Consider the following 115,343-nt stretch of genomic DNA (forward strand, 5'->3'; position numbering starts at 1 on the left):
TCCAGCAGGCTATACAATAATAAAAAAGGAATCACCCTATGGTTAGTTTACTGGGCATTGCGTTCTTGCTCGGCATTGCGTTTTTATTGTCATCGGCCAAACGCAGCATTAGCTGGCGGACGGTGGGTGGCGCGTTTGCCGTTCAGGCCATTATTGGCGCCTTTATCCTGTATTTCGAACCGGGGATTAAATTTCTTCAGGCAGCAACAGAGTTTGTCCGCAGTATTATTGGCTACAGCCAGCAAGGTATTGATTTTATTTTTGGCCCCCTGGGCAATAAAAGTTTGGGGTTTATTTTTGCCTTTAACGTATTGCCGGTGATTGTATTTTTCTCATCGCTTATCGCGGTGCTGTACTATCTGGGCGTAATGAAATGGGTCATCCGATTAATCGGGGGCGCATTGCAGAAATTGCTTAACACCAGTCGGCCCGAGTCTATGTCGGCGGCAGCCAATATATTCGTAGGCCAAACTGAAGCACCGCTTGTGGTACGCCCCTTTATTCCACACATGACAAAATCCGAGCTGTTTGCGGTGATGGTGGGCGGTCTGGCCTCTATTGCCGGTTCAGTAATGGCCGGTTATGCCAATATGGGCGTGGAGCTGAAGTACTTACTTGCAGCAAGCTTCATGGCGGCGCCCGGCGGTTTACTGATGGCAAAGCTTATGTTGCCTGAAACTGAAAAGCCAAAAGAAGATTTGACGGAAATACAGTCCGAAGATACCAACTATGCCAATGTATTTGATGCTGCTGCCAGCGGCGCAGCGTCGGGCCTTCAACTGGCATTAAATGTTGGTGCGATGCTGCTGGCCTTTGTTGCCCTTATTGCTATGCTAAACGGCATTATCGGTTGGGCTGGCGGCCTGCTAGGCTATGAGGCGGTTTCCTTTCAAAGCATTCTTGGCTTCTTATTACAGCCGCTAGCCTGGGTTATTGGCGTGCCATGGGATGAAGCTCAGCTGGTAGGAAGCTTTATTGGACAAAAGGTAGTGGTGAACGAATTTGTAGCCTACCTGGATTTTGTTGCCCAGCAATCGCAGTTATCGCCCATATCACAGGCTATTGTTACCTTTTCCTTGTGCGGCTTTGCCAACTTATCTTCTATCGCCATTTTAATGGGTGGTATTGGCGCCATGGCCCCTACCCGGCGTAAAGAGATCGCCACTTTAGGCTTAAAAGCAGTAATTGCCGCGACGCTGTCGAATTTGATGAGTGCAGCGTTGGCAGGGTTTTATTTATCGCTTGGCTAAACTGGTCAACAGGCTATCCTTACTAATAGGATACGCTCATAAAAAGTGGACTAACTAGTCTGGTTTTTATACATTACTGCCATTGGACGGCCAGGTTTCATAACATGGCCGTTGTCGTTTTTAAAACACAGATGCACTCAAGCAGCATCTGTCTTGTTATACAGGACATCATTATGCAATTAGTTGCTGTCGATTATCAGTCTCCTACGGCCAAGCAAGAATTTGTTGAATCATTGCGCAAAACAGGTTTTGGCGTACTGAAAAACCATCCTATTCAACAGTCGATGGTAACGGATATTTACACTACCTGGCAGGCCTTCTTTGATAGCGAAGAAAAGCACAAATACGTGTATAACAAAGGAACCCAGGATGGTTTCTTTCCACAAAGCGTATCTGAAACAGCCAAAGGGTTTACTAAAAAAGATATCAAAGAATATTTTCATTTTTACCCTTGGGGGCAATGCCCGCCCGCGCTGCGCGCCCAGCTCGAACAATATTACAAAGAGGCCAATGCCCTGGCCCGCGAACTGCTTAGTTGGATTGAAAGCTGCTCACCTGAAGACGTGGCAAGGGAGTATCGCGAACCTTTATCACAGATGATTGAAAACAGCGATCAGACCCTGCTGCGTATATTGCACTACCCACCGCTTAATGGTGAAGAAGAGCCTGACGCCATCCGCGCTGCTGCACATGAAGATATTAACCTTATTACGATTTTGCCGGCGGCGAACGAACCTGGTTTGCAGGTACAGGCCACCGATGGTAATTGGCTAGATGTGCCATGTGACTTTGGTAACCTGATAGTGAATATTGGCGATATGTTGCAAGAGGCTTCAGGCCAGTATTTTCCTTCTACTACTCACCGCGTGGTTAACCCTGATAACGCTGACATGACAAAGTCGCGTATATCGTTACCGCTGTTTTTGCACCCGCGTCCTGATGTTGTGTTATCTGACCGCCATACGGCGGGCTCCTATTTACAGGAAAGACTCAAAGAGTTAGGGGTGATTTAAGCACTTCCTGCTATCGCGGTTAATCTAACCCGAATGGCCCGTAGGTAAGACTGCCCACGGGCCATTTTTGTAGGTGGTGAACTGCCGATACCTTGAGCCGGTCTGGCACCAGCGTAATGTTGCTGCTGGCCCAGATGCGCGAATTAAGGGTATTGGCCGGCCAGGTTATAGCGCTACGTAGTTTGCCAGGCTTACTTACTAATTGGCGGTTTGTAGCGCCGAAAGCTTACTGTTGTAACGGTGTTTATCCTGCGCAGAGTCAGCCATTGCCGCGGCCCGCGTTAAATATGCTTCAGCCCGGCTTATATCACCTAATGCGTAATACGCTTTACCCAAACCGAATAGCACCTCGTGATGGCGGCGATCCAGTTTAAGAGCCTGTCGATAGTGACTCAACGCCTGTTTAGTACGCCCATTATCCAACGCTTCTTCACCTAAAATAAAATGATAAAACGGGTTAGCTTGGCGTTTGGCTCTCAGCCTTGCCTGGATGTCATCTGCCCGGTTCTGTCTATCGCTAAGGCGATATAATACTGCCAGGTTTTCCCATGCGGTAAGATTCTCTTCATCCATGGCTATGGCCTTTTGGTAACTTTGTTGGGCTGCTGCGTATTCCCCCTGTTTGCGATACAACACGCCCAGGTTTACCCAGGCCTGGCCCAGCGTCGGGTCAGTTTTTGCCGCGGCCCTGAAGTAAGCATAAGCGCGGGTGTAACGGTCAGCCAACAAAGCATCTGCACCTTTATTGTTGTAGAACATGGCCACTACCCGCTCTTTGTCTATCGCTACCCGTTTAAAATGGCTACGAATAGCCTGAGGGTCGAAATCCACATCTACAAATACATCTCGCAAGGTGATCTGCTGGCTGTTTTGTGTGGGCGCAATACGCAGGTTTATATGCCCATTGAGCAGGTTATAACCTTCTCTACGCGTCCAGTACTCGGGGATGTCTACCTGATAGAACTGCGGTGTAAACCCGGCTGCCCGTGCCATAGAATAGGTGAGGATAGATAAAGAAAGGCAATTTGCGGCCCGGTTAGCAAAGGTTTCGGCGGCAACGGAATTAGCATTACTTCGATACAACAGTCCTAATTCTGCATGATCAAATATCTGGCGCGCCAGTTGACTGATATTTTGTTTAGGGGTGTGGTTAATAGCCTGCGTTTGATTTACAAATTTAATGGCATCTTCCCCCAAAGCAAAAATTTCGCGGTTTGTTTCAACCGGAAACAGCGTGTAGCTTGGAAAAATGTCATCCCGCAATAAGGCGGGGGCCACGGGGTCAGGGTCCTTGTGTGTCGCGCATCCTGCTGTGCTAATAACAAAAATAATGAAAAGCACGATTGCTACAGTTCGCATATTCACCTCCTAAAGGTGAGCCAGCGTCAACAATTAACATAATATTAACACAGCGTGTTCGCTATTTCGCCTTTTTCTATTGCAGATTGTTCATCAATCCATAATGCCTGTGGTACGTAACAATAAGGTAGCAGCGAATTAATTGCCTTTTGATAATCTACTCTGGAGAAAACTATGCACAGAAATAACCCAGCTAAGCGACAGGTATCGGCCCCTTTGGCGTTCTTCTTTATGCTCGGCACACTACTGTTTAGCGTCTCAGCGTTCGCCACGCATCATGCCGATGATGAAAAGGATCCTAGCGAAGAGGATATTATGACTACATTGCAGCATGATAAGCGTTTCTCTACATTAGTGAGCGCCATTGAAGCTGCGGGTATTTCAGATATTTTACGTGCTACAGGGGAGATCACCGTATTCGCCCCGACTAATGAAGCATTCGAACAAATTCCGGCTGACAAATTGGAAAGCCTGTTAAAACCTGAAAACAAAGAAAAGCTAGTCCGTATTCTGTCTTTTCACGTGGTAGAAGGCATTGTTAATGCTGAGCAAGCGGCCAGTATGCGTCAGGCAGAATCGATTGAAGGTACTGACCTTGATTTACGCACCAAAGGCGGCAAATTATTAGTCCAGGATGCTATGGTTGATGAAGAAAATATCATGACCAACAACGGTATCATTCATGCGATCGACAAAGTCCTGATGCCCTAAACCTGCATAAGAAAATACACGAAGGAAAAAAGCTGCACGATGCAGCTTTTTTTGTCCCTTTTCCCGCAAGCACCCTTCGCCGACTATCAATAATAGCTAAGTTTCCCTTTACAAACCAAATCAAACCTGATGATATTTTAATCACTTGCGCTGCCTTATATGCTGGTAAAGGGAAAAACATGAAAAGGGTTATTTTCAATCAGAAAGGAGGCGTAGGCAAATCTACGCTGAGTGTAAACCTGGCTGCGCAAAATGCACTGTGCGGACACCGGACGCTGCTGGTAGATCTTGATTCACAGGGCAATAGCACCCGGTATGTGGGGGTTGACGGCCAGCTTTATGGAAATACGGTGGCGGATATGTTTAAACAAGTCGCCGGCTGGTTTTCTTCGCCAAAACCAGCCCATGCTTTTGTTCACCCAACCGTGGTGGAGCATCTCGATGTACTTCCGGCCCACCCTTCCCTCGCCCAAATTGAACATGAGCTAGAATCCCGCTACAAAATGTTCAAACTCAAAGATGCGCTTACTACGCTTTCCACCCAATATCACAGCATTTATATTGATACGCCACCCAATTTCAACTTCTATTCAAAAGCGGCATTGATCGCAGCAGACCGCTTTTTAGTGCCATTTGATTGTGATGATTTTTCCGCTATGGCCATCGACCGCTTGTTAAGCAATGTACTGGAGCTAAAACAGGACCATAATGCCGAGCTGGTTTTTGAAGGCGTGATAGTCAATCAGTTTAACCCCCAGGCCAAATTGCCCAAAACGCTTATACAAATGCTCAAGGATAAAGATTTACCGGTGCTGGCACCTTATATTGGTAGCTCAGTAAAAGTGAAGGAGTCGCATAGCGCGCGTATACCCATGGTAGCAATGGCACCCGGACACAAAGTTTCAAAGCAGTTACTGGCGTTGTATCACACTTTGCAGGCTACCCCGCCACATCCATAACAATAATCGCTGCCCCCAATCCAAGCAGCACCATACCTGCGATACGATCTTGCCAAACAGCAAAATGCGCCGAACGGTTAAGCTGCGCACTGAGTTGACGGCATAAGCCTACAACCAGCATATCTGATGCAAACGCAAGTAGCGTATAGATAATGCCTAGTGTAAGTAATTGCACACTAACACTGGCGCCATGGGGGGTAACAAACTGGGGCAAAAAGGCTAAAAAGAACAGCGCTGTTTTAGGGTTGGTCAGCTCTACGAACAAACTTTGCCGTAATACATTTGTGCGCACTTGTTCCTCATTACAGCGCAGGGCTGGCGCGCGGCTCTGGTTTAAGGTCTTCAAACCAAGGAAAATCAGATAAGCAGCGCCAGTCAACTTAACCAGCGTAAATAGCCATTCGCTATACACCATCACAGTGGCAAGCCCGGCACAGGTCAACAGTACATAAATCACACTACCAATAGCCATACCACTTGCTGCGGCAATGCCGGCGCGCGCCCCGCGATTCAGCGTACATGCCATAATGTACAGATTGGACGGGCCCGGCGACAAGGTTAGTGTTAGCGTGGCCACGCAAAAGGCGGCCAGTAAAGAAACGTCAGGCATAGCACCCCTATATAAAAATGCCGGGCCCCACAGGCCCTGATAAAATACTCAACTTTTTATCCCTACGTTGCAGGATAATGCTCAGCAGGCCATGATACAACATCCCCGGTTATCGTGCTGACAGCCTCATGGGTGGAGTGTGCCGGCCCAGATCGCGATTTTCTGCCAATGGCAACCTTGCGTAAAAGCAACCCGCTTTGGTGAAGTTGGCGTACATAAGCTTAGCCGTTTACGTTTATAAAGGTTTTGTTATGTCACACACGTACTGGTGGACCCTGCTGGGGCTGTGGTTCATTTTGTTATTGGTCTTTGTACAAAATACCATCGCTGCGGGCGTTCACGCGAAACACGATTCCGCCGCGCCAGGTAAGGTAAGCGACGATCTGGGCCATGAATCATTGGTTTTTCGTACTCACCGTACCTTTCACAACTCACTAGAGAACCTGGCGATTTTTGTTATACCGGCGGTGCTGGGGATGGTAATAGGTGCTGACCCGGCTATTTTAGGGGCCATGGTATGGGCATATGCGCTGGCGCGGGTGGGCCATATGATTTTGTACTACTCAATTGCTACAGCAAAAAATCCCAGTCCCAGAAGCTATTTCTTTTTAGCTGGGTGGGTTATCAATGCTGCTTTATTTGTACTAATAGGCATGCGTTTGATTGTAGGTTGAGCAACATCACGATAAGCTGAGCAGTAGTCATAAAAAAGGATTAGCCTGGCGTAATCAAAAACAGGGGCTGCTATCCGGGCACAGCAGAGGCAGCCTAGCGACAACGCAAAGTTGCAAGGAATTCAAAAACGTATACATTTAATTGAAACATGCGTACATTTACCGCTTTTAAGCTGTGCCGAGTCATTAGTAAATAGCAGGGTGTAACGTTTCCATTTGCCATAAAAAAGCGCTGTATAGGAGTCTTCGTGATTTTTGAACAAAATGCGGCACGCTCAATAGAAGATTGCCGGGTATTGATTGTGGACGATCAGGAAACCAGCCTACTTATAATGGCCACCCTGCTGGAAGACCTTGCGCAGTGCGAAACGGTTAATAGCGCCAGTGATGCTCTGGCAGCTTGCGAGAAACAACTGCCGGATTTAATCATTACCGATGTGAATATGCCAGGCATGTCCGGCCACGAATTATGTCAGTTGTTACGAAAAAGTCCCGAAACCGCCCAGCTTCCCGTGATGTTCGTAACGGCCTCTGATAGCGATGAGGAACAGGAAAAATGCTGGCAGGCGGGAGGCGTAGACTTTGTCACTAAGCCAATCCACGCTACTACATTCCGTAATCGGGTTAAATTTCAGCTATCTCATAAGCTAAAAACCGACTTGCTGGAAACCCTGATTTATACAGACCGCCTTACCGGGGCGTTTAATCGCCATTATATGGACGAACGCCTGCCCAGCATCGTGAAAGAAGCCCAGCGCGAAAACCAACCTTTGGCGGTGGCTATTTTTGATATTGATTACTTCAAACAATATAATGATCAGTATGGTCATATGGCCGGAGACAGTTGCTTATGGAAACTGGCTACGGCCGTGCGGCAAAACCTAATGCGGCCTATGGATCATCTGATTCGGGTTGGCGGAGAGGAATTTTTAGTACTGCTTCCGCGCACCGAAACTGAAGGCGCTGAAGTCGTTTGCCACCGCATGCTGGAGACAGTCAGCGGGTTAAACATTGCCCATCAACGTTCTGAATTTGGTCATGTTACCGTCAGTATTGGGCTTAGCATCTATCATCCGGCCCAAAGCGCTACTATTGAAGATGTGCTTCTGCAGGCTGACAAATGTCTGTATCAGGCTAAAGCAAGCGGCCGAAACCAACTGGCGCAGGCCGACTAACCCCCTATTTGTTTTTCTGGTTGAAAATATTATGTCTGAATTATTGCCCATTTGGGATCAAAGTGGTGCCTTGCAGCGTTTAATGAACAAAGAAGCGTTGTTACAGCGGGTTTTGCTGATGTTTTTGGATCAGGCCGAACCCCGCCTGATGGAAATACGCGCCGATATCAATCAGGGCCGGATAAGCCAGGCCAAAGCGACCACGCATATGCTTAAAGGCAGTGCTGGCGAAGTAGGCGCTATGCGCTTACATGCCAGCCTGGGTCGTCTGGAAGCTTGCTTAATCAGCGAACCCGCCCGCGCTGCCGATCTTTACAATACGGTTGCCTACAACTACCAACTGTTTGTGAACGAAGCAAAACACAATGCTTAATCAGCGCTAAGATTGGGTCTGCATTTGTAGGGTAACCACCTTACGGGGCTGGGCCGGGGTAATATCAAACACAATAAAAAACACAAAGGTGGAATATAGCGCCGCCAGTGTGACAAATAATGCGCTTAAGTCTATTGCACTGACCATTGCCAGGGGCGCCAGTAGTGCTATGGGTAAAAAAGCCAGAAACGCTTTGGGTTGGCAAAATAATTTATACCAGATAGTTTCCCCCTGCCGCTGGGTTAGCCCCAGACTATTACAAAAATAGCTTAGTACCACGGGCAGAATCTGCATCACGCAGACAATAGCCGCTAAAATAACCACCCCAGCGATGACAGTACCATCCAAGCTTGATGGGGCTGCTTGGGTCAGGGTGATTGGTGCACCAGCAGCGGCGTGAAGCATTCCCGCGACTATATAGCCTCCCCAGCTAAGCACACTTACCGCCGCCACCACGCTTAGTAACAGCGGTTGATGAAACTTAAACTCTGTCAATACATTATGCAACGAACCATGCCGATATTGCGTGGTAACCACCGTTACACCAAGGCCCATTAAAGCGACCAACGCCGCCATTTTTAACGGAAAAAGTGAAGCTGGGATGCAGCTGACCATTACGGTTAAACTCATCAATAACGTACTGATAAGAGGCTGGTTATATAAAAAGCGAAACAGTGACGTATAGGCTTTTATGTAATCCTGATTGTTAAGTGTGGTGTTGATGTTCATCATAGTTCCCCAAAGCTGTCAGCTTAACTATATCCGCCAACCCGGCTTTTGGTACCTTTGAACATTAAACAAGCGTATACGGTAGGAAGGTCAGGTATCTTATTCAATACAACCCCAATACACAGCCAACAATGATAAGGAGCGTACGCACTCCACTGCTTTAGCCAGGTAAAGTCGCGATAGCTGCAAAGAACATTTGAAGAAAAGAATACTTAACTACTCATGGACAGCAAAACCTGCACCATGACTTTTTAGGATCAATATTGGTATGGGTTGCATTTGCTGTGATTTAATCACACTACAATGGGGAAAATACTGTTTTAGGGTGTTTTAATATGGCATGAACGCCGATATGTATAGTCTATACACTAAGCGTATATGGAATAATTTTGAAGAACTTAGAAATGGTGCCCAGGGGCGGACTTGAACCGCCACGCCCTTTCGAGCACTAGCACCTGAAGCTAGCGTGTCTACCAATTTCACCACCTGGGCTTACAAGATACAAACAAAATAAAGCGTTTGTCTGTGTCGTTGTGGGAGCGCAATTTACGCAAGGATAGCCGCTTTGTCAATCACCTAACGCGATTTATTTTCAATTTTTCTGCTCACCACTGCCCCTGTGTGCAGCAAATCGCCCAATTGTGTTTTTTTAGTACAATTTAGCTGATGAGCCTGGGCCAACCATAATTGATAAGTTGCCAGGGCATCATCCAGAGCGTGGTGTTGGGGCGCCGGGCTAAGGTGATAACGCTGCCGGCAGTGCGCCAGGGTTAACGCATTTGCAGGTATCACGCTGGTGTGCTTTTCAAGAAAGTATTTTTCTAGCAACATTGTGTCGATGGCGGTAATAGTCAAAGGCGCCAGGCCAAGCTTGCTTCCCACCTTTGCCAGAATACCTACATCCAGCGCACTGTTATGGCATATCACAACATGGCTTCGAAGCAGAGGGACCAATTGCCTATATACCTGCTTAAGCGGTTTGCCCGTATGCAATTGCGGCGCAGTAAGGCCATGTATTACCGGGCTTTGCGCCAGGTCCTGCGCATCACTCACCGGCGCGTAAAAAGCCGAGTCCAGCGCTATAGTAGCCCCCTTCCCCGCTATCCAGCCTACCGATGTGACCCCGGCGGTCGCCAAGGTCAGGCTGGTAAGTTCAACATCCACAGCGAGCATATCTATTTGCCTCAATGGTGACGTTAACATGGCTTGGGGTATCACTGAGGATAGCCCAAGCCATTGGCGTAAAAGATGGCCCCATTGGTTCATTGATGTTATCCCATCCCGCCGGCAAATCTTAATACCGCCGCTTGTTGGGCACGCTCTATTGCCTTAAAAGCGGCTTTTAGCTGATGCTTTTCAATAGAGGATAGCTGGCTTACCCGCACCCGGTTATCCGTGACGCTATTGGTTAACTGATGTCGCCAGCGTAAACGTCCCAAAAACAGCCAGATATCACGTAAGTTTTCAGCATCTTTGACACTAAGTCCACTCCCTTTTGGCAAACCAGCTAAGCGCGGTAATGTGCCCGGCGTGCTAATTTGACTGGCTAACGCATATACTCTCACCAGGTTATTAATGATAGCCACCGCGTTAACCTTAATATCAATACTGTCGGGATACGCAGCCTGTTTGTGATACACAAACTTTTGAAACAGAGACAGCGGTACGGCAATGTCGTTGGTACTGCGCACCAGTGCGGCCAAAAATAGCGGCCGTTTGAACAATGGCATTCGCAGTTCATGTAGTTGAGCTAAGAGCTCACGATGCCCCGCCACCGCGCGTACGTCTAAAAAAATATTTAGTTTTAATAAGGCCGCTGGCGTGGGCTGATTAACCCATTGCTGTGCTTCCTTGTAAGCCTGGTCGACCGATTGACGTAACGCAGGATTGCTGGCCATTATATTACCTTCACACAGCCGTATACCGCACTTGGCCAATCCCTGGCAGACATAATGGGACATTCCCGCAAAATAACGTGAAGCGGCGGCATCTGGCTGGCGCGCTAAAAGCAAGCTGTTATCTTGATCCGACCCCATCGTCTGATCTTCGCGAGCCTGGGAGCCATAGGCCAGCCAGCACCAGTGCATTGGCGCCGGGCCATGGTCGGCCTCGTAAAATGCAAGTAAGCGCCGGGTCATAATATCAGTAGCCTGAGATAATACTTTTCCCGCAATATCGAAGTCGCCGGGACGCCGGGCCGCACTGGCAAAATAGTGGGGGATTTGCCAGGCGACAGCGGTTAATTCATACAGGTTGCTTGCTTTCGCCAAGGCGCCGATAACAAACAGTACATTACTGCGCTGCAGACGAATAAGGTCGGTGGCCGTCAACATCCCGACAGGCTGTCGGGTGGTTTGGTTCACCACCGGCAAATGATGGATATTTTTCTCACTCATCAGTGCCATCGCGTCAAACAAGGTACGATTATCACTAATGCTGGCCGGCTGAGCGGTCATTATTTGGGTTACCGGGGCACTGATATCGCACCCATGGGCCACTACCCTATTGCGCAGATCCCGGTCGGTCACAATCCCTGTAAGCAGATTATCTTTGGTGACAAGCACAGATGACACGTTATGGTCAGCCATGGTCATAGCCGCCGCCTGGATAGACTGGGCGTGGTCCACACTGACAGGCTGATTATTGATAACGTCGAGTAAGGGGCGGTAAAGCCACATGGAATTCGACATTTCTATAGCCTGATGACCCGCCATGTCAGTATATAAGGTGGAGAAAAACATAAAAATAGCGGGCTGTTGCAGCAATGATGCAATGCTGTCGCCAGCAAACTGGTATATCAGGCCTGGCTGATCTACCGATACACTTAATGGAGTTGGTGGGGAGCAAGCAGTGGCAGATTGCTGCGCAGTATCAGTTTGATACTTATTGAGTATATTACTGAGATTAAAGTAGTCGCCTTCGCTTAGGTGTTTTACCGGTCCATCACAATCGTGCACAGTGAATTGACCATTAGCAATCAGGTAAAGGCTGGTAGCACGTTTATCAATAAGCTCGGCCACATTATCCTGGGTCAAATAAATAAGGCTGGCATGGCGCGCAAGCTCGCCAAGGTCACTGTCAGATAGCGTATCAAATGGTGCTGACTCACCCAGAAATGTCAGAACCTGTTGGGGTACAGCGCTCATATGTGCTTTCCCGCGTAATAAAAAAGCCCACCGAAGGTGGGCTTTGATGGGTTAATCCCTAATGTGAAGAGGCTTCGCCGGATCCTTTAGGGTAACGTATGCTTTCCACCAGTTCCTGAATCTCCTGGGGGGCTTCGTCGGTCATTTTGAACACGCCATAGGCCACCACAAAATTCACCATCATGCCCAACGTACCAATACCTTCAGGCGATATACCAAACCACCAGTTTTCAGGCACGTTGCCGGTCGGATTCAAAAACTTGAAGTAAATAATATACGACGCGGTAAACAATATACCGGCCAACATACCGGCCACTGCGCCTTTATCATTCATGCGTTTACTAAATATTCCCATAATAATGGCCGGGAAGAAGCTTGAAGCTGCCAGCCCAAACGCAAAAGCCACCACCTGGGCCACGAACCCGGGCGGATTCACGCCAAAGTACCCGGCAATCACAATAGCGACACCGGCTGCTAACCTTGCATACATCAGCTCCGCCTTGTCAGAGATATCCGGGGCGAAGTTACGTTTAAGCAAATCATGGGATACGGAGGTAGAGATAACCAACAATAATCCGGCAGAGGTAGATAACGCTGCCGCAACCCCGCCCGCAGCGACCAGAGCGATAACCCACGCCGGCAAATTAGCTATCTCCGGATTGGCCAATACCATAATATCGCGGTCGACTTTCATCTCATTGCGATCATCCCCGGAATAAAACATCTTGCCGTCGTTGTTTTTATCTTCCCACTCAATTAACCCCGTTTTCTCCCAATTGGTTATCCACGAGGGGGCTGACGCATAGTCGGTGCCCTGCATCTGGGTACCATTGATAGTTTCAATCATGTTGGTGCGGGCAAAGGCTGCCAGTGAAGGTGCGGTAGTATAAACAATTGCGATAAACGCCAACGCCCAACCAGCACTTTTACGGGCGTCGCTCACTTTAGGGACGGTGAAAAACCGCACAATAACGTGGGGAAGACCTGCCGTACCCACCATCAGGGCAAAGGTGATGAAGAATACATCTATGGTACTTTTCGTCCCCGATGTGTATTCGTTAAAGCCTAAGTCCACTGATAGCTGGTCCAGCTTTTCGAGGAGAAACATCCCCGACCCATCACTCAATGTAGCCCCGAAGCCGGTTTGCGGAAGAATGTGGCCGGTGACCATAATTGAGATAAAAACAGCGGGTACAATGTAAGCAAATACCATGACACAGAATTGCGCGACCTGGGTATAGGTAATGCCTTTCATCCCCCCTAAAACGGTATAAAAGAACACAATTGCCATACCGATGAGGACGCCGGTAACAATGTCTACTTCCAGGAATCGACTAAACACCACGCCTACACCGCGCATTTGGCCGGCAACATAGGTAAAGCAAACAAAAATGGCACAAAATACGGCTACCGTTCTGGCCGTCTGTGAGTAGTAGCGATCGCCTATAAAATCCGGTACAGTGAATTTACCAAATTTACGTAAGTAGGGCGCAAGGCACAGGGCTAGTAGCACATAACCACCCGTCCAGCCCATCAGGTATACTGCACCATCGTAACCCATAAAAGAAATGAGTCCGGCCATCGAAATAAACGAAGCAGCGGACATCCAGTCTGCCGCTGTGGCCATACCATTTAATACCGGTGGCACGCCGCCGCCGGCAACATAAAAGTCGTTGGTACTTCCAGCGCGGGCCCAGATGGCAATAGCGATGTACAGGGCAAACGTACCGCCCACAATAATAAAAGTCAGTGTTTGGATATCCATGCTATCAATCCTCGTTTACGCCGTATTTTTTATCCAGAGCATTCATCTTCGCCATATAGATGAAAATCAGTGCAACAAACACATAAATAGCGCCCTGCTGCGCAAACCAGAAACCCAGTTTAAAACCAAAAAACTGTATTGCATTAAGCGCATCAGCAAACAAAATGCCAGCGCCAAACGACACTGCAAACCATACCACCAGCAACTTCGTCAAAAGAGACAGGTTCTCCTTCCAATACGCAACCTTGTCTTCGTCATTCCTAAAAGCCATCGTTATTTCCTCGCCTAAGGTTAATCAGATGTTTATTATTTACATATTCCTAACGCGGTATCTTTTCGTTATTTTAAACCTGTTTTATGATTTTCGTGCGCGGTTTAAAACAGCGAAAGACCCTTACATAAGGAGGCTTGCAACTACAATAGACCTGCTTAAGGAATCTACAAATGCGACCATGGTCTTAGGTGACAAAACTAACCGGCTGGATATATTTCATACTGACTTGTTAATAAGGCGTGAAGGATAATGACTTTTGGATGGATTGCACTTGCCCTGTTTTATCTGGTCGGTCTGTTTTATATAGCACGCTGGGGAGACCGCAACTCCCCTACGGCCCGCTGGCTCACTTCACATCCTGCCATTTATTCGCTCGCGTTAGCTATTTATTGCACGGCTTGGACCTTCTTTGGCTCAGTGGGCCAGGCTAGCCGCTACTCCTGGGCTTATTTACCTATTTTGCTGGGCCCCATACTGGTTTATCTGTTTGGCTATCGATTTATCTACAAGATGACCCTGGTCAGTAAAAAGCAGCACATTACTACTGTGGCTGATTTTATCGCATCGCGTTATGGCAAACGTCAGGGCGTGGCGCTGCTGGTAACCCTGATAGCTCTATTAGCAACCATTCCTTATATTGCCTTGCAGCTTAAAGCCGTGGGCTCGACATTTCAGCTGCTCACCCGCCAGCCTGACTCGCACATGATTATTATCGTGGCAACCATATTTATTGCGGTATTTGCTATTTATTTTGGAACGAAACAAACCGATGTCACCGAATACCGGCGTGGGTTGATGCTAGCTATCTCATTTGAGTCGTCAATTAAATTGCTGGCCCTGATACTGGTCGCAATAGTCGGCTATAGTGCATGGTATGATGATGGCTATCCGGCGCTCACAGAAACGTTTTTCAGCCCGTCTGCGCTCCAGCAATTTGGTTCTTTCAGCTTCATTGCGCAAACCATCATGGCCGCTGCCGCCGTTATCTGTTTACCCCGCCAATTTCATGTGGCAATCGTAGACAACCTCAGTCTGGGTCATATAAAAACGGCGCGATGGTTATTTCCGCTGTACCTGACGGTACTCGCAACGGTTATTCCGGTTATCGCGGTGGCGGGCAATATTCTATTTGAAAATAGCGCGGTTGAGCCTGATACCTACGTATTGTCCATGGCAATTTATTCACAGTCCTTGTTACTACAGGTCATTGTATTTATCGGCGGGTTATCAGCCGCCACGGCGATGATTATTGTGGCCACCCTGACCTTAAGTACCATGTTAACTAACGATGTTATTTTGCCGCGGATTTTTGCTCTGGGGCTGCATTCACCGAGTAAACAAGACTATAGCCGCCGGATCCGGTTAATTCGGCGGTTAGTGATTGGACTCATCCTGTTGCTGGCCTTCTTTTACCACCAGCAAATGACGTCCAGCCGCTCCTTGCACTCTATCGGCATTATTGCCTTTTCGTTGGTTATTCAGTTACTGCCCGCCATTATTGGCGGTTTATACTGGAAAAGAGGTCATGCACACGGCGTCTATGCCGGGTTAATGGCCGGGCTTATCTCCTGGATATTGTGGCTACTATTGCCCTTGGTCAATCCAGATGCTTCTGCGGCAGCGCAAAATGAGCTACACAGTCAGGGAGCATTGGTGTCACTGGTCACCAATGCCTTGGCGTATATTGTATTTAGCCGGTTTGCCCAGCCGCGCCTGATAGATCGCATTCAGGCGGAAGCCTTTGTTTCGCCCACCGATGTTTCACAGCCCGGTCGTTCCAGACAAAACACCTCGATAACTACAGACGACCTAATCACGTTGTTAGCAACGTTCATGGGCGTAGGTCGATGTGAACAACTACTGGAAGAATACGAGCAGCTAAACCAGCTTAGCATTTCCCGCTCCGGCTCTCCCGATGAAGCCTTTATGTCATTTTGTGAACGCGCGTTAGGCGGTGTAATTGGTGCAGCCAGTGCCAAGGCGTTAATGGACAGCGTGATTCAAGGTAAAAAGCTCGATTTTACTGAAGTCATCAACTTCTTTGATGATACGACGCAGGCCATGCAGTTCAATATGACGGCCTTGTTAACCTCTTTAGAAAATATGGATCAAGGCATTAGCGTTATTGATAAACATTTGAACCTGGTGGCATGGAACAAAAAATACACTACGTTGTATCGTTATCCTGAAGGGCTTTTAACGGTGGGTGCTCCGATCGAAAAACTGGTGCGCTATAACGCTGAACAAGGCGAATTTGGCCCCGGCGATGTTGCTGACCACATCGAAAAACGTATGGAGCATCTACGTACCGGCACCCCTCACCGCTTTACCCGCCAACGCAGTGACGGGCGGGTTATCGAAATGGTGGGCAATCCGTTACCAGGGGGTGGGTTTGTTACCAGCTTCAATGATATTACCGGTCATATCGAAATTCAGCAGGCGTTGGAAGAGTCCAATGTTGATTTGGAAGCGCGCATTAAAAAGCGCACCGAAGAAGTCCATTCCATTAATGCTGAGCTGCGCCTGGAAATAGAACGACGCTCAGAAGCCGAGAAAGAATTGATCCGGGCGCGCAAGGTTGCGGAAGATGCTAACGCCAGTAAAACCCGCTTTCTGGCGCTGGCCAGCCACGACGTATTGCAACCTTTGAACGCGGCCAAGCTCTATGTAAGTGCGTTACAAGAAGCGCCACTGCCCGCCCAGGTAAAAGATACCATCAATAAGCTAGAGCATAGCGTATCCTCTAGTGAAGCACTGATTGGTACCTTGTTAGATATTGCCAGACTCGATCAGGGTGAAATGAAGCCAACTATTGAAGCGGTACATTTGCCCACTCTGCTAGGCCCCATTGTGGATGAAATAAGAATGCGGGCACAAGAAAAGGGCCTGCTACTTAAAGTCAGTATCCACGACTGTTGGGCGATGGCCGATAATACCTATTTGTATCGGGTCGCGCAGAATCTTTTATCTAACGCGGTGAAATACACCATGCGGGGTAAAGTATTGTTAACCGTGCGCGTGGCGCAAGATAAAGTGACGCTGCGAGTCTATGATACCGGGGTAGGAATCAGCCAGGAACAGCAAGTACTTATTTTTAGCGACTTTTATCGCACTAATGATTCACTAGAGCATGGCGTTGGTCTGGGCCTGGGCGTGGTGCGCCGGCTTAGCGCCGGTATGCATTGCGAGGTAGACGTGAATTCCAGGCCTGGCCATGGAAGTTGTTTTACGCTTACCCTGCCTAAAGCCACAGAACGGCAACTCGCCCCGCGGGCTAAGCCACTTCGCGCCTCCACTTTTAAAGGTTTACGGGTACTGTGTGTAGACGACCAGCAAGAAAATCTCGATGCCATGCGTACGCTATTGGAGAAATGGGGAATTAATGTGGTATTGGCCGATAACTGGGATGACGCAATCACTCAGGCCGATATTTTTTCACCCCAGATATTGCTGATGGATTATCAACTGGATGAAACCCGTAATGGCCTTGAATTGATAGATGCCATTCGCCAACATTTAAATATTATATTACCTGCAACCTTAATTACTGCCAATCAGGACGATGCTTTACTTCGCCGGGCGAAAGAGCAGGGCGTGAATTATTTAAGTAAACCCCTTAAACCTGCCCGTTTGCGGGCATTATTGCAAAGCATGACGCGTTACATCAAAGACGCCCAGTGGCAGGAGTAAGCTTTACCAAAGGCCGATGCAGGCACCTGAGGCTAACGAAATTTTTTTATTCGTAACCACAAGTTTATTTCGGTGCATACAGTTAAGGTAATGTTTATGATAGCGTAGATAATTACCAGCGCCAGTGATAAGAGAAGTCCTGGCGCTTTACAATACCAACAGGACGCTATTACATGCGCATCGCTATTTTATCCCGCAACCCTAAGCTTTACTCTACCCGGCGCTTAAAAGAAGCCGGTATTGCCCGAGGCCATGAGGTTGACGTGGTTGACACCATGCACTGCTATATGGACATCACCAGTGCCCGCCCCTCTGTACGTTATAACGGCAAACGCTTACCTAAATACGACGCGGTTATCCCGCGTATTGGTGCATCTGTGAGCTTTTACGGTACCTCCGTTGTACGCCAGTTTGAAATGATGGGTACCTATAGCATTAATGAATCCGTCGCCATTAGCCGTTCACGGGATAAGCTGCGTTCGTTACAGTTACTTTCGCGTAAAGGTATTGGTATGCCGCGCACCGGCTTTGCTCATCATCCAGACAAAATCGATGACTTAATTAAAAATGTTGGCGGGGCTCCTGTGGTAATAAAGTTACTGGAAGGAACCCAGGGTATTGGCGTGGTATTGGCCGATACCCAAAAAGCCGCCGAATCGATTATTGAAGCGTTCATGGGCCTAAATGCCAGTATTCTGGTTCAGGAGTACATCAAAGAAGCCGGTGGTTCTGACATCCGCTGTTTTGTGGTGGGCGGTAAAGTCGTGGCAGCCATGAAACGCCAAGCCGCGCCGGGCGAGTTTCGCTCAAATTTGCACCGCGGTGGATCGGCCAGTCTTACCCGGTTGTCACCCGCTGAGCGTAAGTGCGCCGTGGATGCTGCCCGTACTATGGGCCTGAATTGTTGTGGTGTCGATATACTGCGGGCTAACGATGGCCCGGTAGTTATGGAAGTAAACTCTTCTCCCGGCTTGGAAGGTATTGAAGCTGCAACCGGTAAAGATGTTGCCGGCATGGTGATTGAGTTTATCGAAAAGAACGCTGCGGAAAATAACACCAAAACCAGAGGAAAGGGTTAAGCCCTATGACAGATTTAGTGATTGGTGGTAAGTCGGTTGCACCGGGCGAAACTGCCCGTATCGAACTGGAAATGCCACCGCTGTACACTGCCACTCATATGAGTATCCCCGTTTACGTGAAGCGCGGTAAGCGGCCTGGTCCTACGTTATTCGTATCCGCTGCCATTCATGGTGATGAGCTTAACGGAATCGAAATTGTAGGCCGCTTAATACGTTCAAACTCAATTGAACGACTGCGCGGAACGCTTATCGCTGTGCCGATGGTCAATGTGTATGGCGTACTTAACCAGTCACGCTATTTACCTGACCGCCGAGATCTGAACCGTAGTTTTCCGGGCAGTAAAAAAGGCTCGTTGGCTGGCCGCCTGGCTAACTTGTTCTTCAAAGAAGTGGTATGTAAATGTGATGTCGGTATCGACTTGCACACGGGTGCTATCCACCGCAGTAACTTGCCTCAGATACGGGCCAACCTAGATGATCCTGAGGTGCTGGAAATGGCCAAAGCTTTTGGCGTCCCCGTATTGCTTAATGCTGATATACGCGATGGCTCTTTGCGTCAGGCTGCCAGCGAAGCGGGCGTAAAAATGATGTTGTATGAAGCGGGTCAAGCATTACGCTATGACGAGTTTTCGATACGTGCAGGGTTACGTGGCATTATTAATACCATGCGTCATCTGGGCATGCTTAACAAGCGCAAAAGTAAAGGGCATGATATTGAGCGCTTTATTGCACGTGAAAGCGGCTGGGTAAGAGCATCTGAAAGTGGCCTGGTTACGCACTTGGCTCAGTTAGGAGATTTTGTTGAAAAGGGCGATCGCCTTGCAGTAATTGCTGATCCCTATGGCGACTTCCAGGCCGCCATAAATAGTCCCGCAGAAGGGGTGGTGATCGGTAAACAAAATATTCCACTGGTGCAGGAAGGTGAAGCGATCTACCACATCGCTTACTTTAAGCGGGCAGAGTCAGTAGCAGAACATGTTGAACTGCTGCAAGATAATCTGGTGCTGGGCGAGCCCCCCATTGCAGAGTAATTGACTATGACACAAATAGCAGAGAAACAACTGGTTGGCGCGCTGGAAAAATGTGACCTGCCAGCCTTGGCGATTGAAGCGCTACACATTCGGGTAGACACAGGTGCAACGACCTCTTCATTGCATGTCGATAACCTGGAAGAGTTTGAGCAGGACAATGAACTATGGGTAAGCTTCGATATACACCCCGATATTCATAATGTCTCGCGGGTTATCCGCCGTCAGGCCCAGGTGTTAGGGAAAAAACGGGTAAAAAGTTCTACCGCGACCCGTGAGCGTCGATATGTTATTCAAACCCCGATTGTACTTGGTGGCCAGCGCTGGGATATTCAGCTAACACTGACTGACCGGTCGGAAATGACCTATTTAATGTTGCTAGGGCGTGAAGCCATGGCGGGCCGACTAATCGTTGACCCTGAGCACGATTACATGCTGGCGCCTGATTAACGGGCGTCATCTTTCGCGGCAGGCGGTTCAAGTTCAAGTTGTGAAGCAATAAGTACAGCCTGCGTGCGATTGTTAATCGCCAGCTTCTTAAAAATGGCAGTGACATGGGCTTTAACAGTCGCTTCGGCAATATCAAGATTGTAGCCAATTTGTTTGTTAAGCAGCCCGTCGCGCATGTAACACAGTACTTTGTATTGCGACGGTGTCAGGCTTGCCACCCGATCCGCCAACTCAGCAAATGCTTCATCTACTTCTTCAATATCCTGGCTCATTGACTCAGGCAGCCAGATATCACCATCCAAAATCGCTTCCACTGCCGCGGCAATATCGCTAGAACTCGCCGTTTTGGGAATAAAGCCTAACGCCCCCACACTGACAATTTTGGCAATGAGATGATGGTCTTCGGTGCCCGATACCACTGCCACCGGCAGCTCCGGGAATAATTTGCGGATATGTAATAAGCCAAACAGGTCGTGGCTTCCGGGCATGTGTAAATCGAGCAGTAACAAGTCAACATCCTGCTGCTGCAGAATGTTGACCGTGCTGGGGATATCGCCCGCCTCTAATAGCGTAAGGTCGGGCAACGATAATGATAACGCGCCTCTTAATGCATCCCGGTAAAGGGGGTGATCATCGGCGATCAACAGCGTTATCATGGTCTCTCCGTTATTTATTTAACCTCTGAGCTATTAGTGTATCAACAACTGAAGGGTCCGCCAATGTAGAGGTGTCGCCCAGTTGCTCATGCTCATTAGCGGCAATTTTACGTAAAATACGCCGCATGATCTTGCCCGAGCGGGTTTTTGGCAGCCCCTGCGACCACTGAATCATGTCTGGAGTGGCGATAGGGCTAAGTTCGGTACGCACCCAGTCACGAAGCTCCTTAGTAAGAGCTTCGTCAGGGGTGACGCCATCATTCGGCGTAACATACACGTAAATGCCCTGCCCTTTTATATCGTGCGGGAAGCCAACCACAGCCGCTTCAGCGACTTTAGCATGGGCCACCAGCGCACTTTCAATTTCCGCCGTACCTAACCGATGTCCCGAGACGTTGAGTACATCATCTACCCGACCAGTGATCCAGTAATAGCCGTCTTCGTCACGGCGTGCGCCGTCTCCGGTAAAATAAACCCCTTCATAAGCACTAAAGTAGGTATTGATAAACCGTTCATGATCGCCATAAACAGTACGGGCCTGGCCTGGCCAGCTATCTTTTATCACCAGGTTGCCTTCTGCTTTACCCTGCATTTCATTCCCTTCAGGGTCGAACAGTGCCGGTTGGATGCCAAAAAAAGGACGGGTGGCAGAACCCGGTTTTAAGGTGGTGGCGCCGGGCAACGGCGTAATCATGTGCCCGCCGGTTTCAGTTTGCCACCAGGTATCCAATATCGGGCAGCGGCTTTGACCAATTACCCGATAATACCATTCCCAAGCTTCGGGGTTGATGGGCTCGCCCACCGTGCCGAGCAACCGTAGCGAAGACAAATCGCAACCTTCGGCTGGTTTGTCGCCGTGCGCCATAAGTGCCCGAATAGCCGTAGGTGCGGTGTAAAAGCTATTCACTTTATACTTTTCGATCACCTGGGCAATGCGGCGTACATCCGGGTAGGTTGGTACGCCTTCAAAAAATACCTGAGAAGCGCCATTAGCCAGCGGGCCATACACCATATAGCTATGCCCGGTAATCCAGCCAACATCAGCGGAGCACCAATACACATCGTCCGGCTGATAATCAAATACATATTTAAAGGTGAGAGCTGAATACAGCAAATAGCCCCCGGTGGTATGCACTACACCTTTAGGCGTACCGGTAGAGCCAGAGGTGTACAGGATGAACAAAGGATCTTCAGCATTCATCGGCTCAGGTTCACACTGCGCTGAACACTCATCCACCAGCGCGTCCCATGCGATATCAATATCGTCATTCCAAGCCACGTCGCCGCCGGTAACTTTATGGCAAACCACATGCGTGATAGAAGGACAGGCACCGTTTGATAAGGCCTTATCGACGTTCTGCTTTAATGGCACACTTCGTCCGCCACGCCGCCCCTCATCGCAGGTAATAACCACCTTTGCCGCGCTATCGTTGATACGATCAGCAATAGCATTTGGCGAAAAGCCACCAAAAATAACCGAATGTACCGCACCAATTCTGGCGCAGGCCAGCATGGCATAAGCCGCGTGAGGCACCATAGGCATGTAAATAGCAACACGGTCGCCTTTACTCACACCAAGTTTCTTCAAACCATTGGCTAGCTTACATACTTCATAGTGCAGTTGTTGATAGGTTACTTCTTCACTATCTTCAGGACTATCCCCTTCCCAAAACAATGCCACTTTTTTCGCATTTTCCGCCAGGTGTCGGTCAATACAATTGTAGCTGGCGTTCAGCTCGCCATCTTCAAACCACTTAATACTGACTTCGTCTTTGGTAAACGCTGTATTTTTTACCTTGGTAGGCTGCTTATACCAATCCAGGAAACTTGCTTGTTCACCCCAAAAAGCAACGGGATCGGATACTGATGCCTGATACATATCATCATATTGTTGTGGCGTCACATGCGTTGCTTGACGAATATTATCTGGCACTGGATATGTCTTGGTGGCGGTCATGGATGTCCCTCCGAAGTACTTAATGTATAATTTGTTAATACTGATACATCAATGTAACGTTTAACGATTAAAGCAAAATGAGACTTTGGTCTTATCAAACATTTTCAATGGATGGGAAATTACCACTATGACACTTCATTAAGACTTTGGTCTTATCAGACTAACCGCTTATTTAAATTTATATTAACGTGGACCACTCTACACTCGTTCACAAAATATTTACACACCCTTTACCTACAATATGAAGACGGGAAAGACAGATGAAACACACCATGAGAAAAACAGCCGTCGTTTGTGCTATGTCTGCAGCCGGGTTTAGCGCACATGCAGCTAACGTCGGTGGTACCGAGATGAATTTTTCGGGCTATATTAAAGCTGATGCTATGTTCAGCGATTATTCTGATGGCACTATCAGCTCAGGCAGCGTTGGCCGTGACTTTTATATCCCCTCACTCACCCCGGTAGGAGGTAATAAGGAAGGCTCACAGTTTGACGCTCACATTCGCCAGTCACGATTCCGCATTGCCACTAATACCCCCACCGATAATGGTGAAAGTATCCAAGGAGTACTGGAAATGGACTTCAACGTTACCGCAGGTGGTGATGAACGTATCAGTAACTCCTATACCCCAAGGGTGCGTCATGCTTATTTGCAATATAAAGAATGGTTAGTAGGCCAAACCTGGACCACCTTTATGGATGTTTCTATTTTGCCAGAGTCATTGGATTTCATTGGCGTGACGGACGGGGTTACGTTTGGCCGGCAGACAATGGTGCGCTACACCAGTGGTGGCTTGCAGGTAGCCCTCGAAAATCCTGAAACTACGGTGACCTCAGGTGTTGATGGAGGCCGTATTGTGGCTGACGACAATGCGGTACCCGATTTAATTGCCGCCTATACATTAAAAAATGATTGGGGCCATGTAAAAGTAGCCGGGTTGATACGTCAGTTATCCTATGATGATGGCGTGGCGGTAGATGACGAGGAAACCGGCTACGGTATTGCTGTATCGGGTAAAGTTAATTTCGCTAACGGTGATGATTTGCGGCTGATGGTTAATGCGGGTGCCGGCATGGGCCGATACACAGCGCTTAATGCTGCCAATGGCGTAGTCATAGATGCGGCTAATGGCAATCAGCTGGAAGCTATCGACTCGTATGGCTATTCAATTGCTTATCGACACCAGTGGAATGACAAATCACGCTCATCTTTCATGTTCTCAGCCCTACAGGTAGATAACGATACTTCCCTTTCTGGGTTGACGGCTACCGAAAGTACCTTAAGTGCGCGGGTCAACTATCTGTATTCCCCTACCCCGGCGCTCACTTTTGGTGGTGAGTATGGTTATGCTAAACGAGAAATTGAAAGTGGCCTGGACGGCGATATGAATCGGATTCAGTTTTCCGGTAAATACGCCTTTTAAAGTACCGACTCTGTTTGTACTGCACAATAAACCAGGTGGCTGATGCCACCTGGGTTGTTTTTGATTTCTAATAACCCAGTGGGTAGCGCTGCAAGGTAGCGCCGATAGCCTCCAGCGCTTCGCTACTCAAAGTGATATCGAATGCCTGAATATTTTCTGTCAACTGCGCGGTAGAGGTAGCCCCAATGATGGTCGATGTAACCCCGGGCACCTGTCGGCACCAAGCTAGCGCCAATTGCACAGGTGTTAACTGATAATCTGCGGCAATATCCATATATGCCGCGGTGGCTTGACGCGCCATTGGCTGATCGCGAAATAAGCCCTGGCGCTGTGAATACGTCCAGCGAGAGCCGGCTGGTCGGGCATCGTTGTGGTATTTGCCCGATAACATGCCTGTGGCCAAGGGTGACCAGGGCAGGTACGCAATATCTTCCAACGCACACATTTCAATTAAATATGGCCAGTCTTTAGCATGTAACAGGCTAAATTCATTTTGAATGGATACCGGCCGGGCAATGTTCATTTCATCACACAAGGTAAGATAGCAATGAATTCCCCAAGGGGTATCATCAGACAGCCCCCAATGACGGATTTTACCCGCTTTCATGGCGCTATCTAAACCGCGTAAGATATCTCTCATTCCGGCAATTTCAGCTTCTTTATCAACATTGTGCGGATTGGTCATACCCGGCCAGTGTTTACCAAAATGCGGCGAAATGCGGTTAGGCCAGTGCAACTGATACACATCGATATAATCTGTATTCAGCCTGGCTAACGAGGCATCAATCGATTGGCCGATGGCTGGCCCGGTAATATCTGCCCCATCACGAATCCAGCTTACCCCATTTCCGACGATCTTGGTCATCAATACGATATCTTGACGCCGCGATGGATGTCGGCTGAGCCAATGTCCAATAAACCGTTCGGTATCGGCGTAGGTCTCCTGGTTAGGCGGTACAGGATACATTTCTGCGGTATCCAGATAATTGATGCCAGCATCTAATGCTACAGCCATTTGCTCATCGGTGTCTCGCTGGGTATTTTGAATGCCCCAGGTCATCGTTCCCAAACAGATATCGGATACCGATAAACCACTACTGCCTAACGTTGTAAACTTCATTTGTCACCTTAATAATTAATCTGAAGAGCCCGATAACGATGGGTCCCGCTCGCGCGCCAGCCGAGCGTTTGCACAAGCCAGCCTTTGTTCCATATCACGCCGGGACTCGACCATCTCATTAGCCAGTTCGGCCAGCGACTTGAACTCTGCAAACCCAAGTTGCCGGGTATCTATACGCTGATACTGCCTCTTACAGCGATAAAAAAACATCACGAAATTAGAAAATGCTTTGTGAAACGTAGCAAAACTTTTAATCAATAGCAGAATTAATACTATAGAGGTCAGCAACGCAATAGAAATACTGTAAATTCTGACCTGACGTTCCTGTTGTTGTATCAAGGGCTGGAGGGCATCATCAATAGATTTAAGATTAGCTTCCATCTGATGCGCCTGGGCACGAAACTGGCCACGCAAACCTTGGTTATGCGTCTCCCCCATTTTACTGACGGCGCGACTTAGCTGCGCAAATGTGTGCTCATATGCAGCGACGCGGGTTTGCAAAGCCGTAGACTGAATGTAGCCAGATTGCTGTTTAAGCGCGTTAAGTGACTCGGTAAACTGGTTTTCGAAAAAAGGCTTGCGGGTAAGCAAAAAGTCACGCGTGGCTAGTCTTGCCTGGGTAAGCGAATGCAAGGGAGCAATTTGATTCGTTGTATTAACCTGTTCCACCAGTTGTTGTTCTATGCCTGCCAAGCTACCTAGCAAACCCTGGTTTGGCGTAAGACCCAGTTTAGTTTGTTGTTTTACCAGCTGGTTAAACAGACTTTGGTAATTTTGCATACTCTGGGCCAGGTTGGCACTGTACTCGGCGGACAAATTATAAGATTCAAATAGCGGTTTAAGCTGGCTAAGACGGAGCTGAAACTGCCCCGCCCGTTGATTAAAACGATGGTAATAGTCCATCTGGTGGCGTAGTAAAAAGTCCTTTTCATGCCGACGCAGCTGGAGTAAATCCTGCCCTAGCCTAAGCAACAAATCTCGCTGTTGATGCACCACGACGAGCCTCTGGGTGAAAAGATGCTGGCTACCCACCAGCATGGTCATGCCGATAACACAAACTAACGTCATCAACAGCAGGCGGGATTTAATTGAATCAAACTTCATAACGTCCTCTATTTAGCGTTTTTCTTGCTGAGCTGCCCTATCTGGCCCGTTACTCTACGCTAACGAATCATTATGAATGATTTGTGGCACCTGGGGCTGCTATGGCCGACGCTAACTGGGAAATACCGCTACAGTAGCCAGACATAACCGAGTGTTGGGGAGTAATTAAATGTGTTATTGAATCCCAGAGCGGATCCCCCTGACAAAGCGATGAAGATTTTCGCCAGACATCTGCTGGCTGGGGCTTTATATTGGGTGGCCCTTCATAGGAATACTATTGAAATAGCGGGGTTTTTTATTTTTGTTTGATAAACACCCTACTTTAGTATAGTTTTTGTACAAGGCTATGGAGGCGCGTTTATATGAAAGCTTTACCAGATTCGATACGCAGTTCACTGGTGCTTTGTACCCTTTTGCTGTGCTTTATATCCGGGGCGAGAGCGCAGGCAGTTCCCCCCAATACCGTTACCTTTAGCAACCACCAAGTTCAGGCCAGTTTTACCCTCCCCTCATCCCTGGACCTTGCCGTGTCTTTAGAGTTTGAGCAGGCTATTGGCCTGCACGCAGCCAATCTAATGCTAACAGCTGAAGTACTGAGCCCAACCGACCCGCGTATTGTCGATCGGCTCCCCGCCGCTGTTACGGCTGTATCCAGCTTTCCTGTGCTGGTCTCTGTAGTCCCTGACCCGCTGCAGGGCTTTGCTTTCGCAGGGGCCGCGAGCATCGAATTCTACACCCAGGCCTTGCATTACGATTCGAATATCCCGTGGCGCTTGTTCACCTCTCACGACGGCGATACGTTTGAAGATATTACTACGTTAACCACCGCCGGGAGTTATCGCGCCAGAGGGAGCACAGGCCGTTTTTCTGACTTTCTAATATTGCTCGATTCACGCGCACCGCACACTATTATCAGTCATAAAGTACAACGCCTTAGCGAAACGATATACGATAATCAGGAACTGCTACCCGCGCCTCTTGCGCTCACCCTGGATACCTTACTTCGGACGCTGCAAACAGCGCTGCTCTTACTGAATAACCAAGCGGCCCTACTGGCTACGGATGAACTGATTTCCTTATTGGAAAATACCAGCGGTAGCGTAATACCGGATGTATGGCGCGCCGATGGAGCGATTACAAATGTGCGAGGCGAATTATTAGCCCGCTTATATACTTTGCGGTATAGCTTACGAACCCTGTAAGGAGCGCTCACTTAATGCCTCTTCAACTTGCCGTAACCCAACCAGATGGCAGTGTGCGTGAACATCTGCTGTATGAAGGCCGCGCTTATTCCGTTGGGCGCGCAGATGAAGCTGATATTACGATCCCCCACCCGCAGGTTTCACGCCTACATGCTAGTTTGCAAGCCTCAAACGACGCAATGTGGTCATTAACCGATACCAGTTCCAATGGCTGCTTTAGCAGCGGTTCAGCAGTTTCAAAGTTGATTATCGCACAACCCAGCAGCGTGATGTTTGGCCCGGTAACCTGTCAGCTCACCCCCGTATTACCGACCGATGTGTTACGCGCCGATAGTCAACAAGTATGGCGCGAACAGCAGCTTAAGATGCATAGTAAGCAATTGCAGCAATGTACGAGTAGCCAGGCATTATTGTTGTTGGCTCAGGAATGCATGCAGCAATTTTTGGGCTGCGAAAGGGCTGCAGCGATGTTGGTAAGTGATCCGGGTATGGGAACGATTAGCGCCAGCTATCCTCAATGGCTGCGCCAGGATGGTTTTACTGGCAGCAGAAGCTTTATTAGACAGTGCCTGGCTACACAGGCTGTAATGGCTGTAGGCGATTTAACTGAGGAGGCTGGGCTGGCCAACCAGCAAAGTATTATTCGGTATAATATTAAAGCTGCACTGGCCGTGCCGCTAATGCTCAACGATACTGCCATCGGCGTGTTATACGCTGACTCCATCACTAGCCGGTGTTATTTCACCGACACAGATATTGCTCTGGTCTGTCGGTTGGCTAGTTTACTGGCTTGCCGCATTCTGTTGCTGACGATTGACCATAAAATTAATGCCATTACGCACACAGTAGCAAGCGCGCAAAAGGAGGCTTTCGATACCAATCCAATTTAAGGTTCAAGCAGAAGCGCTAAAAGGCTGGCATAGTGGCGCGGTTACCAGGGTCACATGGTGCTATACTCGTCTACATATGGTTAATAATCGTTCAATGCTACTGGGTGCTTTTGCGAGGCCCGCCGAAACTTTTTGCACGTTATGAGGTAACTGAGTGAACGGGCATACTGTTTTACCGTCCACCCCTACATCTTTAGAAACTGTGACTTTACACAGCGAAACTATGCTATCCCCAGGAACCCTGCTGGCAAACCGCTTTACTATTGTTTCGCGGCTAGGTAAGGGCGCTCAGGCTTACGTTTACCAAGCATTTGATGAACTACTCGATACCACTGTGGCCATTAAGTTTTTGTCCGGAGCGGCAGCTGCTCCCTTAAACATGCAAACGCTACGCAATGAAGTTTTGATCTCGCGCTCCCTGCAGCATCCGAATATTATCCGCGTGCATGATGTATATTGCGACGGGCCGGATGCGTTTTTCACGATGACGTATATTCCAGGAGAACTACTGGCGCAAAGGTTGTCTATCGGGGTTTCGGCGGCACTTTATCGACGCTGGGAAGCGCAGCTCACTCAAGCTGTTATGGCCTGCCAGTCGGCGGGCATACTGCATGGCGATATCAAGCCGGACAACCTGCTGGTGACCGAAAACGAAGATTTGCTACTTATTGACTTTGGCATAGGTCGAAGTTTGCACTCAGCTGGGCAAAGCAGTGGTCATCCTCGCTACAGTGCTCCGGAAGTGATAGCTACTGGCATCCCCCATCCCCAATCAGATACCTTCAGCGCGGGCCGTGTACTGCAGGACATCTTGCAAGCCGTATCGCCGCCCCACCACTCTGCTGCTCACCGCTTCTGGCGCTGGCGAACCCGGCGCAGAGTAAACCAGCTATGTGCCGTTCAGCCTGCCCGGCGTCCAGCTTTAAGTCGGTGGGCAGACAATACTCCTTCAACCTTGCCCCCTTCCCGCTTATGGGCCATCCCTACGTCTTTGGCATTGTTGATCTGTCTAGCGCTTTGGCTCGCCCTGCGCACCACTACGCCACCCGATAAACATGCCGCAACCACGCGCCAGGTGGCATTAATACATGCTGATGGCTATCCGTTATTGCGTACGGTTGCAAAACTACTCCGTTACCCTCTGGCGCTACATCCAGATGTTGCCTTGATTGATGCACAGCATACTGAAGCATTAATTACCAATATGGCGCTAAACCCTCTGGCCAGGGCTCAGGACCGTGTCGATGTTGCCAGTACTTTGGGCGCCGACTTAGTTATTACACTGGAGCTGACCCCAGCAAATACTGGCCTATACCTGATACATGCTACAGCCACCGCGATGCCAGGCAATGAAGACATTTTTACCTTGTCTCATGAAGTGGCTACTACCACGCTGGCCAGTGGCCTGCAAAGTTTTGCTGACAACCTTACCCGCACCTTGTTTACCAAGCTTGATACCCCTGTTACGCTACCTGAAATACGCTTTGCAGAGTCGCTGACCGGCAGTGACGAAGTGCTCGCTCTGCCCGCCCATTCGCCGCAAGGGTTATTACTTAGAGCCCAACAGGCAGCAGATATCGGTGATATAGTAGCAGCCCGCAATGTACTTGCAGCCTTACTTAAGCAGCCAGGCTTGCATCAGTATTGGGCGCTCAAGGCCAATTTACTTAAGGCGCAGATAGATGACAATCTGCCGCTGGCGGAACAAAGTATTGGCGTGTTAATTCGCGCTTTTCCAAATCGTCCCGAACTTCTGGTGGCACAAGCAAAAGTCAATATATGGGCAAACCAACCGCAAGCTGCGATGCAAAATTACCAACAGGCGCTGACCCTACGTCCTAACGATGGTTACCTATGGTTTGCGCTGGCCCGCCTACAGATTATGCAGGGCGATATAACAGAGGCGCTGGATCACACTCTGACCCGGGCACTGGTGACCTTTCGGCGGGTAAACGATAAGTCGGGTGAAAGCCTGATACTTAATGCATTTGGTATTGGTCATCTCAGGCTGGCTGAATACGACGAAGCCATGCGCTATTTTACCGACGCATTGGCGTTGCGCCAGCCAGAATCGCAACCCGATGAACGGGCAAAAACCCTGGCGAATGTGGCGATTGTGGCCTCTATCAAAGGGCAGTTCAGCCTTGCTGAACAGAGTTTACAGGAGGCACTGACGTTAGTTGAAAGCCAGCACAACGCCCCTGAACAAGCCCATATATTAGATACACTGGGTTTCTTACATGAAGAACAGGGATTGTACACCCAGGCGCTGGTGTACTATCAACGGGGACTGGACCTACGCTTGGATGAGGCCGATACCTCACTACAGGCAGAAAGTATGAGTAACGTGGCTTACATGCACTTTCTCACAGGTGACATTGCACTAGCCCAGATTTACTGGCAGCAAGCACTGAGCCTTTTTTCGCAGAACAATGATATGAGCCATCAATTGCGCACCCGCCAGCACCTGGTCCAGTTAGGCCTGATTAAGGGCGATATTGCTGTTGTGTAGCGACAATTACGAGAGCTAACTAATATTGTTACCCCACCTTATGAACAAGAGCAGTTATATCAGCATTTACTGTTGAGCTATTATCATTTTGCCAATGGTAAAGTTGCGCAGGCTCTACGCCACGCGGAGGGCGCCCAAAGCCTGGCGAAAAAAACCAATGATCCTAAAGCCAGGGTTGAGAGCAACTTATGGATGGCTGAAATGTGTTTGAAAACAGCCGCATGGCAGTGTGCCGAAAACAGGCTTAACAGCATTGCGGCAGACATAGCAAATAGCAGTTACGAACATGGGGCGGTTTATCGCTGGCTTAAACTGGCCCTGGCGTACCATCAGGGCCAGCGAATACACGAGCAACATACTGAATATCTCAGCTTAATAGCAATCGAACATTTGCCGCGTATTACCGAACTAAAGATTCTGCTGGATATGCAAGAACGGTTTAATCTTCCGGCCGACAGCTACGCCATGCAGCGGGCGACGGCGCTTAACGATGCCGCATTCTATGAAACCCATTTGCAGTGGCTATATTTGCAGGCCCGCCATGCCAACACCTATGCGAAACCTCAACTTAAGCAAGTGTTGGCTCGCTATCCTGAATACTGGCGTAACCATATCTATTATAGTGTTCTCCCTGATAGCAAACCATTGAAGGACACCTTGCTGGCGGCCTGGCTAGCGACCCTTCCTGAACAGCAAAGCAGCAATTATACTGAGGCCTATATTGAATAACGAAATCAGCCAGGCGCTGCAAGATATCCATACATTGCCGCAAAGCCTCAAAACGCAGCTTGACCGGGAGCAAGAATCATTAACCGGTTTGGCTAAACGTTTATGGGCACAACAGGAAGCTGAAAAAGCGCGTTTATCAAGGGAACTACACGATGGCGTAGGACAACTGCTCACCAACCTCACCCGCCGTCTACACGATTTAAGCGAGGGCGATTCTACCCACTCTGAGCAGCACGAACTCTACGAACTACACGCTATAGCTAAAATGGCGTTGGCGGATGTGCGTCAGCTATCCAGACTGATGAGCCCTACCTTACTGGACGATCTCGGTTTAAAGCCGGCATTAAACTGGCTTTGCAGAAGCGTGCTAGGCCATGAGAACATTCACTATACCTGCTCAATAGATGCTCCCGAAGGGCTAAGCAAGCATGTCGGGGTATTGTTATTTCGCATAGCCCAGGAAGCGCTGACAAATTCAGTCAAGCATGCTGGCGCAAGCGCGGTACAATTGTCGGTGTTATATCATCATAATATTGTTCGGATGCAAATCCATGACGACGGCTGTGGTTTTGCCAAACAACAGATTGAACCCGGTATTGGACTAAGCAGTATTGAAGACCGCGCGAAGGCGTTTAATGCCTCGCTACAGATAGATACTGCGCCAGGACAGGGAACCCATATTATTATTACGGTGCCGATATGACCATATCTATTGTGCTGGCAGACGATCATGCCTTAATGCGTCAAGGTATCATCAGCATGCTTCAGACCGACACGTCGCTTGATGTTATCGGTGAGTGCGCGGATGGTTTGGCGCTATTGGAGCTAGTGATACGGTTGTCTCCAGACGTTATTCTAATGGATGTTTCCATGCCTCGAATGAGTGGTTTAGTCGCTATCGACAAAATTCTGGCCCAGCGCGGCGAGGCTAAAATTCTGGTGCTCTCTATGCACAATGAAATTGAATATATCGAGGCGATGCAGGCAGCAGGCGCAATGGGCTATATTTTGAAAGAATCGTCGCAAGAAGTGCTTATTGATGCGATTCATAAGGTCGCCGCTGGCCGCCACTGCTTTGAGCATAGTGACTTAACTGCCGGGAAAGCAGCGCCATGTTATGTTAGCCCACTCACCACCCTTACCCGCCGTGAACGAGAAGTATTCTTTTTGGTTACCGCAGGCCATACCAGCAAGCATATAGCTCACTTGCTGGATATGAGCCTTAAAACCGCAGAGAACCATCGCAGTAATATTTACCGTAAGCTCAATATAAAGAGTTCAGCAGAATTGATCAGGCTCGCTGGCAAAGCTGGCTTACTGGAATAGCGGCTTTTGCCTGGATAGAAGTAAAAAAGAGCGCATCCGTGCGCGAAGTATGACATTGGAAAACAATTACCGGTGTTAGCGAATACCGGCCGCAGATTCTCTGCGATAAAACGATACCAGCAACACAGGGATCATAAGCATCGCTAACAGCGGCGCCGAAATCTGGGATGTGGCCAGTGATTTACCAAACCTATAGGCACGTTGATTACAGCTATTTTCAACCTGGAGGTTACAAAGTAGCTTGTCCTGTTGTGGCCTAGTATTGGCGATGTGCGCTACATGCCACTGATGGTGGGAATTAGGTGCCATGTGCTTTAGCGACATAAACGTGTAGTAGTTTATCGAAGGTGACTGAAAATCACGGTCTAATGGTGCGCGCTGATACGCGGTGGACTTAAACGTATCTGGCTTTAATGCAATAGATCGTATCGGCGCCGGGAGCGGGATAAACGACTGCCATCTATCGGGGTCGACTACACACGCCGCTAGCGAGTTATCGTGGCAAAGCTGATCGGTATGTTGCGCCCAGTGGTGCGTATCCAACCTATAGGTAAGTACTGCAGCCTGCGCCATCAGCGGTAGGAATAAACTGCTCACGATGATCGTTATTTGTTTCATCACTGGTCCCTGGTAAACCTGTATGCTCAGAATCGCCTTTGTAAGGCCATTTTCCTATAGGGAGATCCCCCTAGTTATTCACAAAAGTGGGCAAAACGGCGACGTGAGGCAGTATTTAATTCTGTTTATGCTAAGGCGGGGCACTGCAACAGCAAGCGAAAGCAAATGGGATAGTAAATTTCAGGCATAAAAAAAGGCCGCTTACGCGACCTTCTTGTTGTGCTCGTGTAGGCTAAGATTATTCAAGAATCTTAGATACAACACCAGCACCTACTGTACGACCACCTTCACGGATTGCAAAGCGCAGACCTTCGTCCATCGCGATAGGAGCAATCAGTTCTACTACGAACTTCAGGTTGTCACCAGGCATTACCATTTCTACGCCTTCTGGCAGCTCTACAGCACCAGTTACGTCAGTTGTACGGAAGTAAAACTGTGGACGGTAACCTTTAAAGAATGGCGTATGACGGCCACCTTCGTCTTTACCCAGTACGTATACTTCTGCTTCAAACTTAGTGTGCGGCGTGATAGAGCCTGGCTTCGCAAGTACCTGACCACGTTCAACTTCGTCACGCTTAGTACCACGCAGAAGAACACCAACGTTCTCGCCCGCACGGCCTTCGTCCAGAAGTTTACGGAACATCTCAACACCAGTACAAGTAGTCTTGGTAGTATCTTTCATACCAATGATTTCTACTTCGTCACCAACTTTGATGATGCCCTGCTCAACACGACCAGTTACAACAGTACCACGGCCTGAGATTGAGAATACGTCTTCGATAGGCAGAATGAACGGCTTGTCGATTGCACGCTCTGGCTCTGGAATATAAGAATCCAGTGCTTCGCCCAGCTCAACGATTTTCTTTTCCCACTCTTCTTCACCTTCCAGTGCTTTCAGGGCAGAACCCTTGATCACTGGCAGGTCGTCGCCTGGGAATTCGTATTCGTTAAGAAGTTCACGTACTTCCATTTCTACCAGTTCAAGCAGCTCTTCATCGTCAACCATGTCACATTTGTTCATGAACACGATTACGTAAGGAACGCCAACCTGACGACCTAGCAGGATGTGCTCGCGCGTCTGCGGCATAGGGCCGTCAGTAGCAGCAACAACCAGAATTGCACCGTCCATCTGAGCAGCACCAGTGATCATGTTTTTAACATAATCAGCGTGTCCTGGGCAGTCTACGTGAGCGTAGTGGCGCGCTGGAGTGTCATATTCAACGTGTGAAGTAGAGATGGTGATACCACGAGCTTTTTCTTCAGGCGCATTATCGATCATATCGAAAGCGCGAGCAGAACCGCCGTAAGTCTTTGCAAGAACCGTAGTGATTGCTGCAGTCAGAGTGGTTTTACCGTGGTCAACGTGGCCGATGGTGCCCACGTTTACATGGGGTTTCGTACGTTCAAACTTTTCTTTTGCCATTTTCTATTATCCCAGCAAAGTTACTTAAAAACTTCTATTCTAAAAATTTAAAATATGAGCTGGGGAGAAGAATGGTGCTGATAGGCAGATTCGAACTGCCGACCTCACCCTTACCAAGGGTGCGCTCTACCAACTGAGCTATATCAGCACACTAAATGGAGCGGGCAGCGGGAATCGAACCCGCATCATCAGCTTGGAAGGCTGAGGTAATAGCCATTATACGATGCCCGCGTTCCTAATTCTCTGGCCACCTCATAGGAAAGTGGTGGAGGGGGCAGGATTCGAACCTGCGAAGGCTGAGCCGGCAGATTTACAGTCTGCTCCCGTTGACCGCTTGGGTACCCCTCCTGAGATTGATGGTGCCGACTGCCGGAGTCGAACTGGCGACCTACTGATTACAAGTCAGTTGCTCTACCAACTGAGCTAAGTCGGCACGTCATCAAGTGGTGCGCATTCTAGAGTAATCATTTACTCAGTGCAAGAACCTTTTCGAAATAATTTCGAACTTTTTTTTCTGACTGATGAAGTACTTATCATCGGTTAGAAACTAGCGCCTGGATTTCACTCCGAGCGTAGCGGGCTAGGCCATGCACCACCAAATTCGCGACGAGGATGCTACCATCGAATTGCGCGAATGCAAGCATGTTTTTACCTCCACCCCCAATTATTATCGAAAAATCGGCTTTGTTGTTCGACAAATAATCAACTGCGCTTAAATAAACACCACGTACCGCTGCCTGACAACCCATTGCCACACAATCTTGAGTACTTTGCCCCACGCTGAATTCAGCTGGAATTTTATTATCAGCTACCACTCTTGCAGTATTTTTAACCAGTGCATCCTTCATTAGAGCATAACCAGGAATGATCCAACCGCCTAAATGTTGACCATCTTCGACAAAATCACAGGTAATGGCGGTGCCAATATCAATTACCGCAAAGCGCTTGCTGGTCATTTTATGCGCGGCTATCATCGCTAACCAGCGGTCGCATCCCATTTTCGACTCATCGCTATAGCTATTTACCAGACCAAACTGTTCCCGCTCTGTATGAATTATGCGCAAGTCGATGGCGTTAGCTAAGCAAAATGTTGAAAATTGTTGTTCAAAGTCCGGCGGTCCAACATTTGAAAGGTATATATGACGAATATTTTTATGATTTGTTAACTGCGCAAATAAGTGTTCTGGATTATCTGCAGTCCAGACTGTGTCGTTAACGCTGTCCAGCGTAATGTATTTGATTCGTGTGTTCCCGGCATCAACCAATAAAACGGCATTTTCAGTAACCACGTAAGCTAACCTCTCCGCCATGAAAGCGTGTTATACCATCTTCGGTTTCTACCAGTAGCGCACCGCTGGCATCTACCCCGCGGTCAATGCCGCAAAATCGTTTCTCGCCCATCTGCAGCACAATCTTTTTATCGGCAAATAAATCGAGGGATTCCCATATGGCAACATACTTACCGAAACCGGAATGGGCAAAACCATCTAAATGGTCCCATAACGATTCTATAATTTTAGCCGCTAATCTGTTGCGGTCAGTTTCGCTATTCAACGCCGCAGACAAATCGGTATGCGGCTGACCTACGTCATATTCATCTACCGGTACGTGTACATTTAGCCCTACTCCGATAACACAGTGCGCGGTGGCCCCTATCTGCCCTTCCACTTCGATCAGAATACCGGCAAGCTTTTTATTTCCCAGGTAAATATCGTTGGGCCATTTGACCTGCGCATCATTTACGCCGATCTTTTGCAAGGCATCGCATATTGCCACCCCCACCAATAAAGACAGGCCAGCCATACTTTGGTAGCCGTCAGGGAAAGACCAATACATTGAAAAGGTCAGGCTTCCCCCCACCGGGGCTAGCCAAGTACGGCCATGACGCCCCCGCCCCGCAGTTTGAATCTCCGCAAGTACGGTATCGCCATTGGCCAGCTCATCGCGGTTATTAGCAATACGTTTTTTAACCTCGGTGTTGGTCGATTCAAGAACCGGCGCTACATCTATTACCGCCAACTGGCTTTTACGCACATACTTTTTGATTTTGTCGGCGTTTAGCAAAGTAAAAGAACGGTTGAGACGATAACCCTTTCCTTTTACCTTAAAGACATCTAAGCCCCAATCCGCTAACTGACTAATATGCCCAGCTACCGCAGTACGGGATAACCCCACTTCCTGGGCTATCACCTCCCCAGAATGAAACTGGCCATCTGCCAGCAATGCTAAAATATGCTGACGAATAAGTTTTGAAGCGTGCTTCATAACGAGATAAGCCCCTCTCTTCCAACCAGCCGAACCTCTGGTTCCAATACCACACCAAATTCCTGGCTTACTGCGTTAATAATATTCTTAGCTAAACTAATCACCTGTTGGCCCGTAGCCATGCCGGTATTCGTTAATACCAGAGGCTGAGTTGGATGGCAGCGTACCCCGCCCAACTGCTGGCCTTTGAATCCCAACTGGTCGATTAACCAGGCTGCCGGTATTTTTACGCCGTTTTCATCGTTAGGGTAGCCAGGCACTTGAGAATACCGAGCCGCTATTGCATCAAACGTGGCCTGACTAACGACCGGGTTTTTAAAAAAGCTGCCGGCATTACCCAATACGTGGGGATCGGGAAGCTTTTGCTGACGTACCCGAATCACTTCATCATAAATATGTTGGGGGGTGGGTTGGGTAAGGGCTGCCAGTTCGCCATACGAAGTAACCGGGGTGTAGGCTTTGGGGATGGAAAAATTAACATGCGTAATCAAAACTTTACCGGCCAGCTCATGCTTAAATATACTGTCTCGGTAACCAAAGCGGCAGGCTTGGGCAGGCAACGTCTTTGAAGCGCCGGTACGCAGTTCTATATACTCCACCGACTCGATGAAATGCGCCACTTCTACCCCGTATGCGCCAATATTCTGAATAGGCGAGGCACCTACGGATCCAGGAATCAATGCCAGATTTTCCATACCGTGATAGCCGTGTTCTAACGCATAGGTCACAAACTGATGCCAGTTTTCGCCGGCGCCTACCCTTAATTGGATACTTTGACCGGTTTCGCTTGCCGCTATACCTGTAATGCGATTGCGCAATACCGTTCCATTAAAATCTTCGATAAAAATGGTATTGCTACCCTCACCTAATAAATAGAATCGATCACAGGCCTGACTTAACAATAAAGCAGTCTTAATATCATGAAATGATTCTAGCGCCTGACACTGGGCTGGTAGATGAAATGTATGGTAATGACTTAAAGCAGGCACCTGGCACCCTATCTTAGGTTTACAATGTGCCGTCATATTAGGACATGCTCAGGTAGATGGAAAGCAGCAGTGGCTAAAAGGCATGAAGCCTTCAAAAAACATTAAAACTTTGGCTTATAAGCGTGCTTGAAATAGCCTATAGGCATTTAGCGTAGCCTCGTCATTAACATTCTTGAGCACCTTTCTTAGCACCGGTGCCTGAGAATTATCGCTTTTTTCTATAATGGATAGCACCCGATGGTAGCGCGCTAAGACAGTCTTTCTTGAATGCGCTAATTCCGCTTGGTCAGTATACTTATTTATACTTTGATCCACTGCATTGCGGTAATTTTCATAGGCTGTCGAATCAAAGGTTACAGTCTCGACATCACTACCTATTAAATAGCCTCGACGGTTGCTTTTAACCTGGGTGACCCCCTGGTCAGGGAAATTAGGTCGACCCTTACCTAGTAAGGACACATATTCCTTACTACTTCGATAATATCGATGAAGAATAAAGTACGGTTTTATAGGTTTATTAAGCTGGTCTTCCCCCACGCGAGAGAATCCTTCAGTAGGATGAGTAAAGCGAGTTCCGTCGGCCAGTTTGTAGGTAAGGTACTTATTTACAATAGTGTGGGGATTGACTCTGTAAGATGGCGCCCGGGCATCAATTATAGATTTCACCTGTGGGACTCTCTCTACTTGGAAGGATCGCTCAACTGCCGGTCCAAAGAGATTGTCCGGCTCATATTTATTGCACCATTCAAACGAAACAACATCTGGTAGTGAGAACTCTATGAGGCATTGCTTTACACTCGTAACTAAATCTTTTGGCACCCAGAACTCATCTATATCCAAAAAGCACAGATGGGAAAAACCATCTTTAGCTGCAGTTGCAAAAGCCTTCTTGTAAGTACCGACTTGGGGATTACCTGGATAATCTTTAAAAAAGTCGTCCGCATCTATTATATTTACGTTCTCTAGTGAGGCATATCTTTTAATAATAGCTAATGTATTATCGCTGGTTCTATTTATATGAATTTCTATTTCATCGAATCCGAAATGGAGGTGATGGGAAATCCACTCGGGTAAATATGCAGACTCATCCCGAGCAACGGCAACCAGTTTAATTTTTATCTCTTTAACCGTAAGCTTATCTTGTAGGTGCTTATACTTGGCCCCTGCAAGCTCAACGATCCCTCGAAGAAATTTATGGGTGGTTGCTTTTAAGTTTTCAGACAAGGTATCCCCCGCTTCGGGTATCAGACTCTTTTACGAATAACATGTAGAAACCTGAAAATAGTTCTACATGGACATTTAGTCCATATGTTACGCGAGCCCTTGGCCTGCATTAAGTATCCAAGACGCTCATCTATAGACTTTGCTTACACACTCTCTACCGATGAAACTCACTCTACGTATATGGTGTCTGTTTACGATAGTAAGTTGGAAGCTAATCGTATTATATGATTCCTATAGCGACAAAACTATAAGATTGTAAGCGCTCCTCGGGCTTAAGCCTTATACCGAAGGTATCAATTGCGCTCAATGTTATGGGTTCTAATTTGCTGCGGTTCAAATTATTCGGAGAATGTAAGAGAGGTAGCAACATATTTGCAAAGAACTTGAAGCCTTGTAAGTAACAGTTCAGTGGCTTAGGAAGGGCAGGGTAATGTATCAAGCATAGGCATGCGTCTTAGTACTAGTTTTTAAGCGACGCCAATACATTGCTCATAACGCGGATTACTTTTCTATATAGAGGATTAGTTAGCCATTTTAGTATAGCTCTGGCAACAACCTTTTAGTATGAAACTGTTTCCCTGCAGATCCTACCATTTTGCTTTCTTCTGTTCATAAGCGTTTCTCCGTTTGAGTGGAGTGTGAGCTTGCGGGACGCGCTTTACTTAAGGGCCTTTGTGGTCACGGATATTCACAAGCTTACCGCAGCCCGCTGGTTGCTCGGCAATAAAAAAATGCGGGGGAATGCTTTATAGCATGTGAGTAGCGCCGCAAATTGTATTGGCTCACAGTCTATGAAAAAGCACCCGCTTGCTCGATAACCTCATAGAGCCGAAGGCTAGTTCTATAGACCTGGGCCAGTAAATGCGCATACATTAACCGTACATTTGTTTGGCACCAAAACGAAAAAAGCCCACTCAATAGAGTGGGCTTCTTCGTAGAATAGGCTTGCTTCACAGCGAGCCGTGGCGGCTGTGCTACACAAAGCGCTATCCTGATACCTGAGAGAGCAGTCGGGTGCTCTGACAAATGGGTAAGTCTGCTCAGGCACGGCTTTGCTGCACTGAATCGCGAAATTACTCTGGCTAATCTACTGGCCGTAAAAACGAAAAAAGCCCCTGTCTTTCGACAAGGGCTTCTTCGTAGGATAGGACTGCTTCACAGCGAGCCGTGGCGGCTGTGCTACACAAAACACTATCCTGAACCTTATGCTTTATTTTGTCACAGACACAAAAAAGCCCCTGTCTTTCGACAAGGGCTTCTTCGTAGAACGGGACTGCTTCACAGCGAGCCGTGGCGGCTGCGCGACACAAAGCGCTTTCCTGATACCTGTAAGAGCGGTCGGATACTCAGACAACATGGTTCGCACGAGTTACGGGATCGACTTTTTCACGTTGAATAGCGAAGTCGCTCTGGTTATTGAGGATGAGGCATAAAAACGAAAAAAGCCCACTCAATCGAGTGGGCTTCTTCGTAGAATGAGAGTCTGGCGGTGTGCTACTCTCACATGGGGAAACCCCACACTACCATCGCCGCTAATACGTTTCACTTCTGAGTTCGGAATGGGATCAGGTGGTGCCGTATCGCTATGGCCGCCAGACAAAAACTTTTTGTGCAGAATACGTTTTATATTCTGCGTAAGGAGGACCTGCTGTGCGCTTAAGCGCGCGGCCTGTCAGCCTTACTTTAAAAACTTAACAATTCGGGAAATCTGATATTCAATCAATCATTGAGTAACGTTGCTACTCTCACTTATTTTAGCTTGTCTCTACCACAACCCGTCGCGCATGAAGCCGCTTAGGGTTGTATGGTTAAGCCTCTCGGGCAATTAGTACAGGTTAGCTTAACGCCTTACAACGCTTCCACACCCTGCCTATCAACGTTGTAGTCTACAACAACCCTTCCGGACTTTAAAAGTCAGGGATGACTCATCTTGGGTTCGGCTTCCCGCTTAGATGCTTTCAGCGGTTATCCGTTCCGAACGTAGCTACCGGGCAATGCTATTGGCATAACAACCCGAACACCAGCGGTTCGTCCACTCCGGTCCTCTCGTACTAGGAGCAGCTCCCCTCAATCATCCAACGCCCACACCAGATAGGGACCGAACTGTCTCACGACGTTCTAAACCCAGCTCGCGTACCACTTTAAATGGCGAACAGCCATACCCTTGGGACCGACTTCAGCCCCAGGATGTGATGAGCCGACATCGAGGTGCCAAACACCGCCGTCGATATGAACTCTTGGGCGGTATCAGCCTGTTATCCCCGGAGTACCTTTTATCCGTTGAGCGATGGCCCTTCCATACAGAACCACCGGATCACTATGACCTACTTTCGTACCTGCTCGACGTGTCTGTCTCGCAGTTAAGCTAGCTTATGCCATTGCACTAACCTCACGATGTCCGACCGTGATTAGCTAACCTTCGTGCTCCTCCGTTACTATTTGGGAGGAGACCGCCCCAGTCAAACTACCCACCAGACACTGTCCACAATCCCGATAAGGGACCTATGTTAGAACATCAAACATACCAGGGTGGTATTTCAAGGTCGGCTCCACGCAAACTGGCGTCTGCGATTCAAAGCCTCCCACCTATCCTACACAAGTAGGTTCAATGTTCAGTGCCAAGCTGTAGTAAAGGTTCACGGGGTCTTTCCGTCTAGGTGCGGGTACACAGCATCTTCACTGCGATTTCAATTTCACTGAGTCTCGGGTGGAGACAGCGTGGCCATGGTTACACCATTCGTGCAGGTCGGAACTTACCCGACAAGGAATTTCGCTACCTTAGGACCGTTATAGTTACGGCCGCCGTTTACCGGGGCTTCGATCAAGAGCTTCTCCGAAGATAACCCCATCAATTAACCTTCCGGCACCGGGCAGGTGTCACACCCTATACGTCCTCTTTCGAGTTTGCAGAGTGCTGTGTTTTTAATAAACAGTCCCAGCCACCTGGTCACTGCGGCCCTCATTCGCTCAAGGAGTAAATCCTATCACCAACAAGGGCGTACCTTCTCCCGAAGTTACGGTACTATTTTGCCGAGTTCCTTCACCCGAGTTCTCTCAAGCGCCTTAGTATTCTCTACCTGACCACCTGTGTCGGTTTGGGGTACGGTTTGTATAATCATAAGTTTAGAAGCTTTTCCTGGAAGCAGGGCATCAACAACTTCACTCCCTTGGGAGCTCGTCTCGTGTCTCGACTTTAAGTGTCCGGATTTACCTAAACACTCGGTCTACGCACTTTCACCTGGGCTACCAACGCCAGGCTTGCCTAGCCTTCTCCGTCCCTCCATCACTGATTATACAAGTACGGAAATATTAATCCGTTTCCCATCGACTACGCATTTCTGCCTCGCCTTAGGGGCCGACTTACCCTGCCCTGATTAGCATGGGACAGGAAACCTTGGTCTTCCGGCGTGGGGGTTTTTCACCCCCATTATCGTTACTCATGTCAGCATTCGCACTTGTGATATGTCCAGCAAACCTCTCGATTCACCTTCATCCACTTACACAACGCTCCCCTACCCAGAGGACATCCTGAATGCTACTTCTTCGTTCTTTATCTTCACCACCTTGTGATGAACGCTTTACCAGCGGCTGCTTACGCAGGTCGCTGTTAGCTTAAATAGCATTGAGTGATGTCCTCTGCCGCAGCTTCGGTATATTGCTTAGCCCCGTTACATCTTCCGCGCAGGCCGACTCGACTAGTGAGCTATTACGCTTTCTTTAAAGGGTGGCTGCTTCTAAGCCAACCTCCTAGCTGTCTGTGCCTTCCCACATCGTTTCCCACTTAGCAATATTTTGGGACCTTAGCTGGCGGTCTGGGTTGTTTCCCTCTCCACGACGGACGTTAGCACCCGCCGTGTGTCTCCCGGATAGTTCTCATTGGTATTCGGAGTTTGCAAAGGGTTGGTAAGTCGGGATGACCCCCTAGCCTTAACAGTGCTCTACCCCCAATGGAATTCGTCCGAGGCTCTACCTAAATAGATTTCGGGGAGAACCAGCTATCTCCCGGTTTGATTGGCCTTTCACCCCCAGCCACAGGTCATCTCCTAACTTTTCAACGTTAGTGAGTTCGGTCCTCCAGTTGATGTTACTCAACCTTCAACCTGCCCATGGCTAGATCACCGGGTTTCGGGTCTATACCTAGCAACTAAACGCGCAGTTAACACTCGCTTTCGCTACGGCTCCGCTATTTGCTTAACCTTGCTACTAAATATAAGTCGCTGACCCATTATACAAAAGGTACGCAGTCACACCACGAAGGTGCTCCCACTGCTTGTACGTATACGGTTTCAGGTTCTATTTCACTCCCCTCACAGGGGTTCTTTTCGCCTTTCCCTCACGGTACTGGTTCACTATCGGTCAGTTAGGAGTATTTAGCCTTGGAGGATGGTCCCCCCATATTCAGTCAGGATAACACGTGTCCCGACCTACTCGATTTCACATTAAATTCGCTTTTGTGTACGGGGCTATCACCCGGTATCGCGCCACTTCCCAGAGGCTTCCACTAACTTATAAAATGCTTAAGGGCTAATCCCCGTTCGCTCGCCGCTACTAGGGGAATCTCGGTTGATTTCTTTTCCTAAGGGTACTTAGATGTTTCAGTTCCCCTCGTTCGCCTCGCTACACTATGTATTCATGTAGCGATACCTGTAAACAGGTGGGTTTCCCCATTCGGACATCTGTGGCTCAAATGCATTTTGTCGGCTCACCACAGCTTTTCGCAGACTTACACGTCCTTCATCGCCTCTAACTGCCAAGGCATCCACCGTATACGCTTTGTCACTTAACCATACAACCCCAAGCAGCCTTTTGACTTCTGCATTGGTCGGTGAATTAACACCTGCTGTATGATGACAAGCTAATCGATAAATCGCCTTGCTATCTCATTGACAATCGGACTTGCCGATTGGCACGCTTTTCAGCGCTTTTTCGATAACAAGTAATTTAAGTCAAGTAGAGAGTAGCGTGATTGAAAGAACATCTTTCGATATTCAATTCTCAGTTACTCAATTTTGATTGATTACTAATTAATATCAGCTTTCCAAATTGTTAAAGAACGTTGGATATTTCCTGCTAAAAGCAGTACTTTTATCCTTAGGGTAAAAAACCCTAATCAATGCTTACTGAAACAGTAAATATTCATTAGGATTCCGATTTTCCTGGCAACCGGTTTTCTTTCGCATTTCTTCGTTGGGCAAGGCATTCGATAAGGAAGCGTATTAACAATACGCGACGTTCGAATAACGCAGCACAAGGAAGAAATGGTAGGCTTGGGCAGACTTGAACTGCCGACCTCACCCTTATCAGGGGTGCGCTCTAACCAGCTGAGCTACAAGCCTGTTCTAGCTTTTCGCTTTGTCTTGACTGAATACCTTTATTTCATCGCTTGTCAGTCACATACGCTACGTATGCTCCTTCCTCACTCTTCAAGTCGGTATGCATTCAAACCAAATCGCTTTGCTATAACCTTCTTTCAGCAATCTGACTCTATTTGATTCAGATAGTGGACTGAAATGGTGGAGCTAAGCAGGATCGAACTGCTGACCTCCTGAATGCAAATCAGGCGCTCTCCCAGCTGAGCTATAGCCCCATAAAAACGGTCGTTCTTCTTTTCTATAACAAGACTATCTGTGTGGACACTACGCTAAAAGCGTTCGTCGATTCTTTTGGTAAGGAGGTGATCCAACCGCAGGTTCCCCTACGGTTACCTTGTTACGACTTCACCCCAGTCATGAAACACAAAGTGGTAATCGTTCTCCCGAAGGTTAAACTAACTACTTCTTTTGCATCCCACTCCCATGGTGTGACGGGCGGTGTGTACAAGGCCCGGGAACGTATTCACCGCAGTATTCTGACCTGCGATTACTAGCGATTCCGACTTCATGGAGTCGAGTTGCAGACTCCAATCCGGACTACGACATACTTTAAGGGGTCCGCTCCACATCACTGTCTCGCTTCCCTCTGTATATGCCATTGTAGCACGTGTGTAGCCCTACACGTAAGGGCCATGATGACTTGACGTCGTCCCCACCTTCCTCCGGTTTGTCACCGGCAGTCTCCTTAGAGTGCCCAACTAAATGCTGGCAACTAAGGACAAGGGTTGCGCTCGTTGCGGGACTTAACCCAACATCTCACGACACGAGCTGACGACAGCCATGCAGCACCTGTGTCTGAGTTCCCGAAGGCACCAATCCATCTCTGGAAAGTTCTCAGCATGTCAAGTGTAGGTAAGGTTCTTCGCGTTGCATCGAATTAAACCACATGCTCCACCGCTTGTGCGGGCCCCCGTCAATTCATTTGAGTTTTAACCTTGCGGCCGTACTCCCCAGGCGGTCTACTTATCGCGTTAGCTTCGCTACTCACGCCTTAAAGGCACAAACAGCTAGTAGACAGCGTTTACGGTGTGGACTACCAGGGTATCTAATCCTGTTCGCTACCCACACTTTCGCACATGAGCGTCAGTCTTTGGCCAGGGAGTCGCCTTCGCCACTGATGTTCCTCCAGATATCTACGCATTTCACCGCTACACCTGGAATTCCACTCCCCTCTCCAAGACTCTAGTCTGCCAGTTCTAAATGACCGTCCCAGGTTGAGCCCGGGGCTTTCACATCTAGCTTAACAAACCGCCTGCGTGCGCTTTACGCCCAGTAATTCCGATTAACGCTTGCACCCTCCGTATTACCGCGGCTGCTGGCACGGAGTTAGCCGGTGCTTCTTCTGTGGGTAACGTCACAGCTAACGGGTATTAACCGTTAACCTTTCCTCCCCACTGAAAGTGCTTTACAACCCGAAGGCCTTCTTCACACACGCGGCATGGCTGGATCAGGGTTGCCCCCATTGTCCAATATTCCCCACTGCTGCCTCCCGTAGGAGTCTGGGCCGTGTCTCAGTCCCAGTGTGGCTGATCTTCCTCTCAGAACAGCTAGAGATCGTTGCCTTGGTGAGCTCTTACCTCACCAACTAGCTAATCTCACTTGGGCCTCTCTTTGCGCCAGAGCCCGAAAGCCCTGTTTGGTCCGAAGACATTATGCGGTATTAGCCACCGTTTCCAGTGGTTATCCCCCTCGCAAAGGCAAGTTCCCAAGCATTACTCACCCGTCCGCCACTCGTCATCTTCTAGCAAGCTAGAAATGTTACCGTTCGACTTGCATGTGTTAGGCCTGCCGCCAGCGTTCAATCTGAGCCATGATCAAACTCTTCAATTAAATATATCGAAAACTTTTTATGAATCGTCGGTTGACACTCTTAACGAGTGCCCACACAGATTGTCTTGTTATAAATTGTTAAAGAACAGTGCGAAGTGTTACCCTTCGCTGCTTCGTTTCTCCCCGAAGCGGGATGCGCATTCTACGCGTTTCGTTTTCTGCGTCAACACTTTTTTGAAAGTTTTTTCTAAAAGCGTTTAAGTTGAAAACCGTTACCAGGCTTGCTCTGTAGCTTGACTGATAACCCTTCTTCAGTGCTGGCCGTTGGCCTGTCCCGTCGAAGTGGAGCGCATTCTAGCGATTACTCAGGAAAGGTCAACACTGTTTCGTAATAAAATTGCAAAAAAGCGTTCAACCGTATATTTTTTAAACATACAATTCAAAAAATAAGCAAATTGAACTATTTGTTAATGGTATCGTTCTATATATACGGTATTGTGGTTAACTAAATACGCGGTTTAATACTTTCAGGAGTTCGGTTATATGCGAAGTTTTAGCTATATTGCTTTGGTGGCTTGTTTTAGCAGTGCCCTCAGTGCAACCGAGTTTTCAGAAGCGGAAGTTGATGTTATAGACCCCTACCAGGTGAAGTTCCTTAAACGCCAGGTTGACCAGAACATGTCTATCGGCAGGGCTATTAAGTCAATAGCCGGTCATTATCCCCAGGATGTTGTCGCTATAGTAGAGGTCGCGTTAGAAACTTATCCAGAGCATTACCAAGAGATTATTCACTCGGCGATATCAGCACAGCCTTCTTCGACCAAAGAAATTGTTGCCTTAGCGATTAAGAAGAATGTTAGCTCTTGCCCAGCCATTGTTAAGTTAGCCATAGATGCAGAGCCTAGTTATGTAGATTTTGTAGTACAGGCCGCGGCTAATGCCACCCCGGATGAACTTGACGAAATAGTACGCGTAGCTGTTTTAACAGAACCCAACTCTGCTGACTCAATTGTTCAGACCTTATCACGCCAGCACCCTAATAAATTGGTAGACATATTAACTACGGCCTTAGATGCAGTGCCGTATGTAGGTGAATATGTGGTGGACGCCTTATTAGCGGTTTTCCCTGCCCAGGCTGATGATGTGGTAACTACTGCAATTAAAGGTTCCGCTACAGAGCGCGAACAGGTATTGAGAATTTTAGAGAGTGCGCAAGATGCGGGGGTCGCAGATGATCGAATTCTTCAGTATGGCTTGGACGCCGGCTTTTCTAATGAAGAACTCGCGGGTATACTAAACGATAAGTAGTTAAAAGCGTATTTACCTGAAAAGGGGCCTGGTGTATATCAGGCCCCTTTTTTATACCCGCTTGGTAAATCACCTTATAGCAAGGTTAAGCTGCCACTACCGGGGTGGGTGTATCGTCGCCAACACTATAAGCTGCCAAGGTAAGGACACGACCGAGCGCTGCAGCTAACGCTTCATTTATCGGTAATAGTTTTTCGCCGAGCAAATAGTCCAGTTGTGCTAAACGTGAGCGTCCGTCTGCCAACATAGGTGGTTTGGTACTTCCTATAGCGATAAGAGCATTTGCATACTTAGCTGGTACCTGCGCTTTTATGACTCCACATACTGATAAGGTAGCCGTACCGGTTTTCGTTTTATAGCCTGCTGCCCCAAACATTCGACAAATACCAGGGCGCCATTGGTATACCGAGCATTGTCCTTGCTTACCGTCTAGCGAAGCACGTTGATACATTATGCAAGAGAATCCTGTTGCTACATCCAGGGTATCTAATACAGTTTCAGCCTGCCCTATATCAAACAAGTGCAGCGCATACGGTAGCATTTCAAGTACCGACACTTCTATATCAGGATTGTTACAACAAGCACCGCATCCTTGTATGCAGGATAGTCCTTGTTCACGTTGGTAAGATCCAAATTGCTCAGACAGTTCATCATATACCGCCATTACCTGGCCAGAAAGCTCACGCAGCCTTAGCATGTCTACTCCACTAAAAGCACACTAAAAAACAAGAAGGAAAGTTATTGTTCAACCCTGCGGGGAAAGGATACGACACGACGTCTTGTGCAGGTGTTTGAATTGGCGCGGATAGTACTGCTGTGATGATAAATTTAGCAATACAAATGTATAGACTTTTTTAGGGCCCAATCAGGCCACCTATATAACTAATTAATAGGTGGCCATGGCATGTCAGTATTCGTCTTTACCCTTGATTGCAAAGTTCTCGCGCTTGCGAGTGAGATTAGGGTTATAGGCGGGATCGTGATCGATGTATTTTTTCCACGTGGTTTGTAAATAATTGAGCTCGCGATTAAAGCGCGCTGCTTTTTCTGGCGTTATATCTAAACCCCGGGATACTGACTCATGATGATAAAGTTCCGCTTCAGCACAATACAGATTACGTACGCCGGTCTCTAGCACACGTAAACAAAAATCGACATCGTTAAACGCAACTTGTAGATCGTCCTCGTTTAACCCCCCGACCTCTTCGAATTTGCTTTTTCTAACTAACAAACACGCAGCGGTTACGGCACTGTAATTTTGGGTGGCAATCAATCGGTTCATGTAGCCGGGATGATAACGCGGGAAGTATTTATGTGCATGCCCTGCCCCGCCGCCATAGCCCAACACTACGCCAGCATGCTGAATTCGGCCATCAGAATACAGTAGCTTAGCACCTACACAACCAATATCCTCCCGCATAGCATGGCCTGCCATGTATTCTAGCCACTCAGGGGTAATCACCTCAATGTCGTTGTTAACCAAGCCCACCACTTCACCTTTAGCGTGTTTAACGGCAAAATTGTTAATCGCGGAGTAATTAAACGGATGGGGGTATTTGAGTAAGCGAACTTTAGGATGCTTATCTAATTCGTCAAAATAAGCCAGGCATTCGGGATCGTTGGAGTTATTGTCGACCAGCAGAATTTCATAATTGTGATAGGTGGTTTTCTGTAAAATAGATTCAATGCAGGCTTTAACCAACGCCTTGCCATTATAGGTAGGGATAACCAGAGACACCAGAGGCCTGGATAACAGCGGCCACTGCACTGCCAAGACTTTACCGGTCAGATTTTCAGCCTGTAAATGATGTCGAGCGATAGCGCTTTTCAGGCTATTAAGATTTGCTTTTGCTGGGTGACTATACGTAAAGGACAGTGGCTGATGGTCTACCGTAAAATCCGCGCCAGATATATAGGCATCTGCCAGGGAAGACGCAATATGATTTCCCTTAACAAAACAGGTATAAAGCTTTGAGTCTGGCTTTAATAGTACAGCCGAAGCAATGTACCCTGTGGCGAGCAACAGATCTGGGTTCCAGTCTGGCAAAAAATCGTAGGTTTGCAGTTTATTCTGGTCATTAACTGTGAAGGCATCAAAATAGGTAATATCAGCGGCTGCGGTATTATTTAACGATGCTATTAACACATCTTCGTAAATCATTACCCCGGCTTGCAGCACCAGTAAGGGGTAAGTCCCCATATCCATTGCGCTACTCGACTCCACCGGCAAAGCGGTATGTAACCCTTCCCGACATACCGCGTGGTCAATATACACTGTGTTAATATTGGTGTTTAAGCGAGTCAACGACTTCACCGTTTCGGCATAGCCCTTTTCACCAACCACCAATACATTAATCGTTTGCTCACCCCGGGGGGCCACGTTGAGCTGTTCTTTTTGAGACAACAAATGCAGCTGATGGAGCCGGCGGATTTTTCTTAGCGGCGGAACTTCATAGGCGATGCTGGATTGCCGAAGCTTATTGCCATACCACTCGCGTGCATGGTGAAAACCACGGAGACGGTTTTTAGCCGCTTCTGGAAGCAACCCATAAGAGCCTTTAACCACTCTTAGAAGAAGATCTTTCATCTTTCCCCCTCAGATCTTGTAAGGCTAAGTGCTGCTTTAATCTTGGCTACCGCTTTAACCCACCACGGCACGACTCTATTCAGTATTTCAACTCGTTCAGGATTATTGAGTTCATGCTGATTTGCTTTTGCTTGAACGTATGCAGTGTAAAGTGCCAGGTAGGTCAACTTCTTATGTGAAACGATATCTTTTAGTACTTTTTCGAATTGTTTCTCGGACAAGTTTTGAGCTTGATATGGATGGTTTTCAAGCTGTGCACACTCAGCATAAAACTGATCTGCGAATTTAACCTCATGTTTGTCTAAAAAACGTTTCAACTGCAATAAATATCTGGACTTAGATTTTTCGAAGATATCATCGCTAAGCAACGAAAAGGGCTGCTCGTCTCCATACCCTTGGAGGGCGAGATCTAACCTGGTTTGTAAACTGGCTGACTCTAGCTGGTTAAACCAGCGCTTTACCTCTATTGCAGCTGGCGAATAAGAGGGGTTTACTCTACCGATAGAAGTATTAACGTCAGACGCATCTATCCCTACAGTTTCAAGAAAATCAGGGATAAGACTATGATTAAAAAACAGTGATTTGCTGTAAGGCCTTAAGATAAAACGGCTTTCTCCAACTTTAGCTATTTTTATAGAAAGCGTACTTAACGTAGACTGGATATGATTACCTGGCGCGAAAACAGTGGTTCTGCCGTGCCGCTTTACAGCTTGGTTGTAAGAAGACTGTAGCGTTTCAAGGCCAAACCGAAGGTATCCCACAAACTTAGCTTCAGGTACCTGTTCGCCCAGTATTTCCAGATTTCTAAAGAAAAACTCGGATGAAAAAATAATGGTATGACAAGCTTTTTCTTTGCCCTTTTCCACTTCTTCGTTAAATAGTTTTTGCGAAAACTCAAAGTTACCTTTATCCCCCGAGAATATACTGCGCAAATTACCTGAACTAACACCGTTAGGATCGAGGCTGTGTTGTGGGTAATAGATCCCTCGTGTTAGCAACCAGTTGTTGTTTGTTGAAAGCCACTTTTGTATTGCCGAGGTACCAGTTTTAGGTGGTCCAAAATGGAAAATTATGTTCATGAATTACTATTACTGTCCTAACGCTGGAGCCGAATGCTAAAAAGAGATGAGTTGTCTGTAAAGTGTATTCAATTTTCGGCCACAGCTTTCGTAAGAAAATTGTACCTGGGCATGTTGTTTCGCACGTAAGCCTATTTTAGTAAGAATATCTGGCGACTTATTAAGTTTAACTAATAAAGCGGCAATAGTTTTAACATCTTGAAACGGTACTAAAAATCCCGTCTCTTCATGCTTAATTAATTCGCCAGGTGCGCCCTTATCATAAGCTATTGCGATACGCCCTGCGGCCTGAGCTTCAGCAATTGTTCGACCGAAGGATTCATTAAAATGCGACAAACTGAGAACGATATCGACATTTTCAATAGCCTGCATCGGATTTGATACGTAACCCTCGTCGATTAGGTTACTTAGAGCATACTGATTTAAACACCATTCCAGCTCACTGGTTCTAGGGCCATATACGTGAAACGTTAGCCCGGAATCTGCCCGGCAGTTTGCTGCGATATCAAAAAAATCTCTGATACCTTTTTTGGGCAAATTACTGCTTATTAACCCTACCTTCAGGGGGGAGGCTGAAGATGGCAAGGCCAAATCTCCAAATAGCCGAGTATCCAAGGCGTTATAAATAAATGAAAAATTATCACCTTGAGTGGGTAAGGTGTTTTTGAAACTTTCCACCAGATAGCGGGAGTTGAATAACAGCTTGGCGTCATATGCCGCTAATCGCTGATGTGCGGTTTGTACATCCGATAACAACGTATCCAGCAACGACGGATCAGAAGGAAGGTCCTCGCGAATATGTACGATACAGGGAATGGATACCTGTTGTGCCGCTAACATGGGCTCATGCAAAACCAATGTATTAACATGTACCAATGCTATATCACGCTGACGAATATATTGGCCGATAGCATCTACTGTAATCATCTCAGCTTGCTTTGTTTCGTACCACCATCCATAGGGTATAACTTTTATTTCTATACAATACTGCAACAGCTGGTCGATATAGTTTTGGTTGTGAACTTCAGGCAGCAATATATAAACATTATATTGTTGCTGGCTTAGCATAACCGCAAGGTCAATCAGGCTGCGCTCCGCGCCATATATGGTTTGATTTGCCTGATGGCCGACAAGAAGAATATTTTCTTTGACCGTGGTTTTTTGTTTGCCTGCCACAGTGGGGTGATAATTTTGGCCTTCATACTTCGCTAACGTACCGATAATGTCAGTAATCGGCGTTTTATTTTTTAATTGCCAGCCACTAAGGCTAAACCGGGGGCCAGGATCGCGGTTTTCCTGGACGCCTTTACTGATAAAGTGCTCAAGTGGGCAGATGCTTCCTGTACGCAGGTCCCCGTATCGCTGGACGTACCAGGCCGCATTCCAGGTTGTACTAGCCTGAAAAACAAACTTAGCATCGCACTCCGGCTGAACCTGAGGTTGCGTAATCAGTGAAGCTGGTGCATAAAACTTTCTTTGCTTTTGATTAGCTTCAAGAAAGAGCGTCGCGTTGTTATCAGCATGCCAAGCAAAAGCCGCATCCAGATACCATTTTCTGGGCCCTTCAAATTGGGTGGCCAGATGCAGATCGGCAGATTGCGTTAATGAGTTATTACGTACCAGCTGGAACGATAGGGGGACATCGGGCAATACAGGCTCAACGGCCGAATCGCCGAAGACCCTGAGCAAGCGGTAGTAATATTCAGTATCAGCACCGGCTTTTATTTCATCCCAGTACCCTATCTTACGTATAACCTGGGTGCTAATCATTAGGGAGCTTACATTTCTGAACACCCAGCGCTCTTCTAAACGCCAGCACCAAAAGGTTAAGTTGGGTAATGTTCGAACCATCGAACTGACGCTAGCGAGCCGGCCAGATTCTAAAATAGCGTTAACCTGAAGCTCAATTTTCTGGCAGTGCGCCCAGTCATCGGCATCGTTTACCGTTAAATATTCGCCAGTAGCGGCGGCCATTCCTCGGTTACGTACCGCATAGGCTCCACTATTATGTTCGCCTTCTAAAAGTTTCCATTTACGGCCGGAGTCAATAGGTTGGCGGGCAATCCAGCTACGTACCAGCTCAACTGAGTTATCATTACTACAGTCGTCACTAATAATAATTTCAAGATTTGGCCAGCTTTGGTTATTTAAACACTCGAGTACGTAAGCAACAGTCTCAGCCGCGTTGTACATAGGTACAATCACTGAAACCAATGACTTCTTGGAAGCCTTTGAAAGATTGGAAAGGTGGAGTTGAGCCAAATCTGCTGACCGCAGCGAATGCATCGACAAAGTATCATTTTGTAATGCTATCGGGGTGAGGCCTGCCTGCTCATAGATACGGTTTAAAAGACTGGACCAGTTCTGCGATGTAAGCATGCCCTGTACGCCAAGCAAATTAATCTTAGCCAAGGCAACTTCTGGTAGGATTGCAAATTCAGCCTCCAAATTTGCTTGCAAAGCTTCTGCCTGCGACTCTTCATTATTGCCTAGCGCAATATCAAAGCTAAGCAATAAAAATCGCAGCCGATCAGCAGGTTCCCATTCATTTTCCTGGGCGAGGAGCTGCTGAGTGAATATGGCCGCTTCAGTGACACTTTGAGTAAACAGCGCCCATCGAGCTAGAAACCAATATGCTCTTTGCCGTTCCATAGTATTGGTGTCGGGATTGTCCGCAAGACGAATTAATTGCTGACGCGCCACATTTACCGCCCCTTTCCATAACAATGCATCGAGATACACTGCTTTACTGGCAGAAGGGAGCCGGCCCTCTAGACGACCGCTTTTGATATAATGGAGGAATGGGTGGATAGCTGAGTTACCCACATCACTATATTGCTGCCGATACCAGCTGGCGTCAAAACCGGGGCCAGGATTAATTTCACGATAAGCAGGCAGGTACAAATACTTAGCTGTTTTCCATAAACCAGCTATCTTTCCTAATTGTGCCCGAGTCTGACCAAATACAACTTCTGTATCTAGTAACCGGGATTGATATACCTGGACCACATGACTATGGGCAGGCCTGATAATTGCCAGCCCAAATTTACTGATTGTTTTAATCCAGTCGCGCCCTTTAGCTTTCATCAACAAATGCTCAGCCTAAGCCTGGCTCAGAATTTTATGAATTTTGCTTATATCGTTATCAGCAACCGGCTCTCCGGTTAACACGGTCACATTCTTAGTTGTTATAACCGGGCGGGCTTCAAGTACAGGCGCTGTAATATAATCTGACTGAATATATACATCTGAACAGTTTATCTCCATGCCATAGACTACTGCATCACAATTGGGTTCAAGTAATAGTCTGAAAAACTCGCCCTGCAAATCTTCTTTTTCGCTTTTATATTTTGGCCAGTGCAGCAAACCCACTGAGCCGCCGTCTGACAAAATAGCCTGAACTTTGTTTAAGGCCTCATGAGCTTCGGAGGAAAGCGTGAAGTCTGCAATTACTACCGCATCGCAACTCAACGTGTTGTCGCCTCGTTTAAGCATGGCTTTGGGTGCCGGAAACTTACGTTCACCTGGGGCCAGCCTGGAAGTATCATTTTGGGCATGCCACCACTGGGCAGCGCTTCGATAAATATGACGTAGCCCATTATGAATAGTTTTAACATGGGTCGCTTTTGTTCTTGTCAGCGAACCTTCGTCATCCAAAGCAAAGGAAAAAGGAATATTGGGCTTATACTTAACAACCGAACCATGGCCATAGTGAGACTGTACGCGCCAGATAAACTCCGTGTCGCCGCCAACAATAACCGAATCCCACGGGCCCAGCTCATCAATAACTTCACGACGGAAAAGAAAAGAAGAATGATTCCAGTGCACGAGGCGGGCATTCAGATTCCAGTTATGCGTAAAGGTCAGATTATCTAACGCCCGGGTCCAATGCAGACACACCCCCATTACGGCTTCTTTACGCTGAAGTAATTCCACCTGAGTTGCAATCTTATCGGGATGCGACCAATCGTCTGAGTCGTGCGTGGTAATAAACTGCCCAGTGGCTTCTTTCAGACCTCTGTTGCGAGCCAGGTAAGCCCCGCCATTCTTTTCTTGCTGAAATGCCTTAACTCTGGGTTCTCTATCGGCTATGCCACTCACGATCTCGAAAGTACTGTCTGTGCTTCGATCATCAACAACAATGATTTCCAGGTTCTGATAGGCCTGATCCAGTAAACTTTGAATGGCCGAGGCAATATCATTTTCAGCATTAAAAATTGGCATGATGACTGACACTTTATCATCACTATGCACCGGAGAGGTCTGGCCGGTAATATTCGCAAAACTAAGCGGCTGCGAAGTATCTCGCTTTTGAACTGCCGCTAAACCCCGTTCGGTATAAATGCGGTTTATAATATCAAGCTTAGCTGCGTCTTCTGCTTCTGTATTGGCCAAAGTCAGCAACATATCGGTATCGTGCGGAACCTGTTGCAGAAAACTTTCAGCAACCCTTCTCGCTTCAGAACTTTGGCCTTTGGAAAGATGACCGTAAGCAAACATCATTGCAGTGGCTTTGTCGTTCTGGAATCGGCTATCAAGTTGTGAAACCAGCTGAGCAAGCTCGAGCACTTTGTCTATTTCATCTATATAGAAATACCAGCGCGCCGCGTGCCAGGCCGCAAAAAAGCGAACGTCCGCCGGTTCGTCCTCGTTACTGTATACGGTTTGTAGGTCGGTTAAAGCCGGTTTTGAATACCCGCCCCATAAATGATTAATCACCGTATTGCGTAAAAGCTCGCGCCGGTCCCGCGTTTCATAATCATAACGATTACCATGAATACGCCGACCCTCTTGCTTACCATGCAGAATATAGTGAACTAAAGGGTTCATCCCCGACTCTTCTACATCGGGATTGTTTTCGACATACCATTGTGAATCGAAGGTCTTGTTAGGCTTACGCCCTTCAGATGCCCCATGCTCCAAATAATGCAAAATAGGGTTATTACTCCAGAATGCGTCGGCTCGCACATCCATATACATGATTTTATAGAAGCGGTCATCAAATTCAGCCGAATTTTTCAGAGTGCGATAATAAACGCGGTGCTTATTTTTCAGTTGTATTTTTTTTAATAGTTTTTTTATCGGCATAATTCACTGCATCCGAGGACTTTAGATATCATAAAGGTTTGGTCATGCGAGGATATTAGTCACAATTGGGAAATTTTCTGTCACTTCCTCAATATTAACTAAAGAACAATCTTTGCGGCGTATCCTTTCATGGATCCCGGTACCTTGGGTATCTTGTTCGACGTAACTCATTCTTAAAAACATGCCACGCGTGTTATCGACAATAAGCGGCCGGTGCTGATCAATTTTTGAGTGATCACCTACGCCGTATATGCTCAGTATATTGTCTCGAAACTTTTGCTCCTCTGCATCAAAGAAGTTTATATGTGCTAATCCCAGAGCAATTCGTGGCCAACTCACTCGTATATTGTGTTCAGTTTTTTTGCTCTCAAAATTATAATAAGTTTCATACCCCTTAGAGAAACTAATGACGTTTCCGGCAAACTCACTCGTTACAAACTTCGTTATAGAACGGATATAACTACTGGATAATAGATCATCATCGTCCATTCTTATTGTAGCGAATGCGCAGTGATTTTTTTGACTTCTTGTATGCGCTCTGACAAAGTCATTGATGGGATCTTTTAACCTAGTATTCTCATCTATCGCTACCACAGTAATAAAACTGATGTCCTTGACGAGATGCTGTAACCGTTGCGCGTACAAGGGAGGAAAAAGCGAGGAAGTAATCAACAAAACCTGCATGTCTACTTTATCACAACTTTCAAAAAGCTGCTTTAAATTGGGTAAAACCAGCTTTTCAAAAAGATAAAATTTTGATTCTAAACGCTCTTTGGAAAACAATTTACTTTTATAGTTTTCAAAACCATTTTCACGAGAGATTCTCCATGCTTTAGACTTTGTCAATACAGAGAATCTTATAGGAAAGAGTATTTTTCGGTTAGTACAAACCGGTTTATATTTGTTAAAGAACATTAAACTCTCTTTATAACGTTAATCATTTTTTATCGCATTTAGATAAGCTTGATAATTGGCGAATTTTTTTCCCCGGATGAAGTCTTTTTGTAGACGAGCTTCAGCGCCCAGATACAAATGCCCTAAATATGCGTCAAACTCAGGCTTATACTGACCATAGACACCCGGCCTGGGAGTAAATTCACAAAAAACCATCCGATCATCGGTTTTAAGAAAGTCGATACTTAAGAATGGAACCGGTATTTCTTTACTAATACGTTCAGCAAGTTTTATATCTTCTGGTGTAAAGTTGGTTACAGGAAACTCTGCGTCACCTTCAAACTCGCTCCCCTTAGCAAAAGTACCATCTGGATAGCGAGTACGGAATTTACCGCCCTTTTCCCTCTCAACTTCTAGTACATGACCGACCTTGCCGTAAAAACAATAAAATTTCAGATCACGGGCTGCCCGTACCGCGTCTCTGTCGATATCTGCTATAAACTCTTCAATTTGCCAGAGGTCTTTGGAAACCGACTTCACTTTCAACATTTTCAAAAGGTGTTTCTCTACCTCGGCATAATGCGACAACATTGTACCGTTTCGAACTATACGGTACCTATCAGCAGCAAACGCAATTACCACACCACTGCTAGTAGCGCCATGTAAAGGTTTTATTATACACGGATAAGATGTGATATTGATTTGCGACAATGTAGTAGCTTTTTCATACACTTTAGGCCGGGGCACATCAAGCATGTCGATAAATTGTACAGCTTTGCCTTTATCATTTAGGGGCCAGGCAGAATAGTTGGTTGCAATTTTACGACGGCACGTGTCAAGCGTAACCAAAGCTCGAAAAGATGGCAGATGGTTGAGATTCCACCCTTTAGAAAGGATGCCACGCAACGTATTTTCGGGCATGTCCCCGGCATCAGTTAAAACCTGGAGCTTTGTAAATAGAGTTTTTCTGGCCTCGAGATCGTCTTTAATATCTTTTATCTGAGCGAAGAGCTCTCTTATTACTTGGCGCTTTTCATTCTTTCTCCGTACTTCCGCTTCCATAAGCGAATCTAAACGCTGTTCAAGTTCATTGTACTTTGTCATATCGATCCTGATACTAATTAAGCCTTTCTAAGAAGATTTTCTTGTATTTACATCCACAAATTTTGCGGTTGAAGTATACAGATATGAGAGACGAGATGCATTAGTCTACTCATATTCATCTCTTATCTTTTATGGAAGGCTTACCCACCCTTAAGTGCTTTACTTCAAAAAAACAGCATTGTAAACAAACCTCTATAGGCATGTAATGGAAGATTTATTTCCAACGTCACCGATGCTTTTGATGCTCAAACTGCATTCAGATATTGTCACAAGACAAAACTATATAGCGCAGTACGCTTGCTTCTGAAGGAATTGACGTTTCAGTATCCCAGGTATGGATATTTAAGGCTGCATGGCTTGCTAAAGAGTGAAAAGCTTGATGTGAATCGCAAAAGCATACGTACCGCCTTTATACAGAGGAGGGGTAGCAAGTAAGGATGAAGAAGCGAAATAAGCTGACTCGCCTAAGGCAACCAATAGAGGTGTCAACAGCGCCAGTCGATGAATTTCGTATCTGATCAGCTTAGTAACGGCAGGCGCTTTAGGGTATTGAACGTGATTGATGATTACTCCCGCAACATGCCCAGACAGCTTGTGTCTGTTTCAATTATCGGACGCTAGGTTGCGCGCTTCCTTAGTCAGCACCTTGAGCAAAGAAGAAAGCCAACAAAGGTGATGTTTTTCTGGAGCAAAGAGGCAGGTGTTAAGCTTGGTTTTATCCAGCTCGGCAAACCAACACATGATGCCTTCGTGGAAAGCCTTGACAGCAAATTCAGAAACGAATGCCTGAACCAGCATTGGTTTAGAACAGTGGAGGATGCGCGCTACGCGGTAGACCTATGGCGAGAGCATTATAACCCTGTTCGGGCACATAGCTCACTAAATTATCTACCGCCTGTTGAGTATGCAAAGCGGGCAGTTCAATATGAAAAATTTAATCGAAAGAGTGATGCTACCTCGAGGAAAGGTCACTTCATCAACTCACCGCTTAAACGCGTTATCGCGAACCAGACAATTGTAAATGCGGGAAATGCTTCCCGCCTTGGTGTCGTCTCTCGCGATGCTATTACCACACCCACATACTGGTTAAATAAGGCGAAAGCGAGTAACCCAAACGTCAGGAGGCGTCTGACCTTCATCACAGAGGTTGTTCTATCTAGAACCATTGAGAGATTCGGCGTCGAATTCTCCCAAGCTAATCCGTACCTGAGCCCCCCCAAAGTGTTACGGCTTCTAAAGCCTAAAAGAAACGTGTACATACATAAAAGTAGCATTCGTGATATCTAGTTGAAGGAAGATATGAATACAACTGACTACGTTACGGTTGGCAAAGCTTACCAAAGTGCGCCAATACTAATTTTAATTATGTGATTACGTCAAAATCGCTTAGTACTTACACCGCCAGTATGCGTTGGTAATTACAGTGATTCAATCAATGAAATAAGCACGAGTATACTTATGAACATCGTTAGATACTAACATCCGTTCTTCACTCATCCAGGTATAATCAAGGTGCTGAACTTCTGGAAGTTTATCCATACAAATGTCATCAACAATTTCGTAGCCAAGGACTATATAATGTGTACTTGTTTTCCTTCCGAACACACTATCCTCATAAAAGTGTTCAAACGGCCCCAAAAAGCGGGCATTAGTAATAGGCCTATTTACTCCCAATTCATCAGTACAAAGTCTAGCCATTGCTTCTACTATGCTTTCATTTTTACGAATACGACCTCCCGGTACAAACCACGCGCCCTTGGCGGGTGAATTTACCCGCCTGCCGAGTAGTACCTCCCCTAAGTTATTTCTTACTATCAGGTCTATAGATACTAGCGGCGTGTTCTCAACTACAGTTTTGAATGCATCGTGAGTTAAAAACATTTTAGCCCCGGAAGTTATCCTGGTTTTCAAGAAACCATTTATAGCTTTGTGATAGTCCTTCTTTTAGCGAAATAGAAGATTGCCAACCCAAACGCTTCAATCGGCTTACATCCATCAGCTTGCGCGGTGAACCATCTGGCCTAGAGGAGTCCCATATGATATTCCCTCCAAAACCGGTGACCTTAGCTACAGTTACGACTAACTCTTTAATAGAGCAGTCTACCCCTGTACCAACATTAATGTGGCTAAGCATAGGCTGAGTTTCCGCTTTGTATGCCGCTTCATTAAGTTCCATGACATAGATACTGGCAGCTGCCATATCGTCAACGTGGAGAAATTCGCGCTTAGGCTTACCACTTCCCCAGGCTACTACCTCAGCATCGCGGCGTTCTGCAGCTTCATGAAAGCGTCGTAGTAATGCAGGAATAACATGAGAATTTTCAGGATGAAAATTGTCGTTTGGGCCGTATAAATTTGTAGGCATAACAGATCGATAATCCCGCCCATATTGTCTATTGTAGCTTTCGCACAACTTAATACCTGCAATTTTAGCAACTGCATAGGGTTCATTTGTTGGTTCGAGCGCGCCGGTGAGCAGAACTTCTTCTGTCATTGGTTGCTCAGCTAACTTTGGGTAGATACACGAGGAACCAAGAAATAGTAGTTTTTGAACATCGTTCGCGTGGGCCGCTTGAATGATATTGGCTTCTATCATCAGGTTTTCATAGATGAAGTCAGCAGGGTATTCGTTGTTTGCTTGAATACCGCCTACTTTTGCTGCAGCGAGATACACTTCGTCAATATTGCTTTCAGAAAAAAAATTATTGACATCTTGCTGGGACAGCAGGTTGAGTTCTTTACGACTCTTGGTGATAATTTCAACATCATCACGGGCGGAGAGCGCCCGAACGATTGCCGAACCGACCATGCCATTGTGTCCAGCAATAAAAACACGTTTCATATAATATTTTTTTAGGTAAGTCATTTAACAATTATGTAAGATAAAGACAGAATTATCAATAAATTTCAACTTCTATAAATAAAAACGGCGAGATCTTTAGGTAACTAATAAATCAAGCCTATAGCGTGAAATTAAACCATATAAAGAGTAGGAGTAAAGATGGATAAACAAGTCAGGGATTTTCTGTCTATATACAAAGTAGAATTAATCCAACACAAGGCAGAAATAAGTAAACTAAAAAGAATTAATAGGAAGCTCCTTAACCAATATGAGGCTGCCAATATAGAGATTGAGGAACTAAAGATAAAGGCTCGATTATACGAAAGAAATAAAGAGGAAGTACGAAAATTAAGTAAAACCGCTTTTTTTTGCAATGCTAGAGAGAAGGTACAAAGAGAAAAAACAATAAAAACCAAGATTAAGGAACTATTTAGGTTAAACAATATAAACAAAGTTGATTATAAAACTTTGAAATCAAGCGAATATTTTTCAGAAAGCTATTACAGGGAGAAATACAAAGATACTAAGGATATCGATCCAATAAAGCATTATTTATTATATGGGGCAATGGAAGGTAGAAATCCATCAAAACATTTCGACACCTATTACTATTTAAAAAACAACAGCGACGTGGTAAATTCCAGAATCAACCCGCTGGTACATTTTTTAAAATTCGGAATTAAAGAAAAAAGACTACCTATATCTGAAAAGAGAGAAAAATGAAAATAATATCCTTTATCGATGAATTTTCAAATGAAGCTAATACCGAATACTACGCTTACCAACAGATGAAACTATGCAAAATAAAAAACGAGAATACGTGCTACTTGGCTTTTCCATGGTCGGATTTTTTTAATAAGAAAATATCAAATTCACAACTTGCGTCTCTAAATAGGAACCTTAACGAATTTAAAGAATACATAAGTAAGAAAAACTACGTACGAGTAATAACAGTTTGCGAACACAAGAATTTTGAAGAAGCAATTAAGTTATCAGATAATATAGGAGTAACAGACCTATTTTTTTCACATTTAGATTGTGAACATAGAAGATACGATAGAGTAAATACATTTCCATTTCCCTTTTATGCTCCGAATATAGACGTAGAAGAAAAGATATGGGCATATACTTATATCACTAAAGAAAACATTTTCCTCCTAAAAAATTTCAATGAAGGTAATCAAGCTCAAAAATTAAGTGGCTTTAGAAAATATGATGCCATAAGTAAATCAAAATTCACTGTGATAGAAGGGACATACGAAGAGCATATCGAGGATATCTGGAAAGCAATAAATTGTGAAAGTATTCCGGTGATTTCTTCAGGCTACTTAGCCCCGCGACACGATCATTTTTTTAGTAAATTTTCACTTATAGTCTCTCATAAAAAGGATAGTCTTCAAACTGTTCATGAAAAGCTACATTCCATGCAAGAAAATGACTATATTACTAGATTAGAAAATTTAAAAGCCTATAAAATCCTTTATAATCAAGAAAATATCGTCAATGACATCGTTGAAATCGCGGTTTCTGAAAAATCACCAACATCAAATGAATTAGAATTACTAGACTCAATCCTATTTAAAGCGTTTTATAACTATATAAATAAAATTCCTTTAGATGTCGATTTGGTAAGTAAAATCAATAGCTTTCAATCAAATTCATTTCTTGAAAACGAAAAGATAGATTTATTAAGGCGTATTCTAATAGAAAATAGAAAAATGGGGTCCTAAGATAATAATGTTTAATATATATCTATATGGAAGGTATAAGAAAAGAGTTCCTTTCTCCTATTCTGCATATGAAAATTTATTGGGCAAAAGATTTTTAATAGTTAATGAAGCTAAATTTTCAGATTTTATTATAGTTTCGAACTATAAAGATGTAGAACAAAATCAAGAATTTTTTAGTCGTACAACAAAAAAAAATCCAAATCTTAAAATAGTTTTATTTTCTGAAGAACCATTTTGGGACACATTAAGCAATTATAATACAGAAGAATTTTTCTTTACAGTGGATAATGGGCCCTTAGCTGGTACTAAAATTTTTAATATTAATCACCAAAATTGTGATGTTTTCGACTTTAACTACATCCCGTATTTTTTGACTACAGAAGCATCATACATAACCCGGTACATATTTTTACTAACAAACCTTTTAAAGCTCACACCGAAGATGCTATTAAACCATTGGGATAACGCTGATTATCAATTAGGCTCATTATCCGAAAAGCGTTTGGGAGCGCACTTTGACCTTTATAATAGTCAAAAAGAACTAATAGGCTTAAGCCGATTTAGATCAACTTTAGCGGAAAGTTATACGGGGAAAAAACTTGTTCATGGGTTGGGATGGAGTCCAACACCTAGACGACAGAAACTCCCAGACTGGCATAGCGATAAAATAAGCAAATATTTGAATAAATCACGATATTTATCGTCGATTGAGAACACCCACCTATCAAACTATATGACAGAGAAACTTTTCGATAGCTTCGCAGTGCGATCGTTTCCTATATACTATTCTTCTCCAGATCATCGGATAAAAGACTTAATATCTGAGAACTCTTATTTAAATTTATATGGCTACGATACGCATCAATCTGTAAAGCTTATTGAAAAACATACTTTATCATTAATTAACGCTGACAGTTATCTTAATGATGCGGATAGGATGCTTAATTTATTTACAGATTGCGACTATATAACAGACGAACGTTTTAGATTCATAGACAAAGTATACAGAAAATTTAAAAAAATTAGTGAACATCGATAAAAATTAGAGCTTAATATAGTTGCAGATGGCTATGCCATATCTTTCGCATAGCCACCCTTTTGGTATATATAGCTCAGCTACTCTTTTGCGACGGATATTATATATCCATGCTTTTTTAATAATGCATGCTGTTTTGCTTTCTCTAAGTCTGAAATGACCATTTCTTCACACATTTCTTCCACAGTAATTTCTGGCGTCCAGCCTAGTATTGATTTAGCCTTTGACGGATCACCTAATAACGTTTCAACTTCAGCAGGACGATAATATCTGGGATCGACCTTGATTATTACATCACCAACCTCTACCCCAGGGGCAAGCTCTTGATCGATTGATTCAACAGTAGCAATTTCGTTAGCCCCTTCGCCAGAAAACTTTAATTCAATACCTGCAACCTTCGCAGACATAGTAACGAACTCACGAACAGAAATCTGCTTGCCGGTCGCAATCACAAAATCTTCGGGCGCGTCTTGTTGTAGCATCAACCATTGCATACGCACGTAGTCTTTTGCATGTCCCCAATCTCGCAAGGCATCCAGATTACCTAGGTATACACAGGACTCTAAGCCTAAAGCGATATTTGCAATTCCGCGCGTAATCTTACGAGTAACAAACGTTTCTCCGCGTCTTGGAGACTCATGATTAAACAAAATTCCATTACAAGCATACATGCCATAAGATTCACGGTAATTAACGGTAATCCAATAAGCATACATTTTTGCTACGGCGTAGGGTGATCGGGGATAAAAGGGAGTAGTTTCCTTTTGCGGTATTTCCTGCACTAATCCATATAATTCTGATGTAGAAGCCTGATAAAACTTTGTTTTCTTTTCTAAGCCAAGAAATCGAATCGCTTCCAAAAGCCTTAGCGTCCCGATAGCGTCCACATCTGCGGTATACTCAGGAGATTCGAATGAAACTGCTACATGTGATTGTGCGCCTAAATTATAAACTTCATCAGGCTGGACTTCTTGTAAGATCCTGGTCAAATTGGATGTGTCAGTCAAATCACCGTAGTGAAGATAAAATTTCGGATTCTCATTATGAGGATCTTCATAAATATGATCAATACGTTCTGTATTAAACAACGAGGCTCGCCGTTTAATCCCATGTACTTCATATCCCTTTTCTAACAAAAACTCAGCCAAGTAGGAACCGTCTTGGCCGGTAACACCAGAAATTAACGCGACTTTATTATTATCCACGGTTACCCTCTATGCAATTTTTATATAAATATTCGAAATATTGTACTTGATTAAATTCAACCGGTCTTTCGTTTGGATAATCATCTAGATTATCATAAGTAAAACTACCAGCTGAATCGGTAAATGAAGCGAGCAATAAATTATTTGAAGTAGAAAACATTGCTCTTATGTCAGAAACATCATCTTTTGTAATTAACTTTACACTCTTAGCTGATGTACTATTTCTTATTTGTGTCACCAAATATTCAGAAAACATTTTCCCCATTAAAGGCTTGGCTTTGAGATATTCACTTTTATCTTTAATTTTATTCCAGAATACGGTAGCTTTACATATCTCTAAATCGTAACCTGAACTGTTAACTTCTCGCAACTTTGCTTGTTTAAAATTATTGACTGAATCAAATTCATTATGAAGTCCAGCAGTAAAAAAGAAATCAGTTAACAAATCATTATTCACGAAAGAACACTTTTGAAATAAACGTAAATCCACTTTACTTTCAAAGAAGACCTGCTGCCACAGCGAAGCTGTATGTAAATAGTTCAATCTGTCGAATAGAAAGTTATAACTAAAAGGAAGCGAGAAATCCTTTAGGCTCCCCTCTCGTATTTTTTGATGTAGAAAACTATTAACCCACGAAGCCTGTTCACGAATATAGAAGATTATTTTATCGACATTTATCCCCAAATCAAAGAGAACCAATTTCAAATTATTAACTTCTTCAAAAGTGACTAACTCGGACCAAAATTGCTCCGCGGATAAAATTAACCTACCTTTGTTATCGCACCTATCTATTTGAGCCTTATAAGCAGTTTTTACTGACTTTCTAAACTCTCCAAATTGATTTAAATTAGTGACTCTATAACGAGCCAAATAAGGTCTAGATAACGGATTATTTTTTGAAATAAAAGCTAGTGTTTTATGGTTATCACCACCAAGCTGCCCGTTAGGAAGCTTATCTTGCGGATATATAACACCAATTTTCTGAAAAGCATCCCGATTGGCAGTAAGAAAATTCTGAATAGTAGAGCTGCCGGCCTTTCCCGCTCCAATATGTAGTGTAGCGTTAATCATTTGACCCCCTTTATTACCAATAGCACCCGCCTTCGATTAAATTCGAATTGCTATGTTTTTCTTCCTCAAACGGTCTTTTCCAGCCATTAGCTATTATCGACTTCATATAACCCCTTGATTCCCAGCGTGCGCCTATTATACCGAACATCAATTGCGTAGATCCGCCTAAATGAAGTGCCTTTAATCCTAACTGCTTAATGAAAGCTGCCAAAGGTGCACCGTAAGCACCAGCTCCTATTATAGCAATATCAAAATCAAGCTCTAGTATCTGTTTTTTAAACATTTCCAACTGCTCCCACCAAGAGAACTCTACTTCATTAGTTCTCTGAGTCGTTTGGGGCGGTTTTAAGGTCTGCAACGAAAAATCGGGAAGCATTTCGCATATAAAATTTATACTACTTCTCCTTTGATACTGATATTCTATAGAACAGCTGAACGGATGAATAAGTAATACTTTTTTTCCTTTAAGTGCGGTAGTCCAAGCTATTTTTTTATGCGCCCAAGTGAATACCGGGTCGAGATAATTCATATGACAATAATGTTTATTATGAGAATATTGAGCAAGTCTAATCTGATCCGGAAAATTCCAAATTCCGAGCAAATCAGCTCGGCATATACTAGCCATATATTCTACAGAGAATTTGTAAAGTGTTGGATTATCCGGTTTCGCTATACCAGCATTATTTCTTGCTTTCGACCTAAGGTGTTGTGTTGGTTGGCGGTTCCCACGTAGTAATATTTCTGCTACTACCTCTCCCTCAATATTTCCAAATCGGGAAAACATAAATGACTTTTCTGAACGAAGAGAGTCAGATATATATTCTACTGCTGATTCAACACTTAGCATCTTTTCTTTTATATTTGGAGGAATAACAAAGTCTGGTTTATTAGCCATCAACTTACACCCACATTTTTAATTTTGATATGCTTAGTAGTGGAAACTATAATAAGCCGTCCTTTAGGCCGAATTTCATGAGGGATATTGGAAAAATTTCCTATTCTCGCTTGCTCGCTATTGAACCCGTTTAAGACGCAAGGTTCTGATATTATTCTCAAGCTTACTGAATTAGATGTCGAATCTAAATCAAACCATGTAGTCAATGGCTTGATACATTGCCTTTCCCGCCAAGACCAGGCATCAAACATATCTAGAGATCCTTCCCGCGTAGTCTCACCAAAATCCAATTCAGTCCTACAACGCCGACTCCATGGACCGATCCTCTGCTCCATAAATACAATGACTTGTTCAACATGATCCGTATCATAATCAAATTCTAAATAAATATTCTTTACTCGGTTTTTATACTTTTGCATATCATAGTAAATATTATGAAAATTTATATTAGGCCGCATATAATTTTTAACGGGCTGACTATTTTTCTTAAGGTTTAATATAGAACTGAATAGCTCGTGCGCATATACATTCGCGCCCAGTGAATTCGTATGAACCACATCACGCAATAAATGCTCTAATAACCGTAGAGAATATTTCTGACTTAAGTCAATAAAAGGAAGCTTAAAGTGATCTGCGATAGTTTTACAATCGCTATACACCTGCGTGAGTCTTTGGTCACGGTCTCTTCTTGGGAGAACAAGTGTAACCGGCAATATATCGTTTTCAATTAGTTTTGAATAGATAGCTTCGCAGTCAACGGCTCTAGAATCTGACGGTGCTGGCGTACACCACTCAACAAAACAAACATCAGGTTTGCACTTCACTACATCATCTACTAACGCGATTCCAGCGTCGCCGATTGAACACGAACCGGCGGTGACTCGATTAATTGAAACGTCTAATCTATATCTATCGCACAGATCTTGCAGCACATTGACAAAACCAGTTACTTCGCCTGTATCATGTTTGGTCGTTTGCTCACAAACAGACGCACCAAAAAAAAGAAAATTCATAGATTACCACTTTCTAGTTCGGTTCTCTTAACAAAATTATTCAAATGTGTATAGTCGTATTGCCCGACGGTATGCCTAGAAATGCTTTCCTTTTCCTGAATCCAAGTTTTATTCCTTTGAAATAATAACTGATAAAACAAATTTTGGTACGCTCTGGCTTGCACATCCATTGTGAGCGTGCATTTAGCAAATTCGCGAACAGTTTCTCTATTAAGACCTTCGGAATTAAGATAGGACAAGAGCTTTTCTAGCATAGCTTTCGTATCACCAACATTTACCGAATAACCAGAAATTCCCTGGACCGCCAACTCAGGAATAGCTCCAGTTTTAAAGCCAATAACAGGTGTTCCACAACTTATAGCTTCAGCAGTAGTATTTGAGAACGTTTCTTCAAGGGACGGAACCAGTAGAACATCCATCGCACTATAATGTAGAGCTAAATCGTCGTTATTACCTATATAACCAGCTGATATACATCTAAATTTAATTCTTTCCTTAGCACTCTCAGAGCGGCCTAAAAGTAATACCACCGTATCGGCGCTATAGAGATCACTTTCATAAAGACTATTTAATACATCAATCGCTTCTTCAAACCCTTTTACATCACTTTGGAAAGAAGGCACATATCCTATAACTTTCGTGGTTTCATCAATACCGAATTTCTTTCTAACTAAATTCTTGTAGTCTGGTTTGAACACATTCACTTCGATTGAATTAGGGATCTTGACTATATTACATTCTTTAAAAATTGAGTTTTCAACAATTTTCTTTGTATGAGAACTCAATACAACAATGGTAATATTGTTAAAATTGTAATTTTCTTTTTTGAAAGATAAAGTTTGGTTGGTGATATCCCCTATATCGTCATATAGCTGCGGGCAACTACTACAACTTTTTGTCCACTTTTTACAGCCGTGGAAAAAATGACACCCACCACTTAGGTGATACATATCACGGATTGTTAAAACTAAAGGCTTATCTAACCAAGATAAGTAGGCAATATTTTCAACACTTAAAAACCTAGCGATCCAATGGAGATTAACGATGTCATAGCCTGATACGATTTTGTTCAAGTATTCATTACTAAGTATAGGCTGGTTATACGAGAAGACTGTCATACCAGGGCGGCTATTATTCTTCGATTGATAAAAACGCCAATCTCCCTGTGAACCATTTGGATGCGCTATCACAGAAACAAACTTATTCGCTGCATGTGTTCTGTCTGGTGTAAATAGTATAGGGTCTATCTGACTATGATATCTAAGACTTTGTAGTAGACGATAGGCTGCATAGCCCGCGCCTTGAATGGTGTTAGAACTAAATATTGCAACTTTACAGGAATTAAGTAATTTTGCGATTGTTTGGTCGAAAAGGCGACTTTGAGCTTCAGCCGAAAATGTTTTAAACCTTTCATTAGCATATTCAATATTCGATTGTGTAAAACTCTCGTCGGTGGCCAACGAATATATATTGTCCGCCAGACTAGTAGGGTTAGCAGCTTTCGCTATTCGGGAAAAACCTGATTCATATCCAACAACACTTGGTAACCCGCCCGCGTCTGTTACAACGATAGGTAACCCTGCATAGATAGCTTCCAAAGCTGCCACGCCAAACGTTTCTGTTCTAGGTTCTTCGTCCGTACTATACCGTGACGCTTGCACATAAATATCAAACTGGTTGTAGAACCACGGATTTTCATCAAAATTTACAAAATCTATAAACTTAACAGCATCATGGAGTCCCATATTTTTGGTCAGAATTTTGAGGGCGGGTAAACAACCATCTTGCATTCCATAAACAATTGTTAAATTACAATCCAGCTTAAATTCAGATTTAAGAATATTTATAGCGTGTATTAAGTCATCATGACCTTTCCATTCTATACATCGGCCAACTGATAGTATATTCAAAACTTCTCTTTGACGGCTTCTATCAACCCTGCTGTTTAAGAATTTACTATTCGCAGCATTATGAATGAGATCGAGATTTGCTTCTTTAATTCCAAAAGACACCAGTTTATCATAAAGGAATTTTGAAACAGTTGTTAAGCGACTCTTCTTCTTACCTGAATATTCATTTAAAAAGAAATCTCTATAGTCGCTCTTTTCTGAAAGAGTGAAAACATCAATACCGTGAGTCATACTTACTGTGGGTATAGATATATCTAATTTCGATAGTCTTTGCTTTATTTTCCAATCGTTTAGTGCAAAATGACTAACTAGAACGTCAGGAGCCAATCGTTCAAAAATATATCTGTATATCTGGTCTCTAACCTCAGGGCGTAACTTTGCCCAATCAACTTGTAATGTCGCCACAAAAGGTCTTTGTTTGTCTAATACACGTTCGTCGCAAAGAACTAATGAAACATATTTTTTGCCACAGTTATGTCTATTTACAAAATCATAAATAAATGTTTCTGAAGGACTTGAAAAGCGAAAGGCATAATGTAATAGAACTTTAGCACCAAATTGTTTCTGATTTTTTAAACCATCAATAACCTTATCAATATGTAATAGTAATTCCGAAAAGCACCCGTAGGAGGTTTCCATTTTTATCGCGTTCTTATTAATTTCAAGTTTTTTGGCTAGTTCGACTAAAAACGGGAATACTGTACTGGATTTGCCTCGAGATAATCTAAAATTATCTCTTAGAGTTAGACAGCCATAAACATAGCTTTTCAATCTATGAATAAAAGGGCCATTATATCTATACTTATCAATTAAAGCATTAAGATTACTAGCATTTGGCGATAAGAAACGAAAGTTATATATATCTATGCAATCTTTTTCAGATAAGAAAGGACTGTGAGTTTTATAATACCGAATAATCTCTGATTGCATCAGTTCTTTTCTTTTTTTATCGATACCGCTTGAAGCCCCACCGGTAAAAAAATTAAAACCAAAGCTATTATTTTTTTTAAATTTAACGCCATATCTAACCGCGCGACCAATCCAATCTATATCGGAAATCAATCGGTAATTTAAATCATACAACCCAACCGTGTCATAAACTTTCTTATGTACTAAGAAAGACGCGTGGTTAGAATTCAAGTTACCAAAAAAAATACCATCATCTACATTAGCGCTTGAGATTACAGGTTTATTGTCGACTTTAAAATTACTATAAATTACGTCAGATTCAGTATTAAGTATATCTTCAACCAACGTTTCTATATGCTCAAGATCATAGAAATCATCAGAATTTAAAACGCATATAAATTCGCCATTGGCTAATGTTATTCCTTTATTCATCGCATCGTAAATACCTTTATCAGGTTCAGATATGACATACTCAAGCGAATCTTGGAATTTATTAAGTATCGCAATAGTTGGGGAATCACTCCCGCCATCGATAACAATGTGTTCGATATTCTTATAAGTCTGATCTTTAACGGACTGCAAACATCTCTCGAGGGTAGTTTTATTATTATATAAAGCTGTGACAACAGTAACCAGAGGTCTATTATCAATAGAAGTATCACTTGTTATATCACGAGATTCAACCCTACGTCCAAACTCAAAAAATCTATTTTTTTCGCTAATTGGATACCTGAAGTATTGGCCGACAATATTATAACTATCTGACAATGAGTCTTTAATAGCGACTTTATCTTTAATACACTGTAGATAAACTGAATCTGGTTTTTTATCTAAACCAATAACAGCCCACTTTTTTACTTGGTTAAGCTGTCCTACTTCTAAGTATATTTTGACGATTAACTCATAGTAAATATAGATCTCAGGATTAACTTCTATAGCTTTTAAACAACTATCTAATGCAGCATCAGAATCATTAGACGCTAAACTTTTATATATTAAATCAACAAAATTCATTACGATCTAGCCATAATTTTTTAACTTTTAATGAAAATTTACGCACGGTTTCATAGTACTTTAAACACTTTCCTACCTTCATATCTGCCAAACCTTAGATAGTGAATTAGTGGGTTTATATTCTCTAGCGCTACATCTGGGTTATTTCTTAAATAATGTAAAGTGCTAAATTTAACGCTTGGGTTTCGCAATTCCGCTTTAGCATGGGACAGAAAATGCCTTGCAGGTGAGACCTTTGCATCGTCTACGTCCTTATATTTATTAAGATACCAATAGCTATCAAAATAATCAGAGTTAAGAAGTAATTCAATATCGCTTTCGTCGCCATTAACAGGTTTTACACTACTTGGCTCTTTACTTACTAAGGCAACTAGATTTCTACCAGCTCTAGATAATTTAGGAATTTTGAAACGTCGAAGTATATAAACAAGAGACAGTTCAATATGCTTAGATTTGTTGAACGCAATAGAAAGAGCATCATTTCTTTTTATTTGTAGTTTATATTTACTCTTTAATTTATTCAGTTCGATATTTTTTTTATCAAGTTCTTTTAAAGTTTCGTCAAGCCTCTTAAACTTCCTTTCTAATTCGACTTGGGTTTGGTATAGCTGAATTTTCTGCATAGTCGAATCATTAAAATCTGTATGAAGAAAGTTACTTAATTGAGTATGCTGTTCATTCATAATAGTTCTCTATAGTATACAGTGCGTTTAACTCGTCGAATTTCAGTTGTATATAAAACTTTAAACTGAATTTTGTCATCTAGATACTTACTATCAGCTTATTTAATTATAGTTATAGACTTAACCAGTAATTGTACTACGTCTTCTTGTTGCCATAAAGTAGTTATCTTCTACTTAGATCTTTGTATCGTATATAATATATCTAAATTTTTAGCTTTGAGATACTAATCAATAACTAAAAATTATTGGAGATTATTAGCATATAAAAACTTATATACTTCTTATTGCTCAGTGCCATTTACATAGATAGTTATTTAGAGTAGAGAAGGAGTATAAAATAGTTTCGTTTTCTTTGTGAATTTCTCAGCTTATTTAATATTTACTCCATCTAACCCTTTTTGTTTTACTTAAATAAATCTTTTCAAACTATCCCGAACATGTTTGAACTTTAATTACACTAAGTTTTACTTTCTTCTTTCGACATTTCGAGCCTGAGGCTGAAAAATCTGATCTCCGAACTTAAGATATCAACAAACAACATTAATCGGTATAGTTCTCTTATCTAGCTTTAAAATATTAATAAAGATCTTCATAATATAATTTTTACAATAGAACTATCTATGTAGCTTTTATGTTCGGATATGATCAAGATTCCTTTAGCAGATAATATTAGATGATGTAAGATAAGGTTTTGGACTTTATGCAGCCTGAAATTACCGATAAGTCTGTAACTCGTATTCTAACTATATGTAATGAATCACACTTTTTTATTTTAAATGAATTTTGAACTATAGAAATATGTATTGTATAACATTGAGATAGTTTAAATACAAAAAACCCGGCCTAAGCCGGGTTTTTTTAATCGAATAATCTTTAGAACTTATTCTTCAGTGGCTTCAGCTTCTTCAGAAACTTCAGCTACTGGACGGTCTACTAGCTCAACGAACGCCATAGGGGCGCTGTCGCCTGCACGGTAACCGCATTTAAGAATGCGAGTATAACCGCCTGGGCGGGCCTCATAACGAGGACCTAGGTCGTTAAACAGTTTACCTACAACCTCTTTATCACCAGTGCGAGCGAAAGCCAGGCGGCGGTTAGCCACGCTGTCTTGCTTAGCAAGAGTAATTAGTGGCTCGATTACGCGACGTAATTCTTTCGCTTTGGGTAACGTCGTTTTGATCACTTCGTGCTTGACCAATGAGCCGGCCATGTTTTTAAACATAGCTTGACGATGGCTGCTGTTGCGATTCAACTGACGACCACTCTTACGATGGCGCATAGTTTTATCCTTCTCTACAAATCAGTTTGATAAAAACCTGATTAATCTTTGTCAGCGATGCTCTCTGGTGGCCAGTTTTCTAGGCGCATACCCAGAGATAGACCACGAGAGGCTAACACGTCTTTGATTTCAGTTAGCGATTTTTTACCAAGGTTAGGTGTCTTAAGCAATTCCACCTCGGTACGCTGAACCAGGTCACCAATGTACTGGATAGCTTCCGCTTTCAAACAGTTTGCAGAACGTACTGTCAATTCCAGGTCATCTACAGGACGAAGTAGAATCGGGTCAAATTCCGGCTTCTCTTCTTTCTGTACTGGCTCTGAAACGTCACGCAAGTCAACAAAGGCATCTAACTGTTCAGCCAAAATAGTGGCTGCACGGCGGATCGCTTCTTCAGGATCCAGGGTGCCATTTGTTTCCATGTCGATGATTAACTTATCTAAGTCTGTGCGTTGTTCAACACGGGCAGACTCAACAGTGTAAGCAATACGTTCAACTGGGCTGAATGAGGCATCTACTAACAAACGACCAATTGGACGATCATCATCTTCTGAGGAGCGACGGGTAGAAGCAGGAACATAACCACGGCCCATTTCTACTTTGATACGCATGCTGATTTCAGCTTCGCCAGTCAAAGTACAAATAACGTGTTCAGGGTTCGTAATTTCTACATCACCATCATGCTGTATATCACCAGCAACAACAGGGCCAGCGCCAGACTTCACTATCGTCAGCGTTGCTTCGTCTTTGCCTTCAAGACGAACCGCTAAACCTTTCAGATTTAGCAGGATCTCGATAACGTCTTCCTGAACACCTTCTTTGGTGCTGTACTCGTGTAAAACGCCATCGATTTCTACCTCGGTAACTGCGCACCCAGGCATGGATGACAACAGAATACGACGCAGGGCGTTACCCAGAGTATGGCCAAAGCCACGCTCTAGCGGTTCCAAAGTTACTTTGGCACGAGTAGGAGAAACGTTTTCGATCTCAACTAATCTCGGTTTTAGGAATTCAGTCACAGAACCCACAATGCTTCCTCTTTAGTTAGCTTTACTTAGAGTAAAGTTCGACGATCAACTGTTCGTTAATTTCGGCAGACAGGTCAGTTCTTTCCGGAACGCGTTTAAACGTACCTTCCATTTTGTTGCTGTCTACTTCAATCCAGGTTGGCTTCTCACGTTGGTCAGCCAGTTCCAAAGCAGCAACGATACGCGCTTGCTTCTTAGCTTTTTCCCGAACAGAAACCACGTCTTCGGCAGAAACGTTATAAGATGGAATGTTCACACAACGACCATTTACCATGATTGCTTTGTGGCTAACCAGCTGACGTGCTTCAGCACGAGTACTGGCGAATCCCATCCGGTATACTACGTTATCAAGACGCTGCTCTAAAAGTTGCAACAGGTTTTCACCCGTATTGCCTTTCAGACGTGCAGCTTCTTTGTAGTAGTTGCGGAATTGTTTTTCCAGAACGCCGTACATACGACGAACTTTTTGCTTTTCACGCAGCTGTACACCGTAATCAGACAAACGGCCACGACGGGCACCATGCTGACCAGGCGCAGTATCGATCTTACATTTAGAATCGATTGCGCGAACGCCGCTTTTCAGGAACAGGTCGGTTCCTTCGCGACGGCTAAGTTTGAGTTTTGGACCCAAATATCTTGCCATGTTCTTTCTCCAACTGTCCGTCGATTAAACGCGACGTTTTTTCGGTGGACGACAACCGTTGTGAGGAATAGGGGTCACATCGGTAATGTTTGTGATTTTGTAACCTGTTGCGTTAAGTGCACGGATCGCAGACTCACGGCCTGGACCTGGACCTTTAACGAATACTTCCAGGTTTTTCAAACCGTATTCTTGTGCCGCAACACCGGCACGCTCAGCAGCTACCTGCGCAGCAAAAGGGGTAGATTTACGTGAACCACGGAAACCTGAACCACCTGATGTTGCCCATGCCAGAGCGTTACCAGAACGATCGGTAATAGTCACAATAGTGTTGTTGAAAGACGCATGGATATGAGCCATTCCGTCTGCAACCTGACGTTTAGCGCGCTTACGCGTTGTACGAGTTGGTGCTTTTGCCATAACTTAACTCCCCCGCTTACTTCTTAATTGGCTTACGAGGACCTTTACGGGTACGCGCATTAGTTTTAGTGCGCTGACCACGTAGAGGCAAGCTACGACGGTGGCGGATGCCACGGAAGCAACCCAGGTCCATCAAACGTTTGATGCTCATCGATACTTCACGACGAAGATCACCTTCAACGGTGAACTTAGCCACTTCTTCACGAAGCTTCTCTACAGTCGCTTCGTCTAGTTCTTTTATCTTTGTTGATTCTGCAACACCAGCGTTAGCACAGATCTCTTTAGCACGAGTTGCGCCTACACCGAAAATCGCTTGAATAGCGATAACGGCATGCTTGTGTTCAGGAATGTTAATGCCAGCGATACGGGCCATTAACAGCACTCCTCTTGTATTTTATGTCGACAGCCTAAAAAGCCCGATAGGATACTTATCCATCGACAAAATTGCAACTTAAGGTTCATATTACCGTAATAGATTAAGCTGAACCTGTATGGTTCAGCTTACAATCACTCGGTAATATGTACCGCGTATTTTGATTAACCTTGCCTTTGCTTATGCTTTGGCTCTGTACAAATCACCCGCACAACACCGTTGCGCTTGATGACTTTACAGTTACGGCAAATCTTCTTTACTGATGCACGAACTTTCATTACATCACTCCGTAGTTCACCAATCTTACCGGCCGTAGCCTTTAAGATTAGCTTTCTTCAGAACAGACTCATACTGACTTGACATCAAATGGGTCTGCACCTGCGCCATAAAGTCCATGATAACTACCACAATAATCAGAAGCGACGTACCACCGAAGTAGAACGGCACATTCCAGGCAATCAGCATGAATTCAGGCACTAAACAAATAAAGGTTATGTACAGTGCGCCAGCCAGTGTCAGGCGAGTCATTACCTTATCGATATAACGTGATGTTTGTTCACCTGGACGGATACCAGGAATAAAAGCACCAGACTTCTTCAGGTTTTCTGCCGTATCGCGCGGGTTAAATACCAACGCAGTATAGAAGAAGCAGAAGAAGATAATAGCTGCTGCATATAACATCACATACAACGGTTGACCAGGCGATAGCATTAACGCTACATCCTGCAGCCAAGCAGTTGATTCATTCTGACCAAACCATCCTGCGATAGTTCCTGGAAACAGAATGATGCTGGAGGCGAAAATTGGAGGGATAACCCCAGCCATATTAACCTTAAGCGGTAAATGTGTACTTTGCGCGGCGAAAACCTTGCGGCCTTGCTGACGCTTAGCATAGTTTACCACAATCCGGCGTTGAGCGCGTTCAACGAACACCACCAGATAAATAAGACCAACTACAATGGCACCAATTAACAGCAGGAATAATAAATTAATATCACCCTGTCTTGCCTGTTCCGCAGTCTGACCTATCGCTGTTGGCAGACCGGCAACAATACCAGCAAATATCAGTATAGAAATACCGTTTCCGATACCTCGTTCGGTAATTTGCTCACCCAGCCACATCAGGAACATGGTTCCTGTGACCAAGCTCACTACCGCCGTAAAGTAGAATCCGAAGCCAGGACTTATCACCAATCCATTAATCAGGTTAGGCAGATTTGTCGCAATACCAATTGCTTGGAAGGTAGCCAGTATCAGCGTTAAATAACGCGTGTACTGACTAATTTTGCGACGGCCTGCCTCGCCTTCTTTTTTAAGCTCCATCATCGGTGGATGAACCACCGTGAGCAACTGCATAATAATGGATGCAGTAATGTATGGCATAATGCCCAAAGCCAGAACGGATGCACGCTCAAGAGCACCACCGGAGAACATGTTGAACATTTCAACGATGGTACCTTTCTGCTGCTCAAAAAGCTCAGCCAGAACCGCAGGATCTATTCCCGGAATAGGCACATAAGAGCCTAACCGGAATACTACGATCGCACCGAGTACGAACAGCAATCTTGCTTTAAGCTCACTTAAGCCGCTTTTAGCGCCCGAATCCAATCCTGGTTTAGCCATCTAGCTTATTCCTCTACTTTACCGCCGGCAGCTTCAATCGCTTCACGCGCGCCTTTAGTAACCTTTAAACCGCTAACCGTAACAGCACGTGATACTTCACCGCTCTTAACAACTTTAATAAACTGAATGTGCTTTTTAACCAGCCCAGCAGCTTTTAACGTCTCAAGAGATGCAGTATCACCTTCTACCTTGGCGATTTCATTTAGCGTAACTTCGTCAGTAACGAAGCCTTTGCGTGATTTGAAACCGAACTTAGGCAGACGGCGCTGAATTGGCATCTGACCACCTTCAAATCCTGGCTTCACAGATCCACCTGAACGGCTTTTCTGACCTTTGTGACCGCGGCCACCAGTTTTACCAAGACCTGAACCGATACCACGACCAACGCGCTTACCAGTATTTTTCGCTCCAGGTGCAGGAGAAATTTCATTCAAACGCATGTCTTACTCCTCCACAATCTCAACCATGTAATGCACACGGTTGATCATGCCACGAACAGCTGGGGTGTCTTCCAACTCGCGTACATGGTTGATTTTACGAAGACCTAGGCCTTTCAGCGTAGCTCGGTGCTTTGGCAAACGGCCAATCGCACTTTTAGTTTGCTTTACTTTAATCGTTGCCATGTCTGCTTACCCCAAAATCTCTTCTACTGACAACCCACGCTTGGCAGCGACGCCTGCCGGAGAATTCATCTCTGTCAGTGCGTTGATCGTTGCGCGAACAACGTTCATTGGGTTAGTCGAGCCGTAACATTTTGAAAGTACGTTTTGTACACCAGCTACTTCAAGTACTGCACGCATCGCACCACCGGCAATAATACCGGTACCTTCAGATGCAGGCTGCATGTAAACTTTTGAGCCAGAGTGACGACCTTTAATTGGGTGCTGTAATGTATGACCTTTAAGATCTACAGTTACCATGTTACGGCGAGCCTTTTCCATTGCCTTTTGGATAGCGGCTGGCACTTCACGTGCTTTACCGTAACCAAAACCAACGCGGCCGTTGCCGTCACCCACTACCGTCAATGCAGTGAAACTGAAGATTCGACCACCTTTAACCACTTTAGAAACGCGGTTTACAGCGATCAATTTTTCCAGCATATCACCGTTTTGAACATCTTGTTTAGCCATTATAAACTCCTAGAACTGAAGGCCAGCTTCGCGAGCTGCATCAGCTAATGCTTTAACACGACCGTGGTACTGGAAACCGCTCCGATCGAAAGCCACAACTTTAATGCCTTTCTCAAGTGCGCGTTCTGCGATTACCTTACCAACCATTGCCGCTGCTTCAGCATTGCCTGTTGATTTAAGATCTTTTGACAGATCTTTTTCAACGGTAGAAGCCGCTGCTAATACTTCAGAACCGCTAGGTGCGATTAGCTGAGCATAAATGTGGCGAGGTGTACGGTTTACAACCAAGCGATGCGCGGCCAGTTCACGAATCTTTACGCGTGCGCGAGTTGCGCGACGCAAGCGAGCTGCTCTCTTATCCATCGTATCACCCACCTACTTTTTCTTAGCTTCTTTACGACGTACTTGTTCGTCAGCATAGCGAACACCTTTACCTTTATAAGGCTCTGGTGGACGATACGCGCGAATGTTCGCCGCAACCTGTCCTACCACCTGCTTATCAGCGCCTTTGACGATGATTTCAGTTTGGCTAGGAGTTTCTACCGTAATGCCTTCAGGCATTTCGTATGCAACAGGGTGTGAGAAACCCAGTGTCAGGTTTAGTTTGTTACCTTGTGCTTGTGCACGGTAACCAACACCATTCAACTGAAGCTTTTTCTCAAAACCTTGTGATACACCTTGAATCATGCTGTTCAGAAGTGCACGTACAGTACCTGCTTGTGCCCATGCATCAGCAAAACCTTCACGAGGAAGTGCTTTCAGCTGGTTTTCTTCTTGAACCACTTCAACTGCAGCGTTGAAAGTGCGGGTCAAAGTGCCGTTTTTACCTTTAACGCTAACGTCTTGACCAGAGATAGAAATTTCTACACCTGATACAACGTCAACTGGGGCTTTTGCTACTCGTGACATATCAACTCCTCCGATTACGCAACATAACCGATGATCTCACCGCCCATGCCTGCTTTACGCGCAGCACGGTCAGTCATCACACCTTTGGAAGTCGACACGATAGCTACGCCTAGACCACCCATTACTTTTGGCAGCTCATCTTTTTTCTTATAGATGCGCAGACCAGGACGGCTAACACGTTCAATTGTGTCAATTACTTGCTTGCCTTCGAAGTACTTTAACGTCACTTCTAAAACAGGCTTAACGTCACCAGATGCAGAGAAGTCAGTGATATAACCTTCAGCTTTTAGTACGCCACAAATTGCAGCGCGCAGCTTAGAAGAAGGCATAACAACAGAAACTTTCTGTGCCATTTGGCCGTTACGGATGCGGGTAAACATATCCGCGATAGGATCTTGCATGCTCATTTAAGCTACTCCTTACCAGCTGGCTTTTTTCAAACCAGGGACTTCACCGCGCATCGCTGCTTCACGCAGTTTGATACGGCTAAGACCAAATTTGCGTAGGTAACCATGTGGACGGCCAGTTATACGACAACGGTTCTGTTGACGTACTTTAGCGGAATCACGTGGCAGTTGTTGTAGCTTAAGAACAGCGTCCCAACGCTCTTCTTCAGAGACGTTAACATCGCTGATAGTCGCTTTAAGTGCGGCACGTTTTTCAGCGTACTTAGCAACTAGCTTAGCGCGCTTGACTTCACGAGCCTTCATTGATTCTTTTGCCATAACCCTACACCCCTTACTTTTTGAATGGGAAGTTGAACGCGTCCAGCAGAGCACGTGCTTCTTCATTATTTTCGGCACTGGTAGTGATAGTAATATCCATACCGCGTACTTTATCAACTTTATCAAAGTCGATTTCAGGGAAAATAATTTGTTCACGCACGCCCATGCTGTAGTTACCACGACCGTCGAATGATTTTGGATTCAAACCACGGAAGTCGCGAATACGCGGGATAGCGATTGAAATCAAACGCTCTAGAAATTCCCACATACGCTCGCCACGTAGGGTTACTTTACAGCCAATCGGATAACCTTCACGGATTTTAAAACCCGCTACTGATCTTCTAGCAACTGTGACAATCGGTTTCTGACCGGCGATAGACGCCATGTCTGCTTGCGCATTCTCAAGAATTTTCTTGTCAGCAACTGCTTCACCAAGACCCATGTTCAAGGTGATTTTTTCAATCCGAGGGACTTGCATGACGCTTTTGTATCCGAACTGCTTCGCAAGTTCAGCTACTACTGTTTCTTTATAGAAATCATGCAGTTTCGCCATCGTACTCTCCAATTAATTAAACAAGTTCGCCGTTAGACTTGAAGAAACGTACTTTCTTCTCATCTTCGAAACGGAAACCAACGCGATCTGCTTTGCCCGTTGCCGGGTTAACAATCGCTACATTAGAAACGTGAATAGATGCTTCCTTCTCAACAATACCGCCAGGCTGACCCGCTTGAGGGTTAGGCTTTTGATGCTTCTTGATAAGGTTTACACCTTCTACAACTACACGGTTATCAGCAATAAGCATTTTCAGGACTTTGCCTGTTTTGCCTTTGTCTTTACCCGCTAATACGACTACTTCATCATCACGACGAATTTTGTTAGCCATTATCGTGACTCCTTATAGTACCTCTGGGGCCAATGAGATGATTTTCATGAAGTTATCACTTCTCAACTCACGGGTTACCGGTCCAAAGATACGCGTACCAATTGGTTGCTTGTTGGTGTTCAACAAAACAGCCGCGTTATTATCGAAACGGATGGTAGAACCATCTGCACGACGAACGCCTTTTCTAGTACGCACCACCACTGCGTTCAGTACGTCACCTTTTTTAACTTTACCGCGAGGAATTGCTTCCTTGACGGTAACTTTGATGATGTCACCGATACCTGCATAACGGCGATGCGAGCCACCAAGAACCTTAATACACTGAACCCTGCGAGCGCCGCTGTTATCTGCAACGTCCAGGTTAGTTTGCATTTGGATCATGTTAGTGCTCCGCTAATAAATGAAGACTCTCTCGAGTCGATTACGCTGCTAAAAACAACAATCGTTGTTGCTTTTATATACATACCCCCATAAAAAGGGCGCGAAATGATAACAGATAAGATAGGTCAGTGATAGGCTAAATTTGAATTATTTTTAGACGATCCTGCAAGCCGCTTTTCTTCAAGAGGCCTGGGTAAATGACCAATGGTCAAATTCCGCCACCTTCAGCCTGATAGGCGCCGATAAGGTAACGTCTGATACATTTTCCAAGTTTTTCTACACTCACCGGTTTGGTTAAATAATCATTCATTCCGGCTAGTACGCATTTTTCCCGCTCCCCCGCTAGCGCATTCGCAGTCAGTGCAATAATCGGCACTGTTTGCGCATAGCCACCGAGTTTACGGATAGCAGCAGTTGCTTCGTAACCGTCCATTACCGGCATTTGGCAGTCCATTAAAATCAGGTCGTAACCCGATTCCCAGGTCTGACTGCGGATAAATTGCTCTACGGCTTCGCCGCCATTTTGAACAAGATCGGCCTCAATGCCAAGCTCTTTTAACTGTTCTGCGATAACCACCTGATTTATATCGTTATCCTCTACTACCATCAAGCGTCTTCCCGCGGTAAGTTCGGCGGTAAGCGGTTGTGCCTGGTCTTCTTCAGCATATCCACTGCATGATTGAGGCTGGGTATCACTGGTGCGGTTTAACTGTAAACCGACAATAAATGACGCCCCTTCGCCGGGTGTACTTTTCACCCGGATGCCGCCGCCCATATGTTCGGCAATTTGGGCCACAATTGATAAACCCAGACCAGTTCCGCCAAACCGGCGTGTGGTCGCGCTGTCACCTTGCTGAAACGGGGAAAAAATCGCAGCTTGCCGGTCGGGTTCGATACCAATACCGGTATCTTCTACAATCAGCTGAACCAGGTATTTGCCGTTACTTTGCTCCAGCGCGCGGGTACGCACCTTCACCGACCCCTTGGCGGTAAATTTTATCGCGTTATTTATCAGGTTGGTTAAAATTTGTTTGATTCTGACTGGGTCGGCCATAAACCACAGCGCATCAGTTTGCTCAGTATCGATACTTAAGCTTAGGCCTTTTTCATTCGCCACGTGCTCAAATACACTTTGCTGCTCACGAATCAGTGCACTGATATCCACGGGTACCTGTTCAAGATTTATTTGCCCTGAATCGATTTTCGAAAAATCCAGAATATCGTTAATCAGGCCAAGTAAGGTATTAGCACTGCTACTGGCGACATTACAAAATTCCTGTTGCTGGCTATCCATCGAAGTTTTAGACATCGCATCAAGCATACCGATAACGCCATTAATCGGCGTGCGAATCTCGTGACTCATATTAGCTAAAAACAGGCTTCTGGACTGTAGCGCCTGCTCGGCTACACGGTGCTTTTGCTCTAATTCACGGGCAGCCAAGACGCGGCTGGTTATATCTTGTGTCGCGCCAATAACCTTGTCCGGCTGCTCGTTTTTATACGTTACCTTGCACTGCGCCTGAATCCAGAATCGGCGCCCGGTATAGCTTTCAACTTCGATTTCGGTAGAAAACCCTTGCCCGGTTTCCATCATACGAGAGAACTTATCCCACACCTGATCACGTTGCTGTGGTTCACTAATAAAACGAAACGCTTGTTCGGTAGACACCTCAAAGTCGCGGGGTAACTCGTACATTTGGCGTAATGGTTCAGACCAGAACATTTCATCCCGTACGATATCGTATTCCCATGAGCCGACACCTGCTAGCTGGGCCACCTGGTCAAACAACTGACTTTGGTGCGCCAGTTGCTGTTGCTGTAGCTGCAAGCCTTCCAGGAATTGTTGCCGGCTATAGGCTGCGCCTATCCATTCGGCCAGTAAGATCATCTGGTCTTTCGCCGTTTCATCAAATGGCGAGGCAGCGGGCGCTGCGGCAAAAAAACCAATGGCGCCAAACTGACGCGCATCCACCACCAACGGTATGCCTATGTAACGGCCAAAACCAAAACGTTGATAACAGGGATGGTGGGTGCCTGGATAGACCTGCGTATTGTGGTAGGCCACCACCCCCTGTTGGTTGATAGTTTGCACACAGTAACTGTCATTTAAAGGCAAAGCATCACCCAGCTTAAAACCGTCTTGCGTGCCGCTTACCGCTACCACTTCAAGCGCTAACGGCGACTTCTGGGTTATCACTCCAACTTCCATCTGTAAGGCGTCGCACCCTATTTGCAAAAGCTGATTAATTTTTTCATCAAATGACTGAACGAGGTCAGACGATACGTCATTTAGCGCCCTGAGGATGTCCATCGTGCCTCTTTTTATGATGTGTGATTGAGATTAGCCATGTGCTGTAACCTAGCTGGATACCGCCACACTTAAAGATAAGCCACTAGCCATGTGGGTAGCGGTAAAGTGAGGTGGTGTGAATCAGCATGTACACGCGTAGCTATGCATGAACCAAGTGTAGTTAACATCCGGTCATGTTTACATGTTTGCGAACGTGAAAATGTCACTCTACAAAGCGATAAATGTATCGGGGGATAGCGCGGCGTTCAAGGTTGATATACAAAAATACCGCGAAAGGCTTACGCCCAACGCGGTATGGCTTCGCTTGTTGAAAGTGTTGTAGTGATTACTGCAGAACCACTATTTCGTAGCCGGTTGCATTGTCAGCCGGTTCTACCGTTACAATATAATTAGCGTCTTCGGTAAAGCCGGTGAGGGAAGTTCTGTCCAGCAAAATTTGCTCTTCGTTATCGTCCTCGTACACGGCGATAATTTCATAATAATCTTCTGGCAATACCAGCACACTGTCTTCACCAAATTCTAAATTCAGCGCATAGTAATCCGCAGTATCAATGGTCTCGTCTTTGCGCACTAAGAAAAAGTCGATGTTGTCGAAGTCGTCTACCAGATTGATGAAATTAACCGTCTTGTCGTAAGACTGTGGTAAACCACTCTCTTCAAAGGTAGCCGCACCTAATTTACCCTGGGTTTCGTAAATTAGAATGGCTTTGCTCTGGCCCTGATTTAATGTAATCAGTTTATTGGTTAACGCCGTAGTCTCGCCGTCAGCCGTGGTTACCGTTATCCGGTAGTCGCCATAATCGATACTGGTAAAATCTGACAACTCGCCGCTGCTTAACGTAAATTCTTTATCGTTGTCGTCATTACCGGCAAATGTCACATTCAGCGGGGTATCGATATCAGTACTATTATAAATACGGTACTGCGAGGTAGCATCAACATCGGTAATATTAGTAACGTAGGTTGAATTTAAAATGGCATCAACCGACAATCCTTCGACTATGGCCCCACTAACATCACGCAGGGTCAGGAAATATTCGGTTTCATAATCGAAATCCAGGGTTTGCGACTCGAACACCACCTCGGTTTCACCAGGCAATGTTAAATACAGGGTGTATTCGCCGGTGTCAAAGTCATCGCTGTCATCATCCGGGTCCCAGAATGTGCCTTCAGTAAGACTTTGATAATCAAGGGTACCTAAGTAATTGGCAGCTTCGAACGGATCACCGTCTTCGCTCATATAGATATCGTAGCTGGTACCGTCTACCTGCAGATTGGTGAAAAACAGGCGAAAATGGTCATCTAGTGTTTCGCGTTCATATTTATACTCAACAAACTCTGGGGCCGCGAAATCACCGCTAAGCACAATCAGTGTTTTATAACCAACATCCAGGTTTACTGTCATGGTATCGATCAGTACTTCCTGATCATCCGAATCGGTGCGGATAAACTCCAGTTCAATTTCACCGCTATCTAAAGAATTTACTGCGGTAGCATCACCGAACTGCGCAGAACCGTAGCTGTCGCCATCATCTATCTCACGCATGGTAACGGTTGCGCCATTAGGCGAGGCATTATAAAACTGAAGGTAAGCGTAACTATAATCAGAGTTGCTATCGTCTGATCCTCCGCAGCCGGACAAGCCCAGCACCGAAACTACCAGGCTTAAAACAAACAGCCTGTAAAGCATTAAGCGAGATCGCATATACAGTAAATCCTTAAACAAAAAATGAGATTGTGACCCTAAGTCGCGTTGTGTTGTTATTCACGCGTACCCTATTGTGTCAACGAAGCTCCGCGCTTGTTCCTTCCTTTACACAACCTTTGCGTTCTTGACACTTTACTGGCGAACCGATTAGTGGCAGGCACAAAAAAAGGCCGCATCATGCGACCTTTGTCATTATTGTCATAGCTTACTCGTAGGAGTAACTCATCGTTACACCTGAATAGGTACTATATGCGCGTATACCGATGTGCCAGGTGCCTTGCGAAGGTGCCGAGAACGTACATACCTCGCCATTGCCTGTTTTGTACGGACGGCAATCATAAGCACTGGTCGTAGGCTGCGCGCCTAGGCGAACATATAAATCAGCATCACCTGAGCCACCGGCAGTGCGCACGGTCATGGTAGTTACGCCGGCGGGTACATCCCACGTATACCGCTTCCAGCTGCCAGTAGATCCAGACAACCCGGTGACTTCGCCAGAGACAGGTTCAACCCCGGTGTCGGGTGGTGTGCCACCGCCATCGCCGCCGCCATTGCCGCTACAGCCATTTGCATTAAGATAATCCACCGCATTAGCTACCTTTACAATACCGTAGCCGTAGTAGTTATCGCGGCCACTGGCGCCTCGATCTTGCGCGGTGGCATTCAGCGCTGAACGAATCTGGGTATTGCTACACTGGGGGAAATAGCTCCACACCAGCGCGGCCGCCCCCACCACGTGCGGCGTGGCCATTGAGGTTCCGCTTAGCGTTGCATAGGTATTGGTGGGATAGGTTGAATAGACTGATGAACCCGGCCCGGCGATTTCTACCGCAGAATTATACTGCGAATAGCTCGCGTGATTAGCATTGGAGTCTACCGCTGCTACAGACATTACCGCATCATACGATGCCGGGTATGACTGACTACTATTACCATCATTCCCGGCCGCCGCGACCAGTAAAATACCGTCGTCGGCAAAACCTTGCATGGCCGCGTTTTCAGCTGACGAGGAACCCGCCCCGCCCAGGCTCATATTCACCACATTGGCACCGGCACTTTTACACTGGTCGATCGCGCCCACAATATCTGAGGCATAGGTCCAGGTACCATTATCGTCAAAAATCTTTACGATGTGCAGATCCACCCCTGGGTACACACCTACCACGCCCTGACTATTATCGTATGCTGCAATAGTTCCCGCCACATGCGTACCATGGCCATTACCATCGTTGTACCAGTTTCCTACTGCGCTATTGTTGGCGTTACCCGATACGCCACCATTGGTGTTAGGCAAATCGGCGTGACCGCGGTTATAGCCGGTATCAATTACACAAACCGTACGGGCTGACAAATCACTTTGACTAAACTGGCTGGCTTGCACCATGTTTATGCCATAAGGCGTTGTTTGCGCCATAAGGTGGCGCCGTGGATCGGGCGAGACATCAGCCACGTTAGGGTTCTGGCGAAGCGCATTAAGGGCTGCTTTATCCATCGAGGCGGCAACCATTTTGTGGTTCGCCAACACTTTATGCGTGGTCGCCCCCACCGCTTGTAAAATATTTTTCGCCGCCATTACATCAAAGCCGTCATCGGCATTACTGCCTGTGCCACTGGCCTGTTTGCCCGGCGCGGTTAATGCTGCGGCACCGGTGTTATTGAAGGTAACAATATAGCGATCTTCGTTGTTGGCCAGCACCAGTCTGTCGGTAAGGACATTTGTTAACAAGCCTGATTGTGTTGAGTGTGATGTTGCTGTGACCTCTACCGGGCCATTGATGGCGGCGCTAACTGACATACTAATTGTTGTTATTGATGCCAGTAATGCAGCCTGAGCGCAAAATGTGCGTTGGTTCTTCAACATTTGTTGTTTCCTTTTCCTGTCTTGTTTTTCTCTCCCTCGCTCTTCAAAGTAGCGTTACTGCTGGGTTTTATTATAAGAATGCCCTACCCCACTGTATTTCTCGTGATTCGGAAAAAGAGGCCAATCCCTTCCTCTTCCCGCGATAATTTACAATGTGAGCCTGGCAAATTATGTCGGACAACAGGGTTATCCGAATAAGTCATACTACAAAACCATCCCTGCAATTCTGTATGAGTTGTAATGCCTAGTTATTAAAATAAATACCTAAAAAATCGGTGTATTAACTAGCACTGTTAATCCCCATTAGCGAAGGTTATTTCAATACGCCATGACAACATCAACTGACTCAATTCCACCCTATTAACCCGGTGGCGGGTGCTGGAATGCTATTTAAAACTAGATAATTTTGTATCAAATTGAAACGAAAGGAAGCATTTAAGGTGGGGAACCTCTGTCAACATATGTTCACTGACAGAGGTTTTTTCAATAAAATCAGGCTAAACGCTGACGAACTATTTCGTATAAACAAATACCGGTAGCCACCGATACATTCAAACTGGATACCGAACCTGCCATGGGCAGGTTTACCAATTCATCGCAGGTTTCGCGCGTTAACCGACGCATCCCTTTACCTTCAGCGCCCATCACCAAGGCCATGGGGCCATCAAGTTTAACATCATACAATGTCTGGCTGGTTTCCCCGGCAGTGCCGATAATCCACACGCCCTGATCCTGTAATGATTTTAAGGTGCGCGCTAAATTTGTTACCTGCACAAATGGGACTGTTTCGGCAGCGCCACAAGCTACTTTACGCGCGGTGCTGGTAAGCCCTACTGATTTGTCTTTGGGCACCACTACTGCATTTACGCCGGCCGCATCCGCGGTACGCAAGCACGCCCCCAGATTATGCGGATCGGTAACCCCATCCAAAATAAGTAAGAACGGGCGCTGTGCAGCTTCTACGATGGCGGCCAAGTCGCTTTCGTCTAAGACGCGGGCAGGTTTAGCTTTTGCTACCACACCCTGATGTTGCTCACCATCGACTTTGTCATCTAACGCTTTGCGATGGCAAAACTGAACGCTAACGCCAAAGCGGCGGGCCTGGTTTATAACGTCGCCTAAACGATCGTCATTGCGGCCTTTTAAAACTAATAATTCAAGAACCCGTTCAGGCTCTCTTTCCAACACGGCCTGCACTGCGTGCATGCCGTATAACCATTCGTGCTGTGCCATTTATTGCTTCTTACCTTTACGAGGGGCCGGTTTGCCGCTTTTTTTACCAGCCGGTTTGCCTGCAGCGCTGGGGTTATCGGACTTGCCGCCCTTACCTGATTTGCCCGCAGAGCGTGATTTAACTTTCTTACCCGAGCGGGTGCGCAGCATAGCGCTATCAAGTACTAAATCAATCTTTCTTTCATCCAGATTAACCGCGGCAACCTTCACCATCAACGTATCACCTAACCGGAACTGGCGTGCCCCGGTCTCGCCCAGTAAAGTTTGCTTAACATCGTCGTAGCGATAGTAGTCATCATCCAATGAGGTTATATGCACTAAGCCATCAATATGATACTCGGTCAGCCTTACGAATAAACCAAAGTTGGTGACTGAGCTCACTACGCCTTCAAAGCTTTCCCCGACATGGTCCTGCATGAACTCACATTTAAGCCAGTCAGCCACGTCCCGGGTAGCGTCGTCCGCGCGCCGCTCGGTCATTGAGCACTGTTCACCTAACTGCGAAATTTCTTCTTCGCTGTAGCTCTTAGCCCCAGACACTTTTTCGCGGTATGGCGCTTTGGCTAAAATACCTTTTATTGCGCGGTGAACCACAAGATCAGGATAACGGCGGATTGGAGAGGTAAAGTGCGCATACTGGCCTAACGCCAGGCCAAAATGGCCAATGTTCTCACCATCATACACAGCCTGCTTCATCGACCTTAATAACATGGTCTGAATGAGTTCCTGATCAGGACGACTGCGCGTTTTGGTTACCACATCGGTAAAATCTGCGGGGGTGGCATCGTCATTAATACGATGAGGTACACCAATTTCGCTTAAATACGAGGTAAAGGCGGTCAGACGGTCAGCATCAGGTTTATCATGAACCCGGAATAGCGACGCAGCTTTGTGCTCTTCAAGCATTTGGGCGGCACTGACGTTGGCCATGATCATACATTCTTCAATCATTTTGTGCGCATCGTTACGCACCACCGGCACAATGTTCTCTATTTTGCGCTGGGCGTTGAAAACAAATTTGCTTTCCTGAGTTTCAAATTCTATTGCACCGCGGCCCATCCGGGCTTTTTTCAGGGTGCGATACAGCGCATGTAAATTGCGTAAATGCGGTACCTGCTCTGCATAGCGCTGATTAAGATCTTTATCGCCCTGCAAAATACGCCAAACTTTATTATAAGTAAGCCGGGCATGAGAATTCATCACCGCTTCGTAAAACTCAAAGTTGTCTAGCTTGCCATTAGCAGTAATGGTCATCTCGCAGACCATACACAACCGGTCAACTTCAGGGTTCAGGGAACATAAGCCGTTGGATAATTTTTCCGGCAGCATAGGAATAACCTGCTCAGGAAAATATACCGAGTTCCCCCGATTAATGGCTTCGCTATCCAGCGCGGTACCCGGGCGCACATAATGGCTTACATCAGCAATCGCCACCCATAACTGAAAGCCACCATCTTCAAGTGGTTCACAAAATACCGCATCGTCAAAGTCGCGGGCGTCTTCGCCATCAATCGTCACCAAGGGTAACTGACGTAAATCTATGCGTCCGTCTTTGGCTTCTTCAGGTACCTGTTCACCCAGTTTCTGGGTATGGCGTTCAACACCTTCTGGCCACTGGTGCGGTATATCAAAGGTCCGCAGGGCCATTTCAATTTCCATTCCCGGCGCCATATGGTCGCCAAGAATTTCTGTAATTTTGCCTACCGGGCTAACCCGGCGGCGGGGGCGCTGGGTCAGTTCAACAACCACTACCTGCCCCATCCGGGCCCCATGGGCATGCTCCGGTGGGATAACAATTTCATGGTTGATGCGGCTATCATCAGGAATCACCACACCCATGTTATGTTCAGTGTAATACCGCCCGACAATAGGTTCATTACGTGGCTCTGCTACCGCTACGATATACGCTTCTTTGCGACCGCGGCGGTCGGTACCGCTTACGCGGGCATCCACAATGTCATCATGCAGAAATAACTGCATCTGACCACCGCTGATATACATGTCGCCGCTGTTATCTTGCGGACGTAAAAAGCCAAACCCATCGCGGTGGCCGATAATACGGCCGCGGATAAGGTCTTCCTTATCCATAATGGCGTAGCGTTTACTTTTGTTAAACTGGAGTTGACCTTCGCGCTCCATGGCGCGCAGCCTGCGCTGAATGCCAATGCGGTTATCTTCCTCAGTGGCGTCCACCGCGGCGCATATCTCAAGAAATGACATAGGTTTGCCATTGGCTTTAATCACGGATAACAGATATTCGCGGCTGGCTACCGGGTTTTCGTATTTCTCTTGTTCGCGCTGAAAATGGGGATCGTCACTCATGCAGTTGGTCTTTTACCTGTAGTTAATTTATACATAATCTTCATGTCGCCAGTATAACAGTTACACACAGTAAAACATGGTTATATTACCGACAGATAAAAAAGCCGTGACATAGGCCACAAAAAGGCTAATACACAGGTTTTTTAAAATTCGCAGGTTTTTACTGAAAATAAAGGGCAGCTGGATCTGTTTTCAGATCGGCAATTATAAAGGCCGCCGGGCGTTGCGCACCGCTTTGGGGTGCATCAATTGCTCCAGGGCACTAAGATAACCGGCAATTTTTTGGTGGGTCGAGGCATCAGCAGTAATCGCAGTGTAAAGCCAGCGATAGGCGTCTTCGTAATCGTAAGGGCTACCATACCCATCAATAAATAACTGGGCTAATTGAAGTTGGGCTTTAAGATTGCCTAAGGCAGCCGCTTCACGCAGGTAGATGACCGCGCGGCTTTTGTCGTCCTGAACCAGGGTACCGGTACTATAGTAACGACCTAATTGTTCCAGGGCCGCAGGCAACCCTTGCTCGCCAGCCTCATGCATAAGCCTGACGCCCCGCTTGGGGTTAGCGTCTACACATACTCCCCAGGCCAACATATCGCCCCATAAAAACTGATAAGCAGGCTCTTTCAAAATCTCGGCATGGGCCTCAATATCCTGCACCAATTGACAGCGGTCAGCGGTAACCTGGGCCAAATGCGCATTTTTATCTATTAATGCAATAAGCCTATCTTGCGAATACAACTGTACTGCTTTTAGATCGTCAGTTTGCGCGTGAGCGCCCTGCATTACCCAAATTGCACTAATAAAAAACAGATATTTCATAACACGATACCAGATTGCGACTGCCTGCTTTTTCATATCGGCAGGCGCAATCAAAACTAAAGCTTAGGTTGCCTTATGCTGCTATTGATTAGTTGAGTTTTCGTAGCAAGGCGCTATATACCTTGCGCGCATGATCCGCTACATCTATCCCTAAATCTGTTAAGTAGCCGCCATCTGGCTGGGTTACCAGGCCCTTAGAGTGCAGGCTTTGAGCTGCATCTACCATCGCCTGACTGGCATCGTGGTGTATTTTCAGGCCCTGCATCAAACTGTCTGAGGGAAACTTTAATAACAAGTTTAACTCTTCTGTCATTGCCTTATCGAATGTACCCATTGCGCGCTCCCGTTGCGGGGAAGCAGAGAGTTTCTGCTTCATTATATTTTTGTCACAAATTCACTTTGTAAACCGACCGACCTAGCCAAACCTATGTCGGCTAAGCCCTGTTGAATACCTATATGACACCCATTAACCGTTGCTGTCCAGCGAAAAATCACCGCTGGATAGCTGCTCCCGTTTCCCTTTGCTCACGCACTATCCGGTTAATGCCTTCACCAGAGTAAATGCTATACTGCTGCCCACAATTATTCTGGCAGGCTGAACAGGTTACCTATGAAGTATAAAGACTTACGGGATTTCATTGCAAAACTGGAAGCACGTGGCGAGCTTAAACGAATTACCAGAGAAATCGATACTGATCTGGAAATGACGGAAATTGCCGATCGTACGTTGCGCGCCGGCGGCCCCGCATTGTTATTTGAAAATCCGAAAGGCAGCGATATTCCGGTGTTGGCGAATCTGTTTGGTACCCCCGACCGGGTAGCGTTGGGAATGGGCCAGGAAAATGTGCATGCGTTGCGGGAAGTCGGTAAATTACTGGCCTACCTGAAAGAGCCAGAGCCGCCCAAGGGCATTAAAGATTTATGGGAAAAACTGCCAGTGTTTCGCCACGTACTGAATATGCCGGCCAAAGAAGTACGTAAAGCGCCCTGTCAGGAAGTAGTAATGAGCGGCGAAGACGTTGACTTAACACGGTTACCCATTCAACGCTGCTGGCCGGGCGATGCAGCGCCGTTAGTGACATGGGGGTTAACGATAACCCGCGGGCCACACAAAAAGCGGCAGAACCTGGGGATTTACCGTCAACAACTACTGGGTAAGAACAAGCTTATCATGCGCTGGTTGTCGCACCGTGGCGGCGCCCTGGATTTTCGGGAATGGTGCCAAACTCATCCCGGCGAACCTTACCCGGTATCAGTGGCCCTGGGCGCTGACCCTGCCACCATTTTAGGCGCCGTGACACCCGTGCCTGATACGTTAAGTGAATATGCCTTCGCCGGGCTGTTACGAGGCGATAAAACCGAAGTCGTAAAATCCATTAGCAATGATTTACAGGTACCAGCCAGTGCAGAGATTGTTTTAGAAGGCTATATTGCGCAGGATGAGATGGCCCCAGAAGGCCCTTATGGCGACCATACCGGCTATTATAATGAAGTTGATTCGTTTCCGGTGTTCACCGTAACGCATATAACGCATCGTAAAAATCCGATTTATCATTCCACTTATACTGGCCGGCCACCTGACGAACCCGCTATTTTAGGGGTGGCGCTAAACGAGGTGTTTGTACCTATTTTACAAAAGCAATTCCCCGAAATTGTAGACTTTTACCTACCGCCTGAAGGCTGTTCTTACCGTATGGCAGTTGTTACCATGAAAAAACAATACCCAGGCCATGCGAAACGGGTAATGATGGGGGTATGGTCGTTTTTACGTCAGTTTATGTATACCAAGTTTGTTATCGTCTGCGACGATGACGTTAACGCGCGCGACTGGAATGATGTTATCTGGGCCATTACCACCCGTATGGATCCCGCTCGAGATACTGTATTGGTAGAAAACACGCCAATTGATTATCTTGATTTTGCTTCGCCAGTCTCAGGCCTGGGTTCAAAAATGGGTATGGATGCCACCAATAAAATGCCCGGCGAAACTGACCGTGAGTGGGGCACCCCCATTGTGATGGACGAAGACGTTAAAAAGCGTGTGGATGACATCTGGGATGAGCTTGGTATCATGGGTTAGCTCGCCGTTTTTAAGCGTTTACAGTAAAGAAGAGAATCAATGTCACAAATTCAATGTAAGGTCGACACGATTACCCCGTTGACCGACGCCGTCTATCAGGTGGTGTTAAGCCCAGCCGAGCCAGTCGAATTTCATGCTGGCCAGTATATTCTGGTGCATATGGGGGAAAATGATAAACGCCCCTTTTCCATTGCCAATGCTGCTTTTGATAGTCATAAAATAGAACTGCATATTGGCGCTGATGAGAATAATGCTTATGCCACCGAAGTGCTTGAGCAAATGCGTAACGAAGGTCAGATTGCACTAAGCGGCGGTCATGGCGAAGCGTATTTACAGTCAAATGGCCAGCCCATCATTCTGATTGCCGGTGGCACCGGGTTTTCTTATACCTGGTCTATTTTGCAACAAGCCCTGAAAGATCATCCGCATACCCCTATTTCACTGTACTGGGGCGGTAAAAATATTAGCGATCTTTATTTACACGATGAGCTTAGTAAACTAGCCGATGAGCATGACCAGTTTACATTTGTGCCTGTGGTAGAATTTGCGCAAGAAGGCTGGTCTGGCCGCACAGGGTGGGTTCACCATGCTGTAGTAGCCGACTACCCTGTGTTGGACAATGTACAGGTGTATATTGCCGGCAGGTTTGAAATGGCTAAGGTTGCCAGAGACGACTTTAGCGTCCGTAAACTTCCGCTGAGCAACTTGTTCGGCGATGCTTACGCCTTTATTTAGGTCACGCCGCTGATAACAAAATAACCATCCAGGCGTGGCTACAACAAGCTTAGAAGGAGCTTTTATGTTTGCACGCCTGGCTGTGGTTTCAGCACTTGTTACCACCTCATTGAGCAGTTATGCCGCCTCTCCCACTCCCGAAGAACTCCACCGTATCCCTACTGATATATCGGCCGCCAGAATAGAGCAAGACATTCGTAAACTGGTTGGCTTTGGTACCCGCCATACGTTATCGCAGACCAAATCAGATACCCGGGGTATTGGCGCGGCAAGACGATGGATAAAACAAGAATTTGAAGCGATCTCAAAAGAATGTGGCGGCTGTCTGGAGGTTATGTTTGTAGGCGACACCATCAGCGGCGAAGAACGTGTTCCTGAAGCTACTGAAGTGATCAGCGTTATTGCTATTCAACGAGGAACCAGCGACCCGGACCGTTATGTGATGATGTCAGGGGATATTGATTCGCGGGTATCGGATGTGATGGATGCGACCTCTGACTCACCGGGGGCGAATGATAATGCCTCTGGCGTGGCCGGAACACTTGAAGCGGCGCGGGTACTTTCCCAGTACAAATTTAACGGCAGTATTGTTTACGCCGCGCTGGCAGGTGAAGAGCAAGGTTTATTTGGCGGCAAAATTCTGGCCGCTAAAGCACAGCGCGAAGGCTGGCGGCTTAAAGCGGTATTAAATAACGATATGATCGGAAACATTGAAGGGGTAAACGGGGTGATAAATAATACCACCGCCCGCTTGTTTGCCGAAGGCACGCGGGTAACCGAAACTGACGATGAAGCCCGTACTCGTCGCTTTACCGGCGGTGAAGTTGACTCTCCATCGCGCAATCTGGCCCGCTACATTGATAAGCTGGCAGACGATTATATTCCCAACCTCGACACCATGGTGATTTACCGGTTAGATCGCTACGGCCGCGGTGGTCACCATCGGCCGTTTAACGATTTGGGCTATCCGGGTATCCGCATTATGGAAACGAACGAAAACTATGTTCGTCAACATCAGGATTTACGTACCGAGGACGCTGTAGAATATGGCGATACTATTGAGGGGGTTAATTTTGACTATGCGGCGAAGCTTACCTCATTAAATGCGGTGAGTCTGGCCTCCATGGCCTGGGCCCCTACCCCGCCCGCAGATGTAACCATTGAAGGTGCGGTATCAGCCAACACAACGCTGCGTTGGACGGCGGCTGACAAGCAACAAAACCCGCAACTAGCCGGCTATAAAATATACTGGCGTTATACAGATGCGCCTCAGTGGCAATACAGTAAATTTGTTGGTGATGTCTCTGCGGCTACGTTGGAAAATGTGGTTATCGACAATTACTTTTTCGGGGTGGCCAGCGTAAGCCAATCAGGCTTTGAAAGCCCGGTAGTGTTTCCCGGCGCAGCAGGTAGCTTTGGTCAATAACCTATCCCCGCCTGGTTTGCCTTTGTTGTCAGGCTAACCCAGGTATGCAAAACAGCCAGCCTGTCGCTGGCTGTTTTTGTTTTGGCCGCGAGGATAACCGCCACATCCCGACCATTCGCTTGTGTATCAAGCCTGCATATGACCTGTGCTGCACAACTTCCTTGCCAACATTTAACCCCCCTGCGCCCTCACGGTTTTGCTATTTAGGTCGAAAAGCCGCTACACTGCAAAGAAGAACACTGTAGATTCAAGTGGTCAATGCAACAGTTATACTAAAATACTGATTTGCATGAGGACTTTGGATGAAGCGAATAAAACGTACATTTACTCAAGATGAGCAAACACTTGTTTTCGATTTATGGAAGCAAGGCGCTGGGTTCAGCGATATTGGCCGTATCATTGAGGCAAAGCCGGGATCAGTATTCACAATTTTACGTGAAGATGGTGGCATTAAACCTAGATCAAGGCATCGTAATATTTCCCACTTAACTCTTTCAGAACGCGAGGAAATCCGCGTTTCATTGTCTGCAAAGATGAGCATTAGAGCGATAGCTAAACAACTAGGTCGCTCTCCCTCGACAATATCACGTGAAATCGCCAGAAATAGAGGGCGTAGATATTACAAAGCAGTTGATGCTGATAACCGTGCAAAACGAATGGCTAAGCGGCCAAAGCCTGGTGTCTTAGAACAATACCCTGAGCTGAGAAAGCTGGTTATAGAGAAGCTAGAGTTGAAGTGGTCGCCAGAGCAAATATCTGGTTGGTTAAGTGTCGAGTATTCTCGGCGTAAGAAAATGCAGGTATCACACGAAACCATTTATAAGTCATTATACGTTAGGGCAAGGAATATCATTCATCACTCGTTGACTGAGCATTTACGAAGAAAACGGCCTATGCGACACAGTCGCTTTCATAGCCGTAAAGGTGACAGAGGCTCCATCAATATAGTTAACGGCATTTCAATTCACGAACGCTCTAAACATATCGATAATCGACGTTCCCTCGGCCACTGGGAAGGCGACTTAGTAACCGGCTCTAAAAACACTCATATTGCCACATTGGTAGACCGGAAATCGCGTTTCACAATCATCTTGAAGTTAGCAGGAAAAGACGCTGATTCGGTGAATACGGCATTATTAGCGGTGTTTAAAAAAATGCCTTCTAAATACCGCAAATCGCTTACTTGGGATAGAGGAATGGAACTGGCTAAACATAGCGTTTTAACAGCTGAATTTGGCATGCCAGTTTACTTCTGCGATCCGCAATGTCCATGGCAACGAGGTACGAATGAAAACACTAATAGCCTTATTCGACAATACTTCCCTAAAAAGACGGATCTATCATTGCACTCACAAGAACGACTCAGTGAAGTCGCAACTCAACTAAATGAACGACCAAGAAAAACATTGAAATTTAAAACACCGTCACACATGATTGAAAGGGGTGTTGCGATGTTCACTTGAACTTACAACTGTTGTTCTTATGATTTTTATATCTATCAAGGAATTCTCTTTGCGCTGTATATCTATAACGTTAGCTGCAATAGCGTTAATGCTGATCTCTGCCGACACTCATGCCCAGGTAAAATTGGGTGCCAGCCAGTTGCCGACTTACGTTGATAATGAAGGTGAGCCTGCCAGGTTAAACAGTATTGTTACCGAGGCGTTTGCCAGAATGGAGCAGACTGTGGAACTGTCGGTGATGCGCCCGGCATTTTTAGGGAGCAGTGTATTAGGTGGCTCGTTAGATGGCGAATATGCGTTTCTTGATTTAGACCATAATAAATCCAGCTTCAGCTATTCGGCCAGTTACCTGCCGGTCTATCTGTATGCCGTCAGCAAAAAGCCCTCGGTAAAAGAAGTGGTGTTATTGCCTCATCTTAAAGACGAGCGGATTGCGGTGGAAAACCGTTTTGCCAATACGGATAAACTACGGCTGATTAAAGATATTAAATGGGCCCGCAACCCCTCTACCTTTGATGCTTTCAGACAGCTGGCAGATAACCGGGCGTATTATCTGATGACCAGTCGTCTGCTGGTGGACGAGTTTAATCGTTTACTACGCAGCGAAAACGAGGAACTGGTGCATTTATCCGCGCAGCCATTAGTTACGGCGGGGTTTCACCTGGCGTTAAGCGGAACCAGCAGTGCCACGCAAGCGCTGCTTAAACGTTTCGATAAAACCATTAGTAATATGCAGCAAGATGGTACCTATAACCGCTTGTTGGGCATTGACTGGCTAACCAAAGACCTTGACGATGACGGTGTAGCCGACTTTATTAGCAGCGCCGATATGGTACACACGTCGCTAAACCCTACTGCACTATCTTATGCCTTTGCTCTGGATGGAACGAAGGCCAGCCAACAGTCACATTACTATGTAGACGGCACCTTATATGAAGATGCGCAGGCTGCTTTTGCGGCGCTAGCTGAGGTTACCCAAACCGCCCGCCCTAGCTTACTGGATGAAGAAGTTTACCAGCGTGTATTGCAACGCTGGTAAGCCGGTAGTGCTATTCATTGATTAGCCTGGTACTGGCGGCTTTTGCCGCCGTGGCAGCCGGGCGACTACGCTACTGAGAGCAACTTTACCGCTATAATGTATGCCTAAAGTCAGTAATAACATCACCGGCATCAACAATGCGGTATGCCACGCACTTAAGGTAGCGTAGCCGACAACTCCCATCCCCCAGCATATAATGACCCACTGCAAAATATACAAACTGGTTACGTGCCGACTGGCATAGCTCACAAGTGCATACCCAGCCCATTGCATGAAACGGGCGGTAACAAACCGGTTAAGCACATACAACAGGCACAAATTAAGCCCGATTAAATAGCTAATTCCACCAAAACTAAGATGAAAAAAATTGCCAAACTGGGACTGGAAATCAAGGGCTAATGCGGCGATTCCAAACGCAAGGGCTACCAGACCAAGCCGCGCACCGTGGCTAAATAATTGCGCTGCGCTTCGGTGTGTTTCTACCTTATACCGGCCCAGATAAAAGCCAGCCAAAATTGCGCTTATCCAGGGAATAACCGGAAAGTAAACCTGATAGGTATAACCCACCAGTAATTCGCCAATATACCCACCATCCCAGGACGCACTCTCCGTTCGCAGCCAGCCGGACCCTACGGCGATAATGCTGGCCAGTGCCAGAACATAGTTACGATGTATGCAATGCAGCTTAAAACCTCCAATTATCAACAGAGATAAACCGGCCATTTGCAGAATATCGCCGGTCAGGGTTAAGTACATTAACTGCCCGGATGATAAGGGTAGCTGCCAACCATACGCCTGGATAAACGCCATCGGCATCGTATCAAACACCGTTATAGGCACCACAAATTTAAGCAGGTTCATACTATACCCAAGTAATAGTAAGCCCACCCCTCGGATTAGCATGGCCTTGACTGAACGGCGACGGGATAAAGCCAGCGATACCCCCATCGCCACCAGAAAGGAGGCCGTACCTTTACCCAGAATATGCATAATATGGCCAAACAAGGTGTCAGCCTGCACGTTATGGTCGGCGTACATCCATAACGTATGTACACATACCATCACGATTACACTTACCCCTCGGGCCAGATCCAGGGTATGCAGCCGCTTGTCTGGGTCTCTATTTTGTAAGTTGGTCATGGGTTCGATCTGTCTTAGTATGAGAATGGCACATCAACCGCGAACGCGATTGATGTGGGCAGCCGGTGCAATAGTCGTGTTGGACCAGGTAATAACGGCAGCAGGTGTTGCGTATGTCGGCATAAAGCATATCCTGGGCCGAATAACGCAATGTATTGTTAGCACAGCTATCGAGCTGGGCGTTAAGCAAAGCCAGCCCCGCTTGGGCGGTACTATAATTTAGCGCCTCCACGCGCTTAACTGCCCCCACCAGCAAGTCAGTGATCAACCGGTCTGCTTCTTTGGCTGGCAGCACATAGCCGGCCTGCTTAAGCACCATTTGTAAGTATCCGGCAAAGGGGTAAACGGAAGAGACGCGATTGCCAACCGGCCGACACGCCACTGCCGTCACGTTTACTCCCCGGGCATAGCCATTGGCTACCGCAACCGGTATTTCATGGGCCAGGCAAGCATGCCGGGCCACCAATTGCAGGTAAGTATTAATGTACACCGCCTGCCATGCGCACTGGGCAAACAAATGATAGGCCCAGAACCGCTGATTACTCATAACCAGATTCCGCCGGCCTTGATGTACCAGGTTTTCGATCAGTGCCGGGCCAGGCTTGCTGGCCGGCGCGGCGCTAAGCCGGGAGCCAAGCATCGCCTGTAGCTGGGGGGCGCGGTGTAACAGCTTCATCATACTGCCGCTAAAGCCCGCTTATCGCTGCCGAAGGTAGGGTAAGGATACATCGCTAACGGGTTATCCAGCCGGCCAGCAAATTTTAAACTGCCGGCCGGATCTGCCAGATTCACCATTTGTTTGCTGTTGCCCAATTGCAGCCGGTTGAGACAGGAATGGGCGAAATCGGGGGCGAATAAATTATGGCGTATAAACTGCTCTTCAAGCTGTGGATGTGTACGTTGGTAGTGCGTTGCCACCGCCCCGACCTGGTGCCAGAACTGCGCCTCTCCCAACCGTTTTTCCCGGTGTAAAATCGCTGCCATATAGCGAAAAAAGCAATCAAATACATCTGTGAATATACTAAGCAACGCTTTATCTTCAGGCATAGCAACATGTATTCGGGCAACGGCATCAGGCACTTGTTGGTGACTGTTTAACAGCGCCACTTCTTCACCAATATCTTTCATAAATGCACGGGTGGGTAAGCCTTCTGTGAACGCCAGAATCAAATTTTCCCCGTGGGGCATAAAGACCAGATCATGGGCGTAAAAACAATGCAACAAGGGGACGAAATACACTTTTAAATAGGCGTCCAGCCAGGCTTGCGGCCCCACACCGGCGCGATCGATAAGTTGGCCCAATAAGCTGTTACCCTGATAGTCAACATGCAATAAGCCAGCCATGGTCATAAGTTGCTCTGAACCAGTAAGCTGGGCTGTGGGATTTTCCCGCCATAAGCAGGCAAGCATTTTTTTATACGGTGTATCCCCTACGACTTCGCGTTCAAACAAGCGATGGTGATAACCCAGGGTGCTGTGTTCTTTAAGTAAGGTAAAACCGCAAGACTGCAATGTTGGATCGCTGGCCACCACATCGTATGCCCAACGATTGATAGCGGGCGTCACCTTCATATAGCCTGCCGACAACCCGCGCATAAAGCCCATGTTTTGGATTGATAACGCTACCTTGACATAGTGTTTATGGCGGTGCGACATATTGTAAAAGGTACGAATAGATTGCTGCGGCAGATAATAGTCATCGCCTTCGCCCAGATAAACCATCTTGCCAGTTGCCAACTCACCGGCAAAAACCGGGTTCAGTTTATTTTGCCATTGCCAAGGGTGAACCGGCATCCAGTAATACTGCTCGCTATTTACCCCCGCTTGCTGCAGTTGCTCGGTAAACCGGTCGCGCAACGTAACATCCAGCTCTTGTGCTATTAAACCGGTGTAATCCGGATATTGGCTATCACCGGCAAACACTGTTACTGAATGATGTACGGCTATCCATAGCAGCTTCACCGGTTTACTTACCTCCGGGGCAAAATGTTGGTAATCGTCTATACCAAAGCCAATCCGCCCATTATTGGCGATAAACACAGGATGGCCTTCTGTCATTGCGCCTTCAAGCGTTTGAAAATCAGCATACGCCAGCTCTGCAGCACCAGGGGAAGGCAACGCGCGTTTATAACAGGCGGCGGCCAGCGTACTTTGCAGTTCTTCTAAATAAGTAGCCAATGCCAGGCCTTCCAGTCCCAGCTGAGGGGCAAAATCACCAATAAAGTCACAGGCATCCAGGGCGCATTGGTGATGTTGTTTGTCATACTTCACCACACTGGCAGGGTTAATGACCAAATGGTCAAGCGCCAGCCAATCTGCTTCAAATTCATAGTGGACAGTTTCACCCCGCAGCGCATAGGTCCGTGCCGTAAGGTTGTCAGGCTGTAACAGCCTTTCGTGCACAAACTCAGTTATCGCCTTAACCACCAAGTCCCGGTTGGCGGCCTCCCAGTGAGTCGGCGTTAAATGCCCTGTAGCATCAACATACTGCTGCCTGCGCCGGGCCTCTTGCAAACGGTAGAACACATCTAACGCCTGGCAAAATCCAGGATAATCACAAAACCCTAAATAAGCCTGTTTACCCGCTATATCTATGCGCTGAGTGTGGACGAATCCCAAGCGTTTATTGAGCTGGTGAATTTTGTGATTGTTGCAGTCAGGTTCTACCACTATGCGCGCCGTACGACGGTGGGAAAATAGAGCAGTCAGTACACACCGCATCACTTGAAAGCTGAAATTGGGCTGCGGCCGCTGATTAGGGCACAGCAATATATGCATGCCGATATCCTGTGGCGCCACCGCATAGGTTTGTCCTACAGGGTCGTGGCTGGGGTTATACAACTCCACCAGCGCCACCGGTTGGTTATTTTTTAGTACCAGATAGGCCCGTTTATGCGCGTGCTCAGAAAATTCAGCATAAAACGAGACGAACTGGCTTTGGGAGTATTCCTGCATTCCCCAGAATTTGGCATATGGCTGAACGGCCCATTGCCACACTTGCCCTGCATCCTGGTCCGTCAAGGGTCGAATATGCATATCACCGAAATCGCTGATGTGCTGCTGATAAGAGGCTATAAACATAGTTTTCCTTATTGGGCTTTAAGTGCGTTAGCTGACCGGCCGGTAGTGTTTTGCTGGCGCCAGCAGTAACCAGCCGGTGAACAATATAAAAATAATCAGAAATCCCAGCGCGGCTGCCTGGAAGGTGGCCGTGGTGCTGGCATAGGAAACCAGAGAACCGGCGACAAAGGATGCGCCGATAATGCCGATATTCTGAAACAAGTGGACTTTAGCGAAATCGCTGGCATAAAAAGCAGGCTCACTACGAGCAAATAGCATGACTTCAAGCAATACGGTGACCTGAAACATGGCAATGCCCAGTAGCAATCGGCCGGCAATCACCAACTCTGGAGATGAGAAGCCTTGTAACCATAAGCCGGCGGCAGCGCCCCCCAACGACACGGCAAAAGTACGCTGGCGCTCCCATGTAGCTAGCGGTATACAACGCCGGTAGTGATTAAATACCAACATGAGCAATGCCATTCCAGCAGGGATAGCGTAAATCACCCCCGCGCCCAGTTCGCTGGCTGCCGGGTCAATGCGTAACCAGTGTGTAGCAAAAAACGGGCGGGCTAAAAATGCACTGAAGTACACCACCATAGAAACCAGCGCAAAACGCCAGATAAAAGCTGGAATACGGGCTCGAGGGGTGGCCGAGGGCGCACTGGTCTGGCGGTAAGAGGCCTGCGTATGCCGAATTAACCAAAGGCACAATACCACCTGAACCACATCGCCGGCCGCAGAAATTAAAAAGGCATAGCGGGGAGAGAATTGGGTAAACAGTACTCCACCAATCAAGGCGCCACCGATTGCCCCAAAATGCATCAGTACGGAAAATAACCCAACCAGCCCGAGGTGGGTGTGGCGTGCTTCCAGCCTAAGTACATAAGGGTAGATCAATAAATAACTGGCTTTGAATGCCAGCATAAGCTGGGCAAACAACCAAAACTGCCATAGTGTCTGGGCCCAAAAGCACAGTATGCCGAATACCGCCGCGATAACTTGCGTCACCACCCATATGTGTAACTCACTAAGATGCCGTGCAAGTTTAGCCCACAGCGGAAAACTAAACATCACCGTGGCGCAGCAGGCCGCCACAAACCAGCCCACGTGTTGCGCAGAGTTTTGTTGAAATTCCTGGGCAAAAAACTGCGGATAAAATGGCAGCAGTAAAGTATCGCAAACCACCGATATTAACGTCAGTGCAATCAAACAATAACGCAGTGTCATGCGGCATCTTCCTTATGCCTGACACATTCGACATCATCCAGGTCAAAGGTTTGAAACGCGATACGCTGTTCTACCGGATACACCTCGCCACCGACAATGGCATTGAGAATAATACTGTTGCGGTAACATGCCATACCCAAATCAGGGCTGACAAAGCCATGCGTGTGTTGTTCGGCGTTTTGGACAAACACCCCCTGGCCGGCCCGGTCAATCGCATATTGTCGGTTAACCGCGAAGCGGCCGAATTTATCAAAGGAAAGATGTTCTTTTAGTGGTGCCAGAAACCCGGGCATCTGGTAATTAAAACCTGTGGCCATCACTACATAGTCACTGTGTATACGATAGTGTTGATCCAGCTCCTCATGGTGAAAGGTCAGGCTTATATCGCGCTGCTGACGACAGTTATCCAGCGCAACTAATCGGCTGTGAGTTTTCAGGCGGGTTCGGGGCGGTGCGTCCAAACTGCGTTGGTACAGCAGGTCGTAAATTTTATTGATAAGTTCGCTGTTAATACCTTTGTACAGATTTTTCTGTGCTTTGTTGAGGGTATCGCGGGTGGGTTGCGGCAACTGGTAGAAATAATCCACATACTCTGGGGAGGTCATTTCCAGCGTTAGCTTGGTGTATTCCAGCGGAAAATAGCGAGGCGAAGAGGTTATCCAGTCAATATGCGGTCCGTTATCACCTTGGTGCTGCAATAAGTCATAGTAGATTTCTGCAGCGCTTTGGCCCCCGCCCACCAGCGTAATCCGCTTTGCCTCTAGCATCTGTGCTTTACGAGATAGGTACGCAGATGAATGCAATACTTGTGGATTCGACTGGCGGGCACACTCTGGTAAAAATGGCTGCGGCCCGGTACCCAGTACGATATGCCGCGCGTAATACACCGTGGTGGTAGGCCCGCTAGTTACCTCCACCTGATAATACCGCTCGGCTTCGTCAAAGCTCACTTTGGTGACCGTATGCTTAAAACGAATATTGCTAAGCGACTGACTAACCCACTGGCAATACTGGTTATACTCTTTCCGTAACAAGAAGAAATCTTCCCGGATATAAAACGCGTAAAGTTTATTGTGCTGCTTAGCGTAGTTTAAAAAACTGTATTCGCTGGTGGGGTCGGCCAGGGTAACCAGATCCGACATAAACGGGGTTTGCAGAGTAACATCGTCTAGCATCATGCCCGGGTGCCAGTTAAAATTTTCCCGCTGCTCAAAAAACACTGCATTTATGTGTTGGTGGGGCGCCGTGAGGGCCGCCAGGCTTAGGTTAAATGGGCCTAATCCGATGCCGATAAAATCATATACCTGCGTCATTATTGATTCTCCCTCATTAACGCCCATCCAAGCTCGCTAATGCGTTGCACCACCCGCTGTAAATCGGTGATGGTGGTGGCTGGATTGAGTAAAGTGAATTTCAGATAATGCGCCCCGGCTACTTGGGTGCGGGCTATCATGGCCTCACCAGATTGCAAAAAAGCGTCGCGAATAGCCGGATTCAATTCATCCGGTGTAGTATTAGTCAGCCCAGCCGGCGCGAAGCGAAACACAATTGCCGACAATTCAGGATCATTTAGTACTTCAAAGTCAGGATGGGTATAGAGCAGGTCGTAACACTGACGGGCCAAAGCCAGGATATTATCAATGCCCTCCCCCAGCAGAGCCGGCCCCATCATACGTAGGGTCATCCACAATTTAAGGGCATCGAAACGGCGGGTAGTTTGCAGGCTTTTATCGACCAGATTAGGATAGCCCTGGTCTTTTTCGCAAAGCGGGTTTAAGTAATCGCTATGCAATGTTATATGGCTAAAATGCTGTCGGTTTCTACATAAAAAGGCGCTGCTGCTTACTGGCTGCATAAACGATTTATGGTAATCCAGGGTGACAGAATCAGCATGTTCTATACCGCTCAACCGATGACGATACTGCTCGCTTAGCAGTAACCCGCCGCCGTACGCTGCATCGACGTGAAACCACATAGCATGTTGGCGGGCTATCTGTGCTAGCTGGTCAAGGTTATCAATACTGCCGTAATCTGTAGTTCCTGCGGTGGCATTGATACAGATGGGAATCAATCCATGCAGTTTAGCCGTGTCAATGGCCTGGCTCAGCGCCGTTGGATCCATTTTAAACTGTGCATCGGTGGCCACAGCGATGACAGATTCATAACCCAATCCCAGCAACGCAGCTGCCTTTTGAATGCTGAAGTGACTCAGCTGGGAGGTAAATATACGAAACTTGCTGGCGATGGCAGGTAAACCCTGATGCTTTACGCAATGCTCAGGGCAATAGCGGGCTACGGCCTGTTCCCGGGCCATCAGCATACCCATTAAATTGGATTGCGTACCGCCTGAGGTAAAAATACCGTCAGCCTGTGAATCAAAGCCAAGCTGCTCGCACGTCCAGTTAATTAACTTTTGTTCTATTAAGGTTGCCCCACCGCTTTGATCCCAGGTATCCACAGAGGTGTTTACGGCGCTAAGTATTTGCTCTGCCAGTACCGCAGGATAGGCTACCGGACAGTTTAAATGCGCAACATAGTCAGGGTGATGAAAGTAAACGGCGTTATTCAGATAAATTGATTCCACCTCACTTAGCACATTCTCAAATGAAGCCGCTGGTGTCGCCAGGTTGATCTGGTTGACCTGCTGTGCCAGTCGGTGTGGCGAGACACCGGAAAAAGGCTGGCGGGCATTGACCATGGCTTTATTGACCAGCGTCAGGCTTTGCAGAGCACCAATTTGATAATCACTGAGGTTTTGCGGACAAAATAAATAGTCGTTAACGGACTTGCCGATAGGCGTATTAAAGGGCGCTGAAGAAAGTAATGCGACGTTAGCGTTTTGCATATCATTCCTGTGATAAACGAAAATAACCAGTCTTTTAATGCTAGTGATAATAGTTATCATTAGCAATAGCATTAAAGAACTACTTTCGATTTTAGCGTTTAGTTATAGGAAAAAGATGAATGAAATAAGCAATATTTATCTAACTTTCACCTAAATTAAAGGATTTTACCCACATTTTCACGAAAGTTTTCGTTTCCCGTAAAACTGGATCGACCAGATTTTTGGGGTTCATTACAGGCGTTTAATGAACAATTTATGGATAAGATTTGATCGGTCAATTCATATGTAATAAACTTTCAGTAATTTCTGAAACTTTGTAAGGCAGTAATAATGCAAATGTCGCCGATGGTAACGTCAGCCGTTATGCACTTTGGTGAAATGGGCAGTCGCTGGGGCTTTAACCGCACGGTAGGCCAAATACTGGCACTTATTGTATTGAGTGAAAAACCGGTCGCCGCCCAGGAAATTGCTGACGCACTGAATATTTCCCGGGGCAATACCAGTATGGGTTTAAAAGAGCTGCAGTCCTGGCAGTTAGTTAAACAACAAATTGTACCCGGTGAACGAAAGGAGTTTTTTGTACCCGCCGGGACTATCTGGGTATTAGCCAACCGAGTATTTGAAGAGCGACGTAAGCGTGAAATTGATCCAACCTTAACCCTACTGCGCGATTTAATGTTAGATACGCCAATAGGTGAACAAGATAAGGAAGTACAAAGTAAATTAAATGAGATTCATGATTTATTGGAATCGGTAACGGCGTGGTCTCAGGAGTTACAAAATTTAGGTCCTGAAAAGCTTCATACGCTGATGAAGTTAGGTTCGGGTTTAGGCCGTATGCTCGACTTTAAAGATAAACTGCTGCCGGGTAAGTCTTCGCAGCAATAAAGGAGGTTACTGTGGACGTACTGATGCTTTCGAGACTTCAGTTTGCACTTAATATTAGCTTTCACATTCTGTTTCCCACTATCACTATCGCACTGGGCTGGTTTTTATTTTATTTTAAAGTGCGTTCGAACGTGTCTGGCCATCCGGTATGGATGCGTATTTATCGTTTTTGGGTGCGAGTATTTGCCCTCACCTTCGCACTTGGCGTAGTCAGCGGCGTAACCATGTCATTTCAGTTCGGTACTAACTGGCCAGGGTTTATGGAAAAAGCCGGTAACGTGGCAGGCCCTCTATTAGGTTATGAAGTACTCACCGCCTTTTTCTTAGAAGCGACCTTCCTTGGCATTATGCTGTTTGGTAGCCGCCGGGTACCTAATTGGTTGCATACGTTATCCTCTCTAATTGTTGCGATAGGTACAACCATCTCGGCATTTTGGATAATTTCGTTAAATAGCTGGATGCACACCCCCCAGGGCCACGAAATTATTGACGGGGTAATTTATGCCAAAGATTGGTCACAAATTATTTTTAATCCGTCGTTTCCTTATCGCCTAACCCACATGCTACTGGCGTCTGGCTTAACCGCCAGCTTTCTTATAGCGGGGTTGTCGGCTTATCGCATTGTTAAAGGTGACGATAAAATAGCGCCCAAAATCGCGTTAAAAACGGCCACTTATACTGCGGCCATATTAATCCCGCTACAAATTTTCGCGGGCGATATGCACGGGCTGAACACCCTTGAACATCAGCCGCAAAAAGTAGCCGCAATGGAAGGTTTGTGGGAAACCGAGCGCGAAGTACCGTTACTGTTGTTTGCCATTCCCGATGAAGAAAACCGTACCAACCATTTTGAAATTGGGGTACCGCGGTTAGCCAGTTTAATTCTTACCCACAGCGCAGATGGGGAAATTCAGGGATTGAATGAATTTAAAGGAGAACATCCGCCAGTTAAACCTGTGTTCTTTGCCTTCAGGGTGATGGTAGGAATGGGGATGTTTATGCTGCTTTGCGCCTGGCTTGGAAGCTATTACCTATGGCGTAACAATGCGCTGCCGGGGTGGCTGAATAAAGTGTTCATGGCCATGAGCTTTAGCGGCTGGATAGCTACCCTGGCTGGCTGGTACGTTACCGAGGTAGGTCGTCAGCCGTATTTGGTAACGGGCGTATTGAAGACTATTGACGCGGTTACCGGGTTGCCGGGTGGGAATGTTGCACTGTCTTTCACATTATACGCCCTGCTGTATGGCGTATTGTTGGTGGCCTACATGGGCACGTTAACTTTGATGTGTCGCAAATCTATTGAAATAGAAGAAATAACCAGTGAAGAACGTGACCAGGCAAGGGCCGCTCGCTACGCTGCGGCTAAAGCTTAACAGGAGCATATTATGCCATTTGAAAATTTGTCGATAGATACGCTGGCGAATATATATATTGGTTTACTGGGCTTAGCAGTACTGCTGTACGCGGTGCTGGATGGCTATGATTTAGGCGTGGGGTTGCTGATTCCTCCACGCGAAGAGCGCTTTCGCGATGACATGATCGCATCTATCGGGCCATACTGGGATGCCAATGAAACCTGGTTGGTGCTGGCAGTAGGACTTTTATTGTTTGCCTTTCCTGAAGCGCACAGTGATATTCTGCAAACGCTGTATCTTCCTGCCACTTTCATGTTGGTAGGGTTGATCCTGCGCGGCGTGTCATTCGACTTCAGGGCTAAAGTTGCCCAGGTAAAAAAACGCAAGTGGGACCTGACATTTAAATACGGTTCGTTACTCACGACTTTAGCGCAGGGTTATATGCTGGGTATTTGGGTCACCGGCCTGCGGACCGACTGGGCCGCACAAGGTTTTGCGTTGTTGTCTGCGCTTGGCGTGACCGCAGCGTATGCCTTTATTGGAGCATGTTGGTTAATCCTCAAAAGCGAAGGCGAATTACAACAAAAAGCCTTCTATTGGGCCAGACGCGGCTTAGGGATACTGGCAGGCGGCATTATTGCGGTAAGCCTGGCTAATCTGTTTTTGCATGAAGAGGTGCGTAATCTGTGGCTATCAGCGCCCTGGGGCTATGTACTGATGGCCATCCCCATAGCTTGCTTTGCCTTGTTAGGCTTGTGTGCAGTGGTATTAAAACGACTGCCGGCGGCAGAAGGCCGGGGCGAATGGCTGCCGTTTGGTATAGCACTCCTGGTGTTTGTACTGTGTTTCGGGGCCTTCGGCGTAAGCTATTACCCCTTCGTGGTGCCGGGCGAGCTTACCATTATGGACGCAGTAGCGGATGCAAATTCCCTACGCTTTTTGCTGGTCGGGGCGTCAATTGTGGTGCCGTGTATTTTGGCATACACCTTTATGGTCTATCGCATCTTTGCCGGTAAATCAGAAAAACTCAGTTATTACTGACAGGTAATGGCGGAGTTAGTGTGAAGGCAGCCTGTGGCTGCCTTTTTGTCATGCTAAAAAAAGGTCTGCAGGCCGGTTTGAGCGCGGCCCAATATCAGCCCATGCACATCGTAGGTGCCCTCATAGGTATTCACAGTTTCCAGATTTACCATATGCCGCATTACCTGGAACTCATCGGCAATACCATTCCCGCCATGCATGTCCCTGGACATTCTGGCAATATTTAATGCTTTGCTGCAATTATTGCGCTTGATAAGCGAAATCATTGCCGGGTCAAACTGCCCGGCGTCGATTAACCGCCCTACCTGTAACGCCGCCTGCAGACCCAATGCAATCTCGGTTTGCATGTCCGCCAGTTTACTTTGAAAGAGCTGGGTTTGCGCTAGCGGGCGGCCAAATTGTTTGCGATCCAAACCGTAGCGTCGCGCCGCATGCCAGCAAAACTCTGCTGCCCCCATGGCGCCCCACGAAATACCAAAGCGCGCCATATTCAAACAACTAAACGGCCCTTTTAAACCGCTCACACCCGGCAGCATATTTTGTTCAGGTACCAATACATTATCCATTACCACTTCGCCGGTGACCGAGGCTCTCAGTGACAATTTTCCCTGTATTTGGGGCGTACTTAGCCCCTGCATGCCGCGCTCTAATATAAAACCACGGATGCTGCCATCTTCACTTTCATTTTTTGCCCACACTATAAATACATCAGCAATCGGGGAATTTGTTATCCACATTTTATTGCCTGTAAGCCGGTATCCCCCTGAGGTTTTGACCGCTTTAGTGCGCATACTGGCAGGATCAGAGCCTGCGTCTGGCTCAGTAAGGCCGAAGCACCCAATCCATTCCCCGCTGGCGAGCTTGGGTAAATACTGGTCTTTTTGGGCATCACTGCCAAACTGATGAATCGGGTGCATCACCAGCGAAGACTGCACACTCATAGCACTGCGGTAACCGCTGTCTACCCGCTCAACTTCTCTGGCCAGTAGCCCATAGGATACGTAGTTGACGCCGGCGCACCCGTAACCTTCTATCGTGGCGCCCAACATACCCATATCGCCAAACTGGCGCATGATATTTCGATCAAACACGCCATCCCGATTTGCCTGCACAATACCGGGCTGCAGCGTTTGCTGGCAAAACTGATGGGCAGCATCAGCTAACATTCGTTCTTCAGTATTCAGCTGGGTATTGAGTAACAGGATATCGTCCCAACAGGCTAATGGGGTGGTGCTCATAGGGGGTTCCTCAGCAAAATGGTTCGTTTCATGCTATCACAGTGGGCTACCCCAACAAGCTGAACCTATACCGTTCAGGTTGTTGGCTAACCTCAGCCATTGCAGGGTATAGCGGTTATACACTATTGCACACACTACCCGTATTTCGCAGGGAAGCACTACAAGTGGTGTAACGGCAACGCCGTGGAATATTTCATCTGCTCCATTGCAAAACTGGAGGTCACATCGTTCAGCTCTATACCTTTGACCAACCGTTTATAGAAATGATCAAAACTGGCCATATCCGCTACCAGTACTTTAAGCAGGTAATCATACTCACCACTCATACGATAAAACTCCACTACCTCATCAAAGGCCGAGACGTGATTAGCAAAATTATCTAACCACTTACCATCGTGCCGCGCGGCCTTTATTTGCACGAAAACGGTCATGTGTAAACCAAGTTCAGCCGCGTTTAATAAGGCAACTTTCTGCGCGATGATCCCCTGTTGCTGAAGGCGTTGGATGCGCCGCCAGCATGGCGTTGATGTCAGACCAACCTGTTCAGCAATATCCGCCACCGGCATATCCGACTGTCGTTGCAACAATGACAATATTTCTTTGTCTATTTTATCTATAGCAATATTTTTCATTTATTAGCGCTTATGCAGCATTAGATTCTTTTTTAGCATAGATAAACACGGTGCTTTAAGCAAATTCTCTCCCCGTGCAGTGCCACACTAACTGTCGACGTTACTTACCTGTAAACAAGGACTCGGAATCATGCTTGCCAGCCATCGCCACTTATCACCTTACACGCGCGCGCCGCGTATCTTCGACGATATTACGCAAACCATCGGCCATACACCGCTTATTCGCTTACAGCGGCTAGCCGCGTTACAGCAGTGGCACTGTACACCAATGGCTAAGGTGGAATATTTTAATCCGGCAGGGTCAATTAAAGACCGCCCGGCATTGGCCATGATGCAGGCGTTAATGGCTAGTCCTGAATTTAATAGCAACACCACTATTATTGAAGCGTCATCGGGGAATAACGGCGTAGCATGTGCCTGGTTAGGCGCCCTTTACGGCATCGCTGTCACCATTGTTATTCCTGAGCACATGTCGGTGGAACGACAGCAACTTATTAAACACTATGGCGCGACCGTGATTACCACGGCCAAAACGCTGGGAACCAAGGGAGCCATCGATCACGCCAGTGAATTAGTGGCGGCCACGCCGGGCGCGGTATCGTTAAATCAATTTTCTAACAAAGCGAACGTCTTTGCCCATGCAGCTTCCACAGCCAGCGAGATTTGGCACGATACCCAAGGTGCGGTTGATGTCATTGTGGCAGGCGTAGGCACCGGGGGCACCATTACCGGTTTGGCCCATGCGCTGAAAAAACATAATCCCTTACTGCAAGTTATTGCAGTAGAGCCCGCCCGGTGTCCGGTGCTAAGTGAAAATCGCAGTGGAGTGCATAATATCCAGGGGCTCAGTTCAGGCCATGTGCCAGATATTTTAGATACCGGGTGTATAGATAAGATAATGACGGTAGATGATGACGAAGCTATCGCCTATGCGCGGATGCTGGCCACTAGCGAAGGACTTGCGGTAGGTATATCCTCGGGCGCGGCTATGCACGCTACCGCCCGACTGTGCTGCCAACCGGCCTATAGACATAAGCACATTGTCACTATTTTGGCTGATGGCGCAGAACGTTATTTCTCTACCCCGTCGTTTAATAAGTAAGCATAACCCCCTACCATCGTGCTTTTAACGGGGCCACCTTGGCTTGGGGCAGCCCAACTTCATTGCCCGAACAAGAGAAAAGACCTAAGGCCAGCCGGGATAGCTAAGATGACCCAGGTAACTGGGCTAACTGGGCTAACTGGGCTAACGGAGATAGCGCAGCCCTATGCGGTGATTTTCAAGGTGGAGGCCCGTGGGGTAATTACTCGACTACCTGACTGGTTAGCCACCATGGCTTAGCAAAACTAACCTGCCCGGCGGGAATTTCAAACCGGTATGGTGGTTCAAATGCTTTCCAGAATAATGCGCTAAAACGCGTATCGGTAATATTTACCTTTCCCGCCTTGGCGTATTGTTGCAGCAGAGTATGGTAGGCCTCTACAGGTAATTGTGGATTGCGTTGGGTAAACACAACTGTGCCACCTAGCTCAGCATACAATGCTTTATCTATTTGCCACTGCAGCACTTGTTTTTGTGCAATACCGGGTAAACTATTATCGTTGCCTGCAGATGACGTGGCGCCATTTTTCGTCGTTGCAGCATGTTGGCTGGCAAAGCGCTCAATAAAACGTGCCACTAAATCGGGATCCGCTGTTATATTGTGCTGCTTAGCATAATCAGCCATTACTGCATCCAAGATCTGACGAGCCAGTTCATTGTGCTGAAAACTGGCAATCGCCATGTCTTTACTTACGCCCATGTCGCGGGCCAGCTTAGTTAGTTTGGCAGGCGCGGGGCTAATTTGCTCAATCGTCACAGACTGTCCAAATAAGGTGGCTACTGGTTCCGTTTTCGCTTCTGCTATGGTCGCTAAGCACCCGATCACCGCTACAGCGGCTACCAAGTTACGTAATAATACAGACATCAAACCCTCCTCTTGCGACCAAATAGTAGCCACCGGACAATAACCATTACATACTGCCATCATAGTGCCATCAAAATCCAGCACCAACTATGTACACACTCTTCATTGTTTGCGGGCAGCCAGCTGTCGGTAAGACTACCTGGGCCGGGCAGCTTGCCAAAACACAGCATGCTTGCTTTATAGATATTGATACCGTTAGCGAGCCACTAGTACACGCAGGATTGCGCTTAGCCGGGCACGATCCTGACGATCGGGACAGTACCCTGTATAAAACCGCTTTTCGCCAGCCGGTCTATCAGGCAATGTTTGCAATGGCTAACGAT

General features: G+C 46.3%; 98 protein-coding genes, 7 tRNA genes, 3 rRNA genes and 1 pseudogene (2 of these 109 cut by a window edge). 34 read left to right on the forward strand and 75 right to left on the reverse strand.

Annotated elements, in window-relative coordinates:
- From udk to D0Y50_RS16370, 3 genes are all read left to right on the forward strand, one after another.
- Positions 1-20, forward strand: the final stretch of a protein-coding gene (udk, locus tag D0Y50_RS16360) for a uridine kinase (RefSeq protein ID WP_108568374.1). Its footprint begins 604 nt before the window's first position; the window shows 20 of its 624 coding nt (coding positions 605-624); its start codon lies off the left edge, out of view; it ends in the stop codon at positions 18-20.
- Between the two features lie 18 nt (positions 21-38).
- Positions 39-1,250: a NupC/NupG family nucleoside CNT transporter gene (locus D0Y50_RS16365; RefSeq protein ID WP_108568373.1), complete on the forward strand. Its 1,212-nt coding sequence runs from the start codon at positions 39-41 to the stop codon at positions 1,248-1,250.
- A gap of 173 nt (positions 1,251-1,423) precedes the next feature.
- Complete coding sequence (locus tag D0Y50_RS16370; RefSeq protein WP_108568372.1) at positions 1,424-2,263, forward strand: isopenicillin N synthase family dioxygenase; 840 nt, start codon at positions 1,424-1,426, stop codon at positions 2,261-2,263.
- A gap of 198 nt (positions 2,264-2,461) precedes the next feature.
- Here D0Y50_RS16370 and D0Y50_RS16375 read toward each other — a convergent pair whose 3' ends face one another.
- A complete protein-coding gene (locus tag D0Y50_RS16375; RefSeq protein WP_232366292.1) occupies positions 2,462-3,622 on the reverse strand; it encodes a tetratricopeptide repeat protein in 1,161 nt (386 codons plus the stop codon).
- Between the two features lie 174 nt (positions 3,623-3,796).
- Here D0Y50_RS16375 and D0Y50_RS16380 point away from each other — a divergent pair, with 174 nt between their 5' ends.
- Both D0Y50_RS16380 and D0Y50_RS16385 read left to right on the forward strand, forming a co-directional pair.
- The gene (locus D0Y50_RS16380) at positions 3,797-4,333 is read left to right on the forward strand and encodes a fasciclin domain-containing protein (protein ID WP_108568370.1); all 537 of its coding nucleotides are present in this window, start codon (positions 3,797-3,799) and stop codon (positions 4,331-4,333) included.
- 179 nt (positions 4,334-4,512) lie between these two features.
- On the forward strand, positions 4,513-5,292 hold the full coding sequence (locus D0Y50_RS16385) for a ParA family protein (RefSeq protein ID WP_117318013.1): 780 nt from the start codon (positions 4,513-4,515) through the stop codon (positions 5,290-5,292).
- Here D0Y50_RS16385 and D0Y50_RS16390 read toward each other — a convergent pair.
- Positions 5,273-5,902 (reverse strand): LysE family translocator, encoded by a 630-nt coding sequence (locus D0Y50_RS16390; RefSeq protein ID WP_108568368.1) that lies wholly within the window; start codon positions 5,900-5,902, stop codon positions 5,273-5,275. The two genes, D0Y50_RS16385 and D0Y50_RS16390, sit on opposite strands and share 20 nt — an antisense overlap.
- A 251-nt stretch (positions 5,903-6,153) precedes the next feature.
- On the opposite strand from D0Y50_RS16390, the gene D0Y50_RS16395 reads away from it, so the two are divergent.
- From D0Y50_RS16395 to D0Y50_RS16405, 3 genes are all read left to right on the forward strand, one after another.
- Positions 6,154-6,576, forward strand: a complete 423-nt coding sequence (locus D0Y50_RS16395) for an MAPEG family protein (RefSeq protein ID WP_117318015.1) — start codon at positions 6,154-6,156, stop codon at positions 6,574-6,576.
- A 248-nt stretch (positions 6,577-6,824) separates the two neighbouring features.
- The gene (locus D0Y50_RS16400) at positions 6,825-7,751 is read left to right on the forward strand and encodes a diguanylate cyclase (protein ID WP_117318017.1); all 927 of its coding nucleotides are present in this window, start codon (positions 6,825-6,827) and stop codon (positions 7,749-7,751) included.
- A gap of 31 nt (positions 7,752-7,782) precedes the next feature.
- Positions 7,783-8,124 (forward strand): Hpt domain-containing protein, encoded by a 342-nt coding sequence (locus tag D0Y50_RS16405; protein ID WP_170145537.1) that lies wholly within the window; start codon positions 7,783-7,785, stop codon positions 8,122-8,124.
- A gap of 6 nt (positions 8,125-8,130) precedes the next feature.
- On the opposite strand, the gene D0Y50_RS16410 is transcribed toward D0Y50_RS16405, so the two are convergent.
- From D0Y50_RS16410 to D0Y50_RS16435, 6 genes are all read right to left on the reverse strand, one after another.
- On the reverse strand, positions 8,131-8,856 hold the full coding sequence (locus D0Y50_RS16410) for a hypothetical protein (protein ID WP_117318021.1): 726 nt from the start codon (positions 8,854-8,856) through the stop codon (positions 8,131-8,133).
- A 402-nt stretch (positions 8,857-9,258) separates the two neighbouring features.
- Positions 9,259-9,345, reverse strand: a tRNA-Leu gene (locus tag D0Y50_RS16415).
- 84 nt (positions 9,346-9,429) lie between these two features.
- Positions 9,430-10,119 carry a 3'-5' exonuclease gene (locus D0Y50_RS16420; RefSeq protein WP_108568363.1) on the reverse strand — a complete coding sequence of 230 codons (690 nt, stop codon included), beginning with the start codon at positions 10,117-10,119 and terminating at the stop codon, positions 9,430-9,432.
- A gap of 5 nt (positions 10,120-10,124) precedes the next feature.
- Positions 10,125-11,999, reverse strand: coding sequence for a DUF294 nucleotidyltransferase-like domain-containing protein (locus tag D0Y50_RS16425; RefSeq protein ID WP_117318023.1), 1,875 nt, complete (start codon positions 11,997-11,999; stop codon positions 10,125-10,127).
- Between the two features lie 58 nt (positions 12,000-12,057).
- Complete coding sequence (locus tag D0Y50_RS16430) at positions 12,058-13,764, reverse strand: sodium:solute symporter family protein (RefSeq protein WP_117318025.1); 1,707 nt, start codon at positions 13,762-13,764, stop codon at positions 12,058-12,060.
- A gap of 4 nt (positions 13,765-13,768) precedes the next feature.
- The gene (locus tag D0Y50_RS16435) at positions 13,769-14,035 is read right to left on the reverse strand and encodes a DUF4212 domain-containing protein (RefSeq protein WP_108568360.1); all 267 of its coding nucleotides are present in this window, start codon (positions 14,033-14,035) and stop codon (positions 13,769-13,771) included.
- Between the two features lie 252 nt (positions 14,036-14,287).
- On the opposite strand from D0Y50_RS16435, the gene D0Y50_RS16445 reads away from it, so the two are divergent.
- The 4 genes from D0Y50_RS16445 to D0Y50_RS16460 all read left to right on the forward strand — a co-directional run bounded on the left by D0Y50_RS16445 (position 14,288) and on the right by D0Y50_RS16460 (position 20,285).
- A complete protein-coding gene (locus tag D0Y50_RS16445; protein ID WP_117318029.1) occupies positions 14,288-17,728 on the forward strand; it encodes a PAS domain-containing hybrid sensor histidine kinase/response regulator in 3,441 nt (1,146 codons plus the stop codon).
- A gap of 173 nt (positions 17,729-17,901) precedes the next feature.
- Complete coding sequence (gene rimK, locus D0Y50_RS16450; RefSeq protein WP_117318031.1) at positions 17,902-18,807, forward strand: 30S ribosomal protein S6--L-glutamate ligase; 906 nt, start codon at positions 17,902-17,904, stop codon at positions 18,805-18,807.
- Between the two features lie 5 nt (positions 18,808-18,812).
- Complete coding sequence (locus D0Y50_RS16455) at positions 18,813-19,838, forward strand: succinylglutamate desuccinylase/aspartoacylase family protein (protein ID WP_117318033.1); 1,026 nt, start codon at positions 18,813-18,815, stop codon at positions 19,836-19,838.
- A 6-nt stretch (positions 19,839-19,844) separates the two neighbouring features.
- Positions 19,845-20,285, forward strand: a complete 441-nt coding sequence (locus D0Y50_RS16460) for an ATP-dependent zinc protease family protein (RefSeq protein WP_108568355.1) — start codon at positions 19,845-19,847, stop codon at positions 20,283-20,285.
- Here the strand turns inward: D0Y50_RS16460 and D0Y50_RS16465 are convergent.
- Positions 20,282-20,941 (reverse strand): response regulator transcription factor, encoded by a 660-nt coding sequence (locus D0Y50_RS16465; protein ID WP_117318035.1) that lies wholly within the window; start codon positions 20,939-20,941, stop codon positions 20,282-20,284. The two genes, D0Y50_RS16460 and D0Y50_RS16465, sit on opposite strands and share 4 nt — an antisense overlap.
- A 10-nt stretch (positions 20,942-20,951) precedes the next feature.
- On the reverse strand, positions 20,952-22,898 hold the full coding sequence (acs, locus tag D0Y50_RS16470; RefSeq protein WP_117318037.1) for an acetate--CoA ligase: 1,947 nt from the start codon (positions 22,896-22,898) through the stop codon (positions 20,952-20,954).
- Positions 22,899-23,170: 272 nt separating this feature from the next.
- Here acs and D0Y50_RS16475 point away from each other — a divergent pair, with 272 nt between their 5' ends.
- Positions 23,171-24,322 (forward strand): DcaP family trimeric outer membrane transporter, encoded by a 1,152-nt coding sequence (locus D0Y50_RS16475; protein WP_408640661.1) that lies wholly within the window; start codon positions 23,171-23,173, stop codon positions 24,320-24,322.
- Positions 24,323-24,389: 67 nt separating this feature from the next.
- On the opposite strand, the gene D0Y50_RS16480 is transcribed toward D0Y50_RS16475, so the two are convergent.
- Both D0Y50_RS16480 and D0Y50_RS16485 read right to left on the reverse strand, forming a co-directional pair.
- Positions 24,390-25,442: an aldo/keto reductase gene (locus D0Y50_RS16480; protein ID WP_117318041.1), complete on the reverse strand. Its 1,053-nt coding sequence runs from the start codon at positions 25,440-25,442 to the stop codon at positions 24,390-24,392.
- A gap of 15 nt (positions 25,443-25,457) precedes the next feature.
- Positions 25,458-26,546, reverse strand: a complete 1,089-nt coding sequence (locus tag D0Y50_RS16485; protein WP_117318043.1) for a Rossmann-fold NAD(P)-binding domain-containing protein — start codon at positions 26,544-26,546, stop codon at positions 25,458-25,460.
- Between the two features lie 362 nt (positions 26,547-26,908).
- Between D0Y50_RS16485 and D0Y50_RS16490 the strand changes: the two genes are divergently transcribed.
- The 6 genes from D0Y50_RS16490 to D0Y50_RS16515 all read left to right on the forward strand — a co-directional run bounded on the left by D0Y50_RS16490 (position 26,909) and on the right by D0Y50_RS16515 (position 33,205).
- Complete coding sequence (locus D0Y50_RS16490; protein ID WP_117318045.1) at positions 26,909-27,748, forward strand: DUF6689 family protein; 840 nt, start codon at positions 26,909-26,911, stop codon at positions 27,746-27,748.
- A gap of 14 nt (positions 27,749-27,762) precedes the next feature.
- Positions 27,763-28,638 (forward strand): GAF domain-containing protein, encoded by an 876-nt coding sequence (locus D0Y50_RS16495; protein ID WP_117318047.1) that lies wholly within the window; start codon positions 27,763-27,765, stop codon positions 28,636-28,638.
- 223 nt (positions 28,639-28,861) lie between these two features.
- Entirely contained in the window at positions 28,862-31,150 is a 2,289-nt protein-coding gene (locus tag D0Y50_RS16500; RefSeq protein ID WP_147318259.1) for a protein kinase domain-containing protein, read from the forward strand.
- A gap of 72 nt (positions 31,151-31,222) precedes the next feature.
- Positions 31,223-31,879 (forward strand): hypothetical protein, encoded by a 657-nt coding sequence (locus D0Y50_RS16505; RefSeq protein WP_117318051.1) that lies wholly within the window; start codon positions 31,223-31,225, stop codon positions 31,877-31,879.
- Positions 31,872-32,582, forward strand: a complete 711-nt coding sequence (locus tag D0Y50_RS16510; protein WP_176582462.1) for a sensor histidine kinase — start codon at positions 31,872-31,874, stop codon at positions 32,580-32,582. The genes D0Y50_RS16505 and D0Y50_RS16510 overlap by 8 nt, the downstream gene beginning before the upstream one ends.
- Positions 32,579-33,205 carry a response regulator gene (locus D0Y50_RS16515; protein WP_117318055.1) on the forward strand — a complete coding sequence of 209 codons (627 nt, stop codon included), beginning with the start codon at positions 32,579-32,581 and terminating at the stop codon, positions 33,203-33,205. Before D0Y50_RS16510 ends, D0Y50_RS16515 begins: the two co-directional genes overlap by 4 nt.
- 75 nt (positions 33,206-33,280) lie before the next feature.
- Here D0Y50_RS16515 and D0Y50_RS16520 read toward each other — a convergent pair whose 3' ends face one another.
- The 15 genes from D0Y50_RS16520 to D0Y50_RS16595 form a co-directional block, all read right to left on the reverse strand.
- The gene (locus D0Y50_RS16520) at positions 33,281-33,823 is read right to left on the reverse strand and encodes a hypothetical protein (RefSeq protein ID WP_117318057.1); all 543 of its coding nucleotides are present in this window, start codon (positions 33,821-33,823) and stop codon (positions 33,281-33,283) included.
- 238 nt (positions 33,824-34,061) lie between these two features.
- Complete coding sequence (gene tuf / locus D0Y50_RS16525; RefSeq protein WP_117318059.1) at positions 34,062-35,246, reverse strand: elongation factor Tu; 1,185 nt, start codon at positions 35,244-35,246, stop codon at positions 34,062-34,064.
- Between the two features lie 72 nt (positions 35,247-35,318).
- Positions 35,319-35,394 (reverse strand) — tRNA-Thr (locus D0Y50_RS16530).
- A gap of 8 nt (positions 35,395-35,402) precedes the next feature.
- Positions 35,403-35,477 (reverse strand) — tRNA-Gly (locus D0Y50_RS16535).
- A gap of 32 nt (positions 35,478-35,509) precedes the next feature.
- Positions 35,510-35,594, reverse strand: a tRNA-Tyr gene (locus D0Y50_RS16540).
- A gap of 9 nt (positions 35,595-35,603) precedes the next feature.
- Positions 35,604-35,679: transfer RNA gene (locus D0Y50_RS16545), tRNA-Thr, on the reverse strand.
- 100 nt (positions 35,680-35,779) lie between these two features.
- A complete protein-coding gene (locus tag D0Y50_RS16550) occupies positions 35,780-36,535 on the reverse strand; it encodes a type III pantothenate kinase (protein WP_117318062.1) in 756 nt (251 codons plus the stop codon).
- Positions 36,525-37,511, reverse strand: coding sequence for a bifunctional biotin--[acetyl-CoA-carboxylase] ligase/biotin operon repressor BirA (gene birA / locus D0Y50_RS16555; RefSeq protein ID WP_117318064.1), 987 nt, complete (start codon positions 37,509-37,511; stop codon positions 36,525-36,527). Before birA ends, D0Y50_RS16550 begins: the two co-directional genes overlap by 11 nt.
- Positions 37,508-38,500, reverse strand: a complete 993-nt coding sequence (gene murB, locus D0Y50_RS16560; RefSeq protein ID WP_117318822.1) for a UDP-N-acetylmuramate dehydrogenase — start codon at positions 38,498-38,500, stop codon at positions 37,508-37,510. Before murB ends, birA begins: the two co-directional genes overlap by 4 nt.
- A 114-nt stretch (positions 38,501-38,614) precedes the next feature.
- On the reverse strand, positions 38,615-39,724 hold the full coding sequence (locus D0Y50_RS16565) for a glycosyltransferase family 2 protein (protein ID WP_170145538.1): 1,110 nt from the start codon (positions 39,722-39,724) through the stop codon (positions 38,615-38,617).
- Positions 39,725-41,205: 1,481 nt separating this feature from the next.
- Positions 41,206-41,321: ribosomal RNA gene (gene rrf / locus D0Y50_RS16575) — 5S ribosomal RNA — on the reverse strand.
- Between the two features lie 207 nt (positions 41,322-41,528).
- Positions 41,529-44,510: ribosomal RNA gene (locus tag D0Y50_RS16580) — 23S ribosomal RNA — on the reverse strand.
- A gap of 473 nt (positions 44,511-44,983) precedes the next feature.
- A tRNA-Ile gene (locus D0Y50_RS16585) sits at positions 44,984-45,060 on the reverse strand.
- A gap of 175 nt (positions 45,061-45,235) precedes the next feature.
- Positions 45,236-45,311 (reverse strand) — tRNA-Ala (locus tag D0Y50_RS16590).
- A gap of 80 nt (positions 45,312-45,391) precedes the next feature.
- Positions 45,392-46,926: ribosomal RNA gene (locus D0Y50_RS16595) — 16S ribosomal RNA — on the reverse strand.
- The 16S, 23S and 5S rRNA genes sit together here with 2 tRNA genes alongside, the layout of an rRNA operon.
- Before the next feature lie 483 nt (positions 46,927-47,409).
- Here D0Y50_RS16595 and D0Y50_RS16600 point away from each other — a divergent pair.
- Positions 47,410-48,174, forward strand: a complete 765-nt coding sequence (locus D0Y50_RS16600; RefSeq protein ID WP_117318070.1) for a hypothetical protein — start codon at positions 47,410-47,412, stop codon at positions 48,172-48,174.
- An 85-nt stretch (positions 48,175-48,259) separates the two neighbouring features.
- Here D0Y50_RS16600 and D0Y50_RS16605 read toward each other — a convergent pair whose 3' ends face one another.
- From D0Y50_RS16605 to D0Y50_RS16635, 7 genes are all read right to left on the reverse strand, one after another.
- Complete coding sequence (locus D0Y50_RS16605; protein ID WP_108568786.1) at positions 48,260-48,871, reverse strand: YkgJ family cysteine cluster protein; 612 nt, start codon at positions 48,869-48,871, stop codon at positions 48,260-48,262.
- A gap of 210 nt (positions 48,872-49,081) precedes the next feature.
- Positions 49,082-50,761, reverse strand: coding sequence for a glycosyltransferase family 2 protein (locus D0Y50_RS16610; RefSeq protein ID WP_117318072.1), 1,680 nt, complete (start codon positions 50,759-50,761; stop codon positions 49,082-49,084).
- Positions 50,758-51,840 carry a hypothetical protein gene (locus tag D0Y50_RS16615; RefSeq protein ID WP_117318074.1) on the reverse strand — a complete coding sequence of 361 codons (1,083 nt, stop codon included), beginning with the start codon at positions 51,838-51,840 and terminating at the stop codon, positions 50,758-50,760. The genes D0Y50_RS16610 and D0Y50_RS16615 overlap by 4 nt, the downstream gene beginning before the upstream one ends.
- A 36-nt stretch (positions 51,841-51,876) precedes the next feature.
- Entirely contained in the window at positions 51,877-54,927 is a 3,051-nt protein-coding gene (locus tag D0Y50_RS16620; RefSeq protein WP_117318076.1) for a glycosyltransferase, read from the reverse strand.
- Between the two features lie 15 nt (positions 54,928-54,942).
- Positions 54,943-56,928, reverse strand: a complete 1,986-nt coding sequence (locus D0Y50_RS16625) for a glycosyltransferase family 2 protein (RefSeq protein WP_117318078.1) — start codon at positions 56,926-56,928, stop codon at positions 54,943-54,945.
- A gap of 42 nt (positions 56,929-56,970) precedes the next feature.
- On the reverse strand, positions 56,971-57,774 hold the full coding sequence (locus D0Y50_RS16630) for a glycosyltransferase (RefSeq protein ID WP_170145539.1): 804 nt from the start codon (positions 57,772-57,774) through the stop codon (positions 56,971-56,973).
- An 87-nt stretch (positions 57,775-57,861) separates the two neighbouring features.
- Positions 57,862-58,926 (reverse strand): ATP-grasp fold amidoligase family protein, encoded by a 1,065-nt coding sequence (locus D0Y50_RS16635; RefSeq protein WP_117318082.1) that lies wholly within the window; start codon positions 58,924-58,926, stop codon positions 57,862-57,864.
- Positions 58,927-59,169: 243 nt separating this feature from the next.
- Between D0Y50_RS16635 and D0Y50_RS19810 the strand changes: the two are divergent.
- A pseudogene (locus D0Y50_RS19810) lies at positions 59,170-59,841 on the forward strand (integrase core domain-containing protein); the annotation flags it as partial.
- Positions 59,842-60,354: 513 nt separating this feature from the next.
- Here D0Y50_RS19810 and D0Y50_RS16645 read toward each other — a convergent pair.
- Both D0Y50_RS16645 and fcl read right to left on the reverse strand, forming a co-directional pair.
- Positions 60,355-60,807 (reverse strand): GDP-mannose mannosyl hydrolase, encoded by a 453-nt coding sequence (locus tag D0Y50_RS16645; RefSeq protein ID WP_117318086.1) that lies wholly within the window; start codon positions 60,805-60,807, stop codon positions 60,355-60,357.
- Between the two features lies 1 nt (position 60,808).
- Positions 60,809-61,768 carry a GDP-L-fucose synthase gene (gene fcl / locus D0Y50_RS16650; RefSeq protein WP_117318088.1) on the reverse strand — a complete coding sequence of 320 codons (960 nt, stop codon included), beginning with the start codon at positions 61,766-61,768 and terminating at the stop codon, positions 60,809-60,811.
- Positions 61,769-61,927: 159 nt separating this feature from the next.
- Here fcl and D0Y50_RS16655 point away from each other — a divergent pair, with 159 nt between their 5' ends.
- The 3 genes from D0Y50_RS16655 to D0Y50_RS16665 are packed head-to-tail and all read left to right on the forward strand — an operon-like array spanning position 61,928 to position 64,537.
- Positions 61,928-62,491 (forward strand): hypothetical protein, encoded by a 564-nt coding sequence (locus D0Y50_RS16655; RefSeq protein WP_117318091.1) that lies wholly within the window; start codon positions 61,928-61,930, stop codon positions 62,489-62,491.
- Positions 62,488-63,498: a hypothetical protein gene (locus D0Y50_RS16660; RefSeq protein ID WP_117318093.1), complete on the forward strand. Its 1,011-nt coding sequence runs from the start codon at positions 62,488-62,490 to the stop codon at positions 63,496-63,498. The genes D0Y50_RS16655 and D0Y50_RS16660 overlap by 4 nt, the downstream gene beginning before the upstream one ends.
- A 7-nt stretch (positions 63,499-63,505) precedes the next feature.
- Positions 63,506-64,537 (forward strand): glycosyltransferase family 10 domain-containing protein, encoded by a 1,032-nt coding sequence (locus D0Y50_RS16665; protein WP_117318095.1) that lies wholly within the window; start codon positions 63,506-63,508, stop codon positions 64,535-64,537.
- 77 nt (positions 64,538-64,614) lie between these two features.
- Here D0Y50_RS16665 and gmd read toward each other — a convergent pair whose 3' ends face one another.
- The 30 genes from gmd to D0Y50_RS16815 form a co-directional block, all read right to left on the reverse strand.
- Positions 64,615-65,739: a GDP-mannose 4,6-dehydratase gene (gene gmd / locus D0Y50_RS16670; protein ID WP_117318097.1), complete on the reverse strand. Its 1,125-nt coding sequence runs from the start codon at positions 65,737-65,739 to the stop codon at positions 64,615-64,617.
- Positions 65,732-66,811 carry a hypothetical protein gene (locus D0Y50_RS16675; RefSeq protein ID WP_117318099.1) on the reverse strand — a complete coding sequence of 360 codons (1,080 nt, stop codon included), beginning with the start codon at positions 66,809-66,811 and terminating at the stop codon, positions 65,732-65,734. The genes gmd and D0Y50_RS16675 overlap by 8 nt, the downstream gene beginning before the upstream one ends.
- A gap of 13 nt (positions 66,812-66,824) precedes the next feature.
- Positions 66,825-67,706 (reverse strand): hypothetical protein, encoded by an 882-nt coding sequence (locus D0Y50_RS16680; RefSeq protein WP_117318102.1) that lies wholly within the window; start codon positions 67,704-67,706, stop codon positions 66,825-66,827.
- Entirely contained in the window at positions 67,706-68,719 is a 1,014-nt protein-coding gene (locus D0Y50_RS16685) for an SGNH/GDSL hydrolase family protein (protein ID WP_117318104.1), read from the reverse strand. Before D0Y50_RS16685 ends, D0Y50_RS16680 begins: the two co-directional genes overlap by 1 nt.
- Complete coding sequence (locus D0Y50_RS16690; protein WP_117318106.1) at positions 68,716-72,552, reverse strand: glycosyltransferase; 3,837 nt, start codon at positions 72,550-72,552, stop codon at positions 68,716-68,718. The genes D0Y50_RS16685 and D0Y50_RS16690 overlap by 4 nt, the downstream gene beginning before the upstream one ends.
- A gap of 50 nt (positions 72,553-72,602) precedes the next feature.
- Positions 72,603-73,235 (reverse strand): hypothetical protein, encoded by a 633-nt coding sequence (locus D0Y50_RS16695; protein WP_117318108.1) that lies wholly within the window; start codon positions 73,233-73,235, stop codon positions 72,603-72,605.
- A gap of 880 nt (positions 73,236-74,115) precedes the next feature.
- Positions 74,116-74,514: a 50S ribosomal protein L17 gene (gene rplQ, locus D0Y50_RS16700; protein WP_108568774.1), complete on the reverse strand. Its 399-nt coding sequence runs from the start codon at positions 74,512-74,514 to the stop codon at positions 74,116-74,118.
- A 41-nt stretch (positions 74,515-74,555) separates the two neighbouring features.
- Entirely contained in the window at positions 74,556-75,545 is a 990-nt protein-coding gene (locus D0Y50_RS16705) for a DNA-directed RNA polymerase subunit alpha (RefSeq protein WP_108568773.1), read from the reverse strand.
- 19 nt (positions 75,546-75,564) lie between these two features.
- Complete coding sequence (gene rpsD, locus D0Y50_RS16710; RefSeq protein WP_108568772.1) at positions 75,565-76,185, reverse strand: 30S ribosomal protein S4; 621 nt, start codon at positions 76,183-76,185, stop codon at positions 75,565-75,567.
- A 24-nt stretch (positions 76,186-76,209) separates the two neighbouring features.
- Complete coding sequence (rpsK, locus tag D0Y50_RS16715; RefSeq protein ID WP_108568771.1) at positions 76,210-76,602, reverse strand: 30S ribosomal protein S11; 393 nt, start codon at positions 76,600-76,602, stop codon at positions 76,210-76,212.
- 16 nt (positions 76,603-76,618) lie between these two features.
- Complete coding sequence (rpsM, locus tag D0Y50_RS16720) at positions 76,619-76,975, reverse strand: 30S ribosomal protein S13 (RefSeq protein ID WP_108568770.1); 357 nt, start codon at positions 76,973-76,975, stop codon at positions 76,619-76,621.
- A gap of 164 nt (positions 76,976-77,139) precedes the next feature.
- Positions 77,140-77,253, reverse strand: coding sequence for a 50S ribosomal protein L36 (gene rpmJ, locus D0Y50_RS16725; RefSeq protein ID WP_013786217.1), 114 nt, complete (start codon positions 77,251-77,253; stop codon positions 77,140-77,142).
- Between the two features lie 25 nt (positions 77,254-77,278).
- The gene (gene secY / locus D0Y50_RS16730) at positions 77,279-78,598 is read right to left on the reverse strand and encodes a preprotein translocase subunit SecY (RefSeq protein ID WP_108568769.1); all 1,320 of its coding nucleotides are present in this window, start codon (positions 78,596-78,598) and stop codon (positions 77,279-77,281) included.
- A 5-nt stretch (positions 78,599-78,603) separates the two neighbouring features.
- The gene (gene rplO, locus D0Y50_RS16735) at positions 78,604-79,038 is read right to left on the reverse strand and encodes a 50S ribosomal protein L15 (RefSeq protein ID WP_108568768.1); all 435 of its coding nucleotides are present in this window, start codon (positions 79,036-79,038) and stop codon (positions 78,604-78,606) included.
- A gap of 3 nt (positions 79,039-79,041) precedes the next feature.
- Positions 79,042-79,221 carry a 50S ribosomal protein L30 gene (gene rpmD / locus D0Y50_RS16740; RefSeq protein WP_018984670.1) on the reverse strand — a complete coding sequence of 60 codons (180 nt, stop codon included), beginning with the start codon at positions 79,219-79,221 and terminating at the stop codon, positions 79,042-79,044.
- A gap of 6 nt (positions 79,222-79,227) precedes the next feature.
- Positions 79,228-79,728, reverse strand: a complete 501-nt coding sequence (rpsE, locus tag D0Y50_RS16745) for a 30S ribosomal protein S5 (protein ID WP_108568767.1) — start codon at positions 79,726-79,728, stop codon at positions 79,228-79,230.
- A 9-nt stretch (positions 79,729-79,737) separates the two neighbouring features.
- Positions 79,738-80,091: a 50S ribosomal protein L18 gene (rplR, locus tag D0Y50_RS16750; protein WP_108568766.1), complete on the reverse strand. Its 354-nt coding sequence runs from the start codon at positions 80,089-80,091 to the stop codon at positions 79,738-79,740.
- 12 nt (positions 80,092-80,103) lie between these two features.
- Complete coding sequence (gene rplF, locus D0Y50_RS16755; RefSeq protein ID WP_108568765.1) at positions 80,104-80,637, reverse strand: 50S ribosomal protein L6; 534 nt, start codon at positions 80,635-80,637, stop codon at positions 80,104-80,106.
- A gap of 14 nt (positions 80,638-80,651) precedes the next feature.
- Positions 80,652-81,044, reverse strand: coding sequence for a 30S ribosomal protein S8 (gene rpsH / locus D0Y50_RS16760; protein ID WP_108568764.1), 393 nt, complete (start codon positions 81,042-81,044; stop codon positions 80,652-80,654).
- A 12-nt stretch (positions 81,045-81,056) separates the two neighbouring features.
- Positions 81,057-81,362 carry a 30S ribosomal protein S14 gene (gene rpsN, locus D0Y50_RS16765; protein WP_108568763.1) on the reverse strand — a complete coding sequence of 102 codons (306 nt, stop codon included), beginning with the start codon at positions 81,360-81,362 and terminating at the stop codon, positions 81,057-81,059.
- A 13-nt stretch (positions 81,363-81,375) separates the two neighbouring features.
- Complete coding sequence (gene rplE / locus D0Y50_RS16770) at positions 81,376-81,915, reverse strand: 50S ribosomal protein L5 (protein WP_108568762.1); 540 nt, start codon at positions 81,913-81,915, stop codon at positions 81,376-81,378.
- 16 nt (positions 81,916-81,931) lie between these two features.
- Positions 81,932-82,246 carry a 50S ribosomal protein L24 gene (rplX, locus tag D0Y50_RS16775; protein WP_108568761.1) on the reverse strand — a complete coding sequence of 105 codons (315 nt, stop codon included), beginning with the start codon at positions 82,244-82,246 and terminating at the stop codon, positions 81,932-81,934.
- A gap of 12 nt (positions 82,247-82,258) precedes the next feature.
- Positions 82,259-82,627: a 50S ribosomal protein L14 gene (rplN, locus tag D0Y50_RS16780; protein WP_108568760.1), complete on the reverse strand. Its 369-nt coding sequence runs from the start codon at positions 82,625-82,627 to the stop codon at positions 82,259-82,261.
- Positions 82,628-82,835: 208 nt separating this feature from the next.
- Positions 82,836-84,938, reverse strand: coding sequence for a GAF domain-containing hybrid sensor histidine kinase/response regulator (locus tag D0Y50_RS16785; protein ID WP_117318110.1), 2,103 nt, complete (start codon positions 84,936-84,938; stop codon positions 82,836-82,838).
- 325 nt (positions 84,939-85,263) lie between these two features.
- Positions 85,264-86,643, reverse strand: a complete 1,380-nt coding sequence (locus D0Y50_RS16790; RefSeq protein ID WP_117318112.1) for a DUF4397 domain-containing protein — start codon at positions 86,641-86,643, stop codon at positions 85,264-85,266.
- Positions 86,644-86,851: 208 nt separating this feature from the next.
- Entirely contained in the window at positions 86,852-88,507 is a 1,656-nt protein-coding gene (locus D0Y50_RS16795) for a S8 family serine peptidase (protein ID WP_117318114.1), read from the reverse strand.
- 492 nt (positions 88,508-88,999) lie between these two features.
- Positions 89,000-89,740, reverse strand: a complete 741-nt coding sequence (gene rlmB / locus D0Y50_RS16800) for a 23S rRNA (guanosine(2251)-2'-O)-methyltransferase RlmB (RefSeq protein WP_117318116.1) — start codon at positions 89,738-89,740, stop codon at positions 89,000-89,002.
- Positions 89,741-92,062 (reverse strand): ribonuclease R, encoded by a 2,322-nt coding sequence (gene rnr, locus D0Y50_RS16805; protein ID WP_108568755.1) that lies wholly within the window; start codon positions 92,060-92,062, stop codon positions 89,741-89,743.
- Between the two features lie 204 nt (positions 92,063-92,266).
- Positions 92,267-92,881 (reverse strand): tetratricopeptide repeat protein, encoded by a 615-nt coding sequence (locus tag D0Y50_RS16810; protein WP_176582463.1) that lies wholly within the window; start codon positions 92,879-92,881, stop codon positions 92,267-92,269.
- Between the two features lie 88 nt (positions 92,882-92,969).
- Positions 92,970-93,215, reverse strand: a complete 246-nt coding sequence (locus tag D0Y50_RS16815) for a TIGR02647 family protein (protein ID WP_108568754.1) — start codon at positions 93,213-93,215, stop codon at positions 92,970-92,972.
- Positions 93,216-93,491: 276 nt separating this feature from the next.
- Between D0Y50_RS16815 and ubiD the strand changes: the two genes are divergently transcribed.
- From ubiD to D0Y50_RS16840, 5 genes are all read left to right on the forward strand, one after another.
- Positions 93,492-94,961 (forward strand): 4-hydroxy-3-polyprenylbenzoate decarboxylase, encoded by a 1,470-nt coding sequence (gene ubiD, locus D0Y50_RS16820; RefSeq protein WP_117318118.1) that lies wholly within the window; start codon positions 93,492-93,494, stop codon positions 94,959-94,961.
- 39 nt (positions 94,962-95,000) lie between these two features.
- Complete coding sequence (gene fre / locus D0Y50_RS16825; protein ID WP_108568752.1) at positions 95,001-95,696, forward strand: NAD(P)H-flavin reductase; 696 nt, start codon at positions 95,001-95,003, stop codon at positions 95,694-95,696.
- Positions 95,697-95,760: 64 nt separating this feature from the next.
- Positions 95,761-97,122, forward strand: coding sequence for a M28 family metallopeptidase (locus D0Y50_RS16830; RefSeq protein WP_117318120.1), 1,362 nt, complete (start codon positions 95,761-95,763; stop codon positions 97,120-97,122).
- Between the two features lie 311 nt (positions 97,123-97,433).
- The gene (locus D0Y50_RS16835; protein WP_117318575.1) at positions 97,434-98,585 is read left to right on the forward strand and encodes an IS30 family transposase; all 1,152 of its coding nucleotides are present in this window, start codon (positions 97,434-97,436) and stop codon (positions 98,583-98,585) included.
- A gap of 49 nt (positions 98,586-98,634) precedes the next feature.
- Positions 98,635-99,624, forward strand: a complete 990-nt coding sequence (locus D0Y50_RS16840; protein WP_170145540.1) for a substrate-binding periplasmic protein — start codon at positions 98,635-98,637, stop codon at positions 99,622-99,624.
- A 21-nt stretch (positions 99,625-99,645) separates the two neighbouring features.
- On the opposite strand, the gene D0Y50_RS16845 is transcribed toward D0Y50_RS16840, so the two are convergent.
- From D0Y50_RS16845 to D0Y50_RS16870, 6 genes are read right to left on the reverse strand one after another with little or no spacing between them, the layout of a single operon-like run.
- Positions 99,646-100,764 (reverse strand): heparan-alpha-glucosaminide N-acetyltransferase domain-containing protein, encoded by a 1,119-nt coding sequence (locus D0Y50_RS16845; protein ID WP_117318122.1) that lies wholly within the window; start codon positions 100,762-100,764, stop codon positions 99,646-99,648.
- The gene (locus tag D0Y50_RS16850) at positions 100,745-101,443 is read right to left on the reverse strand and encodes a (2Fe-2S)-binding protein (RefSeq protein ID WP_117318124.1); all 699 of its coding nucleotides are present in this window, start codon (positions 101,441-101,443) and stop codon (positions 100,745-100,747) included. Before D0Y50_RS16850 ends, D0Y50_RS16845 begins: the two co-directional genes overlap by 20 nt.
- Positions 101,440-103,845 carry a GNAT family N-acetyltransferase gene (locus D0Y50_RS16855; RefSeq protein WP_117318126.1) on the reverse strand — a complete coding sequence of 802 codons (2,406 nt, stop codon included), beginning with the start codon at positions 103,843-103,845 and terminating at the stop codon, positions 101,440-101,442. The genes D0Y50_RS16850 and D0Y50_RS16855 overlap by 4 nt, the downstream gene beginning before the upstream one ends.
- A gap of 27 nt (positions 103,846-103,872) precedes the next feature.
- Entirely contained in the window at positions 103,873-105,054 is a 1,182-nt protein-coding gene (locus tag D0Y50_RS16860) for an MFS transporter (RefSeq protein WP_117318128.1), read from the reverse strand.
- Positions 105,051-106,367, reverse strand: coding sequence for a lysine N(6)-hydroxylase/L-ornithine N(5)-oxygenase family protein (locus D0Y50_RS16865; protein WP_232366293.1), 1,317 nt, complete (start codon positions 106,365-106,367; stop codon positions 105,051-105,053). Before D0Y50_RS16865 ends, D0Y50_RS16860 begins: the two co-directional genes overlap by 4 nt.
- Positions 106,367-107,899 (reverse strand): pyridoxal phosphate-dependent decarboxylase family protein, encoded by a 1,533-nt coding sequence (locus D0Y50_RS16870; RefSeq protein ID WP_117318131.1) that lies wholly within the window; start codon positions 107,897-107,899, stop codon positions 106,367-106,369. Before D0Y50_RS16870 ends, D0Y50_RS16865 begins: the two co-directional genes overlap by 1 nt.
- A 330-nt stretch (positions 107,900-108,229) precedes the next feature.
- On the opposite strand from D0Y50_RS16870, the gene D0Y50_RS16875 reads away from it, so the two are divergent.
- Genes D0Y50_RS16875 through D0Y50_RS16885 form a run of 3 tightly spaced genes read left to right on the forward strand, consistent with a single transcriptional unit; the run spans position 108,230 to position 111,183 of the window.
- Positions 108,230-108,787 (forward strand): GbsR/MarR family transcriptional regulator, encoded by a 558-nt coding sequence (locus D0Y50_RS16875; RefSeq protein WP_108568744.1) that lies wholly within the window; start codon positions 108,230-108,232, stop codon positions 108,785-108,787.
- Positions 108,788-108,798: 11 nt separating this feature from the next.
- Positions 108,799-110,160 carry a cytochrome ubiquinol oxidase subunit I gene (locus D0Y50_RS16880; protein ID WP_108568743.1) on the forward strand — a complete coding sequence of 454 codons (1,362 nt, stop codon included), beginning with the start codon at positions 108,799-108,801 and terminating at the stop codon, positions 110,158-110,160.
- Positions 110,161-110,172: 12 nt separating this feature from the next.
- A complete protein-coding gene (locus D0Y50_RS16885) occupies positions 110,173-111,183 on the forward strand; it encodes a cytochrome d ubiquinol oxidase subunit II (RefSeq protein WP_108568742.1) in 1,011 nt (336 codons plus the stop codon).
- A 53-nt stretch (positions 111,184-111,236) separates the two neighbouring features.
- On the opposite strand, the gene D0Y50_RS16890 is transcribed toward D0Y50_RS16885, so the two are convergent.
- Positions 111,237-112,421 carry an acyl-CoA dehydrogenase gene (locus D0Y50_RS16890; protein WP_117318133.1) on the reverse strand — a complete coding sequence of 395 codons (1,185 nt, stop codon included), beginning with the start codon at positions 112,419-112,421 and terminating at the stop codon, positions 111,237-111,239.
- A 158-nt stretch (positions 112,422-112,579) separates the two neighbouring features.
- A complete protein-coding gene (locus D0Y50_RS16895; protein ID WP_176582464.1) occupies positions 112,580-113,053 on the reverse strand; it encodes an Lrp/AsnC family transcriptional regulator in 474 nt (157 codons plus the stop codon).
- Between the two features lie 130 nt (positions 113,054-113,183).
- On the opposite strand from D0Y50_RS16895, the gene D0Y50_RS16900 reads away from it, so the two are divergent.
- Complete coding sequence (locus D0Y50_RS16900; protein WP_117318135.1) at positions 113,184-114,155, forward strand: PLP-dependent cysteine synthase family protein; 972 nt, start codon at positions 113,184-113,186, stop codon at positions 114,153-114,155.
- Between the two features lie 202 nt (positions 114,156-114,357).
- On the opposite strand, the gene D0Y50_RS16905 is transcribed toward D0Y50_RS16900, so the two are convergent.
- On the reverse strand, positions 114,358-115,020 hold the full coding sequence (locus tag D0Y50_RS16905; RefSeq protein ID WP_133175155.1) for a hypothetical protein: 663 nt from the start codon (positions 115,018-115,020) through the stop codon (positions 114,358-114,360).
- Between the two features lie 89 nt (positions 115,021-115,109).
- Here D0Y50_RS16905 and D0Y50_RS16910 point away from each other — a divergent pair, with 89 nt between their 5' ends.
- On the forward strand, positions 115,110-115,343 hold the start of the coding sequence (locus D0Y50_RS16910) for an AAA family ATPase (RefSeq protein ID WP_117318137.1). The gene runs 264 nt beyond the window's last position; 234 of the gene's 498 nt are visible here — the first part of the coding sequence; its start codon is at positions 115,110-115,112; the stop codon falls past the right edge of the window.

Origin of the sequence: Salinimonas sediminis (genome assembly GCF_003429285.1) — a bacterium.
In the GTDB taxonomy this organism is placed as follows: Bacteria; Pseudomonadota; Gammaproteobacteria; order Enterobacterales; family Alteromonadaceae; genus Alteromonas; species Alteromonas indica.

Bases quoted from the DNA above. Each gene is read 5' to 3' on its own strand.
- D0Y50_RS16365 (WP_108568373.1), top strand. From the start codon at position 39: ATGGTTAGTTTACTGGGCATTGCGTTCTTGCTCGGCATTGCGTTTTTA.
- D0Y50_RS16370 (WP_108568372.1), top strand. From the start codon at position 1,424: ATGCAATTAGTTGCTGTCGATTATCAGTCTCCTACGGCCAAGCAAGAA.
- D0Y50_RS16375 (WP_232366292.1), bottom strand. From the start codon at position 3,622: ATGCGAACTGTAGCAATCGTGCTTTTCATTATTTTTGTTATTAGCACA.
- D0Y50_RS16380 (WP_108568370.1), top strand. From the start codon at position 3,797: ATGCACAGAAATAACCCAGCTAAGCGACAGGTATCGGCCCCTTTGGCG.
- D0Y50_RS16385 (WP_117318013.1), top strand. From the start codon at position 4,513: ATGAAAAGGGTTATTTTCAATCAGAAAGGAGGCGTAGGCAAATCTACG.
- D0Y50_RS16390 (WP_108568368.1), bottom strand. From the start codon at position 5,902: ATGCCTGACGTTTCTTTACTGGCCGCCTTTTGCGTGGCCACGCTAACA.
- D0Y50_RS16395 (WP_117318015.1), top strand. From the start codon at position 6,154: ATGTCACACACGTACTGGTGGACCCTGCTGGGGCTGTGGTTCATTTTG.
- D0Y50_RS16405 (WP_170145537.1), top strand. From the start codon at position 7,783: ATGTCTGAATTATTGCCCATTTGGGATCAAAGTGGTGCCTTGCAGCGT.
- D0Y50_RS16410 (WP_117318021.1), bottom strand. From the start codon at position 8,856: ATGATGAACATCAACACCACACTTAACAATCAGGATTACATAAAAGCC.
- D0Y50_RS16420 (WP_108568363.1), bottom strand. From the start codon at position 10,119: ATGAACCAATGGGGCCATCTTTTACGCCAATGGCTTGGGCTATCCTCA.
- D0Y50_RS16425 (WP_117318023.1), bottom strand. From the start codon at position 11,999: ATGAGCGCTGTACCCCAACAGGTTCTGACATTTCTGGGTGAGTCAGCA.
- D0Y50_RS16430 (WP_117318025.1), bottom strand. From the start codon at position 13,764: ATGGATATCCAAACACTGACTTTTATTATTGTGGGCGGTACGTTTGCC.
- D0Y50_RS16435 (WP_108568360.1), bottom strand. From the start codon at position 14,035: ATGGCTTTTAGGAATGACGAAGACAAGGTTGCGTATTGGAAGGAGAAC.
- D0Y50_RS16445 (WP_117318029.1), top strand. From the start codon at position 14,288: ATGACTTTTGGATGGATTGCACTTGCCCTGTTTTATCTGGTCGGTCTG.
- rimK (WP_117318031.1), top strand. From the start codon at position 17,902: ATGCGCATCGCTATTTTATCCCGCAACCCTAAGCTTTACTCTACCCGG.
- D0Y50_RS16455 (WP_117318033.1), top strand. From the start codon at position 18,813: ATGACAGATTTAGTGATTGGTGGTAAGTCGGTTGCACCGGGCGAAACT.
- D0Y50_RS16460 (WP_108568355.1), top strand. From the start codon at position 19,845: ATGACACAAATAGCAGAGAAACAACTGGTTGGCGCGCTGGAAAAATGT.
- D0Y50_RS16465 (WP_117318035.1), bottom strand. From the start codon at position 20,941: ATGATAACGCTGTTGATCGCCGATGATCACCCCCTTTACCGGGATGCA.
- acs (WP_117318037.1), bottom strand. From the start codon at position 22,898: ATGACCGCCACCAAGACATATCCAGTGCCAGATAATATTCGTCAAGCA.
- D0Y50_RS16475 (WP_408640661.1), top strand. From the start codon at position 23,171: ATGAGAAAAACAGCCGTCGTTTGTGCTATGTCTGCAGCCGGGTTTAGC.
- D0Y50_RS16480 (WP_117318041.1), bottom strand. From the start codon at position 25,442: ATGAAGTTTACAACGTTAGGCAGTAGTGGTTTATCGGTATCCGATATC.
- D0Y50_RS16485 (WP_117318043.1), bottom strand. From the start codon at position 26,546: ATGAAGTTTGATTCAATTAAATCCCGCCTGCTGTTGATGACGTTAGTT.
- D0Y50_RS16490 (WP_117318045.1), top strand. From the start codon at position 26,909: ATGAAAGCTTTACCAGATTCGATACGCAGTTCACTGGTGCTTTGTACC.
- D0Y50_RS16495 (WP_117318047.1), top strand. From the start codon at position 27,763: ATGCCTCTTCAACTTGCCGTAACCCAACCAGATGGCAGTGTGCGTGAA.
- D0Y50_RS16500 (WP_147318259.1), top strand. From the start codon at position 28,862: ATGCTATCCCCAGGAACCCTGCTGGCAAACCGCTTTACTATTGTTTCG.
- D0Y50_RS16515 (WP_117318055.1), top strand. From the start codon at position 32,579: ATGACCATATCTATTGTGCTGGCAGACGATCATGCCTTAATGCGTCAA.
- D0Y50_RS16520 (WP_117318057.1), bottom strand. From the start codon at position 33,823: ATGAAACAAATAACGATCATCGTGAGCAGTTTATTCCTACCGCTGATG.
- tuf (WP_117318059.1), bottom strand. From the start codon at position 35,246: ATGGCAAAAGAAAAGTTTGAACGTACGAAACCCCATGTAAACGTGGGC.
- birA (WP_117318064.1), bottom strand. From the start codon at position 37,511: ATGAAGCACGCTTCAAAACTTATTCGTCAGCATATTTTAGCATTGCTG.
- D0Y50_RS16600 (WP_117318070.1), top strand. From the start codon at position 47,410: ATGCGAAGTTTTAGCTATATTGCTTTGGTGGCTTGTTTTAGCAGTGCC.
- D0Y50_RS16605 (WP_108568786.1), bottom strand. From the start codon at position 48,871: ATGCTAAGGCTGCGTGAGCTTTCTGGCCAGGTAATGGCGGTATATGAT.
- D0Y50_RS16610 (WP_117318072.1), bottom strand. From the start codon at position 50,761: ATGAAAGATCTTCTTCTAAGAGTGGTTAAAGGCTCTTATGGGTTGCTT.
- D0Y50_RS16615 (WP_117318074.1), bottom strand. From the start codon at position 51,840: ATGAACATAATTTTCCATTTTGGACCACCTAAAACTGGTACCTCGGCA.
- D0Y50_RS16620 (WP_117318076.1), bottom strand. From the start codon at position 54,927: ATGAAAGCTAAAGGGCGCGACTGGATTAAAACAATCAGTAAATTTGGG.
- D0Y50_RS16625 (WP_117318078.1), bottom strand. From the start codon at position 56,928: ATGCCGATAAAAAAACTATTAAAAAAAATACAACTGAAAAATAAGCAC.
- D0Y50_RS16635 (WP_117318082.1), bottom strand. From the start codon at position 58,926: ATGACAAAGTACAATGAACTTGAACAGCGTTTAGATTCGCTTATGGAA.
- D0Y50_RS16645 (WP_117318086.1), bottom strand. From the start codon at position 60,807: ATGTTTTTAACTCACGATGCATTCAAAACTGTAGTTGAGAACACGCCG.
- fcl (WP_117318088.1), bottom strand. From the start codon at position 61,768: ATGAAACGTGTTTTTATTGCTGGACACAATGGCATGGTCGGTTCGGCA.
- D0Y50_RS16655 (WP_117318091.1), top strand. From the start codon at position 61,928: ATGGATAAACAAGTCAGGGATTTTCTGTCTATATACAAAGTAGAATTA.
- D0Y50_RS16660 (WP_117318093.1), top strand. From the start codon at position 62,488: ATGAAAATAATATCCTTTATCGATGAATTTTCAAATGAAGCTAATACC.
- D0Y50_RS16665 (WP_117318095.1), top strand. From the start codon at position 63,506: ATGTTTAATATATATCTATATGGAAGGTATAAGAAAAGAGTTCCTTTC.
- D0Y50_RS16675 (WP_117318099.1), bottom strand. From the start codon at position 66,811: ATGATTAACGCTACACTACATATTGGAGCGGGAAAGGCCGGCAGCTCT.
- D0Y50_RS16680 (WP_117318102.1), bottom strand. From the start codon at position 67,706: ATGGCTAATAAACCAGACTTTGTTATTCCTCCAAATATAAAAGAAAAG.
- D0Y50_RS16685 (WP_117318104.1), bottom strand. From the start codon at position 68,719: ATGAATTTTCTTTTTTTTGGTGCGTCTGTTTGTGAGCAAACGACCAAA.
- D0Y50_RS16690 (WP_117318106.1), bottom strand. From the start codon at position 72,552: ATGAATTTTGTTGATTTAATATATAAAAGTTTAGCGTCTAATGATTCT.
- D0Y50_RS16695 (WP_117318108.1), bottom strand. From the start codon at position 73,235: ATGAATGAACAGCATACTCAATTAAGTAACTTTCTTCATACAGATTTT.
- rplQ (WP_108568774.1), bottom strand. From the start codon at position 74,514: ATGCGCCATCGTAAGAGTGGTCGTCAGTTGAATCGCAACAGCAGCCAT.
- rpsD (WP_108568772.1), bottom strand. From the start codon at position 76,185: ATGGCAAGATATTTGGGTCCAAAACTCAAACTTAGCCGTCGCGAAGGA.
- rpsK (WP_108568771.1), bottom strand. From the start codon at position 76,602: ATGGCAAAAGCACCAACTCGTACAACGCGTAAGCGCGCTAAACGTCAG.
- rpsM (WP_108568770.1), bottom strand. From the start codon at position 76,975: ATGGCCCGTATCGCTGGCATTAACATTCCTGAACACAAGCATGCCGTT.
- rpmJ (WP_013786217.1), bottom strand. From the start codon at position 77,253: ATGAAAGTTCGTGCATCAGTAAAGAAGATTTGCCGTAACTGTAAAGTC.
- secY (WP_108568769.1), bottom strand. From the start codon at position 78,598: ATGGCTAAACCAGGATTGGATTCGGGCGCTAAAAGCGGCTTAAGTGAG.
- rplO (WP_108568768.1), bottom strand. From the start codon at position 79,038: ATGCGTTTGAATGAAATTTCTCCTGCACCTGGAGCGAAAAATACTGGT.
- rpmD (WP_018984670.1), bottom strand. From the start codon at position 79,221: ATGGCAACGATTAAAGTAAAGCAAACTAAAAGTGCGATTGGCCGTTTG.
- rpsE (WP_108568767.1), bottom strand. From the start codon at position 79,728: ATGGCTAAACAAGATGTTCAAAACGGTGATATGCTGGAAAAATTGATC.
- rplR (WP_108568766.1), bottom strand. From the start codon at position 80,091: ATGGATAAGAGAGCAGCTCGCTTGCGTCGCGCAACTCGCGCACGCGTA.
- rplF (WP_108568765.1), bottom strand. From the start codon at position 80,637: ATGTCACGAGTAGCAAAAGCCCCAGTTGACGTTGTATCAGGTGTAGAA.
- rpsH (WP_108568764.1), bottom strand. From the start codon at position 81,044: ATGAGCATGCAAGATCCTATCGCGGATATGTTTACCCGCATCCGTAAC.
- rpsN (WP_108568763.1), bottom strand. From the start codon at position 81,362: ATGGCAAAAGAATCAATGAAGGCTCGTGAAGTCAAGCGCGCTAAGCTA.
- rplE (WP_108568762.1), bottom strand. From the start codon at position 81,915: ATGGCGAAACTGCATGATTTCTATAAAGAAACAGTAGTAGCTGAACTT.
- rplX (WP_108568761.1), bottom strand. From the start codon at position 82,246: ATGGCTAACAAAATTCGTCGTGATGATGAAGTAGTCGTATTAGCGGGT.
- rplN (WP_108568760.1), bottom strand. From the start codon at position 82,627: ATGATCCAAATGCAAACTAACCTGGACGTTGCAGATAACAGCGGCGCT.
- D0Y50_RS16785 (WP_117318110.1), bottom strand. From the start codon at position 84,938: ATGGACATCCTCAGGGCGCTAAATGACGTATCGTCTGACCTCGTTCAG.
- D0Y50_RS16790 (WP_117318112.1), bottom strand. From the start codon at position 86,643: ATGCGATCTCGCTTAATGCTTTACAGGCTGTTTGTTTTAAGCCTGGTA.
- D0Y50_RS16795 (WP_117318114.1), bottom strand. From the start codon at position 88,507: ATGTTGAAGAACCAACGCACATTTTGCGCTCAGGCTGCATTACTGGCA.
- rlmB (WP_117318116.1), bottom strand. From the start codon at position 89,740: ATGGCACAGCACGAATGGTTATACGGCATGCACGCAGTGCAGGCCGTG.
- rnr (WP_108568755.1), bottom strand. From the start codon at position 92,062: ATGAGTGACGATCCCCATTTTCAGCGCGAACAAGAGAAATACGAAAAC.
- D0Y50_RS16810 (WP_176582463.1), bottom strand. From the start codon at position 92,881: ATGAAATATCTGTTTTTTATTAGTGCAATTTGGGTAATGCAGGGCGCT.
- D0Y50_RS16815 (WP_108568754.1), bottom strand. From the start codon at position 93,215: ATGGGTACATTCGATAAGGCAATGACAGAAGAGTTAAACTTGTTATTA.
- ubiD (WP_117318118.1), top strand. From the start codon at position 93,492: ATGAAGTATAAAGACTTACGGGATTTCATTGCAAAACTGGAAGCACGT.
- fre (WP_108568752.1), top strand. From the start codon at position 95,001: ATGTCACAAATTCAATGTAAGGTCGACACGATTACCCCGTTGACCGAC.
- D0Y50_RS16830 (WP_117318120.1), top strand. From the start codon at position 95,761: ATGTTTGCACGCCTGGCTGTGGTTTCAGCACTTGTTACCACCTCATTG.
- D0Y50_RS16845 (WP_117318122.1), bottom strand. From the start codon at position 100,764: ATGACCAACTTACAAAATAGAGACCCAGACAAGCGGCTGCATACCCTG.
- D0Y50_RS16850 (WP_117318124.1), bottom strand. From the start codon at position 101,443: ATGATGAAGCTGTTACACCGCGCCCCCCAGCTACAGGCGATGCTTGGC.
- D0Y50_RS16855 (WP_117318126.1), bottom strand. From the start codon at position 103,845: ATGTTTATAGCCTCTTATCAGCAGCACATCAGCGATTTCGGTGATATG.
- D0Y50_RS16860 (WP_117318128.1), bottom strand. From the start codon at position 105,054: ATGACACTGCGTTATTGTTTGATTGCACTGACGTTAATATCGGTGGTT.
- D0Y50_RS16865 (WP_232366293.1), bottom strand. From the start codon at position 106,367: ATGACGCAGGTATATGATTTTATCGGCATCGGATTAGGCCCATTTAAC.
- D0Y50_RS16870 (WP_117318131.1), bottom strand. From the start codon at position 107,899: ATGCAAAACGCTAACGTCGCATTACTTTCTTCAGCGCCCTTTAATACG.
- D0Y50_RS16875 (WP_108568744.1), top strand. From the start codon at position 108,230: ATGCAAATGTCGCCGATGGTAACGTCAGCCGTTATGCACTTTGGTGAA.
- D0Y50_RS16885 (WP_108568742.1), top strand. From the start codon at position 110,173: ATGCCATTTGAAAATTTGTCGATAGATACGCTGGCGAATATATATATT.
- D0Y50_RS16890 (WP_117318133.1), bottom strand. From the start codon at position 112,421: ATGAGCACCACCCCATTAGCCTGTTGGGACGATATCCTGTTACTCAAT.
- D0Y50_RS16895 (WP_176582464.1), bottom strand. From the start codon at position 113,053: ATGAAAAATATTGCTATAGATAAAATAGACAAAGAAATATTGTCATTG.
- D0Y50_RS16900 (WP_117318135.1), top strand. From the start codon at position 113,184: ATGCTTGCCAGCCATCGCCACTTATCACCTTACACGCGCGCGCCGCGT.
- D0Y50_RS16905 (WP_133175155.1), bottom strand. From the start codon at position 115,020: ATGTCTGTATTATTACGTAACTTGGTAGCCGCTGTAGCGGTGATCGGG.